Origin of the sequence: Pseudomonas migulae (assembly GCF_043225285.1) — a bacterium.
Classification (GTDB): Bacteria; Pseudomonadota; Gammaproteobacteria; order Pseudomonadales; family Pseudomonadaceae; genus Aquipseudomonas; species Aquipseudomonas migulae_C.
On the sequence record NZ_CP171224.1, the window covers coordinates 5,973,741 to 6,087,229 of the forward strand.

Here is a 113,489-nt window from a genome sequence, read left to right on the forward strand (position 1 = left end):
GCTGGAATTCGAACGGGATAGACGTTCAGCCGATAGTAGAGGTCGGCCCGAAAGCGTCCTTCTTTTACGGCTTTGCCGAGGTCCTCGTGCGTGGCGCCGATAACCCGAACATCGACATGTCGGGTTTGGCTATCGCCCACTCGCTCGAGTTCACCCTCTTGCAAAACCCGCAGCAGGCTCGCTTGCGCACGAGGCGTCAGCTCGATGATTTCATCGAGAAACAATGTGCCCCCATCGGCCCGCTCGAAGCGCCCCATACGAGATTGCTGTGCCCCGGTGTAGGCACCTTTTTCAACACCGAACAGCTCGGCTTCAATCAAGTCTGGCGTAATGGCCGCACAGTTCAGCGCAATGAAAGGCCCGCCCGCGCGCTCACTGCGCAAATGCAAACTACGGGCGATGACTTCCTTGCCGACCCCCGTCTCACCGAGCAGCAACACGGAAGCTTTACCAGGTGCAACCTTGTCAATCAGTTCACAGGTCTTTCGGTAATTGGCGGAGCGACCGATCCCGTAAAACTGGCCTGCACGCAACTGCAGGCGTTCGTTCATGTTTTCGACCTGAAGTTGCAGGGTGCGCAATTCATCGATGATCGGATCGCTCTGGAAGTAGCGCATGAACGTATCGGCATCCTCCCACTCCTCGGCGGGCTTGCCGATAATTCGACACTGGCTGTCTCCACAGCCTCGGCAGCTGACTTCCTTGTAGATAATCTGCCGGCCGATGAAAAAGGATGAATAACTGATCGCATAGCCCAGCAGCATCCAGCAAATCGGCTGCTCGGAATGAAGTTGTTCACTCTGGTGATTTTCCACTTCAAACGAGTCAATCCATTCGATGTCGGCGTAAAAGGTTCCGGCCTCGATATCGATGTCCATCACCACCGGACGCACGTTGACCATTCCCTTGAGCGAGTGCAGTTGGGGGCCTATCAGGAACATGTCGATGTCGCTCCCGTTCGGCCGCAATTTGCGAGCCAGCTGGGCATCTTTGAGTCCGGACTGATAGCCCAGCCGAAGGAAAAACCCCTTCGCGCGCTCCTCGCCAATCATCTCGATCAGCTCCCGACGAAATGACGCCATCGAGGACACCTGCATCAACAGCATCCGTTGTTCATCAAGCCAGATTTTTCCTTCACTGCCGAGGAAGTGAATGCGATCGGTCAGATCCTTGAGCAGTGTGGAATGCTCGGAGGCTCGGTATTTCATGGTCATGCAAACGCACCCCTATCTCTTTTTGTTTGTGGGGATGAGTCGGTTCCGATGCCTAGGCTGGGGCATTTTGAGGTCCCGACGCAGTACTGCCGTAACGATTGAGCACCTGTAAAACTCCTGTATAGAACGGACTGAAAACGGACTGAATGTCAACTTTCAAACAGGGTTGTCCATATGAACAATGGTAGTCGTCCGTTTTCATCAAATGATGAAAAGATACGACACCAGACTCGGTAAAAGTGAGCCAATTCAAAGTATTAAAAGTAGGCCAATGGCGCTTTGATCAGTCATATACCTCAAGTCCGAGTCGCCATACGCTTCGCCTGGAGCGCTGAACCCGACAACGCAGGGGAACGCGAACCCCCGGCGTGAAGCATCGAAATACCGTCCCCAAAAAACACCTCGGGTTTCTGGCGCGCCGGCCAATGCAATGTTCCTCCCAACAATTGCTCATTTGCTCAAACCAGCTCGTTTGCGATTCATCAAAAGATAAATTCCCGAAAGTGTGCGCTCACCTGAAAAGGCTGCACTGCAGCTTCAAACTTGTGCGAGCTACAAACTAACCATTTGAATCTTATAGTTTTTATTTGATGAGTTTGCGTGGCTGCGAACAATGGCACCGTTGTTGCTCTCTCCCCAAACATAACAACAGGGGAGCACCCGAGCATGAAACAACCAGGCAGCACGTTCGATCAGATGCCGCGCTACGTCCGTGTACGTAGCCAGCCAGAAGATCCCTTTGTCGAATTTGATTTCGCCATCGGCTACCCCGAGCTGTTTGTCGAACTGGTGTTGCCACATCAGGCATTCAAGCAATTCTGCGCAAGCAACCATGTGCAACACATGGATGCGCAGATGTCCGAGGCTCTCGACGCGGACGCGCGCAAGTGGCGCTACGGCGAAACCCGCGACCCTGACTAAGCCGCCCACCAGCATCCCACCAGAACAATAACCACAGGAGTCCACTCCATGAGTGTCGAGATCAAGACGACCACCGTCGAGACGATCCGCAACACCTTCAGCCACACCCGTCGCCGGTTTGGCGACAAGGTGGCCAGCCGTTATCAGGAAGCCAGTTTCGACCTGGAATCAGCGACCAATTTTCACTATCGGCCGCTGTGGCAGCCGGACAAATTGCTCAACGATGCCACTCGCACTGCGGTGGTCATGGCTGACTGGTACACCGTCAGCGACCCTCGCCAGTACTACTATGGCGCCTACGTTCAGGCTCGGGCCAAGATGCAGGAAAATGCCGAGCACGATTACGCGTTCTGCGAAAAGCGCGACATGCTGGCCGGCCTGACCAGCGCCAATGTCCAACTGATCAGCACGTTGCTGTTGCCCCTGCGCCACGCCGAGATGGGCGCGAACATGAACAACAGCAACATCGCCGCCGACGGCTTCGGCACCAGCGTCACGCAGATGCATATGTTCCAGGCCATGGACCGTTTGGGCATCGCCCAATACCTGTCGCGGATTGGCCTGATGCTCGATGACGGCGATGTCCTGCTGCTGGCCCAGGCCAAGCAGCAATGGCTGAACGATCCCGCGTGGCAGGGAATGCGCCGCTACGTCGAGGACACCCTGGTGGTGCGCGATTGGTTCGAATTGACCGTGGCGCAGAACCTGGTCAGCGACGGTCTGGTGTACCCGCTGCTGTTCCAAAAACTCGACGAACAGCTGACGGCCAACGGCGCCGGGCAGGTCGGCATGCTCACCGAGTTCATGCGCCTGTGGTTCGCCGAGAGCCAGCGCTGGGTCGATGCGCTGCTTAAGACCGTGGTCAACGAAAGCCCTGAAAACAAAGCGCTGGTGCAAGGCTGGATCGATCACTGGAGCGAGCGTTCGGTCGATGCCCTGCGTCCGCTGACCGGACTCGGTCTCGATGAATCGGCACTGGATGCCGTGTGCACCGAATTCGCTGCCCGACTGAAAAAGATCGGACTTGGAGCCCGCCCATGACTTCCCTCGTTTACATGAACCTGCAGGACACCGACTACGCCCGATCGATCGTCGACGCCATCGTGCAGGACAACCCTCAGGCGCAGATTCAGCACCAGCCATCGATGATTCGCATCGAGGCCGAGGGCCGGCTAGATATCCGTCGCGAAACGGTCGAGCAACTCACCGGCAGCCCTTGGGATATCCAGGAAATGCTGATGTACGTGATCACCCTGGGCGGCAACGTCGTGGAAGAGGACGACAGCTTTTCCCTGTACTGGAACAGCTGATCGCGCCGGTAGCCACTGATCCATAACAAGAATTCGGGAGCGCCATCATGGCCGTGAAAAAACGCCTTAATGCCAAAGAAAAATACCGCTGCATGACCCGTGACCTGGACTGGGAGCCGAGCTACCAGACCCATGAGGACATCTATCCACACGAGCGTTTCGAGGGGATCAAGATTACCGACTGGGACAAGTGGGAAGACCCGTTCCGCCTGACCATGGACACCTACTGGAAATACCAGGCCGAGAAAGAGAAAAAGCTCTACGCGATCTTCGATGCGTTCTCGCAGAACAACGGGCATACCACGCTGTCGGACGCCCGTTATGTCAACGCGCTGAAGCTGTTCCTGTCCGGTGTCACGCCACTGGAATATCAGGCCTATCAGGGTTTCGCGCGAGTCGGTCGGCAGTTCAGCGGTGCCGGTGCGCGCATCGCCTGCCAGATGCAGGCTATCGACGAACTGCGCCACGTGCAGACCCAGATCCATGCGATGAGTCACTACAACAGGCACTTCAATGGCCTGCATGATTTTGCTCACATGCATGACCGCGTGTGGTTCCTCTCGGTGCCCAAATCGTTCTTCGAAGATGCGCGCACCGCCGGCCCGTTCGAGTTCCTGACAGCGATTTCTTTTTCGTTCGAATACGTGCTGACCAACCTGCTGTTCGTGCCGTTCATGTCCGGCGCGGCGTTCAACGGTGACATGGCCACAGTGACCTTCGGCTTCTCCGCACAGTCCGACGAAGCCCGACACATGACCCTCGGCCTGGAAGTGATCAAATTCCTGCTCGAGCAGCACGAAGACAACGTGCCGATCATCCAGCGCTGGATCGACAAGTGGTTCTGGCGCGGTTACCGCCTGCTGACGCTGGTGGGGATGATGATGGACTACATGCTGCCCAACAAAGTCATGTCCTGGTCCGAAGCCTGGGGCGTGTATTTCGAAGAGGCGGGCGGGGCGTTGTTCAAGGACCTGGAGCGCTATGGCATCCGTCCGCCCAAGCATGTCGAAGAGGCGAACATCGCCAAGGACCACGTCAGCCATCAGGCCTGGTCGATCTTCTATCAGTACAGCCAGGCGACCAACTTCCATACCTGGATGCCCACTGACGAAGAGCTGGACTGGCTGTCCTCCAAGTACCCGGACACCTTCGACAAGATCTACCGCCCACGCTTCGAACACTGGCGCGCACTGCAAGAGAAGGGCGAGCGCTTCTACAACCCGACTCTGCCGATGCTCTGCCAGATTTGTCAGATCCCGCTGTCGTTCGGCGAGCCGGATGACCAGACCACCCTCAGCCATCGCAGCGCCGAGCATGAAGGCGAGCGTTATCACTTTTGTTCCCAGGGTTGCTGCGACATTTTCGAGTACGAGCCGACCAAGTACATCCAGGCCTGGTTGCCAGTACACCAGATCCTGCAGGGCAACTGCGGTGGCGGCGATGTCGAGTCGGTAGTGCGCGACTACTACAACATCAACGCCGGCCAGGACAACTTCGAGTACCTGGGCTCCACCGAACATCGACGCTGGCAGGACTGGCACCCAGCCAAGGCCGGCTGACACAACCAAGAACCCTTGTAGGAGTGAGCCTGCTCGCGATGAGGCCATCACATTCACCTTATTCAGCGCCTGTTGCACCGCCATCGCGAGCAGGCTCGCTCCTACAGTTCAACTGACAAAAATAAGGAAAAACATCATGCCCGTGACAGCCATCGCCGCCTACGACGCCCAACCCCTGGACCGCCAGGACAATTTCCACGGCCTGCAACTGGTGTACTTGTGCTGGGAAAAACACCTGATGTTCTGCGCGCCCTTTACCTTCCCACTGCCACCGGCCATGCCGTTTGGCGACTTCATCGAACAGGTGGTCAAGCCCTCGATTGCCCAGCACCCGGACGCGTCGCAGGTCGATTTCAGCCAGGCGCTGTGGCGACTGAACGATCAACCGTTCACACCTGACTACAGCGCCAGCCTGATCGGAAACGGTATCGACCACAAAAGTCTGCTGCACCTGAACACACCAGGGTTGAACGGCATCGCCGGCACTTTTAACTGAGGAATCGGTCATGAGCTACCAAGTAACCATCGAGCCCACCGGCGAACAAATCGAGGTGGAGGAGGGACAGACCATCCTGCAGGCAGCATTGCGTCAGGGGGTCTGGCTTCCATTCGCCTGCGGCCACGGTACCTGTGCCACCTGCAAGGTTCAGGTGCTCGAAGGTGAGGCAGATTTGGGGGCGGCGTCTTCGTTCGCCTTGATGGATATAGAGAGGGATGAAGGCAAGGTGTTGGCGTGCTGTGCGATCCCTCAAAGCGACATGGTGATTGAGGCCGACATCGACGCCGATCCGGATTTTCTCGGCCATCCCGTCGAGGATTACCACGCGACCGTCACGAAACTGGTGGACTTGTCGCCCACCATCAAAGGCGTGCACTTGAAGCTTGATCGGCCGATGGCGTTTCAGGCAGGCCAGTACATCAACCTGCAATTGCCCGGGATTGAAGGAACGAGGGCGTTCTCTCTGGCCAATACGCCTCAGCATCCGGATGAAGTTGAACTGCATGTCCGTCGTGTAGAAGGCGGGCTCGCGACGACCATGATCCACGATGAGCTTTGCGTCGGTGACGCGGTAGAGCTTTCCGGACCGTATGGCCAGTTTTTCGTGCGCACTTCTCAAAGCGGCGACCTGATTTTCATTGCCGGTGGTTCGGGGCTGTCCAGTCCTCAGTCGATGATTTTCGATCTGTTGGAGAGCGGCGATACCCGCCAGATTGTGTTGTTCCAGGGGGCACGTAATCGAGCTGAACTCTACAACCGCGAGTTGTTTGAAGCGCTTGCGCGCGAGTTTACCAACTTCACTTACGTGCCCGCGCTCAGCCAGGCGGCGGACGACGCAGAGTGGGCCGGGTACAAGGGCTACGTGCACGACGCTGCGAAACAACACTTCGAAGGGCGCTTCAGTAACCGCAAGGCCTACTTGTGCGGGCCACCGGTGATGATCGATTCCGCTATCACGTGCTTGATGCAGGGGCGGTTGTTCGAGCGTGACATTTTCATGGAGCGTTTCTACAGCGCCGCCGATGGAGCCTCTGAAAGCACGAGATCGGCGCTGTTCAAAAGGATCTGATTCCACCGCAGGAAAAAAACCGTCAGTTCTGCTGGTTGCCCGATGACCCGCAGGATTGCGGCTGACTATAAAAACAACAAAAGGTCATCAACTATGAAAGCAGCATCAACCAAGTCCCGCGTTCGTCATCTGTGCCATGCCGGTTTTAGTTTGTTGGCCGCCGCGAGTATTGAAGTACAGGCCACCGAGAACGGTGGTTCCTCTTATCCCATGGGCTCTGAAAACTACATGTCGGGTGCAATGCCTCCACCGGGGTTGTATTCGCAGTTTTTTATCAACCACTACGAAGCCGATTCGCTGCGCGACAACAGTGGCGACAAAGTACCCGTGGATTTCAGGGTGCGCGCGAACGCCATTGCGCCACGGTTGATTTGGGTCACTGAACAGAAACTGTTGGGGGGAAGCCTGGCCTTCCATGCCATTGCGCCGCTTGTGGATTTGAAAGTAGAGGTCAACGGCCAATCACAAAGCAAACAAGGGTTGGGCGATATGATTTTTGGCCCGGCACTGGGTTTTCATCACAGCGAAAAACTTCACAGCATTGTGGCCTTGGATTTCATCGCCCCGACGGGAGAGTACGACAAAAATGATTTGGCCAACATCGGGCGAAACTACTGGGTGGTCGAACCCGTATTAGCGATTTCTTACATCGACCCGAATGGGTTGAACATCGATGCCAAGACGATGTACGACTTCAACCTTCGCAACAAAGATACCGACTACCGATCCGGTCAGGAACTGCACATGGATTACGCAGTAGGTTGGGGACTGGGGAATGGCTGGGTAGTCGGTGTAGGCGGTTACCTTTATCAGCAAACCACAGACGATCGGCAGGATGGCGATCGCATAAAAGATAACAAGGGCAAGGTATTCGCCATCGGCCCGTCGGTGAAATACACCAGTAACAAGGGATGGTTCCTGACGGCTAAATGGCAGCAGGAGACCGAGGTGCGTAACCGTGCGCAAGGCGATGCCTACTGGATCAAGTTGACCGTCCCTTTTTGACTGGCACACCCCTTGTTCAGGGCGCGCCTACGGCGTGGGGGCCGATAGCGTTCTGATCGATTTACTCAGGCTCCCTGTCCTGGGCAAAGCCCGCGCCCCTTGGCGGGCTTGTTTTCTCTACAACCAGCAGGCGCACCACCGAACCTGTTGGTACAGAGTGTGTTGACCGTCAAGTTAGCGTTTTTACCGATGCCCTAAAAATAACTGATGAGGATTAATCATGAGCGTGAAGATTTCCCACACTGCCGACGTTCAAAAGTTTCTCGAAGAAGCCAGCGGCCTGCATAACGATGCCGGCGATGCGCGAACCAAAGCCCTGATCCACCGCATCTTGCGTGACTCGGTAAGCATCATCGAAGACCTCGCGGTAACTCCGGAAGAGTTCTGGAAAGCGGTCAACTACCTCAACGTGCTGGGTACGCGCCAGGAAGCAGGGCTGGTGGTGGCGGGGCTTGGTCTGGAGCATTACCTCGACCTGCTGATGGACGCCGAAGACGAGCAGGCCGGTCAATCCGGCGGCACACCGCGCACCATCGAAGGCCCGCTGTACGTCGCCGGCGCGCCCCTTTCCCAAGGCGAAGCGCGTCTTGATGACGGTGTCGATCAGGGCGTACCGCTGTTCATGCAAGGCCGGGTGTTCAATACCGTCGGCGAACCTTTGGCGGGCGCCGTGGTGGATGTCTGGCACGCCAACACTGGCGGTAGCTACTCTTACTTCGACTCCACGCAATCGGACTTCAACCTGCGCCGCCGTATCGTGACCGACGCCGACGGGCGTTACCGTTTCCGAAGCATCGTGCCGTCGGGCTACGGCTGCCCTCCGGACGGTCCGACTCAGCATCTGCTTGATCAATTGGGGCGCCACGGCCAGCGTCCAGCGCACATCCACTTTTTCATCTCCGCGCCGGACCATCGCCACCTGACCACCCAGATCAACCTCGATGGCGATGAATACCTGCACGACGATTTCGCTTACGCCACCCGTGACGAGCTGATCGCCAGGATCACCTTCAGCGACGACCAGAAGCGTGCGAGCGACTATGGCGTTAGCGGGCGTTTTGCAGAAATCGAATTCGACTTTACGGTGCAGAAGACAATCGAGCCTTTGGAGCAGCAACGTAAAACCCGCGTGCGCGCGTTGGAGTGTTAGTTCATCTCGCCGTGTGCAAGCTTTAGGGAAAAGGGTGTGTCCTTGAGCCCAACACTACCGTGCTTGCACAGTAGTGTTGGGCTTTTACATCTCATGGGGGGTTGGCCGACGTATAGGACCATGTAAACCAAGTCGGCTGTTCCTACGGGATCGCATATACCTTGAACAGCTTCTTGTCCGTTTTACTGATGCCGCCCAGATAGTTCACATACGCCTGCTCAATCCCCCCCGTTCGATACAGGTCACTCAACACGGTATCAACCAGCAAGCGGAAGTCTTCATCGGTTCGATCAACCGCCATTGCCGCCGGCGAGTACTCAAAAACCCGATCCAGCAGGCGCAGATTTCCAGAGGAGTAGTGATGGTCGAGAAGGTTCTTCAGCACCATCCGTTCCCCGAAAAAAGCATCTGCTTTGCCCTCCGCGACACGGCTGAGGCCCTCTTGAGCATTCTCGACGGTGAGCAGAGTGGCCACGACCCCGAGCAATCGCATTTGCTGACGGAGCCAGGCTTCGGTCACTCCGCCGGCGGTGGCAGCATAGGTCTGGTTGGCCAGACCATGGTTGAGGGTGGCGCGCCAGGTTGGGCCGGTTTGGGCCACTTTTCCGTTCAACACATTGAGTAGCGCGTCGGGTGCGTTCTGGCGTACAACCACCGACAAACCCGCCGTGTAGATCGGCACCGAAAAGCTCACTTGCTTGCGTCGCTCCAGAGTGAGGGGCGTTGGTGTGCAGAGGATGTCGACTTTGCCCGAACTGACGGCGTCTATCCCATCAGTGGTGGTGACGGGCTGGAAGCGCACCTGCAACCCTGGCAATCCCAGTTCGGTCTTCACCTTGTCGGCGATTTTCAGGCAAAGCTCGATGGCAAAACCGGTGGCGTTGTCGCCAGACTGGATGCTGAAGGGTCCGAAGTTCGGCAAATAACCGAGGTTGAAGGTGTTGCTCTCCCGCACGCGTTCCAGGGTGCCGGCACCGGCAAGCCCCGATATCAGCGTGAACAGGCAGACGAGCAGCACGTTGAGGCCTTTGGTCCGTTTCACGCTCATACCTTGGCTCCCTGCATGCGGACGTCTGGATTTGCCGTCAGGCATTGTCTGTATTGACCTGCGCGGCTGGAGGGTTCTCGACAAAACGCTTGGAAAGAAAGCCATAAAGCAGGTAGCCGAACGCCAGGACAATGAGGCCACCGAACACCGCATCCTTGCCGCAGGCAACGAGGGCATAGAGGGAGTAGCTCATGGCAATCAGCAACAAGATCGTGTTGCGGGTGTAGATGCTCGCACTGACTCTGGCTTTGTACATCATGACCAGCAGGCCGGTGGCCGCCGTCACGTAAGGAATCAGGTTGGTCACGGCCGCAAGGCTGACGAGCTTAGTGAACTGCGCGCTGGCATTGGGCGAAATGGTCGACAACGCCATCAATGTCTGCAACACACCGCAGGCCAGCATGCCGAGGATGGGGGCGTCCCGTTTGCTGACCTTGCGGAACAGGGACGGAAACATATTCTGGTCCGCGGTCATCTTGGCGGTTTGCGCCAGGGTGAACTGCCAGCCCAGCAGCGATCCGACACAGGCCATCACGGCCAGCGCCATGATGATATTGCCGACCGTGGGGTTGAACATTTGCGCGTAGACGAGGGCAAAGGGGGCCGAGGCGTTGGCCAGTTCGGCATTGGGAATAATGCCCTGGATGACCGTGGTCGACAGTACATAAACCACCGCGGCACCCAGCGTTCCGAGCAGACAGGCCAGCGGAACGTTGCGCTTGGGATTTTCCACGGCATCGGAGGCTTGCGCCGCCGACTCCATGCCGAGGAACGCCCATAGCGTCAGCGGAATCGCCTTGCTGATGGCTTCCTGAATGGGCAGGTTGTTCGGGTTCCAGGCGGCTGCGAATACGTCGGGCTTGAACCAGAACCACCCGATAATGCTCAATCCGGCTACCGGGATGATGACTCCCCAGACGGTAATTGCACCGATCCTGCCGGTGATGCCCGGGCCACCGAAGTTGGCCACCGTGGTCAACCAGAGTAGGCCCACCGTACCTACGAACAGCGGGATGGCCCCTGTCCCCAGCCAGGGTACAAAGGAGGTCATGTACCCCACTGCGGAAATGGCGACGGCAACGTTGGCAATGGCCAGCGAAAGAAAGTACAGGTACGAGCACAGGAAAAACCCCGATTTGGCGTGCGCCTCTTCGGTGTAGGCGGACAACCCTCCGGGGCGCGGGCAGAAGATCCCGCACTGGGAAAAACAGTAGGCGATCGCCATGGACCCGATGGCGGTAACGATCCATGACAGCAAGGACACGGCGCCCAATTGCGCCATGCTCGTCGGTAGCAGAATGATGCCCGAACCCATCATGTTTACCGTCACCAGTGTGGTGAGGCCCATGAGGTTCATTTTCTTGCTCGAGTCGGCCATCGCGTTCTCCTTGATGCCTTCGAGGTCAAGCCGGGCACCGCCCCGGCATCATTTGATGAACGCTTGCAAATCCTGAGTCAGCTTGTCGATCGCCACTTTGAAGTCCTTGGTCGTGATCTTTTGGCTTTGGTTTTCCAGGGTGCTGCCAAAGACTTTACGCACCACTTTGGCCACAGTCTGGTTGGTGCTTGCATCGATGAATTCGGTCTCGATGAACAGGGTGGTTTCCTGATCACGATGGCCACTGATGGCGGAGACACCCCCCACGACGGCGGCGACCGGGACCACTTCGTACCACTTCATGCCTTCGTTCTCGGCATTCACCCCGGTGATCGCTGCTCGCATGATCAACGTCTTGGCACCGGCCGGTGCTGCTTTTGCATTCGACACGATTCGATATTTCAGGCCCAAGACGCTTTTGGCTTTGCTGGTCATGTAGCTCTGCAATTCATCCAGGGTTTGCCGGTTGACCCGTTCGTTAGGCTTTGGCGCCGGATAGAGCTCAAGCTTGTTGAAAACCACGGTGTTATAGGCATCCGGATTCCAGGAGGGGGCCACCCAGCGCATCGCTGTTTCGCCACTGGGTGTGGTGACCTGCTGCAAGTTGTTGTAGTTGGACAGGAAACCTGAGTATTGCTCACGCTCGGTGACTTTCGAGGTGCAACCGCCGAGCAACAGGGCCGCCAGGGCAGCGCTGATAAACACTTGTCGTGAGACGTTCATAAGGGTGTTTGCTCCAGGATTAATCAGTCTTTCTTTATCCCTGTCGGGCAGAAAAGTTGCTGTTTCATCGATGTAATTTTGCTCGGAACAGCCCTGTGCAGAGGGCTTCTTCCGTCATTAATGAATATTTGTGAATATCGATTGAATTTATACGCTAGTTCGTTTTTGTAGCTTGTAAAGCCGCCGCAAGAGCTTTTATCCAGCAAAGATATAAGTACTGTGGTGGCGCTATTTTGGCTTTTGAAATTAGAGTGAAAAGTTATAAGGGTTTCTGCACTTGCGCCTGTTGATTCAATGAACTTGATAGAGCGTGAGTGCTCCCCTTAACGCCCCATCTAACCTATCTGTACGCGCCCCGTTTACAGCGAGATCCCCCACGATCGCTGTCACGAAATGAAAAGCCATTGTCGTCTGATGAGAAGCGGCTCAACTAACGGAGTCCTACAGTCCAGTCAGCGCAATTCGACGCAGCTCGCCAATAATGCAGACTGGGGAATAACAAAAATGGCCAAAGCCGTACGCTTTCACGAAACCGGTGGTCCCGAAGTGCTTCGCTACGAAGAGGTCGAAGTCGGCGATCCCGGTCCAGGCCAGGTCCGGCTCAAGCATGTGGCCGTTGGCCTGAACTATGCCGACACCTACTTTCGCAATGGCACCTATGCGATCCCGATGCCCAACGGCATGGGCGTTGAAGCGTCCGGCGTGGTCCAGGCCATCGGCGAGGGCGTGACCAACGTACAAGTGGGGGATCGCGTTACCTACACAGGTTTCCTCAACACCCTCGGCGCCTACAGCACCGAGCGCCTGATTCCCGCTGCGCCGCTGATCAAGCTGCCGGAAACCATCAGTTTCGAAACCGCTGCGGCCATGACCATGCGCGGGCTGACCTCGTCGTACCTGATGCGCCGCATCTACGATTTCAAGGCGGGCGACAGCATTTTGCTGCATGCCGCTGCGGGCGGTGTCGGCCTGATTGTTTCGCAATGGGCCAAGTTGCTCGGCCTCAACGTCATTGGCACCGTCTCCACGGACCTCAAGGGTGAAATCGCCAAGGCCCATGGTTGCGACCATGTCATCAACTACAGCCACGAAGATGTCGCACAGCGGGTTCGCGAGCTGACTGACGGCGTGGGCGTCAACGTGGTGTTCGACAGTGTCGGCAAGAACACTTTTGCCGGTTCGCTGGACTCGCTCAAGCGGCGCGGCTTAATGGTCTGTGTCGGCACCGCGTCCGGGCCGATTCCGGCATTCGACCCGGTGATGCTGGCAATGAAAGGCTCGTTGTTCCTCACTCGCCCGGCACTGGCTGACTACATCGCCGACCCGGTGGAAAAGGCCGAGCTCGCTGGTGAGCTGTTCGATCACGTCGGCAGCGGTCGGATCAAGATCGAAATCAACCAGCACTACGCCTTGCAAGATGCCGTGCAGGCCCATCGAGACCTGGAATCACGCAAGACCACCGGCTCGTCGATTTTCGTCATTTAAGGAGGTTGTCCGCCATGAAAGTCGAACAATTGACCTGCAATATCGGCGCGGAGCTGATCGGAGTGAGCCTTGCCGATGCAGTCCATGACGCCGATCTTTTCGCCGAGATTCGTGCCCAGCTGGTCAAGCATCGTGTGGTGTTTCTGCGTGATCAGGACATCACCCGTGCCGAGCACGTGGCGTTTGCCCGGCGTTTTGGTGAGCTGGAGGATCATCCGGTGGCCGGCAGCGATCCGGACCATCCGGGGCTGGTGCGCATCTACAAGAACCCGGACCAGCCGATGGATCGCTACGAAAACGCGTGGCATACCGATGCGACCTGGCGTGAATCCCCGCCAATGGGCTGCGTACTGCGTTGCGTGGAGTGTCCGCCCGTCGGCGGCGACACCATGTGGGCCAACATGGTCGAGGCCTATGCGCAGTTGCCGGATGACGTGAAGGTGAAAATTGCCGACCTGCGCGCCCGCCACAGCATCGAAGCGAGCTTCGGCGCGGCCATGCCGATCGAGAAACGCCTGGCGCTCAAGGCGATGTACCCGGATGCCGAGCATCCGGTCGTGCGCACCCACCCGGAAACCGGAGAGAAGGTGCTGTTCGTCAACGCGTTCACCACTCACTTCAGCAACTACCACACCCCGGATCGGGTCCGCTTCGGTCAGGACGCCAACCCCGGCGCGAGCGAACTGCTGCGTTATCTGGTCAGCCAGGCGTACATCCCCGAGTACCAGGTGCGCTGGCGCTGGAAGCCCAACAGCATTGCCATCTGGGACAACCGCAGCACCCAGCATTACGCGGTCATGGATTACCCGCCGTGTCACCGCAAGATGGAACGCGCCGGGATCATCGGCGACAAGACGTTCTGATCGAACGCACCTGCATCCGCACTCGTAAGCACGTCTGCCCGGCATGACCCCGGGTGGGCGAGACAATCATAAGAAACGGAGTACACCATGCAATTCTTTGACGATTCCCTGCACCCGGAAAACATGGAGAAGGTGGTCATCACCGTGGCCCCTTACGGCCCGGAATGGATGCCGGAGGACTTCCCCGAAGACATCCCGCTGACCATGGACGAGCAGGTGCAGAAAGCGGTCGATTGCTATGAGGCCGGCGCGACCGTGCTGCACCTGCACGTGCGTGAACTCGACGGCAAGGGCTCCAAGCGCCTGTCCAAGTTCAACGAACTGATCGCCGGCGTGCGTGAAGCCGTGCCGGACATGATCATCCAGGTCGGCGGTTCGATTTCCTTCGCCCCTGAAAGTGACGGTGAAGCGGCCAAATGGCTGTCTGACGACACGCGCCACATGTTGGCCGAGCTGACGCCGAAACCTGATCAGGTGACGGTGGCGATCAACACGACGCAAATGAACATCATGGAATTGCTCTATCCGGAATACCTGGAAGGCACCTCCCTGGCCAATCCGTTGATCCACGCCGCCTACAGCGAGATGACCGTTCCGGCCGGTCCTGCCTGGGTGGCCGAGCATCTCAAGCGCCTGATGGACAACGGGATCCAGCCGCACTTCCAGCTGACGGGCATGCATGCCATGGAAACCCTCGAACGTCTCGTGCGCAAGGGCGTGTACATGGGCCCGCTGAACCTGACGTGGATCGGCATCGGTGGCGGTTTCGACGGCCCCAATCCATTCAACTTCTTCAACTTCATCCACCGCGCACCGGACGGTTGCACCCTGACGTCCGAGTCGCTGCTCAAGAACGTCATGCCGCTCAACACCATGTCGATGGCCATGGGGCTGCACCCGCGCGTGGGCAATGAAGACACTATCATTGACCATAAGGGTGAGCGTTTCGGCTCCGTGGCGCAGATCCAGCAAACCGTGCGCATTGCTCACGAACTGGGTCGCGAAATCGCCACCGGCAAGGAAGCCCGCGAGATCTATCGCATCGGTGTCCAGTACTCGAGCATCGAAGAAACCCTGCAGGCCAACGGCATGGCCCCGAACCGCAAGGCCGGGCAGAAAGGCGTGCCGCAACGCGGCTGACCGGAATCAGGACGAGAGGCCGGTGCCTCTCGTTCGCTGTACTGCAATTCGCTTGATAACAACAATAAAACAAAGCTTGAGGAGGCTAGATGGCCTTTCACCCGATTGCCGCAGACGATGGCGACGGCTCCGTCGCTGTTGCGCGCCCGTATGCCTGGATCGTCTTTGCACTGACGTTCGGCTTGCTGATCTCCGACTACATGTCACGGCAAGTGCTGAATGCCGTGTTTCCGCTACTGAAAAGCCAGTGGGCGCTGAGTGACAGCCAGCTCGGCCTGCTCAGCGGCATTGTTGCCCTGATGGTCGGCCTGCTGACGTTTCCACTGTCGTTGATGGCGGACCGGTTTGGTCGGGTCAAGAGCCTGACGCTGATGGCCCTGCTGTGGAGCGTCGCGACATTGGGTTGCGCGCTGGCGCAGGACTATCAGCAGATGTTCATCGCTCGGTTCATGGTGGGTGTCGGCGAAGCCGCGTACGGCAGTGTCGGCATCGCGGTGGTGATTTCGGTGTTTCCCAAACACATGCGCGCAACGCTGGCCAGCGCCTTCATGGCGGGCGGCATGTTCGGTTCGGTGTTGGGCATGGCGCTGGGCGGGGCAATCGCGGCGAAGCTGGGCTGGCGCTGGTCGTTTGCCGGCATGTCGCTGTTCGGCCTGGTGCTGGCGATGCTGTACCCGCTCATTGTCAAACAAGCGCGCATTGCGCCGAAGCAGGTCGTGGACAAGGCCGGTTCAACGGTTAAGCGACCGTTGCGCACGTTATGGTCCAGCCCTTCAGTGATTGCCACTTACGTCGGCAGTGGTCTGCAGCTGTTTGTGGGCGGCACGGTGATTGTGTGGATGCCCAGCTACCTCAATCGTTACTACGACATGGCGACGGACAAGGCGGGCGGTATCGCCGCGATTATCGTGCTGTGCAGCGGCGCGGGCATGATCCTGTGCGGCATGCTCAGTGACCGGCTATGTCGCCACTCGCCGGAGCGCAAGGTCGCCTTGGCCATCGTCTATTGCCTGGGCAGTTGCCTGTTGTTGTCCGTGGCCTTCGCGCTGCCGGCAGGGCCGTTGCAACTGGCGCTGATTTGCCTGGGCATGCTGATTGCCGCCGGCACCACCGGCCCGGCCGGCGCCATGGTTGCCAACCTGACCCACTATTCGGTGCACGGCACAGCGTTCGCCACCTTGACCCTGGCCAACAACATGCTCGGCCTGGCGCCAGGCCCTTTCATTACCGGCCGGTTGTCCGACCTGATCGGTTTGCATGCCGCATTTCAGGTCGTTCCGCTGGTGAGTATTGCGGCGGCGGCGGTGTTCTTTTATGCCAAGTGTCATTACCACAAAGATATTGCCCGTCTGCAGGGTCAGAGCGTGCCTGACCCCGTCAGCACTGCCGGGCTAGAGGTGAAGTTGTGAGTCGTCGTTTGAATATTGATGTGTTTTTCGATTTCATCTGTCCCTGGTGCCTGATCGGCAAACGCCAGTTGGAACATGCCCAGGTGCAGTTCCGCAGTCGCTACCCGGATGTGCAGATACGCACGGAGTGGCACGGCGTGCAGTTACTCCCTCAGCTACCGATAGAGGGTGAGCCCTTCGCCGATTTCTATCGCAAGCGCCTGGGCAATGCCGATGCCATGACCATGCGCCAGGCGCAGGTCCAGCGTGCGGCCGGGGCGGTGGGACTCCACATCGACCTCAGCCGCATCACGACGATGCCCAATACCGCTGACGCCCATCGTTTGTTCGAGCGCGTCAGCGTCCGGGGCAATGCTACCCAGCGTGAAATGTTGCTCGAAAGACTGTTCGCCGCTTATTTTCAGAAGCGCGAAGACTTGGGTTGCCGCGAGACCTTGCTTGCCATTGCCCGCTCTTGCGGCGTCGAAACGGATGTCGTGCTCGATTGCCTGACCGGCGACGCCACGCCCTTTGACGGATTCCCCGGAGCGCCCAGCGGCGTGCCGAGTTTTCAGTTCGACAGGCGCATGACGGTGGTCGGTGCACAACCGACTCAGGCGTTACTTGGGGCAATGAGCGAAGCCCTTAAAGAGAGCGATCGCGAGCGGCAACCGGCATGACGCGGCGCATTCCTGTGCCTTGCGGCAAATACCCACAGCCCGGTAATCGGACCCTGTTCGAATTCGAAGAAAAGAGCCTGGCGTTGTTCAACGTCGACGGGCAGGTGTACGCCATCGACGACAGCTGTCCGCATCAGGGTGCTTCGCTGTGGGGCGGGCGGCTTGACGGGCGGGTGATCCAGTGCGGCGCCCATGGCTTGCGATTCGATCTGCGCAGCGGCTGCCTGCTCAATTCCACCCAGGTCAAAGTCGCCACGTACCCGGTCGACGTCGTCGACGGTCAGGCGTTCATCATTATCAGCGAGGAGGCCGCGCCATGAGCGCCATCGCCCTGACCCGAATCCACAGCCGCACGCGCGAACTGGCGCCGGGTTTCATCGTTAGCCTGATCGTTGCGGCGGCGGCTTCCTTTCTCTCCGAGCACTACGGTGCGCCGGTCATGCTGTTCGCGTTGCTGCTGGGCATGGCCCTGAATTTTCTGGCGGGCGAGGGCACTTGCAAGGCAGGCATCGAGTTCACGGCGAGAACGGTGTTGCGTATCGGCGTCGCGCTGTTGGGCATGCGCATCACCCTCGAGCAAATCGCGGCCCTGGGTTGGAAACCCGTGGCGCTGGTGGTGATCCTGGTGGTGGTGACCATCAGCGTGTCAGTGATCGCGGCCAAGGCGCTGGGGTTCCAGCGTCTGTTCGGCATGTTGACCGGTGGCGCGACAGCGATCTGCGGCGCCTCGGCGGCACTGGCGCTGGCGGCGGCACTGCCCAATCACCCGCAGAAGGAACGCGCCACGCTGTTCACGGTGATCGGGGTGTCGGCGCTTTCGACGATGGCGATGATTGTGTATCCGATGATCGCCCAATGGCTGTCGCTGTCACCGCAAACGGCCGGCCTGTTTCTCGGCGCCACGATCCATGACGTTGCCCAGGTCGTCGGCGCCGGTTACAGCATGTCGACCGAGACCGGCGATACGGCCACGGTGATCAAACTGATGCGCGTGGCCATGTTGCTGCCGGTCATCGTCACGGCCGCGATGATCACGCGGATGCAGGGTGCTGACTCCTCGGGCAAACGACCGCCGCTGCTGCCGTGGTTTGCCGTGGGTTTCCTGATCCTGGCCTGTATCAACAGCACCGGGTGGGTCGCGCCTGTGGTGCAGGGTTCGGTCAATGAGTTGTCGCGTTGGTGCCTGGTGGTGTCCATCAGCGCCCTGGGCATGAAAACGCAGCTCAAGGAGCTGGCATCCGTGGGGATCAAGCCGATTCTGTTGATGGTGGGGGAGACCGTATTCCTGGTCGTGCTGGTGCTGCTGTTATTGCACTGGGGAACCTGAGTGGCAGGGCCTGGTTACGTTCGCCTCCTCGGCGTAATCAGGCTGTCGACTGGTGTCAAAAACGCCGGTTATTTTGCGGCGACTGTACCAGCAGTCGCCGCTTTTTTTTGGCTACACAAAACGCTCCGTCGCTTCAGGAGTCAGCGTGGCCGGGCAGGGCGGTGGGAGGGGGCGGTGCCTTGGGCTGTTTCTGCGCGGCGCGCCAGGCGGCAGGGGGCATGCCGAACTGGGCGATGAACCAGCGGGTAAACGAACTCGCCATGGAGTAACCGAGCATGTCGGCGATCCGGCCCAGGGAATAATTCGGATTGTCCAGGTAGCGCAACACCAGGTCGCGACGCACGTCGTTGATCACGTCATTGAAGGCACAGCCATCATCCTTGAGGCGCCGCTGCAGCGTTCGAACGTTCATGCCCTGGCTCTGGGCGATCTGCTCGATGGTGGCGCGGCCCATTGGCAACAGCAGGTAAATGGCTTTACGCACTTCGAAGAGTATCGAAGAACCTTCGTGACTCAGCAGCGAATCAAGATAGCTCTGGGCATAGCGCGCCATCACCGGGTCGGCGTGAGGGTTGGTCATATCGAGGCTGGCATCGGAACAGACAATGCCATTGAACTCGCTGCCAAACTCCAGCGTGCAGCCGAACAAGCGACGGTGCAGTTGCAGGTTGTCCGGGGGCTGGTGGGTAAAGTTGACGCTGAACGGATGCCAGTGTGAACCGAGCAGGGCTGCGCACAGGCGAAACATCACACCGATCGCCAGCTCATTGGCTTGCCGGCTGGGCATGGGCGTTTCGGTGACCACCTCTTCGCGGATGATCACCATCTTGCCGGCTTCTTCAATGAAGATGGCCAGCGAATCGTTCATCAGGTGACGGTAGTTCACTACCACCTGCAAGGCATCACGCAAGGTGCGTTGATGACTGAGCAGCAAGCTGACCACGCCGAAATCGGAGAGCTGGCGCGACTCGGCCATGCTCAGGCCGAACGTCTGGCAGCCACTGGCGGCCGCTGAGTCTTCCAGCAGTCGCACCGCGGAATCGATGGGGATCCGGTGCTCGGGCGCTTGCAGTTGCGCCTTGGTCAGACCGACCGCTGCCAGTAAATCCCGCGGGTTGAACGACAGGTATTGCGTGACCTCCAGGTAGTTGGTCAAGACGGCGGCGCGAACAAGCTTGGTCATGCGGAGGTCTTTCCTGAGCCGGTTGCGGTGGAAACGAGCGTGGCGACTATATCCAGCACTTCACCACTTGAACAGTTGCGAAGTCATTCCAAAGGGGCGCGTAACGCCGCCCAAAATCATCGCCGCTGGACGCGTCATTCAACGCGCACCCATTGATTACAGCGGCCTGCGAAGGACCTGTTGATCTTTTTGACCAGCGGTCACGTTCCGACAGCGGGGATTCATGTGTCATCAAAAGAAAAGTGCCTGACGTCCAATGAAAAGCGCTGGGGGTGGGCGCTCTTTAATGTCAGTCCTACAAGAAAGCGCTGACCACAGAGTCAGTCGAATCACCGTGATAGCGAAGGTGTTGACGTGGACAAACTGCAAACTGCCGCAACCGTTCTGATCGTACCGGGCCTGCGCGAGCACGTTGCCGAGCATTGGCAAACGCTGCTTGAAGCAAGGCTGAGCAAGGTGCGCAGTGTGCCTGCGCTGGAAACGGACAAGCTCGACTGCAACAAGCGGGTCGAAGCCATCCAGCACGAATTGTCGCAAATCGACGGCCCGGTGATTCTGGTCGCGCACAGTGCCGGCGTCTTGATGGTTGCCCACTGGGCCGCAAGACACAGTCGTCCAATCAAGGGCGCGTTGCTGGCCGCACCGCCGGACCTCGCTGCGCAATGGCCGCAAGGCTATCCATCCGCCGAGTCACTGAGTGTTCACGGCTGGAGCCCTCTACCGGCAGGTCCGCTGCCATTTCGCAGCCTGGTGGCCGGCAGCAGCAACGACCCCCTCGCCAGCCTGGATGCCGTCAACCGCATGGCGCAAGCCTGGGGTAGCGACATGCTCAACCTCGGTGAAGTGGGGCATCTCAACCCAGCGTCAGGTTATGGGCATTGGCCACAAGCCGAAGCCCTGATTCTGGAACTGGATCGCTAGTTCAAACGCCGGCTGGCGCTAACCGGTCGGCATTCGCCCTCAATCCTCAAAGACGCGACGCCTGCAAGGGTTTGCGTGAGGGCAACTGCGCTTAAAACAAATACAAAAAGGCGGAGACAACGCAATGCACAACACGAAGCGTCAAGGGTTCGCAGCACCATCGCGCTACAGCTTGCTGGCAACGGCCATCCTGGCTGCAAGCACGCCGATTGCTCAGGCGGTAGAAATCGACATGGGCAATCCGGACTGGAGCGCGCGCCTGGATAACACCGTCAAGTACAACTACGGCGTGCGCACCGAGAGCGCCGACAAGCGCATGCTCGGGACACCGAACAACAACGACGGTGACTACAACTTTCGCAAGGCCGGCACCAACATCACCAACCGTATCGACCTGTTGACCGAGCTGGATGTGGTCTACCAGAACCACATGGGTTTTCGCGTCAGCGCCGCCAGTTGGTACGACAAGGCCTATGAGAACACCGGCTCCAATTCCAACCCGTTCGTCAACGGAAACGGCGCCCGTTCCGGCCTGGTCGCCAACGATCCGCGACTGCCCGCCGTCACCGGTGACAACGTTGGCAACGGCAGCCCGCACCTGAGCAACTACGCCCAGCGTTATTACACCGGGCCGTCCGGCGAAATCCTCGATGCCTTCGTGTTCTACAGCACCGAACTGGGCGAGGAGTCGCTGCTGAACGTCAAGGCAGGGCAGCACAATGTGTTTTGGGGCGAGACCCTGCTGAACCCGGTGCACGCGGTGAGCTACGGCCAATCCGGCCTCGACCTGGCGAAGCTGGCTGCGTCTCCCGGCACGGAAGCCAAGGAGCTGTTTGTCCCGCGCAACCAGCTGTCGATGTCGTTCACCGTCAATCCTGAGTTGACCGTGGGCGCCCAGTATTTCCTCGACTGGGATGCCGCGCGTCTGCCGGAAGCCGGCACCTACTACGGCGGTTCGGATCTGGTCGGTTTTGGCGCGCAATCGTTCCTGCTCGGCAACACCAACTCGGTGGTTCCCGGCAGTCCTCTGGGCTGTGGCCTGGCGCCGTGCAACGGGCTGACCAACGTGCGTCGCGGCCATGACCTGACGCCGGACAAACGCGGCGACTGGGGCGTCATGGCCAAGTGGTCGCCTGCCTGGCTTGACGGCACCCTGGGTGTTTACTACCGCGAAAGTTCGGAAATCCTTCCGCAAGCGTGGCTGGATGCCAGAGGCCTGACGTCGGCCAACCCGAATGGCACTGCGCCGATCGGGCCGATAGCGCCCGTGGTCAACACGCTCAACTCGTTGAGCACGTCCACCTATCAACTGGCCTACGCCGACAACATTCACATCTTCGGTTTGAGCCTGTCCAAGGATGTCGGCGGTGTGAGCGTGGGGTCGGACCTGAACTTCCGCCAGAACATGCCGCTGGCCAGTATTCCGGCGATTGTCAGCTCCACCGGGCCACGGGGCCTGGGTGCCGGTCTCGGGCTGTTGCCTGCCCGCACGTCCGCCACGGGCGTGATTTATGACACCCCGGAAAAGGGCGACAGCATGAGCGCCACCGGTGACACGTTGCACTGGACGCTCAACGGCCTGATGACCCTGCCGAAAACCCCGGTGTTCGATTCCGCCACTCTGTTGGCCGAGCTGTATTACAGCAACCTGCTCAAGCTCGATAGCAAGAACGAGGCGCTCTACAAGGGCAAGAACACCTATCGCGGCATCGACCAGCCAACCCGTGACAACTGGGGTATCGCGGTCAACTTCACACCGACCTGGTACCAGGTGTTCCCCGGCGTCGACCTCAACGCGCCGATGTCCGTCAACGTCGGACTCGACGGCGTGTCGCCGGTCTCCGGTGGCGGTGCCAAGGACACGGGCAACTATGCCGTGGGCATCGGCGCCGTTGTGTACAACAAATACTTCGTCGACCTGAAGTACGTGGACTCCTTCGGCAAGACCGACAAATGCAACGTCAGCGGTTCGAGTACGGGCGCGGCGAACGCCGGCAGCGGCGACGGTTCCACACCCAACGCGTTCAGCGGCAACGAGAACTACGCGTGTTACGCCGGTGGCTACTCAGCGTTTTCGGGTGGCGGGGCGACCACGGCGGACCGTGGTGCTGTGTACCTGACGATGAAAACCACCTTTTGATTCACCACTGGCTTGCCCGGCGCAAGCAGGAGAATATCAAGATGAAATTCGTGAAAACCGTACTGGCCGCGTCGCTGGCCATGGCCATCGCCGCTCAGGCACACGCCGCTGTATCGACCGACGAGGCGGCAAAACTGGGCACCAGCCTGACCCTGGTCGGTGCCGAAAAAGCCGGCAGTGCCGACGGCTCGATTCCCGCCTATGCGGGCGGTTTGACCACGCCGCCAGCCTCGTTCAAGGCGGGTGACAGCATGCGCCCCGACCCCTTCGTTGACGAAAAACCGGTACTGGTCATCGACGGCAAGAACGTTGATCAATACAAGGGCGCGCTCACCGCGACCACTGTGGAACTGGCCAAGCGTTTCCCGACTTTCCACGTCAATGTCTACCCGACTCACCGCACCGTCACGCTGCCCAAGGCCGTGCTGGACAACGGCGTGAAAAACGCCACCGGCGCCAAGTCCCTGGAAGGCGGCTTGGCCATCGACAACGTATTGCCGGGCGTGCCGTTTCCCATCCCGCAGTCGGGCAGCGAGGCGATGTGGAACTTCCTGCTGCGTTATCAGGGCGTCAACATCAGCTCCAAGTACGACTCCTGGAACGTTGACTCGGCGGGCGTGCCGAGCCTGGCGATCACCGGGCAGGCGAACATTTCCTACCCGATCTACGAAAACCTGACACAGCCGATCCGCAGTGACGACGTGTACTACCAGATGAAACTGGCTTACACCGGTCCTGCACGCCGTGCCGGCGAAGCCGTGATGCTCAAGGACGCCGCCAACCCGTTGCAGCAACCGCGCCGCGCCTGGCAGTACTTGCCGGGCCAGCGTCGGGTCAAACTGGCGCCGAACCTGGCCTACGACACGCCGAACCCGGGCACCGCAGGCGCGGGCACCTACGACGATGTCTTCGTGTTCAACGGCGCGCTGGACCGCTACGACTGGAAGCTGGTGGGCAAGCAGGAAATGATCGTGCCTTACAACACCTACAAGCTCACTTACGCCCAGGATCCGAAGTCGCTGACCACGCCTAATCACCTGGCATCGGATTATGTGCGCTGGGAAAAACACCGGGTGTGGGTCGTAGAGGGCAACCTAAAGGCCGGCGCCCGTCACATTTACCAGAAGCGCCGCTTCTATCTGGATGAAGACAGCTGGACCGCTGTGGCCTCCGACCAGTACGACGCCCGTGGTCAGCTGTACCGTGGCTCGTTCGCTTTCCTCAGCCAGAGCTACGACAAGCAAGTTCCGGACTCCACGCCGTTCATGATCTACGACCTGGTCGGCGGCTCCTACAACATCAACGGTGTGGTAGGCCCTTACGGCGGCATCAAGTACATCGACCCGCTTTCCAAAGCGCAATGGTCGGCGGAATCCCTGGCCGGTAGCGGGATTCGCTGAGCAAACCGAGAAAAATCGTCCGTTCGGTCCACCGCAGGATAGCGGTGTGACCGCACGACGGTCGGTGTTTGCCGATCGTCTCGGGCACGGGGTTTTGGAAGAGGGTGCGGTATGTGTTCGTACAAGAATTACCTGCAGCTGACGTTGGGCGTTGTGCTCGCAACCTTGCAAGGGCTCAGCCAGGCGTCTGCTTATGTCGATGTGCTGGATCTTCCGGCCAAGGTCAGCCCCTTGGCGGTCAATGGCCCGTTATCCGGAATGACTCGCGCAGGCGCCCGGTTGGTCGCTGTCGGACAGCGCGGCCACATTCTGTACTCCGACGATGGCGCTCAACATTGGCAACAGGCAACGGTGCCAGTGAGTGCCGATCTCAATGCGGTGACGTTCCCTTCAGCCACAGAGGGCTGGGCGGTGGGTGGCGACGGTGTGGTGTTGCACAGCAACGACGGCGGCGCGACCTGGAGCAAGCAACTGGACGGCCGTGAAATCGGCACATTGATGGTCAAGCATTACCAGGCACTGGCCGATGCCGAGCCCGGCAATGAGCAGTGGCCGCTGTTGGTCGCTGAAGGCGAACGCATCGCCGAGCAGGGCGCCGACAAACCTCTGCTCGATGTCTGGTTTACCAGTGAGCGCGTCGGCTACGTGATCGGCGTATTCAATCTGATCCTGCGCACCCAGGACGGCGGGCAGAGCTGGACGCCATTCCAGGACCGTACCGATAACCCCCAGGGTTTCCATCTCAATGCCATCGCTTCAACCGGCGACGCACTGTACATCGCCGGCGAGCAGGGCCTGCTGCTCAAGTGGGATGAGCTGCAGCAACGCTTTGCCGCCGTGCAGACACCTTATCAAGGCAGCTTTTTCGGGGTTCTCGGCAGACCCGGCGAAGTGCTGGTCTATGGCCTGCGCGGTAACGTGCTGCGCAGTACCGATGGCGGCCAAAGCTGGGAAACACTGGACAGCGGACTGCACGTCAGCATCACCGCCGGCGTCATTGATGCCCAGGGCAATTACCGGTTGTTCACCCAGGGCGGACAGATGTTGGTCAGCCAGGGCAGCGGCGCGCAGTTGCACTTCGTGCAGAGCTCTGAGCCGGTACCGGTAACGGACGTCACGCGCACCGCGGACGGTGCGCTGGTGGTCGTTGGCAGCCGCGGTGCACGCAAGCTCTCCGTTGAATAAGCCCTCGAACCCTTAAAGCGAGAACCCAGACATGGGCAATATCAAACAAGAAACCATGCCGGTGATCGTCGATCTGCAGGACTTCGACCGCCACTCCGGCAACCTGCTGGAACGGTTGGTGTTCAACTACCGACCGCTGTTCATGCTGCTGATGGCGCTGGCGACCGTTGTGCTGGGCTACATGGCCGCGACCCGCCTTGAACTGCGCCCAAGCTTCGAAAAAATGATTCCGCAGAGCCAGCCGTACATCAAGAATTTCCTGGAGAACCGCCAGTCGTTGCGCGGCCTGGGCAACTCGGTGCGGGTGGTGGTGGAGAACACTCAGAGCGATATTTTCGATCCCGCGTATTTGAATGTGCTCAAGCAGGTCAACGACCAGCTGTTTCTCGCCGAAGGTGTCGACCGCGCGTGGATGAAGTCGTTGTGGAGCCCGGCAGTGCGCTGGACCGAAGTCACCGAGGAAGGTTTTCAGGGTGGCCCGGTGATGCCCGATACCTACCAGGGCAGGCCGGAACAGATCGAGCAGTTGCGCCAGAACATCTCCCGCGCCGGTATTGTCGGCAGCCTGGTGGCCAGCGACTTCAAGTCGAGCATGCTGATCGTGCCGTTGCTGGACAAAGCCACGGCCAGCGGCAAGCGCATCGATTACCGCGAGTTTTCGCAAATGCTCGAAGAGCAACTACGCGACAAGATCGAATTCGCCGGTGACAGCGCTGCGCGCAAATCAGGGGAGGAGGGCAAGGGCCAGTACAAGGTCCGGGTGATCGGCTTCGCCAAACTGATGGGCGACCTGATCGACGGCTTGATCCAGGTGATGATGTTCTTCGGCCTGGCCGTGGTCACGTCTCTGGTCATTATTTACGCCTACACCCGCTGCGTGCGCAGCACCTTGCTGGTGGTCGGCTGCTCGCTGATCGCCGTGATCTGGCAGCTCGGCATCGTCGCCTGGCTGGGCTATGCCATCGACCCCTATTCGGTGTTGGTGCCGTTCCTGATCTTCGCCATTGGCGTGTCTCACGCGGCGCAGAAAATGAACGGGATCATGCAGGACATCGCCCGTGGCACTCATCGGTTGATTGCCGCTCGCTATACCTTTCGCCGCCTGTTCATCGCCGGTGTCACTGCGCTGCTGGCTGACGCCGTCGGATTCGCGGTGCTGATGCTGATCGACATCCCGGTGATTCGCGACCTCGCCATCACGGCCAGTATCGGCGTGGCCGTGTTGATCTTCACTTCGCTGTTGCTGATGCCGGTTGCGCTTTCCTATGTCGGCGTCGGCGCCAAAGCGGCCGAACGCGCACTGAAAATCGATACCCGTGCGGACCGGCACAAAGGCTTCGGCAAACTGTGGGATTTGCTCGACCGTTTCACCACGGCCAAGTGGGCCACGGGTGCACTGCTGGTTGCGCTCCTGATGGGTGCGGGCGGTTTCATGGTCAGCCTGCATCTGAAAATCGGCGACCTGGAAAGCGGGGCGCCGGAGCTGCGCGCCGACTCTCGCTACAACCGCGACAACGCCTACATCACCAGCCACTACGCGCTGTCCAGCGACCTGTTCGCCGTGATGATCAAGACCGCGCCGGAAGGATGCCTGAACTACAAGACGCTGATCCTCGCCGATCGCCTGGCCTGGGAGCTGCAACAGTATCCCGGCGTTCAGGCCACCGCCTCGCTGGTCAACGCGGTGCGCCAGATCACCGCCGGATCCTATGAGGGCAACCCCAAGCTCAACAGCATCCAGCGCAACCAGGACGTGTTGAACTACGCGGCGCAACAGGCCTCGGTCAATTCCCCGGAGCTGTTCAACACCGATTGCTCGTTGATGCCGGTGATTACTTTCCTCAAGGATCACAAGGCCGAAACCCTGGATGCGGTGGTGGACATCGCCGAGCGCTTTGCTCAAGAGAACAACAGCGACGAGCGCCAGTTTCTGCTGGCGGCCGGGTCGGCCGGGATCGAGGCGGCGACCAACATCGTGGTGCGCGATGCCAATCACACCATGCTGTTTTATGTGTATGCAGCGGTGACGCTGTTCTGCCTGATCACCTTTCGCAGCTGGCGCGCCACGGTGGTTGCGCTGCTGCCATTGGTCCTGACATCGATCCTGTGCGAAGCGCTGATGGTCGCCATGGGCATCGGTGTGAAGGTCGCGACCTTGCCGGTGATTGCACTGGGGGTCGGGATCGGCGTCGACTATGCCTTGTACCTGCTCAGTGTGCAGTTGCATTACCAGCGCCAAGGGTTGCCGTTGACCCAGGCCTACCGCAACGCGGTGTCGTTCACCGGCCGGGTGGTGGGATTGGTGGGCATCACCCTGGCGGCAGGAGTGGTGTGCTGGGTCTGGTCGCCGATCAAGTTCCAGGCCGACATGGGCATCCTGCTGACCTTCATGTTCCTGTGGAACATGTTGGGTGCGCTGATTCTGATCCCGGCCCTTTCTTACTTCCTGCTGCGGGAGCGGTCAGTCCAACCTGGCCCTGTCACGGCCGCCGACACCATCGAAACCATTGAACGTCCCGGCATGCCCCATGCCCTGACGACTTCGGAGTAAGTCAACTATGTCTCATTACAAAGCGCCCCTACGTGACATGCACTTCGTACTTAACGAGGTTTTCCAGGTATCCCGGCGCTGGGCCAAACTGCCCGGCCTTGGCGAAGTGATCGACGAGGAAACCGCCGCTGCCATTCTCGAAGAGGCCGGCAAGTTCAGTGGTGAAGTCATCGCACCCTTGAACCGCGCCAGCGATGAACAGGGCTGCACCTGGAGCAACGGCTCGGTCACCGCACCGGACGGTTTTGCCGAGGCTTATCAAGCCTTCGCCGAAGGCGGTTGGGTAGGGGTGGGCGGTGATCCGCGGTTCGGGGGCATGGGCATGCCCAAGGTCATCGGCGCTCAGGTCGAAGAGATGGTCAACGCGGCCAGCCTGTCGTTCGGTCTGTACCCGATGCTGACGGCTGGCGCCTGCCTGGCAATCAACGCTCACGCCAGCGAAGAATTGAAGGCAGCGTACTTGCCAAACCTGTACGCCGGCACCTGGACCGGCTCGATGTGCCTGACCGAAGCCCATGCCGGAACCGACCTCGGCCTGATTCGCACACGCGCCGAACCACAGGCTGACGGCAGTTACAACATCAGTGGCAGCAAGATTTTCATCACCGGCGGCGAGCACGACCTGACCGAGAACATCATCCATCTGGTATTGGCGCGCCTGCCGGATGCGCCCGCCGGGCCGCGAGGCATTTCGCTGTTCCTGGTGCCGAAGGTGCTGGTCAATGCCGACGGTTCGCTGGGCGAAAACAACGCCGTGTCCTGCGGTTCCATCGAACACAAGATGGGGATCAAGGCCTCCGCCACCTGCGTGATGAACTTTGACGGCGCCACCGGCTGGATTGTCGGCGCACCGGATAAGGGGCTGGCAGCGATGTTTACGATGATGAACTACGAGCGTCTCGGCGTCGGCATCCAGGGCCTGGCCCAGGGCGAGCGTTCGTACCAGAACGCTGTCGCGTACGCTCGCGATCGCCTGCAAAGCCGTGCGCCGACGGGGGCGCAGCACAAGGAAAAAGCCGCCGACCCGATCATCGTTCACCCGGATGTGCGGCGCATGTTGCTGACCATGAAAGCGCTGAACGAGGGCGGTCGCGCGTTTTCCAGTTATGTCGCGCTCCAACTGGACACCGCCAAGTACAGCGAAGAAGCGACCCAACGCAGTCGCGCTCAAGACCTGGTGGCACTGCTGACGCCGGTCGCCAAGGCGTTCCTCACCGACATGGGCCTGGAATGCACCTTGCACGGCCAGATGATCTTCGGCGGGCACGGCTATATCCGCGAGTGGGGCCAGGAACAATTGGTGCGTGATGTGCGCATCACCCAGATCTACGAAGGCACCAACGGCATCCAGTCCCTGGACCTGGTGGGGCGCAAGCTCGTCGGCAGCAACGGGGCGTTGTACCGGCTGTTCGCGTCGGAGATCCGCAACTTCACCGCCAATGCCTGCGCCGACCTCGGCGAGTTCACCAGACCATTGAATGCCGCCGTGGACACCCTCGATGAACTCACTGAGTGGGTCCTCGATAGAGCACGGAACAACCCGAATGAGATTGGCGCGGCCTCGGTCGAATACCTGCACGTCTTTGGCTACACCGCTTATGCCTACCTGTGGGCACGGATGGCCAAGGCCGCGATGAGCACCCATTCGAAAGAAGATTTCTACGCAAGCAAACTGGCGACCGCGCGGTTTTACTTCGCCCGCTTGCTACCGCGCATTCACTCGTTGAGCGCCTCGGCCATGGCGGGCAGCGAGTGCCTTTATGCGATGCAAGCCGAGCAGTTCTGACCGGACAAGGAACCCCACCATGATGGCGACAAAAATAATTCCGCCCGCCGACGGCGCCTATGCCTATCCGTTGCTGATCAAACGCCTGCTACTGTCGGGCGTGCGCTACGAACCCGGCCGGGAAATCGTGTATGCCGACAAGCTGCGCTATAGCTACCAGACCCTCAACCAGCGGATCCGCAAGCTCGCCAACAGTTTGACCGCTGCCGGCGTCAAGGCCGGGGATACCGTGGCCTTGCTGGACTGGGACAGCCATCGCTACCTGGAGTGCTTCTTTGCCGTGCCGATGATCGGCGCGGTGCTGCACACCGTGAACATTCGCCTCTCGCCGGAACAGGTGCTCTACACCATGAACCATGCCGAGGACGATCTGGTCCTGGTGCATGACGACTTCCTGCCGTTGCTGGAACAGATTCAGGGACAACTCACGACCGTCAAAGGTTACCTGCAACTCACCGACGACACGGCGACCGCAACCGCGCTGCCGGTGCTGGGTGAGTACGAGGCCCTGCTTTCGCAGGCGTCAGACCAGTACGAGTTCCCCGATTTCGATGAAAACTCGGTGGCCACTTTGTTCTACACCACCGGCACCACCGGCGAACCGAAAGGGGTGTACTTCACCCATCGGCAACTGGTTTTGCATACGCTGAATGCCGCGAGCACGCTGGGAACCTATCAGGGCCTGCCATTGCTGCGCTCCGATGACGTCTACATGCCGATCACCCCGATGTTTCATGTTCATGCGTGGGGCGTGCCCTACGTCGCCACGTTGATGGGGTTGAAACAGGTTTACCCCGGTCGTTACGAGCCCGCCCAGTTGGTCAGGCTCTTTCAAAAGGAAAAGGTCAGTTTTTCCCATTGTGTCCCGACGATCTTGCAGATGATCCTCAACTGCGAAGAAGGACAGCAGGCGCGTTTCGATGGCTGGAAAATGCTTCTGGGCGGCAGCGCGCTGACCCTGGGCCTCGCCAGCGAAGCCAGTGCCAAAGGCATTCGTGTGCACAGCGGCTACGGCATGTCGGAAACCTGCCCGCTGCTGTGCCTCACGTATCTGCGTGATGACGATCTGAAAAAAACCATGCCGGTACAGTTGGCGACTCGCATCAAGACCGGAACGCCGGTCCCTATGGTCGACCTGAAAATCGTCGATGCCAACGGTCACGACGTTCCCCACGACGGTGAGTCGGTGGGCGAAGTGGTAGTCCGTGCGCCCTGGCTGACGCAAAGCTATTTGAAGGACGCCGAAAAGGGCGCAGAACTGTGGCAGGGCGGCTGGCTGCACACCGGTGACGTGGCTTCGATTGATCGGTTGGGCGGTGTGGAAATCAAGGATCGAATCAAGGACGTGATCAAGACGGGCGGGGAGTGGATCAGCTCTCTGGAATTGGAAAGCCTGATCAGCGAGCACGCGGCGGTCAGATCGGTCGCAGTCGTGGGCATTGCCGATCAACAGTGGGGGGAACGGCCCTTGGCGCTGGTGGTGTGCGAGCCGGGCGCCTATCTCGACCAAAAGATCCTGGAAACGCACCTGCAAGGATTTGTCGAGAGCGGCCGTATCAACAAATGGGCGATTCCGAAGCGGATCAAATTCGTCGCCGAGATTCCGAAGACCAGCGTCGGCAAGATTAACAAGAAGCTTATCCGGGAGGGCGAGTTGAGCTGAATGCGTTATCTTGTTTGTTCATAAGGACCCTCCACTCGATCTGCGTAGCCGCGCCAAGCGGCTCCAGCAAACGAACGGGGCCAAAAAACCGTATTTCAATCATTATGTGAAGAATGAATCGTTCGTTGTTTGTTTCTCTGGATGGGCCCAAAGGCACCGGCAAAACCACGCTGTTGGAAGCCGTAACGGCATTGCTCAGGGCAGACAACAAGAAAGTTATCCGGCTTTGCGAGAGAAAAAGCGATCCCTTCAGGGGAGAAACCATGGTCCTTGTGAATGAACTGGCCAGAAATTCCTCACGGGATCTGGAATGGGCTGTGTGTGAACGTTTTGCTGACAGTCGCAGCTGGATTTCCCGGAACGTGCTGCCTAAGCAGCCGTCGGGCAGCATTATCTTGATTGATCGCTGGTATCCGTCTGATGCCGCGTTTCGACGAACCATCCCGTTTGCAGAGATTCTCCAGTTGAACCTGGAGCGAAACGTGCGAGTGCCGGATCTGCATGTCGGAGTCGTTACCGCGCCGGATATTTCATGGGCAAGAGCAACGGCACGCTCACGAGGACTGGGCGGCACTGTGATCCTGAAGCATGCAGAGCATGTCGCGTGTACCGAGATGTTCGAGCAAGCGGTTGCGGATCACGGCTGGGTGTTGTGCCGTAATGAAAGTACGATCGAGGACGCAGCGAGGCAGGTGATTGCTGAGATCTATAAAGTGGGTGGGTGACACGTGTAGCGTAATACATGATTTAACATAATATACATTACACGCAACAAGATGTTTCCAGATTAGCCCGGTTGCACGTGCATTTTGCGCTGCTGATTTCCCCCTCGGTCTTCATCCTCGTGTCAGTTGCTCAATCAGCTTTGAATGTTGAGGAAACTGTTCGCCAAGCATTTGCCTGTCACCCATCTGCATGTCCGCGAAATCAAATCCCGGTGATACCGCTTCGCTGATCAAACCAAATCCTGCTGATCCGGTCACCAGTCGCGAAGCTTTCCACACGCCGCCCGGTACATGCAGCTGCAACAATTCGCCGGCGATAACGTTGCTGCCCATCACGACGGTTTCCAATTTGCCGTCCGGATAAATCAGGCTGTACTCAATGGCGTCGCCCAGATGGTAGTAATGAACGATGTCCGATCGGTTCCAGTGAAACTGGCCGATCGGAGACTCCGTGGTCAACAGGTAATAAATCGACGTCATCAGATAACGTGGCCCATTGGCTGTCTCGACCAGAGGCTGTTGATCGGCCTGGAAGGTCCTTCTGTAGTAACCGCCTTCAACATGCGGTTCCAGGTTCAATGCCGTTACGAGTGCTTCACTTTTTAGCCCCACGCAGTGCTCCGAATCCAATGATGGCAAATAGCTATACTAAATAGCCCTTTAGTTAAGTTATCCAAAATCACCCTGCATTTGGGTTCACTACCCGTGCTGTCCGGATGAACAACGCACGTACTTTTTCCCAGAAATTTCCGCCCAGTACAAAAAAGCTGCCAATAAATATCAAGTCGCCCAACATCTGCAGTTGCCAGAGATTCGGCCTGAGCCCCGGCCAGATGCTATCGACGTAAGGCTCCAGAAACGACGAGATCAGCGGCAAGAAGAACATCACGACCCCGATTCGATGGCGCACAGGCCCTACTTCGGCGTCCATGGTTGGCGCGATTGAAGACACATAGCCAAATACCTTGGTTTTCAGCTGTTGAAAGCCGGCTTTGCCCATGACCGCGATGACGACAATTAACAGGATCTTGTTGCTGATAAACAGAACGCCCGTCAGCGCCGCAATCCTGGAACCTGGCACGCCCATCGCAGCCACGATGGGCACCATCAACCAGGAGCCGAGCATCAGGCAAATGATCGCAATGCCCAGTTTGAAACGCCATCCAGCGGTATGGGGTGCATTCATGATGTCGTACCTTTTTTGACAGGTCGGATCGAATGTAAGGACGTTTGAAAGCGTAGCAGCCAGTTCGTCATAAGGGCGTCTATGCTCCTTTGAACTTCCTTGACTGGAAATGACGTATGCCTCTGACGCGATCGGGTCAATTGCTCCTGCTGGGCGCGCTCGGCTTGAGTGGCTGCGTGCGTCTGGGACCGGATTTTCAATCGCCGAAACAGCCGTGGATTGACCAGTGGAGCTCCCCTGCCCTTGAGCAATCCAGCCAGCGCAGCCTGAATCCGGACCTGCGTCAGTGGTGGCAAGTGTTCGGCGATCCGGTGCTCGATCGCCTGATTGCTGAAGCGGATGCGCACAACTCGGATCTGAAGATTGCCGGCCTGCGCGTCATGGAGGCGCGCGCGCAACTGGGGATTGCCCAGAGCGGACGCTACCCGCAATTGCAGCAAGCCAGCGTCGACACCCTCTACTTCAACCGCCAGCAATCCGGTGGGAGCAATCCGCAGGACAGTCATTTCTGGCAGTACAGCGCCGGGTTCGATGTGGGTTGGGAGCTGGATTTCTGGGGCCGTTTCAGTCGCGCCATCGAGTCGGCCGACGCCAGTTACTTTGCTGCCCAGGCTAACTATGAAGACGTGCTCGTTCTGCTGCGCGCTCAGGTGGCGGACACTTACTTTTTGCTGCGCACCACCGAGGCGCGCTTGCAGGTGGCGAGGGAGAATGCCAAGCAGCAAAAGCGCAACTTCGAGATCACCGAAAAGCTCTTCAACAGCGGCCAGCAGGCCGAACTCGATTTGCAACAAGCCAAAACCCAATACCTCGGGACCCTGAGCACCATTCCCGGTTTCGAGGATCAGCTGTTGCGCACCCGCAATGCCTTGGCGGCCCTGATCGGCCAGCCGCCCGGCGTGCAGCCGTCTTTGCTGGAAAACCAGGGGCTCATCCCGCTGGTAGACCGCGCCGTGCTGCAGGATGTGCCGGCCAATCTGTTGTTGCGCAGGCCCGATGTTCGCGCCGCCGAATTGAATGTCGCGGCCCAGTCCGCGTTGATTGGTGTGGCTGTGACTGATTTCTATCCGTCGCTGACTTTGCTCGGCAGCATCGTCTGGTCCGCCGACACACTGAACGGCACCTCCAGAAGTCTCGACCTTATAGGCGGCCCCAGCCTGCGCTGGAACCTGTTCGACCATGGCCAGATCAGCAACAACGTGCGCGTCCAGGATGCGCGGTTGCAGCAGCTGATCGAGGCGTACCGGGACAAGGTTCGCCAGGCGGCTCGCGAAGCCGACGACGCGGCCAACGGCCTGATCAAATCCCTGGAGCGCGAACGGATCCTGAGCGACGCCGAAGTGGCCGCCAAACGCTCGCTGGTACTGGCCAGCACGCAGTACCGCGAAGGTTATTCGGATTTCCAGCGAGTCCTGGATGCCCAACGCGCATTGCTGGAGCAGCAGGACAATTACCTGGTCAGCCGCAGCAACGCCGTGAGCAATGTGATCGCCCTGTACAAAGCCTTGGGCGGTGGCTGGTACAGCGCGCAACCCCGGGTGGACGCGACCACCCGCGAGCAAATGAAGCAACGTACGGACTGGGGCAATCTGCTGGATGAGCCCTCGACCGCGCCCGAAAAAGGTGAGACCCGATGACTGACACCGCGCAGCCCTCCCCCGACGCGCCCTCCCCCAAACCGCCGCCCCCTCCTGCCGATCCAGCGAAAAAGGGCATCAAATGGGTGCTGCTGCTGATCGTCCTGAGCCTGGCCTGGTACCTCGCGGCGGACCGTTTCACGCCTTACACGCAACAGGCGCGAGTCGGCGCCTTTGTGATTCCGGTGGCGGCGGAAGTCGCCGGGAAAGTCATCCGCGTCAACGTGCGCAACAACCAGGACGTCAAGGCTGGGGATGTGCTGTTCGAAGTGGATCCCCAGCCGTATCAGATTGCCCTCGATCGCGCGCGCGCCGACCTCGAATCCACGCGTCGGCAGATCGGCGCCAGCACCGCCGGCATTGCCTCGGCACAAGCCAATCTGCGCGCCGCCCAGGCCAACGAACTGAAGGCGCGGCAGGACAATCAGCGTCTTGAGGGTTTGTACCGCGAAGACCCCGGCACGATTTCCGTGCGCCTGCTCGAAGTGTCCCGCGCCAATCGTGAACACGCCGTCAGCCAGGTCGCGGCGGCCCAGGCCGAAGTCCAGCGCGCACGTGAACAGGAAGGCGGCAGCGAGGAGGACAACGCTTTGCTACGCAGCGCTGCCGCGGCAGTGTCGAAAGCCGAACTGGATCGGGCCAACACCCAGGTACGTGCGCGCTCGGCAGGCTTGATCACCGATTTGCGCACCGATGCCGGTCAGTTCGCCGCCGTCGGCAGTCCGGTGATGACACTGATCGCCATCCACGATGTGTGGATCAGCGCCGACATGACCGAAAATAACCTTGGTCTGGTCCGGCTCGGGACGCCGGTATCGGTCGTTCTCGATGCGTTGCCGGGCGAGGTGTTTGAGGGCCGCGTGCGCAGTATCGGCTACGGCGTCAGTGTCGGCCAGACTCCGCCGCCCGGGACTTTGCCTAGCGTGCAGAACAGTCGTGACTGGCTGCGTCCGGCCCAGCGCTTTCCGGTGATCATCGAATTTGCCGAGGACGCCCGGGCGCAGCTGCGCGACAGTCAATCGGTTCGCGCCGGCGGCCAGGCCGAAGTCATGGCTTTTCCCACCGAAGGCAATCCGCTCAACCCGCTTGGCCGCTTGTTCCTCGGCCTGATGAGTTGGCTGGCGTATGCGTACTGAGCGCACACCCAGGGTTCAGCGCGCGTTGCGTCTGGCCACAGGCACCGCGTTGTGCCTGGCGGCCAGTTTCGGCCTGGCGTTACCGATTCCGTTTATTGCGCCGGTGTTGGCCTTGTTGCTGCTCGCCAGCGTGAACCGCCCGTTGCCGTTGAAAGCAGGCGTGATGCTCGCGGTGGTTGCGATGCTGACCACCGGCATCGGCCTGCTGTTGATCCCGGTCCTGCGTTATTACCCGGTCAGCGGCGTACTGCTGATCGGCCTCGGCCTGTTTCTGGTGTTCCGTTTTGGCTTGCGCGGCGGCAACAACCTGATCGTGACCTTTCTGGTGATCGGGCTGACCATGATTTCGTCAGCCGGTGTCGCCGAGTTTGATCTCGCGGCAGCGGTCATCGGCGCACTGGTCAAAGGGTTGCTGCTCGCCGTGCTGGTGATGGCGTTCAGTCACTGGCTGTTTCCCGAACCGGCCAATGCACCGTCGCCACCCGCCGCCGCGCGGTTGCCGGAGGAAGAAGTCGGCCGAGTGGCGCTGCGTGCAACCCTGATCGTGCTGCCGGCGTTTTTGCTCGCCTTGATCGACCCAGCGGGCTATCTGCCGATCATCCTCAAGGCCGTTACGCTGGGTCAGCAAAGTTCTACCACTGCGCGCAATGCTGGCCGCGAACTGGTCGGTTCGACTTTGCTCGCGGGCATTCTGGCGGTGCTGTTCTGGTCTGCACTCAGCCTGTTTGTGCACCTTTGGATGTTTTTTCTGTGGATGCTGCTGTTTGGTCTGATCCTGGCACGCAAGCTGTACGCACTCAGCCCGACCCGGTTCAGTCCGGGGTTCTGGCTCAACAGCCTGATCACCATGATTATCCTGCTTGGTCAGTCGGTGCAGGACAGCCTCGCGGGCAAAGACGTCTACACCGCGTTCGCAGTGCGCATGGGCCTGTTCATCCTGGTGACACTGTATGCGTGCCTGATGGTTTATCTACTGGATCGACGCCCGCCAAAACAGGTTCAGGGATTAACCTGATAACCCTTGCCTTGCAGGCAACTGGTATAGGCCGTCGAGCTGGTGGACGCGGCAGTATTGCGTTGCTCCCGGCGCTCCTGACGCTGACGCGAGCCGCCCACCACCGCGCCCGCCGCAGCGGTTGATTTGGCGCGATTCTGCCGATAATCCTGCTTCACGTCGTCGTCCACGCGATCATAAAACTCATCGTGCTGACGCCCGCGAACCTGTGCCCCCGCGGCTCCGGCGGCAGCCCCCACGGCAGCCCCCTTCAAGCGCCCACCGGATGCCGGTGCCGACGATGAACTCTGGCTGGCCGCCACGCTATGGCATTCGTTGATGTCGAGCTGGATCTGTTGCGAGCTCTGGCCCTTCATCGGCACAACGGTTTCGGCCCATCCCGCGGCGGCGACAACCGACAACGCAAGAGCCAGGGCGATGGAAGAAGACCTGTTCATGATGACCTCCGAGAATTTCTCAGCCATCAAAAGTGTAGATCACCCCCGCTCGCCCTCCCCTGACTTGTGACTGACGGCCCTCAACACACGGCGATATGTGAATCGGTGCGCGGCTCGGTGCCGCCGCACAGGACGCCGGTCTCGGGGTCGCGCAGGATAATCTGCCCGCGCCCGTAGCTGGTCAGGTCGCACGCGACTTGCACCTCATGCCCGCGTCGCGCCAGTGCCGCCGCCATGTCCCGGGACGCGCCCTGCTCGATGCCGACTTTCAATCCCCCCAGCCATTGCCAGCGCGGCGCATCCAGTGCAGCTTGCGGGTTGAGCCCGAAATCCACCAGGTTCATGACCATCTGCACATGCCCCTGCGGCTGCATGTAGCCACCCATGACGCCGAAGGGGCCCATCGCTTGGCCGTCCTTGCTCAAAAAACCCGGAATGATGGTGTGGAAGGTTTTTTTGCCGGGGGCCAGGCAATTGGCATGTGCAGGATCGAGACTGAACTCTTCACCACGATTTTGCAGGGCGATGCCGCTGTCGGGCAGCACCACGCCGGAGCCGAAGCCGTGGTAGTTGCTCTGGATGAACGACACCATGTTGCCTTCAGCATCGGCGGTGGCCAGGTACACGGTGCCGCTGGCGTGAGGATTGCCCGGTTGCGGCGCCAGTGCCTGTTCCGCGATTTGCCCGCGACGATGTGTGGCGTAGTGATCGCTGAGCAGGTCTTCGACCGCGACCCGCATGTGCTCCGGATCAGTGATGTAGTGCAGGCCATCACTGTAGGCGAGTTTCATCGCCTCCAGTTGCCGGTGCCACGTCTGCTGACTGTCGCGGTGATCGAACTCGAAGCCTTCGAGGATCTTCAAGGTCATCAACGCCACCAGACCCTGGCCGCTGGGTGGAATTTCCCAGACGTCCACACCGCGGTAGTTGACCTTGATCGGATCGACCCACTGCGCGCGGTAATCCTGCAGGTCACTGGCACGCAGGTAACCGCCGGTGGCCCGGGAGTGCGCATCCAGCCGTTGCGCGAGCGCACCGCGATAAAGACTTTCGCAACCGGTGGCCGCCAGCTCTGACAACGTCCGGGCTTGCGCCGGGTTGCGGAACATCTCGCCAGCACGGGGCGCGCGGCCATCGATCAAGAAGGTGTCGAACCAGGCTTCGAGCACTGCATCGCGATCGGGGGTGAAATCCTCCAGCGCTGTTTGCCATTGCAACGCGACCACCGGTGACAGCGGAAAGCCATCCTGTGCCAGGTTGATCGCCGGTTGCAGCAGCTCGGCAAACGGCAAACGCCCGAAGCGCTTGGACAACTCGGCCCAGGCCGACGGACAGCCCGGAACGGTCACCGGCGTCCAGCCGTGCAGAGGCATTTTTTCATGCCCGGCGGCTTTCACCGCCTCGATGCTCAGGGCTTGCGGGGCGGCGCCGTTGGCGTTCAATCCGTGCAGTTGGTCTTGCGTCCAGACCAGCGCGAAGGCGTCACCACCGATGCCGCAACCGGTGGGCTCAACCACGGTCAACGCGGCTGCGGTGGCGATGGCCGCGTCAATCGCATTGCCGCCGCGACGCATGATCTCAATGCCGGCTTCGGCGGCCAGCGGCTGGGACGCGGCGACCATGCCACGTTTGGCGAACACACTTTGACGCTGCGAGGCGTACGGATACTCATGGGCAGAAAACTTGAACATGGCAGGACTCACACAAAAGTAATGTTCGGGGCTCACAGCACCCGACTGAGAAAGGCACGGGTACGCGCGTGCTTCGGCTGGCTGAAGATCTGTTCGGGCGGGCCCTGTTCGATCAGCTCACCCTGATCAAGCACCACCACCCGGTCGGCCACTTCACGGGCGAACCCCATCTCGTGGGTGACCACGACCATGGTCATGCCCTCCTCCGCCAGTTCCTTCATGACTTGCAGCACTTCGCCCACCGTTTCCGGGTCGAGGGCACTGGTCGGTTCATCGAACAGCATCGCCTGTGGTTTCATCGCCAGGGCGCGGGCGATGGCGACACGTTGCTGCTGGCCACCGGACAACATCGACGGATAGTGATCGGCTTTTTCCGCCAGCCCGACGCGCTTGAGCAGCGCCCTCGCCTGCTCCACCGCCGCGGCGCGCGCCACACCGAGGACGTGGATCGGCGCCTCGATGATGTTTTCCAGCGCGGTCATGTGCGGGAACAGATTGAAGCGCTGGAACACCATGCCGATGTCCCGGCGCTGGCGAGCGATATTGCGCTCTGAATCCTTGACCAGGCTGCCGTTGGCCTTGGTGCGATAACCCATCGGCTGGCCACTGACGCGGATCTGCCCGGACTGAATGTCCTCCAGCAGATTGATGCAGCGGATAAACGTGGTTTTGCCGGAGCCGGACGCGCCGATCAGCACCACCACTTCACCCCGACGCACTTGCAGCGAGATGCCCTTGAGAATCTGCAGGTCACCAAAGGACTTGTGAATATCCAGGGCTTCGATGACCAGTTCTTCACTCATGTGCGCCATGTTCAACGCCCTCTCAGCAATTTCATGGTGTTGCGACCAAACATGCGGCTGGCCGCCGGCGCGGGCCGGTCAGACTGGCCGAACCGGGTTTCGAGCCAGCGCTGGAAGAAGCCCCAGAGCGTGGTCAATGCGAGGAAGTAGATGGCGACCACCAGGTACAACTCGAACACACGGAAGGTCGCGGACGTGACCATCTGGGTGCTGAGCAACAGTTCCTGCACGCCGATGACGCTGACCAGCGTGGTGTTTTTCAGCATCACGTTGAACTCGTTGCCCAGCGGCGGCACGATCACCCGGAACGCCTGGGGCAGGACGATGCGGCGCATCAGCTTGGGAAAGGTCATGCCCAGCGAACGCCCGGCTTCATACTGCCCCTTGTCCACGGCGCCGATCCCGGCTCGGATGATCTCCGCCATGTACGCGCCTTCGTTGAGCCCCAGGGCAATGATCGCCGCCTGGATATTGCCCGGCACGATGAACCAGCCGAGGTCGAGGTCTTCGAAGCGAAAGATCCCCCCGGCCGCCAGCGCCGTGTACAGAAAAACGATCTGCACCAGCAACGGTGTGCCGCGCATCAACCACACGTAGAACCGCACCGGATACTGCAGCAGCGGATTGCGTGACAGTTTCATCAGCGCGGCAATCAGCCCGAGCACGCAACCGAGCAACATGGCCGACACGCTGATCAGGCAGGTCAGCCAGAGCCCGGTCAGGTACACATCGCTGGGCTGCAGCAGGTATTGCCAGAACACATCCCAATTGAAGTTCATCGCGTGCGTCCTCAGTCCAGTTTGTCGCCGTCGACATGCCATTTGCCGAGGAGCGCGGCGTAACTGCCGTCGGCGCGCATGCCTTGGAGGACTTCGGTCAGGGCGGCGGTCAGCTGCGGATCGCTTTTGCGCACGCCGAAACCGGTGAGGATGCGATTGAACGCAGGTACGGCGGACTGGAACAGGTCCGGCGCCAGTTGCTGGTAATGCCCGGCGGATTCCACGGTGGTGCCGAACGCGTCGACCTGGTTGATGCGCAGCGCCTGGAAGGCATCGGCGTCGACGTTGTAGACCACCAGTTTCATCGGCGGCTTGCCGGCCGCTTCAAGCTTTTCGTTTTCCTTGCCGAGCAGCACACGGATGGTCGAGCCGTTGCTCACTGCGACCTTGAGCCCGGACAAATCCTCCAGGGTGTTCACCGATTTCGGGTTGCCCTTGGGCACCACGATGGACTGACTGGAATACATGAAGTTGACGATATCGATCACCTCGCGGCGCTCGGGTTTATCGAACAACTGATCGACAATCATGTCGCATTGCTGCGCCAGCAACGCCGGGATCAGCCCGGCGAAAGGCGAGATGCGCCACTCGACTTTCTTGTCCCCCAGGCGCTGGGCAATCGCTTCACCCATATCGACCTGCAGCCCGACGGGTTTCTGCTTCACGTCAAACGACACCAGCGGCGGCGAGTCCATGCCGGAGCAGTAGACGATTTTTTCGCTCTTGCTCAATCGCTCGGGCAATTCAGGGGTGGCGAATGCCGACAGGGAACATAGGCTCAGGGTGAAAACGGCAACTAACGCGCAAGGCTTGTGCATGGCAAGACTCCAGGTGTGCTGCAACGGATGCCCTTTGTAGGAGCCGGCTTGCCGGCGATGGCAGCTTTTGTGCGATGCAAGGCGTGAGGGCCCCATCGCCGGCAAGCCGGCTCCTACGAGGGGCGGATTATTGGTGGGCTTCGAGGAACTGAATGAGGCGCGGGATGGTGCCTTCGATGTGTTCGCACACCACCGCTGCGGCTTTGTCCGGATCGCCGGATCGCAAGGCGGTGACAATCGAGGCGTGTTCGTCCCGGGCGCTGCGGGGTTTGTCGGCGTGTTGCAGCCACAGGCGCATGTGCGGCTCGATCACCGAGTACAGCGCGGAAATCTGCCGCATCAACCGCGGGCGCTCGGCGAGGCTGCAGAGGTATTCATGAAAGGCCCGGTGGCGGCTGACCCACTCGGCGCCGTCTTCGCGGTAGTCGTCCATCTCGTCGAGCAGGCGTTCCAGATGACTGAAATGACGCTCGGTGATCTTGGTCACGGCAACCCGGATCGCCAGGCCTTCGAGAGCGCTGCGCATTTCGAAGACTTCGCGCATTTCCTCGATGTTCAGGCCACGAACGATGGCCCCACGGTTGGGCCGCAACGTCACCAGGCCATCTGCGTCCAGGCGTCGGAAAGCTTCGCGCACCGGCATCCGGCTCATGCCGATTTCGCCCGCGATGTCTTCGGCAATCAGGCGCTCGCCGGTGCGGTAACGCCCTTTGCAAATGGCCTCCAGCAGGAAGTTGTAGGCCTCCTCTTCGGCAGTGATCGGTTGGCGCTCGGTATAGACAGGGGCAAATTTCATCAGGTGCACCTTTTGTATTTTTGTATCCAATTATCCATAAAGCCAAAAAAGCACATTGCGTGCCAGATCCTTCACGGCGCTTTCAGGTGATTGATTCGGTTGGTTTATTGATGATTCGAAGGGCAATCAGGCGAGTTGCCGGGTGCATGAGAATGGGGCGAATGGCCCCGGAATGTTGCCCGCCGACACGAATAAGTGCAGGCAGGTAACATCCGTCACCGGATTGAAACGTTACTTGTGGTTGCGATGCGGGCGCTTCAGGGTTTCACTCGGCAGCTCTTTGAACAGCGCCCGGTAGCTGCTGGAAAACCGCCCGAGATGCCAGAACGACCACTGCATCGCAACTTCCGCCACGGTGGTTTCCATGGGCGAACGGTTGAGCAATTCGCGGTGGGCGCTGTTGAGGCGGCGCAGGCGCAGCCAATGAGTGGGCGTCATGCCGGTGTAGGCCTTGAACGCGTGCTGCAACTGTCGCAGCGAAACCCCGGCGACCTGGGAAAGCTCCAGCAGGTTCAGGGTTTCTTCCGGAGAATCGGCGGCCCACTCGCCGATGCGCTTCATCACCGCGCGCTCTTCAGTGCGGCGCTGCAAACCGCCGCGATCCAGGCAGACGCAGGCGTTGTCGAGGATGTACAGGCAGTCCTCCAGCAACTGTTGGGTCAACGCCTCTTTGCTCGGCGGATCGAGGGTTTGCGCCAGCCGGGTCAGGGTCCCGCTCAGCCAGCGGCTGAACAGTGCGTTTTGCCCCGAATTCAGCGGCGCCATGAACAAGCCTTCGAGCCGGGCGACATTCAGACCGTGGCGCTGGACGAACGCCGGCCCGAACACCACGGCAATTTCCTGGTAGTTCTCCGGCGTGATCCAGATGTTGCGGCTTTCTTCATTCAACACGTACAGCGCGTTGTCGCTGCGATCGAAACAGAACGCCAGCGAGCCTTCCGGCGCACTGAAATTCTGCTCGACCCGAGTGTTCATGTGTTCTTCGTAAATCTCTACGCCCTGCAGGTCGAGGTAACGCACGCGCCCGGCGAAATGCCCCGGCGACATCTGCTGGTAATGCTGGACCCAGCCCGGTGTGGCGCGGATTTGCTCGGCGACATCGGCGGTGTCGAACGCTTGGACCTGTAATGGATTGCACGCTGTCATGGGTGACCTTACGCACTCGTTTGGTGCGTTTTGGTGCTGCTGAAAGTGGATAGATGGAACGTCAAGGCTCGCCCAAGATAGTCGTCAACGCGTTCCAGGGGAAGTGTGTGGCGGATGAAACCACCCTCCCCGGCGTTAATAAAACCAACAACGAGGTCTTTATGAATGTCCCTTTCGATCAGCTGCTCACGTGGCTGAAAGATCACAAGATTACCGAAGTCGAGTGTGTTGTCAGCGACCTGACCGGCATTGCACGCGGCAAAATTGCACCCACCAACAAGTTCCTGCATGAGCGAGGCATGCGCCTGCCGGAAAGTGTGTTGTTGCAGACGGTAACCGGGGACTTCGTCGACGACGACATCTACTACGACCTGCTCGACCCGGCCGACATCGACATGGTGTGCAAGCCGGTTTCCGACGCGGTCTACGTGATCCCGTGGGCCATCGAGCCTACCGCGATCGTGATCCACGACACCTTCGACAAATTCGGCAACCCGATCGAGCTGTCGCCGCGCAACGTGTTGAAGAAGGTCCTGCAGCTGTACACCGACAAAGGCTGGAAGCCGATTGTCGCGCCGGAAATGGAGTTCTACCTGACCCAGCGCTGCGAAGACCCGGACTTGCCGCTCAAGGCACCGATGGGCCGTTCGGGCCGCGCGGAAAGCGGACGCCAGTCGTTTTCCATCGACGCCGCCAACGAATTCGATCCGCTGTTCGAAGACGTCTATGACTGGTGCGAACTGCAAGGCCTAGACCTCGATACGCTGATCCACGAAGACGGCCCGGCGCAGATGGAAATCAACTTCCGCCATGGCGACGCGCTGGACCTGGCCGACCAGATCACCGTGTTCAAACGCACCATGCGCGAGGCGGCGCTCAAGCACAACGTCGCGGCGACCTTCATGGCCAAGCCGATCGGCGACGAACCGGGCAGCGCCATGCACATTCACCAGAGTGTGGTGGACATCGCCACCGGCCAGCCAATCTTCGCGACTGAAGACGGGCAGATGAGTGAGCTGTTCTTGCATTACATCGGTGGTTTGCAGAAATACATCCCCAAAGTGCTGCCGATGTTTGCGCCCAACGTGAACTCGTTCCGTCGCTTCCTGCCGGACACCTCGGCCCCGGTGAACGTCGAATGGGGCGAAGAAAACCGCACCGTCGGCCTGCGTGTGCCGACGTCCAGCCCGGAAGCGATGCGCGTGGAAAACCGCTTGCCCGGCGCCGATGCCAACCCGTACCTGGCGATCGCGGCGAGTCTGCTGTGCGGTTACCTCGGCATGATCGAACGCATCGAGCCGAGCGCTGCGGTGCAGGGCCGTGCATATGAACGTCGCAACCTGCGCCTGCCGATCACCATCGAAGACGCGCTGACACAGATGGAAGAATGCGAAACCATCGAGCGGTACCTGGGCAGCAAATTCGTTCGCGGGTATGTCGCGGTCAAGCGGGCCGAGCACGAGAACTTCAAGCGGGTGATCAGTTCGTGGGAGCGGGAGTTTTTGCTGCTTAGTGTCTGAGATTTGCACCGTCTGTGATGGCCTCATCGCCGGCAAGCCGGTCTCGCTCCCACAGGGAAATGCATTCCAAATGTGGGAGCGAGCCTGCTCGCGATGACGGTCGCACAGGCACCCAAGAAACACCTGAAAAATCCAAACAACTCCAAGAGGTGTCGATATGCGTCTATTGAAATCCGTGGTCCCGGTCGCGCTGGCCCTGCTGTTCAGCGCCGTTGCCCAGGCCCAGCCACAGGTCAGCGTCTACAACTGGACCGATTACATCGGCGAAACCACCCTCGCCGACTTCCAGGCGAAAACCGGGATCAAGGTGATCTACGACGTCTTCGACTCCAACGAAACCCTGGAGGGCAAACTGCTCGCCGGTCGTACCGGGTATGACGTGGTGGTGCCGTCCAACCACTTCCTCGCCCGCCAGGTGAAGGCCGGCGCGTTCCTCAAGCTGGATCGCGCGCAACTGCCCAACTTCAAGAACCTCGACCCGAAACTGCTGGCATTGCTGGAGAAGAACGATCCGGGTAACGAGCACTCGGTGCCGTACCTGTGGGGCACCAACGGCATCGGTTACAACGTCGACAAGGTCAAGCAAGTGCTGGGCATCGATCACATCGACTCCTGGGCGGTGCTGTTCGAACCGGAAAATATCAAGAAACTCAGTCAGTGCGGCGTATCGATGATGGACTCGGCGGACGAAGTGTTCCCCGCCATCCTCAACTACATGGGCATGGACCCGCGCAGCGAGAACCCCGAGGATTACAAAAAGGCCGAAGCCAAGCTGTTGAGCATCCGGCCTTACATCACCTATTTCCACTCGTCCAAGTACGTCTCGGACCTGGCCAACGGCGACATCTGCGTGGCGTTCGGTTACTCGGGTGACGTGTTCCAGGCGGCCAACCGCGCCAAGGAAGCCAAGAACGGCGTGAACATCGCTTACGCCATTCCGAAAGAAGGCAGTAACTTGTGGTTCGACTTGCTGGCGATTCCCGCCGACGCGAGCAACCCGAAAGAGGCCCACGCCTTCATCAATTACCTGCTGGACCCGCAGGTGATCGCCAAAGTCAGCGCTTCGGTCGGTTACGCCAACCCGAACCCGGCCGCCAAGGAATTCATGGATGCCGAGCTGGTCAACAATCCCGAGGTTTATCCGCCTCAGGAAGTGCTCGACAAGCTCTACATCTCCACCACCCCGCCCCAGTCGATCATGCGTTTGATGACCCGTTCCTGGAGCAAAGTGAAGTCCAACAAATGAATCAGTACAGCAACGAACATGCGCGCTCCTATTACGCCGCGTCGGCCCATGCCTCGGCACCCTTCGCCACATTGGCCGAAGACCGGGTGGCCGATGTCTGCGTGATCGGTGGCGGGTTCACCGGGGTCAACACCGCGATCGAACTGGCGCAGCGCGGTCTGTCGGTGGTCCTGCTGGAGGCCCGGCGGATTGGCTGGGGCGCCAGCGGGCGCAACGGTGGGCAGTTGATTCGCGGCATCGGGCACGACGTCAGCGGTTTCGCCAAACATGTCGGTAACGAAGGCGTGCGTTATCTGGAACGTGCGGGAATCGAGTCCGTGGAACTGGTGGGCAACCGGATCCGTGAACACGGCATCGCTTGCGACCTGCGCTGGGGTTTTTGTGAGCTGGCCAATACCAAGGCGCAGTTCGCGGCGTTCAAGACCGAGCAGGATGAGCTCGTCGAAAGCGGCTATGTCCATGAAACACGTTTGGTCGGGCCGGAGCAGATCCGTGAGCAGGTGGTGAACTCCGGGGTATATGCCGGAGGGCTGGTCGACATGGGTTCGGGGCACTTGCACCCGCTGAATCTGGTGCTCGGCGAAGCGCAACTGGCGCAGTCCCTCGGGGTGCAGATCTACGAGCAGAGCCCGGTGCTGGAGTTGATCCATGGCAGCACGGTGCAGGTTCGCTGCGCCAGTGGAACGGTACGCGCCGGCAGCCTGGTGCTGGCGTGCAATGCACACCTGGATGAACTGGAACCGAAACTCAGCGGCAAGGTACTTCCGGCGGGTAGCTACATCATCGCCACCGAGCCGTTGACGCCGGAAGTAGCCGCGCAGTTGATCCCGCAGAACCTGGCGCTGTGCGACCAGAAAGTCGGGCTGGATTATTACCGGTTGTCGGCGGACCGGCGTTTGCTGTTCGGCGGTGCCTGCCACTATTCCGGGCGTGATCCGGCGGACATCAGCGCCTACATGCGCCCGCAGATGCTCAAGGTGTTCCCACAACTGGCCGACGTGCGCATCGATTATCAGTGGGGCGGCAAGATTGGCATCACCGCCAACCGTTTTCCGCAGGTCGGGCGTTTGCGGCAGCATCCGAACGTGTTCTACGCCCAAGGCTATTCCGGCCATGGTTTGAACGTGACCCACTGGTGCGCAAAACTGCTGGGTGAAGCGATTCATGCCGGGCACAGCCAAGGGTTCGACGTGTTCAGCGCCGTGCCGCACATGACCTTTCCCGGCGGGCCGATGTTGCGTTCTCCGCTGCTGGCGCTCGGGATGTTCTGGTACCGGATGCGCGAGGTTCTTGGCTGATACCCTCGTAACCTGTGTCGTGTTCGAGGACGCCATCGCCAGCAAGCTGGCTCCTACATTGTCCGGGCACACCCGATCGACCGGGCAAACGCAAATCCCTGTAGGAGCCGGCTTGCCGGCGATGGCGTCCTCAAATGCGGCGCAAGTCTCGAAACCGATCGCCAGCAAGCCAGCTCCTACAAGGTCCGTAGGCGTCCTACAAAGCATGCGCACAAGCAAAAAAACCGAGGAAATGTCTGACATTCTTTTAAGGTTGCCCGTCGGAAGCACGAGGTCTAGCGTGGTGACACCTTTCAGCGACGGCTATTGATCATGAACCAGACAACTTCCCGGCAGTCCGGACAACAACGACAACGAACCACATACCCACTAGACTGGCCGACATCGATCCCGGAGGTCAGCATGGACCCTCACCATCCCCCGTCTGATTCATCGCCTGATACCGAAGCGCAGGCAGCCAGCCATGACCGCTGGTTTCGCGCAAAAGTACAAGCTTCGCTCGACGATCCGCGTCCCAATATCCCACACGGGCAAGTGATGGCGGAGATGCAAGCCCTCATCGAATCCAAGCGCCTGGGGCGCGATGCGGATTGAATGGCGGCCCGAAGCCAGGTCCGATTTACGGCAACTCCTGAACTACATCGGCGACCGCAACATTTCAGCAGCCAGCGAGCTGTATCAGTCCATCGAAGCGGCTACCTGTGCTCTTGCGCAACATCCCGGTCTCTACCGATTGGGTCGAGTCTCCGGCACCCGGGAAATCGTCGTTCACCCCAACTACCTGGTGGTCTACCAAGTGACGGATCGAATAGAGATCCTCAACGTTCTGCATGCCAGACAACAATACCCCTGAGACAAAGCACCTCCCCATTCAGCTTTTCGATTTGCTCAATCGCAAGGCACTTCTATATTGAGGAGGTGCTCTGACATTCCTGTCTCCTGGCGAGTGCGGCCTATGGCTACGACTGACCAACTGATCATCTGCGAGCACTGCGACTGCGTGTATCAAAAAGTCACGCTCGCCAAACATCAGAAAACCCTCTGTACCCGCTGCGGCGGCGTGCTTCAGCGTTATAACGGCCTGACGGTGGAGCAGCGCCTGGCACTGACCATCACGGCGTTGGTGCTGTGGATCTTCGCCAATTTCTTTCCAGTGATGAGCATCAGCCTCAAGGGCCTGAAAAACAGCGCGACGCTGTGGGATTCCGTACTGGCCCTGAGTCTGGGGCCGATCACGTTCATTGCGATGGTGGCGGCGATCGCCATGATCATCGCGCCGATTTTCCAGTTGGTGCTGTTGATCTGGGTGCTGAGCTTCGCCCTCACCTCCCGGCGCGCACCAGGTTTCAGGTTCTGCATGCGCTGGCTGGAAACCCTCAGGCCCTGGAGCATGCTCGAAGTCTGCCTGTTGGGGGCGATGGTCGCGGTGATCAAACTCGCCGGATTACTCGACGTGTTGCCCGGCATCGGTCTGTTCGCCCTGGCCATTCTCAGCCTGATGATGATCCGCATTGCCGGACGCGATATTCGCGAATTGTGGGACATTCTATGACCACGCCCCCCGTCGCCAGCGAACTCAACCTGTGCCTCTGCCACAGCTGCGGCCTGGCCTGCGACATGACCGGCGAACCCCACGAGTGCGAGCGCTGCGGTGCACCGCTGCATCGGCGCAAAACCAATGCCCTTACCCGCACCTGGGCCTACCTCCTCACTTCCCTGGTGTTCTACATCCCGGCCAACCTGTTGCCGGTGATGAACACCAAGATGGTCGGAAACGGCGCCGACAGCACGATCATGAGCGGCGTGCTTGAATTCTGGGAGGCCGGCGCCTGGGACATCGCCCTGATCATTTTCATCGCCAGCATCGCGGTGCCAGGCATCAAGTTCGTCGCCATTACCTTGCTGCTGGTCACCGTGCACCGCGACAGCCAGTGGGCGCGCAAGGAACGCTCGAAGCTGTACCGTTTTGTCGAGGTCATCGGTTACTGGTCGATGCTCGACGTCATCGTGGTCGCGCTGGTGGCGTCGTTAGTGAAGTTTCAGGCCCTGGCCGATATCGAGCCGCGCACGGGCATTCTGTTCTTTGGCCTGGTGGTGGTGTTCACCATGCTGTCGGCAATGAGTTTCGACCCGCGTCAGATCTGGGATTCGCGGCGTGAAAATCAAAACAACGAGGAGGTCATGGATGAAGTCGCAAGCCACTGACGGGCCGCAAGCGCCCGGACAGGCTCCCATCAAGACTCGTCGTTTCGGCGTTTCGCTGGTGTGGATCGTGCCAATTGTCGCGGTGCTGGTAGGGATTTCGCTGGTGGTGCACAGCATCCTGCAGGAAGGCCCGACCATCATCGTCACCTTCAAGACCGGCAGCGGGCTGACCGCCAACAAGACCGAGGTCAAATACCGCAACGTGGTGATCGGCCACGTGTCCGACGTAGAACTGAGCAGCGATCAGAAGAGCGTCAACGCCACCATCAAACTGTCCAAGCAAGCGGAAAGCTTCACCCGCGAGGACTCGCAGTTCTGGGTGGTGCGCCCACGTATCGGTGCCGGCGGTGTGTCGGGTATCGACACCCTGCTCTCCGGGGATTACATCGGCGCAGACATCGGCCAGTCCAACGCCCGTGCGAAAAACTTCACCGGCCTGGAAAACCCGCCGCCTATTACCTATGGCGAACCGGGCAAGCATTTTACGTTGCACACCCAGGATCTTGGCTCGCTGGACATCGGCTCCCCGGTGTACTTCCGCAAAATCCCCGTCGGCCAGGTGGTGGCCTATGCCTTGGACGCCGACGGCAAAGGCGTGAATATCGAAATCTTCATCCATTCGCCCAACGATGCGTACGTCACTGAAAACACGCGATTCTGGAACGCCAGCGGTATCGATGTGAACGTAGGCGCCAACGGTTTTGCCGTCAAAACAGAATCGCTGTCCTCGCTATTGGTCGGTGGTATCGCGTTCCGTGCCCCGGAATACAGCCCCAATGACGTGGCGGCGGCTGAAGACAAGTCTTACGACCTGTTTGAAGACCAGCAAACCGCCCTCGCCCCACCCCACGGCAAGGCGCAATACCTGACCTTGCGTTTCGACCAGGCCCTTCGCGGGCTCAAGGTCGATGCACCGGTGGAATTCCTTGGCGTGGAAATTGGCAAGGTGGTGTCGGTCAACCTCGACTTCGATGCGGTGAAACGCAGCTTTCCGGTCAACGTCGGCATCGTGATCTACCCGCAGCGATTGGGTCAGGCCCACACCAAAATGCTCAAGGCGCTGAATCATGATCCCGCCGATGAAGCCGCAGCGGTGCGGTTGATTGGCACCTTCATCGACAACGGTCTGCGCGCCCAGGCTCGTAGCGGCAATCTGTTGACCGGTCAGCTCTACATCTCGCTGGATTTCTACCCCAAGGCAGAAAAAGTCGCATTCGACCCGACCGCCCGCCCTATCAGTGTTCCCACCATCCCCGGCAGCCTCGAACAGTTGCAGGAAAAACTCGAAGGCATGGTCGACAAGATCAACAAACTGCCGATCGAGCGCATTGCCGGCAATCTCGACGGCAACCTCGTCGAACTGCGGAAAAGCCTCGGGCAATTCAACGCCAAGACCTTGCCGGGCGTGCAAAACACCCTGGCGGATGTCAGCAAGACCCTGCAATCGGCCAGTTCGACCCTTGCCGAAGACTCTCCGCAACGCGAGCAACTGACCCAGACCCTGGACGAACTCGGGCGCATGTCGCGTTCATTGCGTGAACTCTCGGACTACCTGGGCCGGCATCCGGAGTCGCTGATTCGCGGTCGCCCCAACAACGCAGCACCGTCGGATCTACAGGGTCCGCCGCGCAACTGACCACAGGAGCAACACCATGGCTTTTTCGCTGAAGATCACCTTGGTCACCGCGTGTGTATTGCTCGCTGCCTGCCGCAGTGACCCGATTCAGTTCCACACGCTGATGCCGACGCAGTTGAGCGGGACCGCACGCGGCGCCAGTGGGGAAATCCTCATTGAAGGCCTCAGCGTGCCGCCCCAGGTCGACCGCCCGCAGATCGTCATTCGTCAGGGCAACAGCGGTCTGGCGATTCTTGAAACCGAATGGTGGGCCGCCAGCCTGATGGACGAATTGCGCAGCGCGCTGGCGGATCAACTGACCAACAGCAATCCCCAACGCAAAGCGTCGGTGCGCCTGGAGGTGCAGCGCTTCGACTCGGTTCCCGGCCAGTACGGCCTGATCGACGTCAAATGGCGCCTGCGCCACGGTGAAAGTGACAGCGCACCGCTCACCTGCCGCAGCACCTTGCAAACGCCTTCAGGGCCAACGGTTGATGATCTGGTCATCGCCCAGCAGAACAACGTCAAGCGGCTGGCAGCGCTGATCAATCAGGCGGCTACTTCGGCGCAGAAAGGCTGTCCGTCAGCCAGTTGAACGGCGGCGCAAGGAGCGACATGGTTTTCCGCCGATGGCAAAGCACGTAGGATGCCGGCCAACCTACGAGGCTGACCGATGCTCCCATCAGGCACTGTTCAGGGTTCGAGCGTCAGAACCCTGATTTATCTTCTGTTCACGATCCAGCTCGTCTCCATGGGCGCGATGGAAATGAGCGGTCCGTTCTGGCCCGTGTACCTGCGTGGCCTGACCTCGTCGGATTCACTGTTCAGTTTCGCCAGCATTGCCGTGTACGTCGGCCCGATGCTGGGGATCATGCTGACCAGCGCTTTCTGGGGCCGGACAGGCGACCGCTTCGGCCACAAATGGATGATGATCCGGGCATTGGCCGGTCTGTCGCTGACTCAGTTGGGGTTGGCGTTCTGCAGTGATCTCTGGGTCATCCTGCTGCTGCGTTTCCTGCAAGGCGCATTCGCTGGCTACATCGCACCGGCCCAGGCTTATGGGGTCAGCATCGAAGTGCCCGCAAAACGGGCCCGTCTGTTTGCGATCCTGCAAATATCCACCAATGTCGGTTCCTTGCTCGGTGCGGTCGTCGGCGGGCTGATACTCGATTTCGCGACTTTTTTCTGGATCAACCTCATTGCTTCGGCCCTGTGTGCGATATGCACTGTCGTGGCAGCCGTGACCTTGCCGGATGTGCCGCCGGTGAAGAAGCCGGCAGCGACTACCGGAACCGCTCGAGCCCGTGGCGTGTGGCAAGGTTCACCTCTGTTGCCACTGCTGGTAGTCATGGGCATTTTGCTGATGGCGCGGATGCTGCCGCAGACGTCGTTCCCGCTGTACGTCACGTCGGTATTTGAGGTGAGCAACTCGGTCACGGGCCTGTGTTACGGCTTGTTGGCACTGGGTTTCATTCTTTCTGCGACACGCTGGGCGCGCTATTTCGAACACCTGACCCGACCACAAACCCTGCAGCGCATGGTGTGGGTCGTCTGCGGTTGTATCGCCCTGACGGCCGTCGCCGCAATGGTCCGAAACCCGCTTGTTTTCGTGCTGGCCTACTTCATTTGGGGCGTGCTGCTGGGCGCCACGACGCCGGTGCTGATGGCGCTGATTTCAAAATCGGTCGACAGCTCACAGCAAGGGCACGTGCTGGGGATCGCTCAAAGCACCGCGCAACTGGCGTCCATTGCGGGTATCTCGGCAGGCGGTTTGCTCAGTCAGGTGTACGGCCTGCAATACACCTATCTGTTCGTTTGCCTGGCCTACGGGGTCGCGTTGGTCCCGATTGTCGCCTTGCGTTATCGGCCGATGTATCTGCAGGCGGGCGAAACAAGCTCTGGAGACTGATTAGCATCCCTCTTGCGCCGCAGGGGCGCAGTCACTTAGGATTGGGAATACTTCTCAATCGCTAAAAATTATCATCCAATGCGCGATACCCTGCCCGCGACTCACAATCACCTGCGCACGATCGAAGCGCTGTACAACGGCCATCACGGCTGGCTGTACGCCACGTTGCGCAAGAAACTGGGTAACGCCATGGATGCGGCGGACCTGGCGCAAGACACCTTCACGCGCATATTGGCCTCCAGAGTCGCGGTCATCGAGCAACCCCGGGCTTACCTGACCTGCGTGGCCAGGGGGATTCTGGTCAACTGGTATCAGCGCAAGGCGCTCGAGCGCGCCTATCTGGACGCCCTGGCGCTGTTACCCGCACCTGAGGCGCCCTCGCCCGAGCTGCGTTTCATCGTGCTGGAAACCCTGCACGAAATCGACGCGATGCTCGATGCCCTGCCACCATTGGTCAAACGCGCCTTCCTGCTGTCGCAGCTCAGCGGCCTGAAATACGACGACATTGCCACGCAACTGGACGTGTCCTTGATCACCGTCAAACGCTATATGAAACAGGCCTTCGTTCAATGCCTGCTGCTGGTGGAATGAATGTCGAGCGTTCACGCACGGATTGATCCCGAAGCACTCGACGAAGCCGCCGAATGGCTGATGCGCATCAGCGAAGGCGATCTCGACGAGAGCGAACGCGCCGAGTGGGAAAGCTGGCGCGTCAGCAGTCCCGAACGCCGCCTCGCCTGGGGCCGGGCGCAACTGCTGCAGAGCAAACTGGGTGGCTTGCCTCCCGCGTTGGCGATGTCGGCTCTGGATCGGCCGAGCAATCCCGAACGTCGCCTGGCCTTGGGCAAACTGGCAATGATTCTGGCGGTACTGCCTGCGGGCTGGGGCAGCTGGAAACTCGTCGAGTCGCAGCAATGGTCGGCCGACTACCGCACGGCGGTAGGTCAGCAGCGCGAACTGATCCTGGCTGACGGCTCGCAGATCACACTCAACACTGACTCGGCGATCGACGTACTGTTCGATGCCAATCAACGGCTGATCAACTTGCGCGAAGGTGAAATCCTGGTACAGACCGCGCCGGATATTACACCGCTGGCCCGACCGTTTCTGATCACCACGCGTCAAGGGCGAATGCAGGCACTGGGCACGCGGTTTACCGTACGCGAACTGCAAACGCATACGCGCCTTGCGGTACTGGAAGGCGCCGTCCGGGTCGAATTGCCCGCTGGCCACGGCGTGGCGCCCTTGATCGTCAGTGCCGGGCAGCGCACTGATTTTTCATCGCAAGCATTCGGCCACCTGAACCCGGCCGACCGCTCCGCCAGCGCCTGGACCCAAGGCATGTTGATGGCGGACAACCTGCGCCTGGCCGACTTCATCGCCGAGCTGGCCCGTTATCGCCGAGGCTTCGTGCGCTGTGATCCGGCGATTGCCGATTTGCGCATTTCCGGTGCGTTTCCCATCAGCGATACCCAGCGCACCTTGAACATGCTCGTGCAAACCTACCCGGTGATCGCCACCGGCCATTTGAGCGGCTATTGGGTGACGCTCTCCCCCGCCTGAAGCCCTCGCAAAAAAAATCTGGCCAAGGGGTGATACTTTTTTTGATCTCGACTGGCAAGGAAAGGAAGAACTTCTCAACCTCGTCGAAAGGGTCATCACTCCATGTTCGTTGCACGCCCCCTGCGTTCGGATTGCGCTCTCAAGCTGGCTGTCCGCTCTGCGCTGCTCAGCCTTGCCCTGTCCGGCACCGCCAGCCCGTTTGCCATCGCGGCACCTGCGCCGCAGGACGCCAGTGCGACCCGCGCCTACAACATTGCGCCCGGTCCGCTCGGCGCAACGTTGTCGCGGTTCGCGGTGGACGCCGGCATCGCCCTGTCGTTCCAGCCGTCGATGACTGAAGGCTTGATGAGTCCGGGGCTTTCCGGCACTTACTCGGCCCAGGAGGCGATCAGCCGGTTGTTGGCTGGCAGTGGTCTGCAAATGGTCCCGCGCAGTGACGGCAGCTACACCCTCGCACCGATCCCGGCGAACAGCGACGGCGGCTTGACCCTGGCCGACACCACGGTCAACGGCGTGGACGGACGACAGGATGGCTTGCCGGCCGTTTACCCCGGCGGTCAGGTCGCCCGTGGAGGTCGCCTCGGCCTGTTGGGCAACAAGGATGTGATGGACGCCCCGTTCAGCGTCAGCAACTACACCTCGACGTTGATGAAAGATCAGCAAGCCGTCACGGTGGCGGATGTGCTGGAGCGCGACTCTTCGGTGCGCTCCACCGGCCAGACCGGCGGCATCGTCGACTCGTTCTTCATTCGCGGCTTCCCGGTGGGCGAAGGCAACCTCGGCGAGCTGGCGTTTGATGGTGTGTACGGTGTCGCGCCCAACTACCGGGTCTTTACCGAATACGCCGAACGCATCGAAGTGATCAAGGGCCCCGGCGCCCTGCTTTACGGCATGTCGCCCAATAGCGGCGTCGGCGGTGTAATCAACGTCGTGCCCAAGCGCTCGCTGGACGAAGACCTGACCCGGTTCACCGCCAGCTATGCGATGGATTCGCAGATCGGCGGCCACATCGATGTCAGCCGGCGTTTCGGCGAAGAACGCCGCTTCGGGGTACGCGTCAATGGCAGCACCCAACAAGGTGACACGGCCATCGACGATCAGTCCCGGGACGTCGACATCGGCGCCATCTCCCTCGACTATCAGGGTGACCGCCTGCGAACCACTCTGGACCTGATCAGCCAGAAAGAGCAGTTCGACGGCGCATCGCGACCGTTCCTCATCGCGTCCGGCGTGGAGATTCCTTCCGCGGCCAACGGCCGCACCAACGTGAGTCAGGAATGGGGCTGGTCCGAAACCCGGGACAAATCGGCGCTGCTCGGTGCCGAGTACGACCTCAACGACGCGCTGACCATCTTCGCCCACGCCGGCGGTGGCCAGTCGGACGTGAAGCGGATGTCCGATCAGACCCCGACCATTCTCAACAGCGCCGGGGACACGTCCTCGATCCCGGGTTACTACAAGTTCGAGGTCGAGCGCTACACCGTCGACGCCGGTGCGCGCCTGCGTTTCGACACCGGTCCGGTCAGCCACAGCACCACCCTGCAGGTGACCCGTTACCGCGACGAGCTCAAGCGCGGCATCATTTCCGGCCCGGCCGTGCGGTCGAACATGTATCACCCGATTGACCGTCCGAAACCCTTCATCGCTGAACCGGATGCGCTCAAGGTTTCCGAGACCGAACTGTCGGGCGTGGCCCTGGCCGATACCCTTTCGATACTGGACGAGCGTGTGCAGGTCACGGCGGGCTTGCGCAAGCAGAACATCGAATCCGACAACTTCAACACGGCCGGCGTCGTGACCACGTCCTACGACGAAAGCGAGACCACGCCGTTGTTCGGGGTGGTCGTCAAACCCTGGGACCATGTGTCGTTCTACTACAACTACATCGAAGGCCTGAGCAAGGGCGACATCGCGCCAGCCACCGCATCGAACTCGGGTGAAATTTTCGCGCCGTACATTTCCCGCCAGCAAGAAGTCGGGGTCAAGGTCGACTACGGCACCTTCACCTCCACCCTCAGCCTGTTCCAGATCAAGAAACCCAGCGGTGAACTGGCCGCGGGCGTGTTCTCGGTACAGGGTGAACAACGCAACCGTGGCGTGGAGCTGAACGTGTTCGGCGAGATCGCCCAAGGCACTCGCCTGCTCGGTGGCGTCACCGTCCTCGACGCTGAACTGACGAAAACCGGCACCGCCGCCAATCGCGGTAACAAACCGGTGGGCGTACCTGAAGTCCAGGCCAATCTCTGGGCCGAGTACGACATCCCGTGGTTTGAGGGGCTGACGCTGACCAGCGGCGCCATCTACACCGGCAGCCAATACGTCAATCAGGCCAACACCCAGGAACTCGACCCCTGGACCCGCTTCGACGTCGGTGCGCGCTACGCCACCCGCATCGCCGAACGTCCGACCACATTCCGGGCCACGGTGCAGAACGTCTTCGACCGCGAGTACTGGTCTGGCGTCGCCTCCTATGGCGCCTTCTCCCAAGGTTCGCCGCGTACCCTGCAACTGTCGGCCACCGTCGACTTCTGAAACATTCAGCCCCCGGCAGCGGCCTGAGCCGTTGCCCGGCCAGGCATCCGGCAAAGGTTTCAACCATGGTTTCTGTTTATCGACGTCCCCACGTTTTCGTGGCCCTGCTTCTGGCGGGTCTGATGGGGGCTTTTTTGCCGCCGGCGGCCGCGCTCGCGGCGAACCCGGATCCGGCCGCCGTCACGGTCACCGACCTTCTGGGCCGCAAGGTCAAGGTTCACGTTCCGGTCAGACGGGTGATCCTCGGTGAGGGACGCCAGCTGTACCTGGTCGCCGCGCTGGACACGCAGAACCCGATCGAGCGTATCGTCGGCTGGCGCAAGGACTTGATTCAGTCTGACCCTGACACCTATGGCGCGTACCTGCGCCAGTTCCCCGAGATCGCCAGGATTCCCACCTTCGGTGGCTTCGAGGACGGCACGTTCGACATCGAGCAGGCGATCTCGCAGCAGCCAGATGTCATCGTCCTCAATATCGAAGCGCAACACGCCACCGAAGACGCACGCTACATCGAGAAGCTTGATGCGCTGGGGATTCCGGTGGTCTACGTCGACTTCCGCAACAATCCCATGCAAAACACCGAGCCGACCATGCGCCTGTTTGGCCAGTTGTTTGGCAAGGAGGAACGCGCCGAGGCGTTTATCGCCTTTCGCAATCAGCAAATCCGTCGTGTCACGGACGTCATTGAAGCCAAACACCCTGCCCGTCCCAACGTGTTCATCGAGCGCATCGGTGGCTACACCGAGGATTGCTGCCTGAGTTTCGGCAACGAGAATTTCGGCCTGTTCGTCGACATGGCCGGTGGCAACAACATCGCCAGAAACATCATCGCGAACACGTTTGGCCAGTTGAACCCGGAACAGGTGATCGTCGCCAACCCGGAACAGGTGGTCGTCACCAGCGCCAACTGGCAAGCCTTCGCGCCGGGCGGTCGCTGGGTCGGTGTCGGACCGGGGGCGGACCTGGCGCAAGCCCGGCAAAAACTCGCCTGGTACACCCAACGGCCGGCGTACGCGGGCATCAAGGCCCAAAGCGATCAGGCGTTTCACGCCATCTGGCACCAGTTCTACAACAGTCCCTATCAGTTCGTGGCCATCCAGCAACTGGCCAAATGGTTCCATCCCGCGCTGTTTGTCGATCTGGACCCCGACGCCGCTTTTCGCGAGCTGCATGAGCGATTCCTGCCGGTTCCCTATCAACCCGGCTACTTCGTCAGCCTGAAGCCAACGCAGGCCACGCCATGAGTTCGTTGGGTGATGTACCGATCGCACAGGGCGCGACTTACCGCCGCCGGGTGCTGCAAAAACGCCTGATCCTGGCCGCGCTCGCCGTGCTGCTGGTGTGCAGCGTGCTGCTCGACCTGGCCCTCGGGCCAGCCCGTTACAGCCTGAGCGAGGTGCTCGGCGCGCTGTTTTCACCGGACACGGCCGCAGCGCAAGTGCGGGTGGTGATGTGGGACATCCGCCTGCCGGTCGCGTTGATGGCCGTTGCGGTGGGCGCGGCGTTGTCATTGGCCGGGGCGCAGATGCAGACGATCCTCAACAATCCGTTGGCCAGCCCGTTCACCCTGGGCCTTTCCGCCGCTGCCAGTTTCGGTGCGGCGATGGGACTGGCGTTCGGGGTGGCGCTGTTTCCGCTGGCGGCGCAGTACATGGTGCCGGTGAACGCCTTCATCATGGCCATGCTCTGCGCGCTGTTGATCCACTTCCTGAGCCTGCGCCGTGGTGTAACCGCCGAAACCATCGTGCTGCTCGGCATTGCCCTGGTGTTTACCTTCAACGCGCTGTTGGCGCTGGTGCAGTTTTTCGCCACCGAGCAAGCGGTGGCGGCCGTGGTGTTCTGGACCATGGGCAGCCTGACCAAAGCCACGTGGCCAAAACTCGGGGTGATTTGCGTGGTGATCCTCATCACCCTGCCAATCTTCGCCAGGCGCGCTTGGGCCCTGACCGCCCTGCGGCTGGGCGATGACAAAGCGGCGAGCTTCGGGATCAACGTGCGCAGCCTGCGCTTTCAGACGCTGATCATGGTCAGCCTGCTCGCCTCGTTTCCAGTGGCCTTCGTCGGCACTATCGGCTTTATCGGGCTGGTGGGACCGCACATTGCCCGCATGCTGATTGGTGAAGACCAACGGTTCTTTCTGCCGGCTTCGCTGCTGACCGGCGCGCTGATTCTGTCGGCCAGTTCGGTGGTCAGCAAAACCCTGATTCCGGGGGCTATTTTTCCGATTGGCGTGGTCACGTCGCTGATCGGTGTGCCGTTCTTCATTTCACTGATCCTCGGCGGGAAGAAAAACTCATGGTGAAGCTCCAGCTCGAGAATCTAGGTGCCGGCTACGGTCGGCGCGAAATCATCCGCGGCGTGACCACCGCCACCTTCATCGGTGGCCAGGTGGTGGCGGTGGTCGGGCCCAACGCGGCGGGCAAATCCACCTTGTTCAAACGCATGGCCGGGCTGATCGACGGATCGGGTCACGTCAACCTGCAAGGTTCGGAAAAAGGCCCGCAAGGCATCAGCTACATGCCCCAGGGCTTGAATGCCAGCGCCCGGCTGACGGTGTATGAATCGGTGTTGCTGGCACGCAAGCAACTGACGCCGGGGTGGGTCGTCCACGACGATGAGTTGAAACTCGTGGACCAGATTCTCGGCGCACTCGGGATCACCGAACTATCCTTTCGCAACCTGGGGGAACTCAGTGGCGGCCAGCAGCAATTGGTGTCAATCGCACAAACGTTGGTGCGCGAGCCGGAAATCCTGCTGATGGACGAACCGACCAGCGCGCTGGACATGCACCGGCAAGTGCAGGTGCTGAATTTCATGCGCAGCCTGGCACGCAAGCGCGGGGTCATTGTGTTCATCGCCATCCATGATCTGAATCAGGCGCTACGCTTTGCCGATCAGGTCCTGGTCATCGCCAATGGCACGGCCCAAGGGAGCGGCCCCAGCGATGAGGTGATCACGGAACAGATGCTGCGCGATGTCTACGGCGTCAAGGCCCGAATCGAGACCTGCAGCCGTGGCCAGCGGCACATTCTGATCGACGACATCGTTTGAAGCAGATCCACCGGGCAGAGGGCCGAGTCGCTGCTAATCTGAATGGAAATGACATGTATTAACGGTTTATTTAACGTTTTTTTCTCATTGTGCTCTCTACATTCCAGCGACTCAAAACATGCAAATGATTCGCATTGATCGATTCGCGAAATCTGCGCATGACACCAAAAAAAACAGGAGCTGCCCGAAGAATGAATCGCCACATCCCGTCTTTCCTGAAAAAAGCCCTGCTGGCCACTGCGCTGGTGGGGGCCGGTCACGTGTATGCGGCTGACGCTGTCGGCATCGTGGTCTACAACGCCCAGCACGAAAGCCTGACCAAAGCCTGGGCTGCAGGCTTCACTCAGGAAACCGGCATTCCGGTCACGTTGCGCAACGGCGACGACACCGAAATGGGCAATCAGATCGTCCAGGAAGGTTCGGCGTCTCCGGCCGATGTATTCCTGACCGAAAACTCCCCGGCCATGGTGCTGGTGGACAATGCAGGGCTGTTTGCACCGGTGGCGCCGACCACCCTTGAGCAAGTCGACTCCGCCTACCGTCCGGCCCATGGCAAATGGGTCGGGATCGCTGCGCGCTCGACCGTTTTTGTCTACAACCCGGCCAAGCTGCCGGAAGCCGACTTGCCGAAATCACTGATGGACCTCGCCGATCCGAAGTGGAAAGGTCGCTGGGCCGCCTCCCCGGCCGGCGCTGATTTCCAGGCCATCGTCGCGGCGGTGCTGGAGCTCAAGGGCGAAGCCGCCACGCTGGACTGGCTGAAAGGCATGAAAGCCAACTTCACCGCGTACCGGGGCAACAGCTCGGTGCTGAAGGCGGTGAATGCCGGGCAGATCGACAGCGGCGTGATTTATCACTATTACCGCTTTGGTGATCAGGCCAAGACCGGTGAAAACAGCAAGAACACCGCCCTGCACTACTTCAAGCACAAGGACCCTGGCGCGTTTGTCAGCATCTCCGGTGGCGGTGTCCTGGCGTCCAGCCAACACAAGGAACAGGCCCAAGCCTTCCTCAAATGGGTGACCGGCAAGGACGGCCAGGCCATTCTCAAAACCGGCAACTCCTATGAATACGCGGTAGGCAAGAACGCCGAATCCAACCCTAAACTGGTGCCTCTGCAACAGCTCGACGCGCCGAAAGTCGATGCGTCAAAACTCGACAGTAAGAAAGCCGTGGAGCTGATGACTCAGGCCGGGCTGCTCTGAATTGATGCCTGAAACGCTACCGGCGGGCGTCGCTCCGGCGATTCCCGCACATCTGCGCCGTCGATCCCGCGGTCTGTTCGCGGGGCGCGGCGGTGTGTGGGTGATCGGTCTGTCGGTGCTGGTGTCGTTGCTCGCCCTGTTGCCCATCGCCTTCGTCATCGGCGTGTCGTTGCAAACCGGCTGGGCAACGCTGGCGGCGCTGGTGCTCCGGCCAAGGGTCGGCGAACTGCTGATCAACACTGTCTTGCTGGTGGTGATCACGATTCCCTTGTGCGTGCTGCTCGGTGTGACGCTGGCCTGGCTGACCGAACGCAGCAATCTGCCGGGGCGACGCTGGTGGTCGTTGCTGGCCACCGCGCCGCTGGCGGTGCCGGCGTTCGTTCACAGCTATGCGTGGGTCAGCCTGGTGCCGTCGATCAATGGATTGTTTGCCGGGGTGCTGGTCTCGGTGATCGCCTATTTTCCTTTCCTGTACTTGCCGACGGCGGCAACCCTGCGCCGCCTCGATCCGGCCATCGAGGATGTCGCCGAATCGATGGGGCTCAAGCCCTGGGCGGTGTTTTTCCGGGTGGTGCTGCCGCAATTGCGTTTGGCGATTTGTGGCGGTGCCTTACTGGTCGGTTTGCACTTGCTGGCCGAATACGGGCTCTACGCGATGATCCGCTTCGACACCTTTACCACGGCGATCTTCGACCAGTTCAAATCCACCTTCAACGGCCCTGCCGCCCACACACTGGCCGGCGTGCTCGCCCTGTGCTGCCTGATGATGCTGACAGTCGAATCAGCAGCGCGTGGCCATGCGCGGTATGCCCGGGTCGGTTCGGGAAGCGCCCGCGAACAGCGCGTTATCAGCTTGAAAACCTTGCCTAAGATGCTTGCGCTGACCTTGATGATCGTCACCTGCGCCCTTGCACTCGGTGTGCCGCTCATCACCTTGGGCAAATGGCTGATTGCCGGCGGCGTGCACGTCTGGCAGATGGCCGAGCTGATCCCGGCGCTTGAACAGACCTTGATGCTGGGCGTCTCGGGCGCGCTGCTTACCACTTGCGCCGCCATCCCGATTGCCTGGCTGTCGATTCGCTCGCCGGGGCGGCTGCAACGGATCCTCGAAAGCTGCAATTACATCACCAGTTCCTTGCCGGGCATTGTCGTTGCCTTGGCCCTGGTGACGGTCACGGTGCATTTCGCCCGGCCGATCTATCAGACCACCATCACCGTGCTGCTGGCGTACCTGCTGATGTTCCTGCCCCGGGCGCTGGTGAGCTTGCGTGCCGGCATCGCCCAGGCTCCCGTGGAACTGGAGAACATCGCACGCAGCCTCGGGCGCTCGCCCGGCCGGGCGTTGTGGCTGATCACATTGCGCCTGGCTGCGCCCGGTGCGGCGGCCGGGGCGGCGCTGGTGTTCCTGGCGATCACCAACGAACTGACCGCCACCCTGTTGCTCGCGCCGAACGGCACACGCACCCTGGCGACCGGGTTCTGGGCGTTGACCAGCGAGATCGACTACGCCGCGGCCGCGCCCTATGCCTTGCTGATGATTCTGTTGTCACTTCCGTTGACCGGACTTCTTTATCACCAATCCAAAAAAACGGCTGGCCGATGAACGCTCTTGAACTGCATTCGATCTGCAAATCCTATGGCGCGCACCGTGCCCTGGAAAACATCAGCCTGTCAGTGCCGACAGGCAGCCGCACCGTGATCGTCGGCCCGTCGGGGTCGGGTAAAACCACCTTGTTGCGGATGATCGCCGGCTTCGAGTTCCCGGACTGGGGCCGGCTGACGCTCAACGGTCAGACGCTGGTCGACGACACCCACGAAGTCCCGGCGCACCAACGGCAGATCGGTTACGTCCCCCAGGACGGCGCCCTCTTCCCGCACATGACAGTGGCCGCCAACATCGGCTTCGGACTGGCCGTCAAGGGTGCGAAGAAACAGGAGCGCGTCGCTGAGTTGATGGACAGCGTGGCGCTGGATGCCAGCATGGCCAACCGTTGGCCCCATGAGCTGTCCGGTGGCCAGCAACAACGGGTGGCGCTGGCCCGGGCACTGGCGCAACAGCCGCGCCTGATGTTGCTGGATGAACCGTTTTCCGCCCTCGACACCGGCTTGCGCGCAGCGATGCGCAAACTGGTTGCTCGGCTGCTGGCCGATGCCGGGGTCACCACCATCCTGGTCACTCATGACCAGAGTGAAGCGTTGTCATTTGCCGATCAGTTGGCGGTCATGCGCGATGGCCAACTGGTGCAATCGGGGCATCCGCTGGACCTTTACCGCTACCCGGGCGATGAACAAACCGCGTTGTTCCTTGGCGATGCGGTGGTCATGCCGGCCAGGATCGAGGCCGGCTGGGCCCACTGCGAACTGGGGCGGATTCCGGTCAACAATCATCGCAACAATCGCAGCGCACAGATCATGCTGCGGCCCGAGCAATTGCAGCTGGTCGGTATCGTGCCCAACGGCGTCGAAGCCAGCGGGTGTCGCGCCGTGGTGACCGAGCGTGATTTCAGCGGCAACACCTGCACCTTGACCGTCGAACTGGAGGCTTTGGCCTCCGCTGACCAGCCCGGCCGCTCACTGATGGTGCGCAGCTCCGGCTTGTACGCGCCACCGACCGGCAGCGCGGTGCACGTGTCCACGATCGGCCACGCCCATGTATTGAGCGAACCTTAAAGGTCGAAGCGATCCACCGCGCGCCGCCGTTCGTTGTCGTCACGCACGTCGTAGTTGGCGGTTGTCTGGATATTGCTGTGATGGGCAAGCTTCTGCGCGATCGACAGATCGTGCTCCTCAATCACCCTTGTGATGAACGAGCGCCGAAAATCGTGGGGCATGATTTTCACCCCGACCTGAGCGCCGCGCTGGCGGGCGATGTAATAGATCGCGTGCTTGGTGATTCGCTCACGGGTGATGTGGCTGCCGCGCCGAATGCGATTGAACAGGAACGGGTCGTCCGTTTCGCCTTCCTTCAGCTGCGAACGGCGTAACTCCAGCCAGGCGTCCAGTTTGGCGAATGCCCACGCCGGGGCGTACTTGATCAGCTGCTTGTTGCCCTTGGCCGTCACCCGCAGGCTGCGCTCGGTGAAATCCACCTGAGCGAGATCGAGGTTCACCGACTCCGATTTACGCATACCCGAACCGTACAGAATCCCGATGATCGCTGCGTCCCGCAGGCCTTGTGGCCGTGGATCGGCGGCGCAGACCGCCATCATTTCCTGGATCAGCGAACGCCGGAGGTTACGCCCCTGGGACAGGCGCGTGCCGGCAATGCCCTTGACCGAGCGCATCTTGAGCAAGTGTTCCTGGCTGATCAGGCTCATGCGCCAGGCTTCATTCATCACCCCGCGCACTGCGTTGACATACAGCGACGAGGTATTGGGCGCGTAGCCGTCCGCGCGCAATGCCGCGACCAGCGCGATCACATCCTCGGGTTGCAACTGGTGCCAGGGAATCTCCTCGACGTTCATGTCTTCGAAGCCCAGGCGGTCGGCGGCATCCTGCAAAACATAGCGCATGGTCAGTTGGCTGGACGGCGCCAGTCGCGCGAGATACAGGGGCATGGGGTTGGTTTTTGCACTACTTGAATCAACAGCAGGTAAGTCAATCAAAACAAAACGGCCTTGAGTGGTAACTGATAGAACAACTAAGAATTGAAACATTCTTCATATAACGCGGGACACTTCTGTAGGACTTTTCTATTAAAGGTCGCGATGAACGGCAGAAGTCTGAACATTGGCTTAATAACGTTCATATAAACGATTCCACAACCGCTTTTTGATGTTCCTTTCACAAAAACCGGCCTACTCTCATCTCTACCCGGTGAGCCTCGACGGGCTCCCAACCTGCCGGGCATGGCTGCAAAAGTCAACTATGGCTCGTGCCCGACAGGTTACTAAACCCTTGAAATTCCGCTTATTTCGGCACTTCTGCCGAAGGACGGCTTACGCCCCGAGGTTTCCATGACTGAGGCTTTTCTCCCCTTCTCCCGCCCCACTATCGGCGAGGAAGAAATTGCCGCCGTAGAGCAAGTATTGCGCTCCGGCTGGATTACCACCGGGCCGAAAAACCAGCAACTGGAAGAACACTTCGCCAACTACGTCGGCTGCAAACATGCCGTGGCATTGTCCTCGGCGACGGGTGCAATGCATATCGCGTTACTGGCCCTGGGCATCGGCCCCGGCGATGAAGTCATCACGCCGTCCCAGACCTGGGTGTCCACCGCCAACATGATCTGCCTGCTCGGCGCGACCCCGGTGTTTGTCGACGTTGATCGCGACACGCTGATGAGTAACGCCGAGCTCATCGAGGCGGCAATTACCCCGCGCACAAAAGCGATTATTCCAGTGCATTACGCCGGTGCGGCGTTCGATCTCGATCCGCTCTACGCCTTGGCCGACAAGCACGGCATCCCGGTGATCGAAGACGCTGCCCACGCCGCAGGCACTTTCTACAAAAACCGCCATGTCGGGGCGAACGGCACGGCGATCTTCTCGTTCCACGCGATCAAGAACATGACCTGCGCCGAGGGCGCGATGTTTGTCAGCAACGATACCGCGCTGGCCAACCGGGTGCGCATGCTCAAGTTTCACGGGCTCGGCGTCGATGCCTACGACCGCCTGACCCACGGCCGCAAGCCGCAGGCTGAAGTGATCGAACCGGGCTTCAAGTACAACCTGGCCGACATCAACGCCGCGATCGCGCTGGTGCAGCTGGAACGCCTGGACGAGATCAATGCCAAGCGCACCGCGCTAGCCAGAAGCTATTTGCAAAGGCTGGAAGGCTTGCCGGTGCAACCGTTGGCCCTTCCGCACTACCCGCAACAGCACGCCTGGCACCTGTTCATCCTGCGCATCGACGCCGAACGCTGCGGGCTGGACCGCGAAGCGTTCATGAAAGCCCTGCAAGCGCAGAACATCGGCACCGGCATTCACTTCATCGCCACCCACCTGCACAGCTACTACCGCCAACGCTTCCCCAACATTTACCTGCCCAACACCGAATGGAACTCGGCGCGCCTGTGCTCGATCCCGTTGTTCCCCGACATGACCCCCGATGATGTCGATCGTGTGGTCGGCGCCATTGAAACCGCATTGGACACACGCCTGTGAAACCCTATCCGATCCGTTGCGTATCGATCGTCATCCCGGTCTACAACGAGCAAGACAGCCTGCCCGAGTTGCTCAGACGCACCGAAGCGGCGTGCCGGCAACTGCACCATGACTACGAAATCGTCATGGTCGACGACGGCAGTCGCGATAGCTCCGCGCAAATCCTCGAAGAAGCCGCCGCACGGGAGTGCAGCCCGGTGGTGGCGGTCATTCTCAACCGCAATTACGGCCAGCACGCGGCGATCATGGCCGGCTTCGAACAGTGCAAGGGCGATGTCGTCATCACCCTCGACGCCGATCTGCAAAACCCGCCCGAAGAGATTCCACGCCTGGTGGCCCAGGCCGAGCTGGGTTATGACGTGGTCGCCACGGTACGTAGCAACCGTCAGGACTCGGCCCTGCGACGCTGGCCGTCGAAGCTGATCAACCTCGCAGTGCAGCGCTCCACCGGGGTCGCGATGAGCGATTACGGCTGCATGCTTCGCGCCTACCGCCGGTCCATCGTCGACGCCATGCTCGCCTGCCGCGAACGCAGCACCTTCATTCCGATCCTGGCCAACAGCTTCGCCCGGCACACCACGGAAATCCTGGTGACCCACGCCGAGCGCGAACACGGCGAATCGAAATACAGCCCGATGCGCCTGGTCAACCTGATGTTCGACCTGATCACCTGCATGACCACCACGCCGCTACGCCTGCTGAGCATCGTCGGCTTCGCCATGGCCGGACTGGGCGTGGCGTTCGCCACCGCGCTGATCGTCCTGCGCCTGGTGTTCGGCGCCAGCTGGGCCGGAGACGGCACGTTCGTGCTGTTCGCCGTGCTGTTCGTGTTCACCGGCGGCCAGTTCATCGGCATGGGCCTGCTGGGCGAATACCTGGGGCGCATGTACAGCGATGTCCGCGCGCGTCCGCGGTTCTTCATCGAAAAGGTCCTTCGCAGCCAACCCGCTACCCCCGCTCCCGTGGTCACCGTTGACGGCCTCACTTCCACTTCTTCAGATCAGGTTCTCTCATGAGTGCAAAAGCTGTTGTTTTCGCCTATCACGACATTGGCTGTGCCGGCATCGAAACCCTGCTCGACTCGGGTTTCGATATCGCTGCGGTGTTCACCCACGCCGATGATCCGAAGGAAAACGCGTTTTACGGCTCGGTGGCGCAACTGTGCGCACGCAAGGGCATCCCGGTGCATGCACCGGAAGACGTCAACCACCCTTTGTGGATCGAACGCATCGCCAAACTCAATGTCGATTACCTGTTCTCCTTCTACTACCGCAATCTGTTGAACGAACCGTTGCTCGCCACGGCCGGCAAAGGCGCCTTCAACCTGCACGGCTCGTTGTTGCCGCGCTATCGCGGTCGGGCACCGGCCAATTGGGTGCTGGTCAACGGCGAAAGCGAAACCGGCGTGACCCTGCACCGCATGGTCAAACGCGCCGATGCCGGTGCCATCCTTGCGCAGAAAAAAATCGGTATCGAACGCAGCGACACGGCGCTGAGCCTGCATAGCAAGCTACGTGTGGCCGCCACCGATCTGCTGCGCGACACCTTGCCCGCGTTGCTCGCCGGCAAAGTCGACGAAACCACTCAGGACGAATCGAAAGCCACAGTATTCGGGCGGCGCACAACGGCCGACGGCAAGCTGGTTTGGCAAAGACCTGCCGAAGAATTGTTCAACCTGGTGCGCGCAGTAACCCAGCCATATCCGGGCGCGTTCTGCGCTGTCGGTGAACACAAGCTGATTGTCTGGAGCGCCGATGTCGTCAAGGGCAACGACGGTCAGGCACCGGGCCGGGTCATCAGCGTCGATCCGCTGCGCATCGCCTGTGGCGAGGACTCGCTGGTGATCAACGCCGGTCAGCGCAACGACAACGGCCTGTACCTCAGCGGCCCGCAACTGGCCAGTGAACTCGGTCTGGTCGACGGTTCCGTCCTGCGCGGTGCCGAGTCCGGGCGCGCCCCGCGACGCACGCGGGTGCTGATCCTCGGCGTCAACGGTTTCATCGGCAATCACTTGTCCGAGCGTTTGCTGCGCGATGACCAATACGAGGTCTACGGTCTCGACATCGGCTCCGACGCCATCGAACGCCTGCGCAGCCACCCGAATTTCCATTTCGTCGAAGGCGACATCAGCATCCATTCCGAGTGGATCGAGTACCACATCAAGAAGTGCGACGTGATCCTGCCGCTGGTGGCCATCGCCACGCCGATCGAATACACCCGCAACCCGCTGCGCGTGTTCGAGCTGGACTTCGAAGAGAACCTGAAGCTGGTGCGCTACTGCGTCAAATACAACAAACGGGTGATCTTCCCGTCGACCTCGGAAGTCTATGGCATGTGCCAGGACGACAAATTCGACGAGGATACCTCCAACCTGGTGGTCGGGCCGATCAACAAGCAGCGCTGGATCTACTCGACCTCCAAGCAACTGCTCGACCGGGTGATCTGGGCCTACGGCCAGAAAGGCCTGAACTTCACCCTGTTCCGTCCTTTCAACTGGATGGGCCCGCGCCTCGACCGGCTGGATTCGGCACGCATCGGCAGCTCCCGGGCGATCACGCAATTGATCCTCAACCTGGTGGAAGGCACACCGATCCGCCTGTTCGATGGCGGCGAGCAAAAGCGTTGCTTCACCGACATTGCCGACGGCGTGGAAGCGCTGGCGCGGATCATCGACAACCGCAACGACGCCTGCAATGGCCAGATCATCAACATCGGCAACCCGGACAACGAAGCCAGCATCCGCCAGTTGGGCGAAGAGTTGCTGCGCCAGTTCGAAGCTCACCCGCTGCGCCACAACTTCCCGCCGTTCGCCGGGTTCCGCGACGTGGAAAGCAAGGCGTTCTACGGGTCGGGTTATCAGGACGTGTCCCACCGCAAACCGAGCATCGACAACGCCCGCCGGCTGTTGGACTGGGCGCCGACGGTCGAGATGAGCGAAACCATCGGCAACACCCTGGATTTCTTCCTGCGTGAAGCGATGCTCGAAATCGCGGACAAGCATTGATGCAGGCGGGCCTTCGAATCGATGTCGACACCTACCGCGGCACCCGTGAGGGCGTGCCGCGGCTGCTGGACATGCTCGATGAGGCGCAGGTCAAAGCGACGTTTTTCTTCAGTGTCGGCCCGGACAACATGGGGCGCCACTTGTGGCGCCTGATCCGTCCGCAGTTTCTGTGGAAGATGCTGCGCTCCAATGCCGCCGGGCTGTACGGCTGGGACATCCTGCTCGCTGGCACCGCGTGGCCGGGCAAACCGATCGGGCGTGACCTCGGGCATCTGATGCGCCGGGCCCGGGATGCCGGGCATGAAGTCGGCCTGCACGCCTGGGATCACCACGGCTGGCAGGCCAACGCGGGGCACTGGAACAACACGCAACTGATCGAGCAGATCCGCCGGGGCGTCGACACGCTGGGCGACATCCTCGGGGCAAAGGTCGAGTGCTCGGCGGCCGCCGGTTGGCGCGCGGATGAGCGGGTTATCGAAGCCAAACAAGCATTTGGTTTTCGCTACAACAGCGATTGCCGCGGCGACAGCCTGTTCCAACCCAAACTGCCCAGTGGCGGTGTGGGGGCACCGCAGATACCGGTGGACCTGCCCACCTTCGATGAGGTGGTCGGCCCGACCGTCGCGGCCAAGGATTTCAACGCGTTCATTCTTGAGCGTTTCAGCGCCGAAAAACTCAACGTTTATACGATCCATGCCGAAGTGGAAGGGATTCTGATGGCCAACGATTTCCGTCAATTGCTGGCCGCTGCGCGCCAGCGTGACATCCGTTTTCAACCCTTGGGCAATCTGCTGCCGCAAGCACCCGGCACCTTGCCGACGGGCCGTGTCACTCGCGGTTCACTCGACGGTCGCGAAGGCTGGCTGGGAGTGCAAGGCGTATGAGCAAACGCTGGGCGCTGCCGTTTTTGCTGGGCCTGTGTTTGCTGGCCTACCTATTGCCACTGGGCAGCCATGGTTTGTGGATTCCGGACGAAACCCGTTACGCGCAAATCAGCCAGGGCATGCTCCTGAGCGGTGACTGGGTGTCACCGCATTTCATGAGCCTGCGCTATTTCGAAAAACCGGCGGCCGGTTACTGGATGATTGCCGCCAGCCAAGCGGTGTTCGGCCAGAACCTGTTCGGTGTGCGTTTTGCTTCTGCCCTGAGCACCGGGCTGGGCGTGTTGTTGTGTTACCTGATCGCCCGCCGCTTATGGAATGAGCCGCGCAAAAGTTTTGCCTGCGCCTTGCTGTACATGAGTTTCACCGTGGTCGCCGGCGCGGCGGGTTATGCCAACCTCGATCCGCAATTCACGTTCTGGGTCAACCTGAGCCTGGTTGCCCTGTGGTTTGCGCTGGACAGCGTTGGCCGCCTCCAGCGCCTGATCGGCTGGGCGGCGCTGGGGCTGGCCTGCGGCATGGGTTTCATGACCAAGGGTTTTCTCGCCTGGTTGCTGCCCGTGTTGATCGCCTTGCCCTGGATGCTCTGGCAAAAACGCTGGCGCGAGCTGTTGCTCTACGGCCCGTTGGCCATTGTCGTGGCCGTCGTGGTGAGCCTGCCGTGGATCCTGGCGGTGCATGCGCAGGAACCGGATTACTGGCGGTTTTTCTTCTGGCATGAACACATTCGCCGCTTCGCCGGAGACGATGCGCAACACGACGCGCCGTGGTGGTTCTACCTGCCACTGCTGGTGGCATTCAGTTTGCCGTGGGCGGCCTTGTTACCGTCGGCACTCAAGCAGGCATGGCAGACCCGCGCACAACCGCGCATTGGATTCCTGCTGCTGTGGTTGCTGATGCCGCTGCTGTTTTTCAGCCTGAGCAAAGGCAAGTTGCCGAGCTACATCCTGCCGTGCCTCTTACCCCTGGCCCTGTTGCTGGGCAATGCCCTGGCGGATCGTTTGCGCCTGGAGCAAGGCCGGGCGCTGGGCATCAATGGTTTGCTCAACCTGTTGCTGGGCCTGATCACCCTGCTCGCCCTCGTCTACCTGCAGCTTAAGAAGCCGTTGTACGACCATGAGTTGCACAGCCTGGTGCTGGTGTTCATCGCGCTGATGGGCTGGATCACGGCCAATCTGCTGCAAGCGTTCCGGCCCTTGCAATGCTGGGCGGCGCCGGCGTTTGGCAGCCTGCTGCTGATTGGCGTGGTGCCGGCGGCGCTGCCCGAAGCCGTGGTGGCGAACAAGATGCCCGACCAGTTCGTCCTCGAGCACACACGGGAGCTGAGCCAGACCGGCGCACTGTTGAGCAACGACCTGGGCGCCGCGTCGGCCCTGGCCTGGCGCCTCAAACGCCCCGACGTCGCGTTGTACAACACGATAGGCGAACTGAAATATGGCCTCGCTTATCCTGACGGCGCGCAGCAGCGCGTCGACCCCGACCGTGTGCAGCAATGGCTGCGTGACGCGCGCCAGAAGGGTTCGGTGGGCGTGCTGATGCGGGTCAAGGGGGAGGACGAGCTGGGTGAAATTGAACGATTGCCCAAGGACGGTAAACGCTATGAACAAGGCAACCTTGTGATTCTGATTTTCCCTAAGGGGGCGTCATGAGCCTGTTGCTGGTGTTGGCCGCCTGCCTGCTCACCTGCCTCGGCCAGATCGCCCAAAAATATGCGGTGGAGAGCTGGCGCGGTCAGGTGTCGGGCTGGGGCGCAAAGCTGCGCTCGCCATGGTTATGGCTGGCACTCGCCGCATTGGGCGCCGGTTTGCTGGTGTGGCTGCTGGTGTTGCAGCGCCTGGAAGTAGGCATCGCCTACCCGATGCTGAGCCTGAATTTCGTGCTGGTCACCCTGATCGCCCGCTTCGTTTTTCACGAAGCCATCGACCGTCGTCACTGGACCGGCGTGGTGCTGGTGATCGGCGGCGTGATTTTGCTGGGACTGCACACATGAGCCTGCGCCGTGGCCTCGTCTTCGCCCTCGGCAGTGTGCTGCTGGGCAGCGCCGCGCAATTGGGCATGCGCTGGAGCATGACGCGCCTGCCCTCCCCCGAACACTGGCTCGGTTCCACGATTGATCCAACGGCGGTGGTCGTGGTGCTGGCCGCGATCTTCGCCTACGCCCTGTCGATGTTCAGCTGGCTCGCCGCCCTGCGCGATGTGCCGCTGGGACGGGCGTATTCACTGCTGAGCATCAGCTATGCGCTGGTGTACCTGCTGGCCGCCGCGCTGCCGGCATTTAACGAAGATTTCAGCCTTACCAAAAGCCTCGGGGTGGCACTGGTCATCCTCGGAGTCATCACCATCAATTCTCGACCTGCTCACGCGTCCCCAATCAGGAGTGACCTATGAAAATCAGTGTATTTGGTAGCGGTTACGTTGGCCTGGTACAGGCTGCGGTCCTGGCGGAAGTCGGCCACGACGTGGTCTGCATGGACATCGACGAAAAGAAAGTCGAGTTGCTGCAACAGGGCCACGTGAGCATTTTCGAGCCGGGCCTCGCCAGCCTCGTGCGCGAAAGCCTGGAAGCCAAGCGACTGCAATTCACCACCGATGAAAAACTCGCGGTGCAACACGGCCAGGTGCTGTTCATCGCGGTCGGCACGCCGTCTCGCGACGATGGTTCGGCGGACTTGCGCTACGTGCTTTCGGTGGGTGAAGCCGTCGCGCGGCATCGCGAGCAGCCGGTGATTCTGGTGGAGAAATCCACGGTTCCGGTGGGCACCGGCGATACCTTGCGCGCGCACATCGACAAGTGCCTGATCAAGGTCGGCCGCTTGCTGCAATTCGAGATCGTCTCCAACCCGGAATTCTTGAAGGAAGGCTCGGCGGTTGCCGATTGCCGGCGTCCGGACCGTATCGTCATCGGCTGTGAAAGCGATGAGGTACGCGATGTGATGCGTGACCTCTATGCACCGTTCAACCGCAACCATGACCGCATCATGTTCATGGACCTGCGCAGCGCCGAGCTGACCAAGTACGCAGCCAACTGCATGCTGGCGACGAAGATCAGCTTCATCAACCAGATCGCCGAGCTGGCCGAACACTTGGGCGCCGACATCGAATCGGTGCGGCTGGGCATCGGCGCGGACTCGCGCATCGGCTACCACTTCATTTACCCCGGTTGCGGTTATGGCGGTTCGTGTTTCCCCAAAGACATGCGCGCCCTGATCCACAGCGCCGAAGAAGCGCATTGCTCCAGCGACCTGCTGCAAGCCGTGGAAGCGATCAACCAGCGGCAGAAACACAAGCTGTTCGAGCGCATCAACGCATTCTACAAGGGCGATTTGCGCGGCAAGACCTTCGCCGTGTGGGGCCTGGCGTTCAAACCCAACACCGACGACATGCGCGACGCACCGAGCCGGGTGCTGCTGGAATCGCTGTGGGCGGCGGGCGCCAGCGTACGGGCGTTCGACCCGGAAGCGATGCAGGAAACCCAGCATTTGTACCCCGACGAAGCGAAACTGATGCTCATGGGTACCCCGGAATCGGTGCTTTCCGGTGCCGATGCACTGATCATCTGCACCGAGTGGCAGCAGTTCAAGGCGCCGGATTTCAACCTGATCCAGCAACGGCTCAAAGCGCCGGTGATCTTTGACGGGCGCAACCTGTACGACGCCGATCGTCTGGCGCGCAACGGCTTCATGTACTTCCCGATGGGTCGTGGGGAATCCCGCAAGTTGCCGATTCCGCATCAGCAATGGCCCGTCGCTTCGGTCGCCGCCAGATTGTGATGACACCGCAGGTGCGCCAGCAGTCTTTATGCATCGGACTGCTGGCACTGCTGCTGTTCAGCGCCGGGGTTTATCAGCAGGCGGCCATCGGTTTCGATTCGCGGTTCGTGCTGTTTGCCCAGGAGATGTTGCGTCATGGGCCGTCGGTGTTTCCCACCACCTACGGCCAGCCCTACGCCGATTACTCGGCGGTTTCGACGCTGTTCATCTGGCTGCTGTCCTTGCCGTTCGGGCAGGTCAACAGCCTCAGTGCCTGGCTGCCCAGCGCCTTCGCCGGTGCAGTCATTGTCACGTTGATGTTCCGCTTGCTGGCGCCACATTCCCCGCGCTGGGCGCTGCTGAGCATCGCGCTCATGCTGATGACCAACACCTTCATCACCGAAACCCGCGCCGTGTCCCTGGACCTGATGCTCGCCGCGGTGTCGTTTGTCGTTTTCTACCTCGCTTATGCCACGGATCATTTCGCGGCACGGCGGCGCTGGTGGCTGGTTTTTGCGCTTCTGCTGCTGGGTTTCGGCATTCGCGGGCCGATCGGCTTGGTGATTCCCACCGGCATCTTGTGCAGCTACTTCCTGATCAATCGCCAATGGCAACGTTTGTTCGGTTTTGGCCTCAGCGCGGCGTTGTTGTTGTGCATGTGCGTTGGTGTGTTGTTGTGGCTGGCTGAACGCAATGGCGGCGCGGCGTTCATGCACGACGTGGTGCGCATGCAGTTCATGGGACGTCTGGACGGCAGCGAAGGCGTGAGTGGTTCGCTGTATTACTTCACCAGTTCGCTGGGCAACTATGCGCTGGCGTATCCACTGGCCTTACTGGTGTTGGCGGCGATCTGGCTGGCAAATTCACGTGAGACCGGGCCGGGCTTGCGCCTGGTGCAGTACTGCACGGCGGCGGCACTGATCGTGATGGTCGGGTTGTCCATTCCGCAGGCGAAGAAGGCCCGGTACGTGCTGCCCATGTTGCCGATGGTGGCGATTATCGCGGCGTATCCATTTCAGGCGGCACAAGGCCGGGTGTTTGCCTGGTTGCGTGGCGGGATGCAGTTTTTGTGGCTGGTGATGCCGGCGGTACTGATGGCTGGGTTGGTCTTTGCACAACGGCGCTTGTCCGAGCCAATGACCACAGCCTGGGTCATTCTCGGCGCGCTGCAAATGATCGCCATCGTTGCGTTGTTCAAGGCGCGATGGCGGCCGCAGACCTTGGCCTTATGCGCGGTGCTTGCGCTGTGGCTGGTTTACATCCTGGTGTTCGAACCGGTGGAACGCAGGCTCTACGACACCCGGACGTTCAGTCGCGCAGCCTTTGCCCTGGTAAAGCGGGAACCGGCGCCGCTGGTGTTGCACGGCATGGGCAAGGACGCCAAGGCGATCAAGTTCATGGTCAATATCGAGGAGGATGTGCAGCCGGTGTTTACCGAGTCGATTCAGGAACTGGAAAGTGTCCCGGGGCCGGCGTGGTTGATGATGGACCGGAGTGATTACAACGCATTGCACGGCACTGTTTCGGGTTCGCCAGCGCCGGTGTTGAGTGGGCGCTTCGATAACAACGACTTTGTGTTGATTCACCTGCCGAAGCCCTGAGTATCCCTTATGTGGGAGCGAGCCTGCTCGCGAAGGGCGTTAACGATAATGTGTTCTGCCTGAGTAAACGCGTCGCTCTCAAGTTCTTCGCGAGCAGGCTCGCTCCCACAGGTTGAAGGCAGTCCGTTAGTTGACCTGGGCTTTCAAATCAACGCCCAACGCCTGGGCAAACGCCTTCACCAGCGGGCTGCGCACGGTGTTGTGCCGCAGGATCAGGTTGAACGGGGTGCTGATGTGAATCAGGTCCGGACGCACCGCCCGGAGTTGTCCCTGGGCGACCATCGAGGCGGCGTAATGCTGCGGTAGAAAACCTACGAAACGCCCGGTCTTGATCAGCAGCGCCACGGCTTCCACCTGGGTCGCCGAGGCGGAAAAGCTGTCGTATCGGGCAAAGTTCAGCTTGTCGCGATGGATCGCGTAACGGTGGTTGATGCACTCGTAATCCTTGAGCACATGACTGCCGATTTCCGCGTCCGGCAACGAGAACAACGGATGGCCGATCGCACAGTAAACTTCCGAGCGTTCTTCATACAGCGCGTAATAATCGAACTCTTCGCGCTTCTGATACACCGGCACAATACCGGCAACTAATCGCCCCTCGACAACGCCTCTTTCCACTTCATCCAGTTGTGACGCCTGAAGTTGAAACCTTACTTTCGGCGACTCTTCATTGATTCTTCTAAGCGCTGCAACTAACGGGGAATTAGGATCGGATATCGTATTGTCGATTACACCTACGCCAAGGTCGCCAATAAGTTCGTTCTGCGCAGAACTAAGCCGGTCGCGAAAGTTGTCGACCGAGGCAAATAAATCAATCGACGCCTGATACACCAGGCGACCTTCTTCGGTCAGGTGAAAGCCCTCCCGGCCTCGGGTGCACAGACGCATGCCGATGCGAATCTCGAGGTCGGAGATCTGTTTGCTGATGGCGGCCAATCCCACATTCAGCTCATTCTGCGCCGCGCTGAAACCGCCAGCCTCGACCACGGCCTTGAACACTTTGAGCAGTTTGAAATCCAGCCCGCTGAGGGCCAGTGGCGCCCGCTGCACCGTTTTCGGCGCCGGGTTTCCGGAATTGGAAAGTGGAGTTTCCATAATGCTTATTTACCTCTGGCGCGCTATTCAACAACCTGTGTCCAACAACAAAAACATAGCTGGCCAATAATAATGAACACAGAAAACCAGGCTTGGCAACCGTTAATAATTCCCGCACTTCAGTGCCAACTCACTGATTTCGCACTACTAAAAGCTGACACTTCGATCAGCTCCAGTCACTTCGCAACTGCCCTCTTGAAAACTGCTTAGGCCGAACCACGCCCGAATGATTTCCGGCGGGTATTCCCGGCTCTGCACATCAATTTCAGTTCGCTTTACCGACGAGGAAAACAACAATGTCTCAAACCACCGACCGTCTCTGGGGAGCACGCTTCAAAAGCGGCCCGTCCGAAGCCCTGGCGGCCCTGTCCCGTTGCCCTGAGCGCTACTTCCGCCTCACCCCGTACGACCTCGCCGGCTCCAAGGCTCATGCCCGTGAACTGCAACGCGCCGGGCTGTTGAGCGAGCAGGAAACCCAGACCATGCTCGACGCGCTGCAGCGCATCGGTGACGACTTCCGCGCCGGCAGCATTGCGCCGACCCTCGACGACGAAGACGTCCACACCTTCATCGAGCGCCTGCTGACCGAACGCCTCGGCCCATTGGGCGGCAAGCTGCGCGCCGGCCGTTCGCGCAACGACCAGACCGCCAACGACCTGCGTCTGTTCCTGCGTGATCACGTCCGCACCCTCGCCGTCGAAGTGCTGGCCTTGCAGCAAGCGCTGGTCGATCAGGCCGAACAGCACATCGAAAGCATCTGCCCCGGTTTCACTCACCTGCAACAGGCCCAGCCGATCGTTTTTGCTCACCACTTGCTGGCCCACGCCCAATCGATGCTGCGCGACGTGCAGCGCCTGGTCGACTGGGACAATCGCACCTCGCTGTCGCCACTGGGCGCAGCGGCCATGGCCGGTTCCGCCATTGCACGCCTGCCGCAACAGTCGGCCAAGGAAATGGGTTACGCCGGTGTCTGCGAAAACTCCATCGACGCCGTGGCCAGCCGCGATCACGTCGCCGAGTTCCTGTTTATCGCCAGCATGCTCGGGATCAACATTTCGCGCCTTGCCGAAGAATTCTGCCTGTGGTCCTCACGGCAATTTCGCTGGGTCGCACTGGACGATGCCTACGCCACCGGCAGCTCGATCATGCCGCAGAAGAAAAACCCGGACATCGCCGAACTGGCGCGGGGCAAGGCGGGTCGCCTGATCGGCAACCTCACCGGGCTGCTTTCCACGCTGAAATCCCTGCCGCTGTCGTACAACCGCGATTTGAGCGAAGACAAGAACGGCGTGCTCGACAGCGTCGACACCTTGCTGCTGGTGCTGCCCGCCATGGCCGGGATGGTCGCGACCATGAAGGTCAACGTGGAAGAGCTGCGTCGTCAGGCACCGCTCGGCTTCACCCTGGCCACCGAAGTGGCCGACTGGCTGGCGGTGCGCGGCGTGCCGTTCAAGGAAGCCCATGAAATCACCGGCGCACTGGTCCAGGCCTGTGAGAAACACGACATCGAGTTGTGGGAAGCCTCGCCGGCGCTGTTGGCCGAGATCGATCTGCGCCTGACCCCGGAAGTGCGCGACAGCCTGACCCTCGAAGCCGCCATCGCTGCCCGCAGTGGCTGGGGCGGTACCGCGCCGCAACAGGTGCGCGAGCAGATTGGCCGGCTGAAGACCGCCCTCGCCGCGCAACACGCATGGACCGAGAACTATCAGGGCTTCCGCCTCTGAATCAAACACAACCCGCCCCTGTAGGAGCCAGCTTGCTGGCGATGGACCCGAGACCACCACGGGGTGTCAGGTTCCCAGCGTTATCGTTGACGACCATCGCCAGCAAGCTGGCTCCTACAGTGGGTCCGTGTTTGACCCGAAAAGAAGTGTACGGAGAAACAACATGAGCCAGACCCAGGCAGAACGACTCCAGGCGGAGCGCAAACTGGCGGAAAACCAGTTCGATATCACCCAGTACGATCACGTGCCACGGCGCTATTACGGGCGGATCTTTTTCGCCACGGTGATCGTCATCGCGATCATCGGCCTGGTGCGGGCCTTCGCCGAAGGCAAGATCGAATGGTCTTACATCGGCCAGTTCCTCACCTCCCAGGCGATCATGTGGGGCCTGCTCAACACCATCGTCATGGCCGTGCTGGCGATGGCGCTGGGCATTGTGTTCGGGGTGATCACGGCGATCATGCGCATGTCGGCCAACCCGATCCTGCGCTACGTGGCGGTCACCTACACCTGGCTGTTCCGCGGTACGCCGCTGATCCTGCAACTGCTGTTGTGGTTCAACCTCGCGCTGATTTTCCCCACCATCGGTATTCCTGGCGTGGCCGAAATCGATACGGTCAGCCTGATGACGCCCTTTGTCGCCGCCCTCCTCGGCCTGAGCATCAACCAGGGCGCCTACACCGCCGAAGTGGTGCGCGCCGGCCTGCTGTCGGTGGACACCGGGCAGTACGAAGCGGCCAAGTCGATCGGCATGCCGCGCCTGCAGGCACTGCGCCGGATCATCCTGCCCCAGGCCATGCGGGTGATCATTCCGCCGGTCGGCAACGAATTCATCGGCATGGTGAAAATGACCTCGCTGGCGAGCGTCATCCAGTATTCGGAACTGCTCTACAACGCCCAGAACATCTACTACGCCAACGCCCGGGTGATGGAATTGCTGATTGTCGCGGGCATCTGGTACCTGGCCACGGTCACCGTGCTGTCCTTTGGTCAAAGCCGTCTGGAGCGTCGATTCGCTCGCGGCGCTGGCAAGCGTTCTTGAGGGAGTCGAACATGAGAAGCATCGTCAAGGCCGTCAGCCTGAACAAGTATTACGACCAGTTCCACGCCCTCAAGGACGTCAACATCGAGGTCGAGCAAGGCGAAGTGCTGTGCATCATCGGCCCGTCCGGCTCCGGCAAAAGCACCTTGCTGCGCTGCGTCAACCAACTGGAAAAGATCGACAAGGGCGGCCTCTGGGTGGATGGCGAGCTGGTGGGCTACCGCGTCGTCGGCAACAAGCTGCACGAACTCAACGAGTCGCAGATCGCCCGGCAACGCCTGTCCACCGGCATGGTGTTCCAGCGTTTCAACCTGTTCCCGCACATGACTGTGCTGCAAAACATCATCGAAGGGCCGTGCCAGGTGCTCAAGCGTTCGCCCAAAGAGGCGCATGAAGAAGCCCTGGAACTGCTCGCCCGCGTCGGCCTGGCCGACAAGCGCAACAGCTACCCGATCGAACTGTCGGGTGGTCAGCAGCAACGTGTCGCCATTGCCCGTGCCCTGGCCATGCGTCCCAAGCTGATGCTGTTCGATGAACCCACTTCGGCACTCGACCCGGAACTGGTCGGAGAGGTGCTGTCGGTGATGCGCGACCTCGCGCAAACCGGCATGACCATGATCGTCGTCACTCATGAACTGGGCTTCGCCCGTGAGGTTTCCAACCGCATGGTGTTCATGGACGGTGGGCAGATCGTGGAGGCAGGAAGCCCCGAAGAAATACTAATAAGTCCGCAAAACCCACGCACCCAAAGCTTCATTTCTGCCGTTCGAACCTAAGCGCCGGCTGGCGTAACAACACTCATAAGAGAACGACCATGAAGAACTTCGTAATCCCAGCAGTACTCGCAGGCCTGATGGCCTCCAGCGTCAGCTTCGCCGCCGAATTGCCGGCCAGCATCAAGGCCAAGGGCGAGATCGTCGTCGCGATCATGCCGAACTACCCGCCGATGGATTTCAAGGACCCGGCCACCAACACGCTGACTGGCCTGGACGTTGACCTGGGCAATGCCCTGGCCGAACGTCTGGGCGTGAAGATCAAATGGCAGGAAACCGGCTTCGAGCAAATGATCAACGCGCTCACCACTGACCGCGTCGACATGGTGCTTTCGGGCATGACCGACACCGCCGAGCGTCAGGCCAGCGTGACCTTCGTTGACTACTTCACCAGCGGTCCGCAGTTCTACACCTTGCAGAAAAACAAGGACACCAACGAAATCACCGACCTGTGCGGCAAGAAAGTCGGCACCAGCCGCCGCACCACCTTCCCGGCGGAAATCGCCGAGTGGAGCAAGACAAACTGCGAAGCCGCCGGCAAACCGGCCATCGTGGTAATCGGTACTGAAGGTTCGGCGGATGCCCGTGCGCAACTGCGTCAGAGCCGTATCGATGCGGCGATGCAAGGCAGCGAAACCCTGCCGTACCTCAAGACCCAGGAAAAGGACATGTACAAGACCGTGGGCCTGCCGATTTCCTCGCAGTTCACCGGGCTGGGCGTGAGCAAGAAAAAGCCTGAGCTGACTGAAGCGGTGAAAGTCGCGTTGCAGAGCATGATCGATGACGGCAGCTACCAGACCATCCTGAAGAAGTGGGACCTGGAGCTGGGTGCGATCAAGACCGTAACGATCAACGCCGGGAAATAATTCTCTCGGTATGAACACATCCCTGTAGGAGCCAGCTTGCTGGCGATGGCGGCGCATCAATCAGCATTGATGGTGCCTGACACACCGCTATCGCCGGCAAGCCGGCTCCTACAGGTTGCGTTTCGACATTTAGATACGGAGCACCCTGATGTCCTCCTCACTTCAACCCACCTGGCCCGGCCCGCACAAGGCCTGCCTCGCCCTGGCCTTCGACCTCGATGGCCCGACAGGCGATGCGATGCTCAACGGCTCGATCTGGCACAAGCCCGAGTACTTCGGTTTTGGCGGATACGGCCCTTACCGTGCGCTGCCGCGGCTGCTAGATCTGCTCGACGCGTTCCGCATTCCGACCACGTTCTTCGTCCCGGCCTGGGTCGTGGAGAACTGGCCGAAGCAATGCCAGGCGATCGTCGAACGCGGGCATGAGGTGGCGTACCACGGCTACAAACACGAATCCTTTTACGCCCTGACGCTGGACCAGCAGAAGGACGTGATGAAGAAATCCCGCGAGGTGTTCTGGAAGCACCTGAACATCCGCGCCGAAGGTTTCCGCACGCCGTCCGGCGATTGGCGCGCCGAGACCCCGGGGATGCTGGTGGAAGCCGGTGTCACCTATTCCAGCAGCATGCGCGGCGACGACCGGCCGTACCTGGTCAACGTGCCGGGTTTCGACACGCCGCTGGTGGAAATCCCCGGTCGCTGGGAGATGGACGATTACGCCTCCCTCGCCTACACCCGCGCGCCGAATTTCCCTTCCGGACTCGATCGCACCGCCAGTTATGAACTGACCCTGGACAACTGGTGCCGCGAATACGACGGCGCCATGGACGAAGGCTTGTGCCTGACCACCCTGTTCCACCCCAAGATCACCGGCAAACCGGGGCGCATCCTGCTGCTGGAAAAACTCTTTGAACACATGCGTCAACGGGAAGACGTGTGGTTCGCCACGTGCCGCGACGTTGCCCAGTGGTGGCTGAAGGAGCATCACCATGGCTGAATCCATTCTCTGGCCCAAAGGCTACCGCTGCGCCGTGGTGGTGACCGTCGACTACAACGACATCCACGGCATTCTCACCCAGGCCCCGGAAGTCGCCGGGCGCGACAAGACCCTGTCGGTCTGGCGCTACGGCACCCAACGCGGCGTCGACCGCCTGCTGGGTTTGTTCGAGGAACTGGGGGTTGCCAGCAGCTGGTTTGTCCCCGGCATCGTCGCCGAGGAAAACCCCGGGCACATCCGCGCCATTCAGGCCGGCGGGCATGAAATTGCCTGTGCCGGGTATCGTCACCAGGATTACGACACCTTAGATCTGGCGCAGCAGACGGCGGAAATCGCCCGTGGCTGCGACGCCTTGACCGCGCTGACCGGGCAACGCCCGACGGGGTTCCGCGTTCCCGCCGGCAACGGTGCGCCGGGGTTCATCGAGGCCTTGCGCGACCAAGGCATTCGCTGGTCGTCGTCCTGGCGCGGCGACGATCTGCCGTTCGCTCATCCCACCGCGCCTGAGGTGATCGAACTGCCGTTGCACTACGAGCTGGAAGACGAACCCTACTTCGCCTTCAACCTGAGCCCGGCGGTGCCGCCGGCGCAATCGCGGATTGCCTCTTACAGCCACACCCTGGGCAACCTGCAAATGGACTTCGCCGGGTTTCACCGCTTCGGCTTGTGTTACGTCCTTCGCCTGCACCCGGAGATCATTGCCACACCCGGACGAATCGGCGTGTTGCGCGAGCTGCTCCAGAGCATCCAGCAACACGACGACGTGTGGATCGCCACCGGTGCCGACGTCGCCCAATGGTGGGCTGATTCCGCCTCGCCTGTGACCGAGGACCATCCGGCGTCGGTGTACGAACGGCACTATCGGGACTACCTACTATGACCGAACGCTTGCAGCGGCTGGCGCAGTTTTGCGTCGACACACGATTTGAAGACTTGCCACCGGCGCTGGTTGCACAAGCAAAACGGCACATCCTCGACACCTTTGGCGCGACGCTGGCCGGGGCTGACAGCGATGTGGCGAAACAGGCGCGCCGGGTATTCGAGGGCGAAACCGGTCACTCGCGGGTCTGGGGCACGGACCTGCAGGTCGGCGCCGCTCAGGCGGCGATGCTCAACGGTGTCGCGGCCCATGCGTTGGAACTGGATGACACCGGCGGTTGCGATCATTCCGGCGCCGTGGTGTTGCCGGCGGTGATGGCGGCGGTGTCAATGTCCGCGCGGCCCGTCAGTGGTCGTGAGTTCATCACCGCGGTGGTCATCGGTTACGAAGTCGGCCGCCGTGTGCTCGAAGCCTGTGGCGGTTACTCGGCGCACAACGGCGCCGGCTGGCATTCCACCGCAACCTGCGGCGTGTTTGGCGCGGCAGCCGCGAGTGCTCGCATCCTTGGTTTGAACGCCGGGCAACTGCGCTCGGCACTCGGCATCGCCGGCAGTTTCAGCGGTGGTTTGTGGGCGTTCATCCACGATGGCTCGCAGAGTAAAAAACTGCACAGCGGTCGGGCCGCCGAAGGTGGATTGCTCGCGGCGCGGTTTGCGCAGCAAGGCATAACCGGGCCGACGCAACTGTTCGATGATGTCTGGGGCGGGTTTCTCAAGACATTAGCGGTTGAGACTGCCCAGCCAGAAGCACTGGACGCCGATCTCGGGAGCGTATGGAAACTCGCCCGCTGTTCGATCAAGCCTTACGCGTCATGCCGTGGCACCCACTCGGCCATCGACGCGTTGGGCTTGTTGCTCGAACAACTTGAGGTGAACGCCAGTCAGGTCGAGGACATTCAGGTGTCGCTGTGCGGATTCCTGCAGGACATGTGCGGCGGCCAGGACGTCAGCACGCTGGCAGCGGCGCAGATGAGCTTGCCGTACGCCCTTGCCGCGCGATTGGTGCATGGCCATTGCCGGCTGGAAGCCTATGACGATGAACAGCGCGTGGATCCCCGGATTGGCCATTGGCTGGCGCGCATTCGCCTTGAAGTGAACTCGCAACTGTCAGAGGATGGCGAGCCGATAGTGAGCGTGCGGACGTTGGACGGTCGGCAGGCGAGTCTGTGTGTCGATCCGCCCTTGGGTGCGCCGGGCAATCCGTTGAGCGATGCCGTGCTGGAGCAGAAGTTTTTCAGTCTGGCGGTGCGGGTGATGCCGAGGTTGCAGGCTGAAGAATTGGTCGGGCAGTTGTGGCGGTTGGAACAGCTGGAATCGGTTGCTGTGCTGGATCGGTGGTTGAGTTGAGTATTGCGGTGACTGATCTGACCCAATCGCGAGCAGGCTCGCTCCCACAGGGGAACGCATTCCAAATGTGGGAGCGAGCCTGCTCGCGATTGGGCGCGATTCGCTACATCGCCGAACACCCTGAAATCTGAATAAGGACATTTGCCCCCCCGTGGCCACTTACTCGCTCGTTATCCGCCGTCTGATGATCGTTTCGCTGACCATCGTCGTCAGCCGCGCCATCACCAGCCCGTTGCTCACCTTGTTCCTGAGCAACAAGCTTGGCCTCAACCAACAGGACGTTGGCTTGCTACTGGGCATCGCGGTGTTCATCGCGACCTTGCTTGCGCTCTACGGCGGCTACATCATCGACCGCCTGGAAAAGCGCCGATTGCTGATCCTGGCCATGCTCTCCAGCGCCATCGGTTTCGTGCTGCTGACCTTCGCCGAAAACCTGTACCTGACCACCCTCACGCTGGTGATCACCGAAACCGCCTCGGCGCTGTTCCTGATCGGCTCGAAGGCGATCCTCAGCGAAAACCTGCCCATGGGCCAGCGCGCCAAGGCGTTTTCCCTGCGCTACACCCTGACCAACATCGGCTACGCCACCGGCCCGATGCTCGGCGTGGTGATTGCCGGGGTATACCCGATTGCGCCATTCCTGATCGCCGGCGCCATTGCGTTCTTCAGCATATTCCTGATGAGCGGCATCCCCAGGGATTCAGCCCAGACGCCAGCCATCGGTCAGCCACAGAGTTTCCTGAAAACCCTGATCACCCTGAAAAACGACCGCACGTTGATCATGTTCACCTGCGGCTGCCTGCTCAGCACCGTGGTCCACGGACGGTTCACCCTGTACCTGTCGCAATACCTGCTGGTGACCCAGGATTCCAAACGCGCACTGGAAACCATGGCCGCCCTGCTCGCCTGCAACGCCATCAGCGTGATCCTGCTGCAATACCAGATCGGCCGTTTTCTCAAGCGGGAACAATTGCGTTACTGGATTGCCGGCGGCACCAGCCTGTTCATCCTCGGCCTGATCGGTTTCAGCCTGGCCGATAGCCTGGTGTCGTGGTGCGTGGCGATGTTCATTTTCACCCTCGGCGAAATGATCATTTACCCCGCCGAATTCCTCTTCGTCGACACCCTGGCCCCGGAAGAATTGCGCGGCAGCTACTACGGGGCGCAGAACCTGGCGGCGCTGGGCGGTGCGCTGAGTCCAGTGATCTGCGGGTTCCTGCTGATGCACACTCCAGCGCCGACCATGTTCTACGCCTTGAGCGCGCTCACGGCCATGGGCGGGTGCCTGTGCTTTCTGAGTGGGCGTCGGGTGGCTTTACAGCAAAAATAATGCACTCAAACTGCATTAATATGAATTTGTCAGCATAAGGAATGAACGGCACACTGTGCCTCGTTCCTCCCCCAATAGTGGGAACACCTTCAAGGGCTTTCTGGGTATCCCAGCTAAGCCTTTTTTTTGCCTCGGTTTTTTCTACGGATCGCTCGCCAAATGCTCGCTCGCTGGTTACCCGCCGCCGTCAACACCCGCCCCTCGGAATGGAGCCGCGCCGCCATTGGCATGGCGCTGGGCACGCTGTTCAGCGTCTGGCTCTGTTCCCAGGTTTTTGGCATTGAAGTCGCCCAGCACTTGATCGGGCCGTTGGGAGCCTCGGCTGTTTTGCTGTTTGCGGTGTCCTCCGGCGCGCTGGCACAGCCTTGGTCGATACTCGGCGGTTACTTGAGCGCCGGGGTGATCGCCTTGCTGGTCGCCCACGTCCTTGGCCGCACCCTTGGCAGCGCGTGCCTCGCGGCGGGCATGGCGCTGATCTTGATGTGCTGGTTGCGCTGCCTGCATCCACCGGCCGGCGCCCTGGCCCTGACGCTGGTGCTGGCAGATCCGGCCACCATCGCCCTGGACTGGAAAGCCATGGAGCCGGTGATGCTCGGCGCTGCGACCATGCTGTTCAGCGCCCTGGCCTACAACAACCTGACGCGCATCCGTTACCCGAAACGCCCCGCCGAACCCGCACCACTCATGCCCCCGGCCGACAGCCAGGCCATCACCGCCGCAGATTTGAAACTGGCCTTGGCGGACATGGAGGCCTTCTTCGACGTCACGCCGGAAGACCTTGAGCAGCTGATTCATGCCAGTGAATTGCACGCCAAGCGCCGTAGCATCAGCGAAGTCCTGAGCCGTAGTGCCTGACCCGCTTTTCTGTAGGAGCGAGCCTGCTCGCGAAAAAACGAATGGCGCCGCAGGGTATCTGGATTTACGCGTTATCGTTCACGGTTTTCGCGAGCAGGCTCGCTCCTACAGAAATACTGCAAAAATGCAGATAGAGCCTGCACATATCCCGGTTGTACTCGGCAAATTTGCACTGTTACGATCCTGCATCGCTCGCGCGCGAGCTTCTCTATAAAGAACAATAAAAGCAGGGAGTTAGTGATGACTGCTCAGGTTTCATCGAAGGCGACTTCGTCCATGGATGCCACGCAAAATGAAGTGCTGGCCGAGGTCCGCAACCACATCGGTCACCTGACCCTCAATCGCCCCGCCGGTCTCAACGCCATTACCCTGGACATGGTCCGCCAGCTGCAGCGCCAGCTCGACGCCTGGGCACAGGATTCACAGGTCCACGCGGTGGTGTTGCGCGGCGCTGGTGAAAAGGCCTTCTGCGCCGGTGGCGACATTCGTTCGCTCTACGACAGCTTCAAAAGCGGCGACACGCTGCACGAAGATTTCTTCGTCGAGGAATACGCCCTCGACCTCGCCATTCACCATTACCGCAAACCCGTGCTGGCCTTGATGGACGGTTTTGTCCTCGGTGGCGGCATGGGCCTGGTGCAAGGCGCCGATCTGCGGGTGGTCACGGAGAAGAGCCGTCTGGCGATGCCGGAAGTGGGCATCGGTTATTTCCCGGACGTTGGCGGCAGTTACTTCCTGCCGCGCATTCCGGGCGAGCTGGGCATTTACCTGGGCGTCAGCGGCGTACAGATCCGCGCGGCTGACGCGCTGTATTGCGGGCTGGCGGACTGGTACCTGGACAGCAATAAACTGACCGCGCTGGACGAAAAGCTCGATCAACTGGAATGGCGCGACACGCCGCTGAAAGACCTCCAAGGCCTGCTGGCCAAACTCGCCGTGCAACAACTCCCGGACGCGCCACTCGAAGCGCTGCGCCCGGCCATCGATCACTTCTTCGCCCTGCCCGACGTGCCGAGTATTGTTGAGCAACTGCGTGAAGTGACGGTTGCCGACAGCCATGAATGGGCGACCGCCACGGCGGATCTGCTGCAAAGCCGTTCGCCGCTGGCCATGGCCGTGACCCTGGAAATGTTGCGCCGCGGTCGGCACCTGGGCCTGGAAGACTGCTTCGCCCTCGAACTGCATCTGGACCGCCAGTGGTTCGAGCGCGGCGACCTGATCGAAGGCGTGCGCGCCTTGCTGATCGACAAAGACAAGACCCCGCGCTGGAACCCGCCGACCTTGCAGACGCTGGACGCCGGGCACATCGCGAGTTTCTTCACAGGGTTTGACCGGAGCGGGAGCTGAGCCATGCACGATATCGAATTGAGTGAAGAGCAAGTCATGATCCGCGACATGGCCCGGGACTTTGCCCGTGGCGAAATCGCGCCCCACGCCCAAGCCTGGGAAAAAGCCGGCTGGATCGACGACGCTCTGGTGGCGAAGATGGGGGAACTGGGCCTGCTGGGCATGGTGGTGCCCGAAGAATGGGGCGGCACTTACCTTGACTACGTCGCCTACGCCCTGGCAGTGGAAGAGATTTCCGCCGGTGACGGCGCCACGGGTGCGCTGATGAGCATCCACAATTCCGTGGGCTGCGGGCCGGTGCTGAACTACGGCACGGAAGAACAGAAACAGACCTGGTTGCCGGGCCTGGCCAGCGGTCAGACCATCGGCTGCTTTTGCCTGACCGAGCCGCAAGCCGGTTCCGAGGCGCACAACCTGCGCACCCGCGCCGAATTGCGCGACGGCCAGTGGGTGATCAACGGCGCCAAGCAATTCGTCAGTAACGGCAAGCGGGCGAAACTGGCCATCGTGTTTGCCGTGACCGATCCGGATCTGGGCAAGCGCGGCATCTCGGCGTTTCTGGTGCCAACCGAGACCGCCGGCTTCATCGTTGACCGCACCGAACACAAGATGGGCATCCGCGCCTCCGACACCTGCGCGGTGACCCTGAGCAATTGCACCATCCCCGAAGCCAACCTGTTGGGCGAGCGTGGCAAAGGCCTGGCGATCGCCCTTTCCAACCTTGAAGGCGGACGCATCGGCATCGCCGCGCAGGCCTTGGGAATTGCTCGTGCGGCCTTCGAAGCCGCGCTGGATTACGCCCGTGGCCGCGTGCAGTTCGACAAGCCGATCATCGAGCACCAGAGCATCGCCAACCTGCTGGCCGACATGCACATGCAACTCAACGCTGCACGGTTGATGATCCTGCACGCGGCGCGGCTGCGCAGTGCGGGCAAGCCGTGTCTGTCGGAGGCCTCGCAGGCCAAGCTGTTCGCTTCGGAAATGGCCGAGAAGGTCTGCTCGTCAGCGATGCAGATTCATGGCGGGTACGGGTATCTGGAGGATTACCCGGTGGAGCGTTACTACCGGGATGCGCGGATTACGCAGATTTATGAAGGGTCGAGCGAGATTCAGCGGATGGTGATTGCCCGCGAACTGAAAAACTATCTGGTGTGACACCCTGCTGTAGGAGCGAGCTTGCTCCGGGCGGCGTTCCGACGATGGTCGTCAACGATGACGCGGGGAACCTGAAACACCACGGTGGCCTCAGGTTTTTCGCGAGCAGGCTCGCTCCTACAGTGGAACGCATTTCACCTGTGGGAGCGAGCCTGCTCGCGATGGCGTCATTGCAAACGCCGGATTACTTACCGACGAACTCCGCCTCACGCTTGGCAATAAACGCCGCCATCCCTTCCTTCTGATCCTGCGTCGCAAACGCCGCATGGAACACCCGGCGTTCAAAACGCACGCCTTCGGACAGGCTCACTTCAAACGCGCGGTTTACGCTTTCCTTGACCATCATCGCAATCGGCAAGGACTTCCTGGCAATCAGCGCGGCCACTTTCAACGCTTCGTCCAGCAACTCATCGGCCGGCACGATCCGCGCTACGATCCCGCAACGTTCCGCTTCCACCGCATCGATCAGGCGCCCGCTAAGGCACATTTCCATGGCCTTGGCCTTGCCGACGGCGCGGGTCAGGCGCTGGGTGCCGCCCATGCCAGGCAACACGCCGAGGTTGATTTCCGGCTGGCCGAACTTCGCGTTGTCGCCAGCCAGGATGAAGTCGCACATCAGTGCCAGCTCACAGCCGCCGCCCAAGGCAAAACCGTTGACCGCCGCGATGATCGGCTTACGGCGGTTGGCCACGCGGTCGCTGTCGCTGAACAGATCGTCGAGGTAGATCTGCGGGTAGGTCAGCTCGGCCATTTCCTTGATGTCGGCACCGGCGGCGAAGGCTTTTTTCGAGCCGGTCAGCACGATGCAACCGATGTTCGAGTCGGCTTCCAGGCCATCGAGGGCGTGGTTCAGTTCGCTGACGATCTGCGCGTTCAACGCGTTCAGCGCCTGCGGACGGTTCAGGGTGATCAGGCCGACACGGCCACGGGTTTCCAGCAAAATCGTTTCGTAACTCACAAGAGACTCCTTCTTAAAGACTGCGCGAAATGACCATGCGCTGAATATCGCTGGTGCCTTCGTAGATCTGGCATACCCGCACGTCGCGGTAGATCCGCTCCAGCGGGAAGTCGTTCAGGTAACCGTAACCGCCGAGGGTTTGCAATGCCGCCGAGCAGACCTTTTCGGCCATTTCCGAGGCGAACAGCTTGGCCATCGAGGCTTCGACCAATGCGGGTTTGCCGTTATCACGCAACGCCGCCGCGTAATGCACCATCTGCCGGGCGACGGCGATCTGGGTCGCCATGTCCGCCAGGCGGAACGCAACGGCCTGATGCTCGATGATCGGCTTGCCGAAACTCTCGCGTTCACGGGCGTAATCCCGGGCCGCTTCGAACGCGGCACGGGCCATGCCCACCGCTTGCGAAGCGATGCCGACACGGCCGCCTTCAAGGTTGGCCAGGGCGATCCGGTAACCTTCACCCTCCTCGCCCAACCGGTTGGCCACCGGCACTTTGACGTCTTCGAACAGGATCTGGCAGGTGTCGGAGGCGTGCTGGCCGAGTTTGTCTTCGACACGGGCGACTTTGTAGCCCGACGAATCGGTGGGCACGATCAGCGCGGTGATCCCGCGTTTGCCAGCGCTCGGGTCCGTCACCGCAAACACAATCACCACACCGGCGTTCTGCCCGGAGGTGATGAACTGTTTGCAGCCGTTGAGCACGTAGTGATCGCCTTCCAGGCGCGCGCGGGTTTTCAGGCCGCTGGCGTCCGAACCGGCCTGGGGTTCGGTCAGGGCGAATGCGCCGAGCATCGAGCCGCTGGCCAAGGGTTTGAGGAAGCGCTCTTTCTGATCGTCGTTGCCGTAGTTGAGGATCGGCACGCAACCCACCGAGTTGTGCACGCTCATGATGGTCGAGCAGGCGCCATCGCCGGCGGCGATTTCTTCCAGGGCCATGGCGTACGCCAGGTAACCGGTGTCGCAACCGCCCCACTGCTCCGGCACGAGCATGCCGAAGAAGCCCAGCTCGGCCATTTCGCCGATGGCTTCCTTGGGAAACCGGTGTTCGCGATCCCACTCGGCGGCGAACGGTTTCAGCCGCTCCTGGGCAAACTGCCGGGCGGCTTCGCTGATCTGCAGTTGTTCGTCATTGGGAATCATGGCAAATCCTTAATTTGTAGAAGCGCAAAACCTGTGGGAGCGAGCCTGCTCGCGAAGGTGTGTCAGGTGGCACACATGTAGCTGACACTCCATCGCGAGCAGGCTCGCTCCCACCTCGGGACTGCGTTCGCCCTAGTACAGGCATTCCACGGCCATGGCCGTGGCTTCGCCGCCGCCAATGCAGATCGCCGCAACGCCGCGTTTCAGGCCTTTCTGGCGCAGGGCCGAGAGCAGGGTCACGAGGATCCGCGCGCCGGACGCGCCGATCGGGTGGCCCAGTGCGCAAGCGCCGCCGTGCACGTTGAGTTTCTCGTGGGGGATTTCCAGATGGGTCATCGCAGCCATGCCGACCACGGCGAAGGCTTCGTTGACTTCCACCAGGTCCACGTCATTCAGCGACCAGCCGGTTTTCTTCATCAGGCGCTTGATCGCGCCGATCGGCGCCACCGGGAACAGGCCCGGGGTGTCGGCGAATGCCGCGTGACCATGAATCACCGCCAGCGGTTTCAGGCCACGCTTGTCGGCTTCGGAACGGCGCATCAGGACCAGCGCCGCCGCACCGTCGGAGATCGAACTGGAGTTCGCCGCCGTGACCGTGCCACCTTCGCGGAACGCCGGTTTCAGCGAAGCGATCTTGTCCAGTTTGGCTTTCGGTGGTTGTTCATCGTTGCTGATCACCACCTGCTCTTTCCCGACCGTCACGGTCAGCGGCACGATCTCGTCCTTGAAGCAGCCGTCCTTGATCGCCTGCTGGGCGCGGGTGGTCGAAGCGATGGCAAAGGCATCCTGGGCTTCGCGGCTGAAGCTGTTGGTTTCAGCGCAATCTTCGGCAAAGGTGCCCATCAGGCGGCCTTTGTCGTAGGCGTCTTCCAGGCCGTCGAGGAACATGGAATCGAGCACACGACCGTGACCCATGCGATAACCGCTGCGGGCGCGGTCCAGCAGGTACGGCGCGTTGGACATGCTTTCCATGCCACCGGCCACCACCACGTCGGCGCTGCCGGCGATCAGCATGTCGTGGGCCAGGATCGCCGCTTCCATGCCGGAGCCGCACATCTTGTTCAGGGTGGTGCAGCGAGTCGATTTATCCAGCCCGGCGCCCAGTGCGGCCTGTCTGGCCGGGGCCTGGCCGAGACCGGCGGGCAGCACACAACCGAACAGCACTTCTTCAACCGCGTCCGGCGCGACACCGGCACGCTCGACGGCGGCGCGAATCGCCGCAGCACCCAGTTGCGGTGCGGTCAGGCTTTTCAGTTCGCCCTGGAAACCGCCCATCGGGGTGCGGACGGCGCTGACGATGACGATTGGATCGTTGGAAAGGCTCATGACAAATCCTCCTTACTTGGCGGCCATGCGCAAGGCACCGTCGAGACGGATCACCTCGCCATTGAGCATGCTGTTTTCAATGATATGCCGGACCAGCTGCGCGTACTCGGCCGGTTTGCCCAGACGTGGCGGGAATGGCACGCCAGCGGCCAGGGAGTCACGGACTTCCGGGGTCATGCCGGCCATCATCGGCGTTTCGAAAATGCCCGGGGCGATGGTCATCACGCGGATGCCGAAGCGCGCCAGTTCGCGGGCGGCGGGCAAGGTCAGGCTGACAATCGCGCCTTTCGATGCCGCATAGGCCGCCTGGCCGATCTGGCCGTCGTAAGCCGCGGCGGATGCGGTGTTGATGATCAAGCCGCGCTCGCCATCCGCGTCCGGCTCGGATTCGGCGATGGCCGCTGACGCCAGGCGCAGCATGTTGAAACTGCCGATCAGGTTGACGTTGATTACCTGGCTGAAACTGGCCAGGGCGTGCGGGCCGTTTTTGCCAAGGATCTTCTCGCCGCGCACGATGCCAGCGCAGTTCACCAGACCGTTGAGGCCACCGAAGGCTTTCACCGTCGCCTGCACCGCCGCTTCGGCCGCCGTTTCGTTGCTGATGTCTGCGACTACGCTTTGCGCGCCGAGGCGAGCTGCCTGGGCCGCGACCGCCTCGGCGTTCATGTCCACCAACATCACTTTGGCACCGGCCGCGACCAGCATTTCAGCCGTGGCCGCACCGAGCCCGGAGGCACCGCCGGTGACGAGAAAAACCTTGTTTTCGATCTGCATCATTGTTTCCTTGGATTCAAGCTGAAACGTTCTTCGCTGCGGCCTCTTGAGCCTTGGCGATTTCCTGGTTGCGCAAGATAAAGCGCTGCAATTTGCCGCTTGGGGTTTTCGGCAACTCGCTGACAAATTCGATTTCACGGGGGTACGAGTGCGCGGCCAGACGCTTGCGCACGTGTTGGCGCAACTCTTCGGCCAACTCGGGCGCGGCACGGTATTGCGCGCTGAGCACCACGAAGGCTTTTACCAGTTCGGTGCGCTCCGGATCGGGTTTGCCGACCACGGCCGCCTCAACCACGGCCGGGTGCTCGATCAATGCGCTTTCCACATCGAACGGGCCGACGCGGTAGCCGGACGTGGTGATCACGTCGTCACTGCGACCAACGAAGCTGATGCTGCCGTCCGGGTTCCATTCGACGGTGTCGCCACTCAGATAATAGTTGCCGACGAAAGCCTTGGTCGGCGCGCCTTCATAACCACCGAACCAGCACATCGGCGACTGGGTGCGGTCGATGGCGAGGATGCCGGGCTGGCCGACACCGAGTTCCTGATAGTCGTCGTCCAGCACCACGATGCGATGACCCGGCGAGGCGAAACCGGCAGCGCCCATGTGGATCGGGTGATCGAGGCCATGGTGGTTGCACAGGACCATGCCCAGTTCGGTCTGGCCGTAATGGTCGTGAATCACCACGCCGAGGTTGTCGGCGAACCAGCGGATCACTTCCGGGTTCAGCGGTTCACCGGCGCTGCTGACGATGCGCAGCTTGCCCTTGATCGACTTGGCGAACTCGTCGCCACCGGCAATCAGCAGTCGGTAGGCGGTCGGCGAACCCGTGAGGTTGGTGATCCCGTATTTGTTGATCACCCGGCAGGTGCTTTCGAGGGTGAACGGGCCATCGTAGAAGGTGATCGGATGCCCCATGGCCATCGGCCCGGTGACGCCGAAATAGATGCCGTAGGCCCAACCTGGATCGGCGACGTTCCAGAAGGCGTCTTCCGGACGCAGGTCCACGGCGTCACGGGTGTAGCTCTGGAAGGCGACGATGGCTTTCAGCGGCACCGACAGTGCTTTCGACGGGCCGGTGGTGCCCGAGGTGAACATCAGCAGGAACGGATCCTCGCCGGTCAGCAGCACGGGGGTGCAGTCGGCAGAATAATTGGCCAGTTCGGCCCAGAAACTGAAGTCGCCACGAACGATGCCCTGGCCCTTCGCGCCACCGACGGTGACGATGGTCGGGCAATCGGCGACTTCGGCCAGTTTCGAGCGGTTGACCGCGTCGGTCACCACCACTTTCGCGCCGGAGCTGCTCAAGCGGTGTTCGATCGCTTTGGGGCCGAACGCGGTGAACAACGGCTGGTACACCGCACCGATGCGCCAGGCGGCGAACACGGTGATCAACAGTTCGATATTGCGTGGCAGCAGGCCGGCGACCTTGTCGCCTTTTTGCACGCCCTGGGCCAGGAGGAAATTGGCGAAACGCGCGGCTTTGTCCTGCAGGTCGCTGAAGGTGTACGTCGCGCTGGTGCCATCGCGCCCCTCCCAGAACAACGCGATGCGCCCAGGCAACGCATGCCGGTCGCAACACTCGACGCAGGCATTGAGGGCCGTCAGGTTGCCCGCGAGTGCGGCGTCGACGGTGTGCTGATAATTGAACTGTGACGTGGCAGACAAGTAATCGCGCATTGCCAGAATCCCTCGATATTTTTATTAGGTTGGGGGAACCGTAACTATCAGGGAAATACTCGCTCTGCGCGGGGGGTGGGGCAATGGTCAAAGCTATCAAGTTGTCTGACTGGTTTGGCCAAGGTTTTGGACGGTGGTGCCTGTACGTACGCCATCGTCGGAACGCCGCCCGCAGCAAGCCGGCTCCTACAGTTTGAAATGCGATCCCCTGTAGGAGCCAGCTTGCTGGCGATGGCGGCAGCCCAATCGCCACAAAACCCGGATCAGCTCGCCTCGGTCAGAATCAAACTCCGGTAATGCCCCGGATTCGACCCCGACCACTTGCGAAACGCCTTGTAGAACGAACTCGCATCGGCAAACCCCAGCCGCGTGGCGATCTCGGCGAAGCTGATACTCGGCTCAGCCAGCCAGACGATGGCCAGTTCCTTGCGCACGCTGTCCTTGAGGCCTTGATACGTCTGCCCTTCTTCCGCCAGGCGCCGGCGCAAGGTCGACGCGGACATGCACAGTTGCTGGGCCAGCGGCTCGGTTTCCGGCCATCGCTCGGCGGGCAACTGCCGCAGGTCCTGCTTGATGCGGCTGGCCAGACTTTCCGGATCGCGATACTTCACCAGAATGTTCGCCGGTGCATGGGCCAGGAAACGCTTGAGTTCTTCAGCGCTGCGCTTGATCGGCAAATCCAGGCAGTCGGCCGCGAAGATCATCCGCGTGCGGGGCCGGTCGAAACGCAGGTTCTCGGAAAACATCACCTGATAGTCCGCGCAAAAATCCGGCGCCGGGCAACGCAACTCAATGGCCAGGATCGGAATCCGCCGCCCCGCCAGCCAGCAGGCCACGCCGTGAACGATCATCCAGTAGGTGAAATAGGTGAAGGCGCGGCGCGGGTCCTGGTCGTCTTCCAGCAACACGATTTCCGCGAGGCTTTGCTGGCGCACCAGCTGCGCAGGCAGGTGTTCGAGCATCAATGACAGAAACGCCAGCCCCGAGGTCAGGCCAGCGGCCAGGCTCGGCTGGACCATCGAGCTGCGGCACAGAAACGCCAGGCTGCCGGATTTGAGCTTGCGCGGGTCCATGCCGAAAAATTCGTCATCGCCTCGCCGGGCCAGCAACCGCCACAAACGCGCATAAGCCGTGGCCGGGACGCGGGCGTCTGGGGTTTCCAGAAATGCCGGATCGATCCCGACCTTGTTCAACACCTCATCGGTGGCAGCGCCCGGGGCGCAACTTTGCAACAGCGCTTCACGCACCAGTTGAATGGAGATGGTGTCTTTTTCCGACATTGCGCGGGGTGTGCCCTGTTGTTTGAGTGGTGGGCATATTAGCGCAGCCATCAGCATGGCGCAGATCCCCTTGTGGGAGCGAGCCTGCTCGCGATGACGGAGCATTTGCCAACACAACTGTTGAATGATGAACCGCTTTCGCGAGCAGGCTCGCTCCCACCGAGGATATCGGTGATGTTGAGGGTTGTTCAGCTTAGGTTCAGGTAAATGTCAATGATTGCCATTTGGGAATGAGTGTCATTATGTTACAAATTAGCACCCTATCTGTTTTCGACACGGTGCTGAATGCTTGTTCCTTTTCTGATCATGCTGCGCGAAGGCATTGAAGCCGCCTTGATCGTTGGCATCATCGCCAGCTACCTGCAGCAAACCGGCCGCGGCCAATGGATGCCCGCTGTGTGGATCGGCGTGTTTCTCGCCGCGGCACTGGCCCTGCTGGTGGGTGGCGGCCTGGAGCTGGTCAGCGCTGAATTCCCGCAGAAACAGCAGGAACTGTTCGAAGGCGTGGTAGGCCTGGTCGCCGTTGGCATCCTCAGTTCCATGGTGTTCTGGATGCGCAAGGTGGCGCGTTCGATCAAGCATTCGCTGCATGTATCCCTCGATCATGCACTGACCGGTTCCAAACACCAGGTCACCGCGCTGATCGCCATGGTGTTTTTCGCCGTGGCCCGGGAAGGTCTGGAGACGGTGTTCTTCCTGCTCGCCGTGTTCCAGCAAAGCGAAGGCCCGGGCGCGCCAATCGGTGCCCTGCTCGGCCTGATCCTGGCGATCATCGTCGGCTTCCTCATCTACACCGGTAGCATGCGCCTGAACCTCGGCGCGTTCTTTCGCTGGACCGGGCTGTTCATCCTCGTGGTCGCGGCCGGCATTCTCGCCAACTCGGTGCAGGCACTGCATGAAGCTGGCGTGTGGAACCACCTGCAAACCGTGTTGTTCGACTTCAGCGCGACGCTGCCGATGGACGGGCCACTGGGCTCGGTGCTGGCCGGCATGTTCGGGTATCAGGATGCGCCGACGGTCAGCACCCTGGGTGCCTATTTGATTTACCTGGTGGTGGCGCTGGTGATGTTTTTTCTCCCGGCGCCGGCACCCGCCAAGCAATCCTCTTCCGTCCCCCTGTAGGAGGGAGCCTGCTCGCGAAAGACCCGAGAGCGCCGCGGGGTGTCAGGCATCCCGCGTAATCGTTAACGACCATCGCGAGCAAGCACGCTCCTACAGAGGGGCGTACGCAAATGAATTTTTTTCCAGTCAGTAAGGGCACCCATGCCAAATCAAGCCCCTCCTCAGGCCTCCCCTCCCCGCGCCTTGCGCTGGGCAGTGGCCGGTTCGGTGATCGTGATGATCGCCGCCGGCGGCCTGTTCTACTACGCCTCGAAAATGGCTGCGGCCAAGCGTCAGACCAACCACGACGAAGTGCTGGTGACCATTCACCCGCACAGCTGCGAACCGAACGCGCTGACGGTGCCGGCCGGTCGCGCCAGTTTCCGCATCGTCAACCGTTCGGACCGGGCCGTTGAATGGGAAATCCTCGACGGCGTGCTGGTGGTCGAAGAACGGGAAAACATCGCGCCCGGCCTGAGCCAGGTGATCAACGCCAACCTGTTGCCCGGCGATTACGCAATCACCTGCGGCCTGCTGAGCAACCCGCGCGGCACGCTGCACGTCACGCCAACGGCGGCGTCCAATGCCGCCGCCAAAGCCAAACCCTCGATGGTGGCCTTCGTCGGGCCGTTGTCGGAGTTCCGTGTTTACCTCAGCAGCCAGAGCACTGCGCTGATCAAAGCGGTCACTGCGCTTGAGCAAGCCATCGAAGCTGGTGACCTGAGCCAGGCGCAAGCGTTGTACGTTCCGGCCCGCAGCGCCTACCAACGCATCGCCCCGGCCACCCAACGCCTGGCGGAACTGGACAACACGATCAACGCCCGTGCCGATTACTTTGAAAAGCGCGAGCAGGACCCGGGCTTCGTGGGTTTCCATCGCCTTGAGTTCGCACTGTTCCAGCAACGCAACCTCGACGGCCTGACACCAGTCGCCCAGCAACTGCTGACCGACGTCACCGCGCTCAAGCAACAACTGCTCGCGCAATCACTGCCGCCGGAACAACTGGTCAGCATCGTGGTGCGCAACCTCAATAACCTCGGCGACGTGCGCGCCAGCAGCGGTGAAGAAGAACGCTACAGCCACACCGACCTGAACGGTTTCGCCGGCAACCTCGAAGCGGCGCGCAAAGTCGTCGACCTGTTGCGTCCGCTGCTGACCAAGTCCGCCGCCGAGCTGCTGCCGAGTATCGACAGCGCCGTTGCCAGTCTCGATGCCGAACTCAACGGTTTCAAGGTAGATAACGGCTACGCCAGCTACGACACGGTCAGCGCCGAACAGCGCAAGCAGATTGCCGACAAGGCCAAGGCACTGGCCGACGCACTCGACGGAATCGATCCCGCCCTTGGCCTTTCCGGCCTGTAAGCAGAAGACGACATTCAGATGAACGATTCAGAGCAATTCAACCTCCAGCGGCGCCGGGTATTGATGGGCATGGGCGCCGCTGGCGTGGCCCTGGCCGGTTCGGCCTTGAGCTGCCCGGCCATGGCCGCCAGCCCGGCGCAAGTCACCGAGGCGCCGAGCAGCGACAAGACCGAAGACCGCCACGATTTCCACGGCCAGCACCAGAGCGGCATCGTCACCCCGCGCCCGGCGTCCGGCATGCTGGTGTCGTTTGACGTGCTGGCCAGCGATCGAGCCGACCTTGAGCGACTGTTCCGCACGCTCAACGAACGCATCGCGTTTTTGATGAAGGGCGGCCCGGTGACCCAGGTCGATCCGAAACTGCCGCCGGTGGATTCGGGGATTCTCGGCCCGGTGGTCACGCCGGACAACCTGACCATCACCGTGTCCGTGGGCGAATCGTTGTTCGACGAACGCTTCGGCCTGGCCGAGGCGAAACCGAAGCGATTGATGCGCATGGTCGGTTTCCCCAACGACGCGCTGGAAGCCGATTGCTGCCACGGCGACCTGAGTCTGCAGTTCTGCTCCAACACCACCGACACCAACATCCACGCCCTGCGCGACATCGTGAAAAACCTGCCGGACCTATTGCTGGTGCGCTGGAAACAGGAAGGCAGCGTGCCGCCGCAAGCCCCGGCGAAACCGGGTGTGCCGGCACAGAGTGCGCGCAATTTCCTGGGTTTTCGCGACGGCTCGGCCAACCCCGATTCCAACGACAACAAGACCATGGACAGCATCGTCTGGGTCCAGTCCGGCAGCGACGAACCGGCATGGGCCGCCAATGGCAGCTATCAGGCGGTGCGGATCATCCGCAACTTCGTCGAACGCTGGGACCGCACGCCACTGCAGGAACAGGAAAGCATTCTCGGCCGGATCAAAAGCACCGGCGCGCCCATGGGCGGTGCCCATGAAACCGAGGTTCCGGATTACGCCAAGGACCCGGAAGGCAAGCTGACCAAGCTCGACGCTCACATCCGTCTGGCCAACCCGCGCACCGCCGCGACCCAGGCCAACCTGATTTTGCGCCGGCCGTTCAACTATTCGAATGGCGTGAACAAGAACGGCCAGCTCGACATGGGCCTGTTGTTCATCTGCTACCAGGCCGACCTCGAAAAAGGCTTCATCACCGTGCAAACCCGACTCAACGGCGAACCGCTCGAGGAATACCTCAAGCCGGTCGGCGGCGGGTACTTCTTCACCCTGCCGGGTGTCACGGGCGACCAGGACTTCATCGGTCGCTCGCTGCTCAATGCCACACAACCAAAAACAACGACCTGAATAACCCCCACACGGAAACGTCCCATGAAAAAGTCGCCACTCGCGTTACTGCTGACCCTTGGTTTGCTCAACACCCCGTTTTCGGCTTTCGCGGCGACGGCGCCGCTGGAGCTGGTGGGGCCGATCTCGGACTACAAAATCTACGTCACCGAACAACTGGACGAACTGGCCAGCCACACGCAGAAATTCACCGACGCGGTGAAGAAAGGTGACCTGGCCACCGCGCAGAAACTCTACGCGCCGACCCGGGTTTACTACGAGTCGATCGAGCCGATTGCCGAGCTGTTCAGTGACCTCGACGCGTCCATCGACTCCCGTGTCGACGACCACGAAAAAGGCGTGAAGGCTGAAGACTTCACCGGTTTCCACCGCATCGAATATTCGCTGTTCTCGGAAAAAACCACCAAAGGCCTGGGCGAGCTGGCTGACGGTTTGAACAAAGACGTCAAAGACCTGCAAACTCGCGTCGCCGGCCTGACCTTCCCGCCGGAGAAAGTGGTGGGCGGTGCGGCAGCGTTGCTGGAAGAAGTGGCGGCGACCAAGATCTCCGGCGAGGAAGATCGTTACAGCCACACCGACCTGTATGACTTCCAGGGCAACATCGACGGCGCGAAGAAAATCGTCGACCTGTTCCGTCCGCAGATCGAGAAACAGGACGCGGCGTTCATTGCCAAGGTCGACAAGAACTTTGCCACTGTGAACAAGACACTGGCCAAGTACAAAACCAAGGATGGCGGTTTCGAGACCTACGACAAAGTGAAGGACAGTGATCGCAAGGCGCTGGTCGGGCCGGTGAATACACTGGCTGAGGATTTGTCGACGTTGCGTGGGAAACTTGGGTTGAACTGAGTTTTTTGTAGCGTCTGAGCGGACCCTATCGCGAGCAGGCTCGCTCCCACATTGGAACGCATTCCAACGGTGGGAGCGAGCCTGCTCGCGATGGCATTTTCAGCATCAATACATCGACCTCCTGCTAACATCCCCCGCCAATAACAAAAGCTCACGGAAGACTCACCCATGTCCGCTTCAACCTTCGACCTGCGCCCGCTCATGGTCGCCAACATGGCCTGCACCATGGCAATGATGGCGTTCGTTTCCTTGATCGGGCCGATCGCCCGGGTGTTGGGCCTCGCCACCTGGCAGGCCGGTGCGGCGGTGACGGTGTCCGGAGTGATCTGGATGGTGCTGGCGCGGCCGTGGGGCCAGGCCAGTGACCGCTTCGGGCGGCGCCGGATTCTGTTGCTCGGCACCGGCGGATTTACCCTCGCTTATTGGGCTTTGTGCCTGTTCATCGACACCTCTTTGCGCTTCCTGCCTTCAGCGTTGCTGGCGTTTATCGGACTGATGTTCGGGCGCGGCTTGATCGGCGTGTTTTACGCGGCGATCCCGGTGGGCTGCAACGCGCTGATTGCCGATAACGTAGAGCCGCAGCACCGCGCCAAAGCCATGGCCGCGCTCGGCGCCGCCAACGCCTGCGGGCTGGTGATCGGCCCGGCGATAGCGGCGTTGCTGTCCCGCTACAGCCTGAGCCTGCCCTTCTACGCCATGGCGTTTCTGCCGTTGATGGCGTTCCTCGTGCTGCGTTACAAACTCAAGGCTCAGGAACTGCACCTGCGTCAGGCGCCGCGCAAGGTGCACCTCAACGACCCACGGTTGCGCCGGCCCATGGCGGTGGCGTTCGTGGCGATGCTGTGTGTTTCTGTCGCGCAGATCACCGTCGGCTTCTTCGCCATCGACCGACTGGGCATGAGCCCGGCCGACGCCGCGCAAACGGCCGGTATCGCCCTGACCATGGTTGGGTTTGCGTTGATCTGTTCGCAGTTGGTCGTGCGTCGACTGGAATGGCCGCCGCTGCGCCTGATTCGGGTCGGCGCGATGGTCGCTGCGCTGGGATTTTCCGGCAGCATCATGGTCGATTCGGCGTGGGGGTTGTGGCTGGGGTTCTTTGTATCGGCGGGCGGCATGGGCCTGATTTTCCCGTCCTTCGCCGCGCTTGCCGCCAATGCGGTGGAGGCCTCGGAGCAAGGTGCGACGGCCGGCTCGATCGGTGCCGCCCAGGGATTTGGCGTGGTAATCGGGCCGTTGGCCGCCACGTTGATCTATGGCATCGAACCGCGGCTGCCTTACCTGGCCGCCGCGGCGCTGTTGCTGCTGGTGGCCCTGTGGCCAGGGCCCCGGCGGGCTTTATAGGATGCGATAGAGCAAGCGTTCGATCCGCACACGACTGACGCGCTTGAGGAACTTGGCCACCGCCGCCGGGTAATCCGGCAGGGTTTGCAGGTCCTGATAGCGCTCGATGCGCGTGGTGTGCTGGAAAATCTCCGCCAGTTCGCTGCGACGCGGCTCGAGCAACTCACCTTTCGGGTCATCGATCAGCAGCGCATTTTCCAGGTCGAGACGGAACGCTCGTGGGTTGAGGTTGTTGCCGGTCAGCAAGGTGTAGCGCTGATCGACCCACATGCCCTTGAGGTGATAGGTGTTGTCGCCGTCCTTCCACAAATGCAGGTTCAACTGGCCGCTGTCGACGCTGCGCTGATGGCGCTTGGCGAAGCGGCGCAGGCTGATCTCGTACAGGTACGGCAATGCCGCGATGACCTTGAATGGTTCGCTCGGCGGGATGTAGAAGTCGTTGGCGGTCTTGTCGCCGACCACGATGTCGATCTTCACGCCCCGCGCCAATGCCCGGTTGATTTCCCGGGTCACCGCCAGCGGCAGGTTGAAGTACGGCGTGCAGATCGTCAGTTGATGCTGGGCACTGGCAATCAGCTCGCAAATCACCCGGCTCAACGGGTTGTTCTTGCCGACCCCGAGCAACGGGCTGACCGACAAGCCATCCTTGAGCGTCGTGCCCGTGGTGGTGTCGTACGCCGCGTGCTTGAGACGGCTGCGCAGGTCGCCGATGTCGTTACGCAGGCTGCGGGTGGTCGGCAGGTTCGGCAAATCGAGGCGATGCACCGCTTTCGAGGCGACCAGACCGTGTTGCACCAGGTGCTGCATCGAGTCTGCCAGGGCGCTGTTCTGCAACAGGTGATAACGGTCGTAGCGGTATTTGTCGAATTTGTGCAGGTAGACGTTGTTCAGGCTCGCGCCGCTGTAGATCACACAGTCATCAATCACGAAGCCTTTCAGGTGCAGCACGCCGAACAGTTCGCGGGTCTGCACCGGCACGCCGTACACCGGGACCACGCTTTCACGGGTGCGAGTGGTTTCCTGGTACCACGCCGAATTGCCCGGCTGCTTGCCGGCACCGATCAAGCCGCGCTGGGCGCGCAACCAGTCAACGACCACCACCACGTCCAGTTCCGGACGGGCCAGTTTGGCGGCGTGCAAGGCATCGAGGATTTCCTGGCCGGCTTCATCCTGCTGCAGGTACAGCGCGACGATGTAGATGCGCCGGGTCGCCGTGGCGATTTTTTCCAGCAGGCAACGACGGAACTCGGCAGCGCCAGAGAGGATGGTGACGGCATCGGCGGTCAGCGGAAAACTGCGCAGTTTGGGCAGCAGGGAGCGTTTGAAAAGCGACGGCATAGGGCTCGCAATGGGTCGAATCCGAAGAGGTTGAGAGCTTACACCATCGGTCGGGTCGGGTCTTGTGGGTGTCAGTGAAGACACCCTCGCGAGCAGGCTCGCTCCCACATTTGAAATGCGTTCCCCCTGTAGGAGCGAGCCTGCTCGCGAAGGCAATTTCATGGTCGACCGAAAATAACAATTGACCAAGGAGAACGATCGTTCTACTGTTTGCCGCATGAACGAAATCACTGACAACCAAACCCGCGACATCATCCTGGATGTCACCGAAAAGCTGATCTACAAAAGTGGCATCGCTGCCACCGGCATGGATCTTCTGGTGAAGACCGCTGGCGTCTCCAGGAAAAGTATCTACCGCTACTTCGCCAACAAGGAGGAGTTGGTCGTCGCCGCCCTGCAACGGCGCGACGTGCGCTGGATGAGCTGGTACCGCGAGGCCGTCGACCAGGCCGAAACCCCGGCCGACCGCCTGCTCAACCTGTTTACCGTGCTCAAGGCCTGGTTTGCCTCCGAGGGCTTCCGGGGTTGCGCGTTCATCAACACCAGCGGTGAAACCGGCGACCCGCAGGACCCGGTCCGGCTGGTGGCCAGGGAACACAAACAGAAGCTGCTCGACTACGTGTGTGAGCTCTGCACCGAATATGGCGCTACCGACCCGGAGACGCTGGCTCGCCAGCTGCTAATCTTGATCGAGGGTGCCATTACCGTGGCGCTTGTCATGGGTGATCACAGTGCCGCCGATAATGCGCAATGCATGGCGCGAAAGTTATTGGACCTGTAACACTTTTACCAAGCCCGACAACTTGCTTGAACTTTAATTTGATAGGGAGACTTTACATGTCTAACGCTGAAGTTCGTCCGCCATTGCCGCCTTTCACCCGTGAATCGGCCATCGAAAAAGTTCGCCTGGCCGAAGATGGCTGGAACTCCCGCGACCCGGAACGGGTGTCCCTGGCCTACACCCTCGACACCAAATGGCGTAACCGCGCCGAATTCGCCTACAACCGCGAAGAAGCCAAAGGTTTCCTCACGCGCAAATGGGCAAAGGAGCTGGACTATCGCCTGATCAAGGAGCTCTGGGCCTTCACCGGTAACCGCATCGCCGTGCGCTATGCCTACGAATGGCACGACGACTCGGGCAACTGGTTCCGCTCTTACGGCAACGAAAACTGGGAGTTCGACGAGAACGGCCTGATGGCCAACCGTTTTGCCTGCATCAACGACCTGCCGATCAAGGAAAGCGAGCGCAAGTTCCGTTGGCCGCTGGGGCGTCGCCCGGATGATCATCCGGGTCTGTCCGACCTGGGCCTGTAAACACATCCCTTGTAGGAGCCGGCTTGCCGGCGATGGCGATTTCACAGGCAACGTGTTTGTTGAATGTAAGGACGCTATCGCCGGCAAGCCGGCTCCTACAGTTTCATGGTGTTCAGGCGGCTGCGGTTTTCTTCGACAGGGCCTCGGCCTCCAGCTCCCGCACCAACGGCAACACCCGCTTGCCGAAATACTCGACCTCTTCCTGAAAATGCAGGAACCCCGCCAGCACCAGGTCCACCCCCACCGATTTCAAAGCGACGATCCTTTCGGCAATCTGCAGCGGCGTGCCGATCAGGTTGGTCTTGAAGCCATCGTTGTACTGCACCAGATCCTCGAACGTCGACTTCGCCCAGTTGCCCTCGCCCTCAGGTGACGCCCTGCCCGCCTGTTTCGCCGCATCGCCGAAGGCGTTCACCGCTTCCGGATCGGCCTGATCGATGATCTGCGCCAGCACCGCCCGCGCCTCTTCTTCAGTATCGCGGGCGATGACGAACGCATTCACCCCGACCTTCACCGAATGATGATTCGCCGCGGCCTTGCTGCGGATATCGTCGACCTGCGCTTTGATGCCTTCGGGCGTGTTGCCGTTGGTGAAATACCAGTCCGACACCCGCGCCGCCATGTCCCGCGCCGCGCGCGAGCTGCCGCCCTGGAAGATTTCCGGCTGGCCCAACGGTTTCGGTTTGAGGCTGTAATTGTCGAAGCGGTAGAAATCACCGCGGAAGGTGAAATTGTCCTGGCTCCAGATGCCCTTCAGCGAGCGGATGAACTCTTCGGAACGGCGATAACGCTCGTCGTGTTCCAGCCAGTGTTCACCGATGGCCTGGAATTCGCCCTTGAACCAGCCGCTGACGATGTTCACCGCAATCCGGCCGTTGGTCAGTTGATCGATGGTCGCCAATTGCTTGGCCGCCAGCGCCGGTTGCCAAGGGCCGGGCAGGATCGCCGCGATGACTTTCAGGTTCGTCGTGGCGGCGAGCAGCGCGTGGCTGAAGGCGACCGATTCATGCTGGTACTCGGCACCGTAACCGGCGGTGAAGCGAATCTGTGTCAGGGCATATTCGAACCCCGCGTCCTCGGCCAGTTGCGCCAGCTTGCGGTTGTAGTCGATGCCCCAGTCGGTGCGTTGCTCGATCTTGCTGACCACCAGCCCACCGCTGACGTTCGGCACCCAGTAGGCAAATTTGACGGCTTGCTGACTCATTGGCGTGTCCTCGGGACTTGGGAGTGTCCCTGGGTGAGAGCAGCAACCGTGCCAGCGCTTTCCCGAGCCCAACGCAGATCCCCTGTAGGAGCGAGCCTGCTCGCGATAGCGGTCTGTCAGGCAGCACATTTGTTGAATGTTGAACCGCTATCGCGAGCAGGCTCGCTCCCACAGGAATCGATGTGTGTCAGGGCAATTTGCTGTGTTGCTGTTGGTCCAGCAACACTTGCGGCCTCTTCAGGTCGGCTCGCCCCAGCAAATCCCGGCGGCCACTGCCCGGCATGGACCATGCAATCCCCATCGGCATCCACTGCCGATCAAAGGAACCGTCCCATGACCGAACACCAGGTAATCAATCCACTGTCCGTTGGCACTGACTATGAAGCGCTGGCCTCACGGTTCCGGCCGATTTTCCAGCGCATTGCCGCCGGTGCGGTTGAACGTGAACAGTCGCGCAGCCTGCCGTACGAGCCGATTCGATGGCTCAAGGAAGCCGGTTTTGGCGCCGTGCGCGTACCGGTCGAATACGGCGGCGGCGGCGCGTCCCTGCCGCAGTTGTTTGAGTTGCTGATCGAACTCGCCGAAGCCGACTCCAACGTGCCGCAAGCCCTGCGCGGGCATTTCGCGTTTGCAGAGGACCGCTTGAATGCGGCGCCGGGATCCGCCCGCGATCTGTGGTTCAAACGCTTCGTCGAGGGCGACATCGTCGGTTGCGCCTGGACCGAAATCGGCAGCGTGACCATCGGCGATGTCATCACCAAAGTCTCGCCCCACGGCGACGGCTGGCGGCTCAACGGCGAGAAGTTCTACAGCACCGGCAGCCTGTTTTCCGACTGGATCGACGTGTATGCCCAGCGCAGTGACACTGGCGGCGATGTGATCGCAGCGGTGCGTACCCGTCAGCCAGGGATCGTGCAAAGCGATGACTGGGACGGCTTCGGTCAGCGCACCACCGGCAGCGGCACGTCGCGGTTTTCCGATGCCGAAGTGGACGCCGAAAACGTCATCGACTTCGCAACCCGTTTCAAATACCAGACCGCGTTCTATCAGCTGGTACTGCTCGCCACCCTTGCCGGTATCGGCCGTGCGGCGCTGAACGATGTGGCGCGTCAGGTCCGTGAACGCAAACGCATTTACAGCCATGGCAACGCCCAGCGCGTCAGCGAGGATGCGCAGGTGCAGCAAGTGGTTGGGGAAGTGGCGGCGTTGGTGTACGCCGCCGAGGCCAGCGCGTTGCGGGCTGCACAACCGGCGCAGCGGGCCTATCTGGCGCGGTTTTCCGGCGATGAGGCGCTGGAGCGGGCGGCGAATGTCAGCGCTGAAATCGAGTCGGCGAAAGCCCAGGTGGTGGTTTCGGAGCTGATTCAACGCGCGACCACCGAGTTGTTCAATGCGCTGGGGGCTTCGGATATTCGTCAGGGGAAAGCGCTGGACCGGCATTGGCGCAATGCGCGGACCGTGTCGTCGCATAACCCGGTGATCTACAAGGCGCGGATTGTCGGGGATTGGGAAGTTAACGGGACTGAGCCGCCGTTTGTGTGGCAGATCGGGAATGGGCCAGCCAGCAAGGATTAAGGTTACTGTAGGAGCCGGCTTGCCGGCGATGGCGTCCTCATATCCGGCACAAGGTTTAATGGCCCCATCGCCGGCAAGCCGGCTCCTACAAAAAGCAATCGCGGTCGCTCGACAGAACGGATCTAGGTAAGATATCGGCCCTTCCCCGCAGCCCTTTGCTGCACCCTGCCGAATAAGCCGATTCCATGCCTTTCGAACTCAGCGTTGACCTCACCACCCTGGCCGTCCTGGCCATTGTCGCTTTCATTGCCGGTTTCATCGACGCCATTGCCGGCGGCGGTGGCCTGCTGACCACCCCGGCGCTGCTGACCGCCGGCCTGCCGCCGCACCTGGTGCTGGGCACCAACAAACTCAGTTCGACCTTCGGCTCGGCCACCGCCAGTTTCACCTTCTACCGGCGCAAGCTGTTCCATCCCCGCCAGTGGGTGCACGCCATTGTCGGCACGCTGGTCGGGGCGCTGACCGGTGCGGTGGTCGCGCACTACCTGCCCGCCGAATGGCTGAACAAAATGCTCCCGGTGATCGTGTTTGCCTGCGGCCTGTACCTGTTGTTCGGTGGCACGCCGAAAGCGCCGCTGGACAGCAACGCTCCGATCAAGAAAAAGTGGCAATCGACCCAAGGCTTCAGCCTCGGTTTCTACGATGGTGTGGCCGGTCCCGGCACCGGCGCGTTCTGGACCGTCAGCAGCCTGCTGATGTACCCCATCGACCTGGTGAAGGCCAGCGGCGTGGCGCGCAGCATGAACTTCGTCAGCAACATTGCGGCACTGTCGGTGTTCATCTTTTCCGGGCAAGTGGACTGGATCATCGGCCTGAGCATGGGCCTGTCGGTGATGGTCGGCGCCTTCTTCGGCGCACGCTCCGCCATCAGCGGCGGAGCCAAATTCATTCGTCCGGTGTTCATCACCGTGGTGCTGGGCCTGACCGTGCGGCTAGCCTGGCAGCACTGGTTCAGCGTGGCCTAAACGCCGCGCCACATAGACGTCGATCAGGTAACGGGCAATCGAGCGTGACGCCGGCAACGGCGGCAGCTCGTGCACGTTGAACCACTGGGCGTCCTCTATCTCGTCTTCCTGACAGACGATCTCGCCACCGGCGTACTCGGCGTGAAACCCCAGCATCATCGAGTGCGGGAACGGCCAGCACTGGCTGCCCATGTACTGGATGTTCTTGACCTCGATCCGCACCTCTTCACGCACCTCGCGAATCAGGCAGTCCTCGGCCGACTCGCCTGGTTCGGCAAACCCCGCCAGCGTGCTGTAGACCCCGGTGACAAAACGCGGGGAGCGCGCCAGCAGGATTTCATCGCCGCGGGTGATCAGCACGATCATGCTCGGCGAAATCCGCGGGTAAAAACGCAGGTTGCACGGCTCGCAATACATCCCGCGCTCCAGCGGCACCTGCTTCGTGGCTTGCCCGCAATTGCCACAGAAACGGTGCTCGCGGGCCCAGGTGCCGATCTGCGCGGCATAACCGAGCACCTTGTACACCGTGTGATCGCCATCGAGCATGAACGCCCGCAAGCCCTTCCAGTTGCAGCCCGGCACCTCGCTGTGACTGTGCAGCTCCAGCAGGTACACCGGCTCGCCGTCCAGATGACCGATGCCATGCTCGGCGAGCACCGCGAGGTCCTGGCGCTTGAGCCATTCGCGCGGGAACAACGCGCCATTGTCATCGAACAGGAAACCTTCGGGGCTTCGCGCGACGGCCCAGCCGCCGGGTTGATCGGTGTCCAGTACTGCGGTGGTCCAGCGTGAAGTCATTTTTCAATCAATCCAGAAATTCGGGTTTCTGTTTGCTCATATGGGCGGCCATGGCCACGCGCAAGTCGGTGGATTGCAACATGGCGGCGTTCCAGGTGGCGACATATTCAAGGCCGTCATCGATGCGGTGGTCGCGCATGTAGCTGATCATCTCTTTGGTGCCGGTGATCGCAATCGGTGACTTGCCGGCGATGTCCCGGGCAATGCCCATGACACCGTCGAGCAGGCTGGCGGTGTCGCTGTAGACGCGATTGACCAGCCCGATACTGCGCGCTTCCTCGGCGCCGAACGAGCGACCAGTGTAAGCCAGTTCACGCAGCATGCCGTCACCAATGATCCGCGGCAAGCGTTGCAAGGTGCCGACGTCGGCGGCCATGCCGATGTCGATTTCCTTGATCGAGAATTGCGCGTCTTCAGCGGCGTAACGCATGTCGCAGGCGGCAATCAGGTCGATCGCGCCACCCAGGCAATAACCCTGGATCGCCGCGAGCACCGGCTTGCGGCAGTTGTCGACGGCGTTGAACGACGCTTGCAGCGCGAGGATCTTGCGGCGCAACAGGCGTGCGTTACGGCCGACGTCTTTGCCCAGTTCATTGGCAACGCCGGCCAGCATCATCAGGTCGATACCGGAAGAAAAATGTTTACCGGCGCCGCTGAGTACCACAACACGCACTTCGTCGGTGTCCTCGACCCATTGAAAAATCTCGATGATCTCGCTCCAGAACGCGGCGTTCATCGAATTGATCTTCTCCGGGCGATTGATTTGCACATGGGCGATTTTATCGGCCAGTTCGACGGTGAACGCGGTGTACTGAGACATGGCAGTGATCCTTTACCGGGACAAAAATGAGGCCCGAACTATAACAAGGCACACCGGTGGGCAGTAAGGCAGCGGTTCGGCCAAAAGCGGGACCTGAGGGCGCACCGAGTTGGTGCACCACTTTTATTTACCTTGCATATCCATATGACGAACCGGTGACTTTTTGGGGCAAAAACACATAAAAACATGCCCTTCGTCGGGTCGTTCCAGCCTCGAAACGGTACGTCCGTACCGCTTTGGACCGATTGTCGAACAATTTTGCTATCTGCCCTTCACCGCTCTAAGTTCTGGCCTAGACTCATTTTCGCGGGGCAAAACCGGTCGGTCACAAAGTGCAAAAAAAATAGAAACTTTTGCCATTCGTGTCCGGTCCTCTGAAAGGTAGGTGCGTTGCGACTGGTGCAATCCTTGCAGCGTCCACTCCAGCCATTCTGCTTTCACGCGTCGGCAGCCCTTGCTTGCCAATGCGTCGCGCGTTTGCGCCCGACCACAGGATTTGGTCACGAAACACCGTTTGCCAGACCTAGAACTAGATCAACAACACGGGAGATACATATGATCAGTACGGCTTTGGAAATTCAGGGAGAGCGTGCTCATCAGCAGGTCGGCGAATCGAGCATCGGGGGCGCCGCAGGTGCCCAATCGATCAGCGTTCCAGGCACCAAGACGCTGACCCCGGTGGCCAACCAGAATCCCAATAGAAAGAAAGTGCTGTTCGTGACCTCGGAAATCGCCGACCTGGTGAAGACCGGCGGTCTGGGTGACGTTTCGGCGGCACTGCCCCGGGCCATGGCGCATCTGCATGATGTGCGCGTGCTGATCCCCGGTTACCCGCAGGTGCTGCACAGCGAAAACCCGATTCATATCATTGGCGAACTCGGCGGCCACGCTGCGTTGCCACCCTGCAAGATCGGGCGCATGGACATGCCTGACGGTCTGGTCATTTACGTGTTGATCTGCCCTGAACTCTACGAGCGCGAAGGTTCGCCCTACGGCGCGAACAATGGCCGCGACTGGCCGGACAACCACATTCGTTTCGCCCGCCTGGGCCTGGCCGCTGCCGATATCGCCGCCAACCTCGCACAAATTCACTGGTGCCCGGACCTGGTGCACGCCCATGACTGGCCGGCCGGTCTGGCGCCTGCCTACATGCACTGGCGTGGACAGCGCACCCCGACGCTGTTCACCATTCACAACCTTGCCTATCAAGGCGTGACCAGTCTTGGTTCATGCCCCGAGCTGGGCATCCCCGCCCATGCCCTGCAACAGGAAGGCATGGAGTTCTACGGCAAGATGTCGTTCCTCAAGGCTGGCATGGCCTATTCGAGCCACATCACCACGGTCAGCGCCACCTACGCCCAGGAAATCACCACGCCAGACTTCGGCTGCGGTCTCGACGGTTTTCTCGCCGCCAAGACCCAGCAAGGCCTGCTCAGTGGTATTCCCAATGGCATCGATGAGAGCTGGGACGCGGCGACCGACCCGCACCTGTTCTGCCCGTTTAACATCGGTGACTGGGACGGCAAAGCGGTGAACGCCGCCCACGTGCGCGAGCTCTTTGGCCTGGACGATTCCGAAGGCCCGCTGTTCGCCGTGGTGTCGCGCCTGGTCTATCAGAAAGGCCTGGACCTGACCGAAGCGGTCTCCGAATACATCGTCAAATCCGGCGGCCAGATTGCGATCATCGGTCGCGGCGAGCCGGAAGAAGAACAAGCCATGCGCGAACTGGCCCTGCGTTTCCCCGGCCAGATCGGTGTGCGCATCGGCTTCAATGAAACCGACGCCCGCCGCATGTTCGCTGGCAGTGATTTCCTGCTGATGCCGTCGCGTTATGAACCTTGCGGCCTCAGCCAAATGTACGCCCAGCGTTTCGGTTCTTTGCCGGTGGCACGCAATACCGGCGGCCTGGCCGACACCATCGAAAACGGCGTGACCGGTTTCCTGTTCGACGAATCCACGGTGGAGAGCTATCAGGAAGCCCTGAGCCGCGCCTTCAAAGTGTTCGCCTTCCCGGGCTTGCTCAGCGCCATGCGCTGCCGGGCGATGGCGGCGCCGTTCAACTGGTGCAAGGCGGTCGAACCCTACGCCGAACTCTACGAACAGCTGGTCGCCAAGGCCCTGGGGAAATCGAACAAACAGTAAGAGGTTTTCAACGATGCCGTTACGGACCCTTGAGACCTGGCCCCACGGCGCAATCATGCTGGACGCAGAACACACGCGTTTTGCCTTGTGGGCGCCGGATGCGTTTTTTGTCAGTGTCGAACTGGAAGATGGACAATCCTTGCCGCTACTGCCTCAGGCCGATGGCTGGTTCGTGATCAAGACACGCTGCCCCGCAGGCACGCGTTACCGTTACAACATCGATGGCGAGCTGGAGGTGCCCGACCCGGCCTCCCGCGCCCAGGCCGGTGATATCGATCAGCACAGCGTGGTGGTCGATCCCCTCGCCTACACCTGGCAACACAGCACCTGGCTGGGGCGGCCGTGGAATGAGGCGGTGATCTACGAGTTACACGTCGGTGCGCTCGGTGGTTTTGCCGCCGTCGAGCAACACCTGGTGCGCCTGGTGGAGCTGGGCATTACGGCCATCGAGCTGATGCCGATCGGGCAATTTCCCGGTGACCGCAACTGGGGCTACGACGGGGTCCTGCCCTACGCGCCCCAGGCGTCCTATGGCACCCCGGAACAACTCAA

At 60.8% G+C, this 113,489-nt stretch carries 102 protein-coding genes (2 of these 102 cut by a window edge); 76 read left to right on the forward strand and 26 right to left on the reverse strand.

The annotated features are described in order from the left end of the window. A protein-coding gene (locus tag ACF6ZU_RS27430) for a sigma 54-interacting transcriptional regulator (RefSeq protein WP_392888794.1) crosses the window boundary here: on the reverse strand, positions 1–1,214 show its 5' portion. Its footprint begins 484 nt before the window's first position; 1,214 of the gene's 1,698 nt are visible here — the first part of the coding sequence; it begins with the start codon at positions 1,212–1,214; the stop codon falls past the left edge of the window. 666 nt (positions 1,215–1,880) lie between these two features. On the opposite strand from ACF6ZU_RS27430, the gene ACF6ZU_RS27435 reads away from it, so the two are divergent. From ACF6ZU_RS27435 to catA, 8 genes are all read left to right on the forward strand, one after another. Then, positions 1,881–2,135, forward strand: a complete 255-nt coding sequence (locus ACF6ZU_RS27435; RefSeq protein ID WP_392888796.1) for a phenol hydroxylase subunit — start codon at positions 1,881–1,883, stop codon at positions 2,133–2,135. A 48-nt stretch (positions 2,136–2,183) separates the two neighbouring features. Next, positions 2,184–3,176: an aromatic/alkene monooxygenase hydroxylase subunit beta gene (locus ACF6ZU_RS27440; RefSeq protein WP_392888798.1), complete on the forward strand. Its 993-nt coding sequence runs from the start codon at positions 2,184–2,186 to the stop codon at positions 3,174–3,176. Beyond that, positions 3,173–3,445: an MmoB/DmpM family protein gene (locus ACF6ZU_RS27445; RefSeq protein WP_392888801.1), complete on the forward strand. Its 273-nt coding sequence runs from the start codon at positions 3,173–3,175 to the stop codon at positions 3,443–3,445. The genes ACF6ZU_RS27440 and ACF6ZU_RS27445 overlap by 4 nt, the downstream gene beginning before the upstream one ends. Positions 3,446–3,492: 47 nt before the next feature. After that, positions 3,493–5,004, forward strand: a complete 1,512-nt coding sequence (locus ACF6ZU_RS27450) for an aromatic/alkene/methane monooxygenase hydroxylase/oxygenase subunit alpha (protein ID WP_392888803.1) — start codon at positions 3,493–3,495, stop codon at positions 5,002–5,004. 136 nt (positions 5,005–5,140) lie between these two features. Next, positions 5,141–5,500 (forward strand): phenol hydroxylase subunit P4, encoded by a 360-nt coding sequence (locus tag ACF6ZU_RS27455; RefSeq protein ID WP_392888806.1) that lies wholly within the window; start codon positions 5,141–5,143, stop codon positions 5,498–5,500. Between the two features lie 10 nt (positions 5,501–5,510). After that, the gene (locus ACF6ZU_RS27460; RefSeq protein ID WP_392888809.1) at positions 5,511–6,572 is read left to right on the forward strand and encodes an NADH:ubiquinone reductase (Na(+)-transporting) subunit F; all 1,062 of its coding nucleotides are present in this window, start codon (positions 5,511–5,513) and stop codon (positions 6,570–6,572) included. Between the two features lie 93 nt (positions 6,573–6,665). Continuing rightward, complete coding sequence (locus ACF6ZU_RS27465; protein WP_392893947.1) at positions 6,666–7,577, forward strand: transporter; 912 nt, start codon at positions 6,666–6,668, stop codon at positions 7,575–7,577. A 220-nt stretch (positions 7,578–7,797) separates the two neighbouring features. Continuing rightward, the gene (gene catA, locus ACF6ZU_RS27470) at positions 7,798–8,727 is read left to right on the forward strand and encodes a catechol 1,2-dioxygenase (protein WP_392888811.1); all 930 of its coding nucleotides are present in this window, start codon (positions 7,798–7,800) and stop codon (positions 8,725–8,727) included. A gap of 142 nt (positions 8,728–8,869) precedes the next feature. On the opposite strand, the gene ACF6ZU_RS27475 is transcribed toward catA, so the two are convergent. From ACF6ZU_RS27475 to ACF6ZU_RS27485, 3 genes are read right to left on the reverse strand one after another with little or no spacing between them, the layout of a single operon-like run. Then, a complete protein-coding gene (locus tag ACF6ZU_RS27475; RefSeq protein WP_392888813.1) occupies positions 8,870–9,775 on the reverse strand; it encodes an amino acid ABC transporter substrate-binding protein in 906 nt (301 codons plus the stop codon). A gap of 37 nt (positions 9,776–9,812) precedes the next feature. Continuing rightward, complete coding sequence (gene potE / locus ACF6ZU_RS27480) at positions 9,813–11,153, reverse strand: putrescine-ornithine antiporter (protein WP_392888815.1); 1,341 nt, start codon at positions 11,151–11,153, stop codon at positions 9,813–9,815. Between the two features lie 48 nt (positions 11,154–11,201). Next, entirely contained in the window at positions 11,202–11,876 is a 675-nt protein-coding gene (locus ACF6ZU_RS27485) for a DUF3313 domain-containing protein (RefSeq protein WP_392888818.1), read from the reverse strand. 504 nt (positions 11,877–12,380) lie between these two features. On the opposite strand from ACF6ZU_RS27485, the gene ACF6ZU_RS27490 reads away from it, so the two are divergent. The 7 genes from ACF6ZU_RS27490 to ACF6ZU_RS27520 all read left to right on the forward strand — a co-directional run bounded on the left by ACF6ZU_RS27490 (position 12,381) and on the right by ACF6ZU_RS27520 (position 18,759). Next, positions 12,381–13,361, forward strand: a complete 981-nt coding sequence (locus ACF6ZU_RS27490; RefSeq protein ID WP_392888820.1) for a quinone oxidoreductase family protein — start codon at positions 12,381–12,383, stop codon at positions 13,359–13,361. Between the two features lie 14 nt (positions 13,362–13,375). Beyond that, complete coding sequence (locus ACF6ZU_RS27495) at positions 13,376–14,224, forward strand: TauD/TfdA dioxygenase family protein (protein ID WP_392888822.1); 849 nt, start codon at positions 13,376–13,378, stop codon at positions 14,222–14,224. 87 nt (positions 14,225–14,311) lie between these two features. Beyond that, positions 14,312–15,364 carry a 3-keto-5-aminohexanoate cleavage protein gene (locus tag ACF6ZU_RS27500; RefSeq protein ID WP_392888825.1) on the forward strand — a complete coding sequence of 351 codons (1,053 nt, stop codon included), beginning with the start codon at positions 14,312–14,314 and terminating at the stop codon, positions 15,362–15,364. An 89-nt stretch (positions 15,365–15,453) separates the two neighbouring features. Then, entirely contained in the window at positions 15,454–16,773 is a 1,320-nt protein-coding gene (locus tag ACF6ZU_RS27505; RefSeq protein WP_392888827.1) for an MFS transporter, read from the forward strand. Continuing rightward, entirely contained in the window at positions 16,770–17,432 is a 663-nt protein-coding gene (locus ACF6ZU_RS27510; RefSeq protein ID WP_392888830.1) for a DsbA family oxidoreductase, read from the forward strand. Before ACF6ZU_RS27505 ends, ACF6ZU_RS27510 begins: the two co-directional genes overlap by 4 nt. Beyond that, a complete protein-coding gene (locus tag ACF6ZU_RS27515) occupies positions 17,429–17,752 on the forward strand; it encodes a Rieske (2Fe-2S) protein (RefSeq protein WP_392888832.1) in 324 nt (107 codons plus the stop codon). Before ACF6ZU_RS27510 ends, ACF6ZU_RS27515 begins: the two co-directional genes overlap by 4 nt. Then, positions 17,749–18,759: a YeiH family protein gene (locus tag ACF6ZU_RS27520; RefSeq protein ID WP_392888834.1), complete on the forward strand. Its 1,011-nt coding sequence runs from the start codon at positions 17,749–17,751 to the stop codon at positions 18,757–18,759. The genes ACF6ZU_RS27515 and ACF6ZU_RS27520 overlap by 4 nt, the downstream gene beginning before the upstream one ends. A gap of 133 nt (positions 18,760–18,892) precedes the next feature. On the opposite strand, the gene ACF6ZU_RS27525 is transcribed toward ACF6ZU_RS27520, so the two are convergent. After that, positions 18,893–19,942 (reverse strand): AraC family transcriptional regulator, encoded by a 1,050-nt coding sequence (locus ACF6ZU_RS27525; protein WP_392888836.1) that lies wholly within the window; start codon positions 19,940–19,942, stop codon positions 18,893–18,895. A 354-nt stretch (positions 19,943–20,296) separates the two neighbouring features. Between ACF6ZU_RS27525 and ACF6ZU_RS27530 the strand changes: the two genes are divergently transcribed. From ACF6ZU_RS27530 to ACF6ZU_RS27565, 8 genes are all read left to right on the forward strand, one after another. Further along, positions 20,297–20,863, forward strand: coding sequence for an RBBP9/YdeN family alpha/beta hydrolase (locus tag ACF6ZU_RS27530; RefSeq protein WP_392888838.1), 567 nt, complete (start codon positions 20,297–20,299; stop codon positions 20,861–20,863). A gap of 124 nt (positions 20,864–20,987) precedes the next feature. Then, a complete protein-coding gene (locus ACF6ZU_RS27535; RefSeq protein WP_392888840.1) occupies positions 20,988–23,003 on the forward strand; it encodes a DUF1302 domain-containing protein in 2,016 nt (671 codons plus the stop codon). A 41-nt stretch (positions 23,004–23,044) separates the two neighbouring features. Then, positions 23,045–24,403, forward strand: coding sequence for a DUF1329 domain-containing protein (locus ACF6ZU_RS27540; RefSeq protein WP_392888843.1), 1,359 nt, complete (start codon positions 23,045–23,047; stop codon positions 24,401–24,403). Between the two features lie 111 nt (positions 24,404–24,514). Then, positions 24,515–25,588, forward strand: a complete 1,074-nt coding sequence (locus tag ACF6ZU_RS27545) for a WD40/YVTN/BNR-like repeat-containing protein (RefSeq protein WP_392888845.1) — start codon at positions 24,515–24,517, stop codon at positions 25,586–25,588. Between the two features lie 31 nt (positions 25,589–25,619). Continuing rightward, on the forward strand, positions 25,620–28,139 hold the full coding sequence (locus ACF6ZU_RS27550) for an RND family transporter (protein ID WP_392888847.1): 2,520 nt from the start codon (positions 25,620–25,622) through the stop codon (positions 28,137–28,139). A gap of 7 nt (positions 28,140–28,146) precedes the next feature. Then, positions 28,147–29,925: an acyl-CoA dehydrogenase C-terminal domain-containing protein gene (locus tag ACF6ZU_RS27555; RefSeq protein ID WP_392888849.1), complete on the forward strand. Its 1,779-nt coding sequence runs from the start codon at positions 28,147–28,149 to the stop codon at positions 29,923–29,925. Between the two features lie 19 nt (positions 29,926–29,944). Next, the gene (locus ACF6ZU_RS27560) at positions 29,945–31,588 is read left to right on the forward strand and encodes a fatty acid--CoA ligase (RefSeq protein WP_392888851.1); all 1,644 of its coding nucleotides are present in this window, start codon (positions 29,945–29,947) and stop codon (positions 31,586–31,588) included. A 113-nt stretch (positions 31,589–31,701) separates the two neighbouring features. Next, a complete protein-coding gene (locus ACF6ZU_RS27565; RefSeq protein WP_392888853.1) occupies positions 31,702–32,313 on the forward strand; it encodes a dTMP kinase in 612 nt (203 codons plus the stop codon). A 111-nt stretch (positions 32,314–32,424) separates the two neighbouring features. Here ACF6ZU_RS27565 and ACF6ZU_RS27570 read toward each other — a convergent pair whose 3' ends face one another. Both ACF6ZU_RS27570 and ACF6ZU_RS27575 read right to left on the reverse strand, forming a co-directional pair. After that, a complete protein-coding gene (locus tag ACF6ZU_RS27570) occupies positions 32,425–32,925 on the reverse strand; it encodes a cupin domain-containing protein (RefSeq protein WP_392888856.1) in 501 nt (166 codons plus the stop codon). A 67-nt stretch (positions 32,926–32,992) separates the two neighbouring features. Then, the gene (locus ACF6ZU_RS27575) at positions 32,993–33,499 is read right to left on the reverse strand and encodes a transporter suffix domain-containing protein (protein ID WP_392888858.1); all 507 of its coding nucleotides are present in this window, start codon (positions 33,497–33,499) and stop codon (positions 32,993–32,995) included. A 116-nt stretch (positions 33,500–33,615) separates the two neighbouring features. On the opposite strand from ACF6ZU_RS27575, the gene ACF6ZU_RS27580 reads away from it, so the two are divergent. Genes ACF6ZU_RS27580 through ACF6ZU_RS27590 form a run of 3 tightly spaced genes read left to right on the forward strand, consistent with a single transcriptional unit; the run spans position 33,616 to position 37,287 of the window. Further along, positions 33,616–35,136, forward strand: coding sequence for an efflux transporter outer membrane subunit (locus tag ACF6ZU_RS27580; protein WP_392888860.1), 1,521 nt, complete (start codon positions 33,616–33,618; stop codon positions 35,134–35,136). Continuing rightward, positions 35,133–36,272, forward strand: coding sequence for an HlyD family secretion protein (locus tag ACF6ZU_RS27585; RefSeq protein WP_392888862.1), 1,140 nt, complete (start codon positions 35,133–35,135; stop codon positions 36,270–36,272). Before ACF6ZU_RS27580 ends, ACF6ZU_RS27585 begins: the two co-directional genes overlap by 4 nt. Continuing rightward, on the forward strand, positions 36,262–37,287 hold the full coding sequence (locus tag ACF6ZU_RS27590) for a DUF2955 domain-containing protein (RefSeq protein WP_392888864.1): 1,026 nt from the start codon (positions 36,262–36,264) through the stop codon (positions 37,285–37,287). Before ACF6ZU_RS27585 ends, ACF6ZU_RS27590 begins: the two co-directional genes overlap by 11 nt. On the opposite strand, the gene ACF6ZU_RS27595 is transcribed toward ACF6ZU_RS27590, so the two are convergent. The 7 genes from ACF6ZU_RS27595 to ACF6ZU_RS27625 form a co-directional block, all read right to left on the reverse strand. After that, entirely contained in the window at positions 37,272–37,724 is a 453-nt protein-coding gene (locus tag ACF6ZU_RS27595) for a hypothetical protein (protein ID WP_392888865.1), read from the reverse strand. The genes ACF6ZU_RS27590 and ACF6ZU_RS27595 overlap by 16 nt on opposite strands. 80 nt (positions 37,725–37,804) lie before the next feature. Further along, positions 37,805–39,415, reverse strand: a complete 1,611-nt coding sequence (locus ACF6ZU_RS27600) for a gamma-glutamyltransferase family protein (RefSeq protein WP_392888867.1) — start codon at positions 39,413–39,415, stop codon at positions 37,805–37,807. A 32-nt stretch (positions 39,416–39,447) separates the two neighbouring features. Further along, entirely contained in the window at positions 39,448–40,227 is a 780-nt protein-coding gene (locus tag ACF6ZU_RS27605; RefSeq protein WP_392888869.1) for an amino acid ABC transporter ATP-binding protein, read from the reverse strand. 2 nt (positions 40,228–40,229) lie between these two features. Then, entirely contained in the window at positions 40,230–40,997 is a 768-nt protein-coding gene (locus ACF6ZU_RS27610; protein ID WP_392888871.1) for an amino acid ABC transporter permease, read from the reverse strand. A gap of 11 nt (positions 40,998–41,008) precedes the next feature. Next, the gene (locus ACF6ZU_RS27615; RefSeq protein ID WP_392888873.1) at positions 41,009–41,815 is read right to left on the reverse strand and encodes an ABC transporter substrate-binding protein; all 807 of its coding nucleotides are present in this window, start codon (positions 41,813–41,815) and stop codon (positions 41,009–41,011) included. Between the two features lie 127 nt (positions 41,816–41,942). Next, positions 41,943–42,611, reverse strand: a complete 669-nt coding sequence (locus ACF6ZU_RS27620) for a GntR family transcriptional regulator (protein WP_392888875.1) — start codon at positions 42,609–42,611, stop codon at positions 41,943–41,945. A gap of 231 nt (positions 42,612–42,842) precedes the next feature. After that, the gene (locus tag ACF6ZU_RS27625) at positions 42,843–43,757 is read right to left on the reverse strand and encodes a helix-turn-helix domain-containing protein (RefSeq protein WP_392888876.1); all 915 of its coding nucleotides are present in this window, start codon (positions 43,755–43,757) and stop codon (positions 42,843–42,845) included. A 161-nt stretch (positions 43,758–43,918) separates the two neighbouring features. On the opposite strand from ACF6ZU_RS27625, the gene ACF6ZU_RS27630 reads away from it, so the two are divergent. The 19 genes from ACF6ZU_RS27630 (at position 43,919) to ACF6ZU_RS27720 (ending at position 64,571) form a co-directional block, all read left to right on the forward strand. After that, positions 43,919–45,277, forward strand: a complete 1,359-nt coding sequence (locus tag ACF6ZU_RS27630; protein ID WP_392888878.1) for a glutamine synthetase family protein — start codon at positions 43,919–43,921, stop codon at positions 45,275–45,277. A gap of 157 nt (positions 45,278–45,434) precedes the next feature. Continuing rightward, positions 45,435–46,523, forward strand: a complete 1,089-nt coding sequence (locus ACF6ZU_RS27635) for a polyamine ABC transporter substrate-binding protein (RefSeq protein WP_392888880.1) — start codon at positions 45,435–45,437, stop codon at positions 46,521–46,523. Then, positions 46,520–47,821, forward strand: a complete 1,302-nt coding sequence (locus ACF6ZU_RS27640; RefSeq protein WP_392888882.1) for an NAD(P)/FAD-dependent oxidoreductase — start codon at positions 46,520–46,522, stop codon at positions 47,819–47,821. The genes ACF6ZU_RS27635 and ACF6ZU_RS27640 overlap by 4 nt, the downstream gene beginning before the upstream one ends. Before the next feature lie 402 nt (positions 47,822–48,223). Further along, positions 48,224–48,415 (forward strand): antitoxin, encoded by a 192-nt coding sequence (locus tag ACF6ZU_RS27645; RefSeq protein ID WP_392888884.1) that lies wholly within the window; start codon positions 48,224–48,226, stop codon positions 48,413–48,415. After that, the gene (locus tag ACF6ZU_RS27650; RefSeq protein WP_392888886.1) at positions 48,405–48,674 is read left to right on the forward strand and encodes a type II toxin-antitoxin system RelE/ParE family toxin; all 270 of its coding nucleotides are present in this window, start codon (positions 48,405–48,407) and stop codon (positions 48,672–48,674) included. Before ACF6ZU_RS27645 ends, ACF6ZU_RS27650 begins: the two co-directional genes overlap by 11 nt. Positions 48,675–48,776: 102 nt before the next feature. Next, the gene (locus tag ACF6ZU_RS27655; RefSeq protein WP_392888888.1) at positions 48,777–49,373 is read left to right on the forward strand and encodes a paraquat-inducible protein A; all 597 of its coding nucleotides are present in this window, start codon (positions 48,777–48,779) and stop codon (positions 49,371–49,373) included. Continuing rightward, a complete protein-coding gene (locus ACF6ZU_RS27660; protein WP_392888890.1) occupies positions 49,370–50,026 on the forward strand; it encodes a paraquat-inducible protein A in 657 nt (218 codons plus the stop codon). The genes ACF6ZU_RS27655 and ACF6ZU_RS27660 overlap by 4 nt, the downstream gene beginning before the upstream one ends. Next, on the forward strand, positions 50,007–51,662 hold the full coding sequence (locus ACF6ZU_RS27665; protein WP_392888892.1) for an intermembrane transport protein PqiB: 1,656 nt from the start codon (positions 50,007–50,009) through the stop codon (positions 51,660–51,662). Before ACF6ZU_RS27660 ends, ACF6ZU_RS27665 begins: the two co-directional genes overlap by 20 nt. A 16-nt stretch (positions 51,663–51,678) precedes the next feature. Next, positions 51,679–52,236, forward strand: a complete 558-nt coding sequence (locus ACF6ZU_RS27670) for a membrane integrity-associated transporter subunit PqiC (protein ID WP_392888894.1) — start codon at positions 51,679–51,681, stop codon at positions 52,234–52,236. A 78-nt stretch (positions 52,237–52,314) separates the two neighbouring features. After that, positions 52,315–53,550: an MFS transporter gene (locus ACF6ZU_RS27675; RefSeq protein ID WP_392888896.1), complete on the forward strand. Its 1,236-nt coding sequence runs from the start codon at positions 52,315–52,317 to the stop codon at positions 53,548–53,550. A gap of 78 nt (positions 53,551–53,628) precedes the next feature. Beyond that, a complete protein-coding gene (locus ACF6ZU_RS27680; RefSeq protein WP_392888898.1) occupies positions 53,629–54,141 on the forward strand; it encodes a sigma-70 family RNA polymerase sigma factor in 513 nt (170 codons plus the stop codon). After that, a complete protein-coding gene (locus tag ACF6ZU_RS27685; RefSeq protein ID WP_392888899.1) occupies positions 54,142–55,113 on the forward strand; it encodes a FecR domain-containing protein in 972 nt (323 codons plus the stop codon). Between the two features lie 102 nt (positions 55,114–55,215). Further along, positions 55,216–57,645 carry a TonB-dependent siderophore receptor gene (locus ACF6ZU_RS27690; protein ID WP_392888901.1) on the forward strand — a complete coding sequence of 810 codons (2,430 nt, stop codon included), beginning with the start codon at positions 55,216–55,218 and terminating at the stop codon, positions 57,643–57,645. A gap of 65 nt (positions 57,646–57,710) precedes the next feature. After that, complete coding sequence (locus ACF6ZU_RS27695; RefSeq protein ID WP_392888903.1) at positions 57,711–58,889, forward strand: ABC transporter substrate-binding protein; 1,179 nt, start codon at positions 57,711–57,713, stop codon at positions 58,887–58,889. After that, entirely contained in the window at positions 58,886–59,947 is a 1,062-nt protein-coding gene (locus tag ACF6ZU_RS27700; RefSeq protein ID WP_392888905.1) for a FecCD family ABC transporter permease, read from the forward strand. Before ACF6ZU_RS27695 ends, ACF6ZU_RS27700 begins: the two co-directional genes overlap by 4 nt. After that, on the forward strand, positions 59,941–60,696 hold the full coding sequence (locus tag ACF6ZU_RS27705; RefSeq protein WP_392888907.1) for an ABC transporter ATP-binding protein: 756 nt from the start codon (positions 59,941–59,943) through the stop codon (positions 60,694–60,696). Before ACF6ZU_RS27700 ends, ACF6ZU_RS27705 begins: the two co-directional genes overlap by 7 nt. A gap of 191 nt (positions 60,697–60,887) precedes the next feature. Next, entirely contained in the window at positions 60,888–61,901 is a 1,014-nt protein-coding gene (locus tag ACF6ZU_RS27710) for an iron ABC transporter substrate-binding protein (protein ID WP_392888909.1), read from the forward strand. Positions 61,902–61,905: 4 nt separating this feature from the next. Next, a complete protein-coding gene (locus ACF6ZU_RS27715; RefSeq protein WP_392888911.1) occupies positions 61,906–63,504 on the forward strand; it encodes an ABC transporter permease in 1,599 nt (532 codons plus the stop codon). Then, positions 63,501–64,571 carry an ABC transporter ATP-binding protein gene (locus ACF6ZU_RS27720; protein WP_392888912.1) on the forward strand — a complete coding sequence of 357 codons (1,071 nt, stop codon included), beginning with the start codon at positions 63,501–63,503 and terminating at the stop codon, positions 64,569–64,571. The genes ACF6ZU_RS27715 and ACF6ZU_RS27720 overlap by 4 nt, the downstream gene beginning before the upstream one ends. Here the strand turns inward: ACF6ZU_RS27720 and xerC are convergent. Beyond that, positions 64,568–65,458: a tyrosine recombinase XerC gene (gene xerC, locus ACF6ZU_RS27725; RefSeq protein ID WP_392888914.1), complete on the reverse strand. Its 891-nt coding sequence runs from the start codon at positions 65,456–65,458 to the stop codon at positions 64,568–64,570. The two genes, ACF6ZU_RS27720 and xerC, sit on opposite strands and share 4 nt — an antisense overlap. A 399-nt stretch (positions 65,459–65,857) precedes the next feature. On the opposite strand from xerC, the gene arnB reads away from it, so the two are divergent. Genes arnB through ACF6ZU_RS27770 form a run of 9 tightly spaced genes read left to right on the forward strand, consistent with a single transcriptional unit; the run spans position 65,858 to position 76,241 of the window. Next, positions 65,858–67,006, forward strand: a complete 1,149-nt coding sequence (gene arnB, locus ACF6ZU_RS27730) for a UDP-4-amino-4-deoxy-L-arabinose aminotransferase (RefSeq protein ID WP_392888916.1) — start codon at positions 65,858–65,860, stop codon at positions 67,004–67,006. Next, a complete protein-coding gene (arnC, locus tag ACF6ZU_RS27735; RefSeq protein WP_392888918.1) occupies positions 67,003–68,022 on the forward strand; it encodes an undecaprenyl-phosphate 4-deoxy-4-formamido-L-arabinose transferase in 1,020 nt (339 codons plus the stop codon). The genes arnB and arnC overlap by 4 nt, the downstream gene beginning before the upstream one ends. Further along, positions 68,019–70,010 carry a bifunctional UDP-4-amino-4-deoxy-L-arabinose formyltransferase/UDP-glucuronic acid oxidase ArnA gene (gene arnA, locus ACF6ZU_RS27740; protein ID WP_392888921.1) on the forward strand — a complete coding sequence of 664 codons (1,992 nt, stop codon included), beginning with the start codon at positions 68,019–68,021 and terminating at the stop codon, positions 70,008–70,010. Before arnC ends, arnA begins: the two co-directional genes overlap by 4 nt. After that, positions 70,010–70,894, forward strand: coding sequence for a 4-deoxy-4-formamido-L-arabinose-phosphoundecaprenol deformylase (gene arnD / locus ACF6ZU_RS27745; RefSeq protein ID WP_392888923.1), 885 nt, complete (start codon positions 70,010–70,012; stop codon positions 70,892–70,894). Before arnA ends, arnD begins: the two co-directional genes overlap by 1 nt. Beyond that, on the forward strand, positions 70,891–72,540 hold the full coding sequence (arnT, locus tag ACF6ZU_RS27750; protein ID WP_392888924.1) for a lipid IV(A) 4-amino-4-deoxy-L-arabinosyltransferase: 1,650 nt from the start codon (positions 70,891–70,893) through the stop codon (positions 72,538–72,540). Before arnD ends, arnT begins: the two co-directional genes overlap by 4 nt. Beyond that, positions 72,537–72,881 carry a 4-amino-4-deoxy-L-arabinose-phosphoundecaprenol flippase subunit ArnE gene (arnE, locus tag ACF6ZU_RS27755; RefSeq protein WP_392888927.1) on the forward strand — a complete coding sequence of 115 codons (345 nt, stop codon included), beginning with the start codon at positions 72,537–72,539 and terminating at the stop codon, positions 72,879–72,881. Before arnT ends, arnE begins: the two co-directional genes overlap by 4 nt. Beyond that, entirely contained in the window at positions 72,878–73,279 is a 402-nt protein-coding gene (gene arnF, locus ACF6ZU_RS27760; protein ID WP_392888929.1) for a 4-amino-4-deoxy-L-arabinose-phosphoundecaprenol flippase subunit ArnF, read from the forward strand. The genes arnE and arnF overlap by 4 nt, the downstream gene beginning before the upstream one ends. Continuing rightward, positions 73,276–74,661: a UDP-glucose dehydrogenase family protein gene (locus ACF6ZU_RS27765; RefSeq protein ID WP_392888930.1), complete on the forward strand. Its 1,386-nt coding sequence runs from the start codon at positions 73,276–73,278 to the stop codon at positions 74,659–74,661. The genes arnF and ACF6ZU_RS27765 overlap by 4 nt, the downstream gene beginning before the upstream one ends. Then, positions 74,661–76,241, forward strand: a complete 1,581-nt coding sequence (locus tag ACF6ZU_RS27770) for an ArnT family glycosyltransferase (protein WP_392893949.1) — start codon at positions 74,661–74,663, stop codon at positions 76,239–76,241. The genes ACF6ZU_RS27765 and ACF6ZU_RS27770 overlap by 1 nt, the downstream gene beginning before the upstream one ends. A gap of 126 nt (positions 76,242–76,367) precedes the next feature. On the opposite strand, the gene ACF6ZU_RS27775 is transcribed toward ACF6ZU_RS27770, so the two are convergent. Beyond that, positions 76,368–77,336: a LysR family transcriptional regulator gene (locus tag ACF6ZU_RS27775; protein WP_392888932.1), complete on the reverse strand. Its 969-nt coding sequence runs from the start codon at positions 77,334–77,336 to the stop codon at positions 76,368–76,370. 296 nt (positions 77,337–77,632) lie between these two features. Between ACF6ZU_RS27775 and argH the strand changes: the two genes are divergently transcribed. From argH to ACF6ZU_RS27830, 11 genes are all read left to right on the forward strand, one after another. After that, positions 77,633–79,060 carry an argininosuccinate lyase gene (gene argH / locus ACF6ZU_RS27780; RefSeq protein ID WP_392888934.1) on the forward strand — a complete coding sequence of 476 codons (1,428 nt, stop codon included), beginning with the start codon at positions 77,633–77,635 and terminating at the stop codon, positions 79,058–79,060. A 163-nt stretch (positions 79,061–79,223) separates the two neighbouring features. Next, entirely contained in the window at positions 79,224–80,102 is an 879-nt protein-coding gene (locus tag ACF6ZU_RS27785) for an amino acid ABC transporter permease (protein WP_392888937.1), read from the forward strand. An 11-nt stretch (positions 80,103–80,113) separates the two neighbouring features. After that, the gene (locus ACF6ZU_RS27790) at positions 80,114–80,878 is read left to right on the forward strand and encodes an amino acid ABC transporter ATP-binding protein (protein ID WP_338581046.1); all 765 of its coding nucleotides are present in this window, start codon (positions 80,114–80,116) and stop codon (positions 80,876–80,878) included. Between the two features lie 38 nt (positions 80,879–80,916). After that, positions 80,917–81,741, forward strand: a complete 825-nt coding sequence (locus ACF6ZU_RS27795) for an ABC transporter substrate-binding protein (RefSeq protein WP_392888940.1) — start codon at positions 80,917–80,919, stop codon at positions 81,739–81,741. A 148-nt stretch (positions 81,742–81,889) separates the two neighbouring features. Continuing rightward, entirely contained in the window at positions 81,890–82,738 is an 849-nt protein-coding gene (locus ACF6ZU_RS27800; protein ID WP_392888941.1) for a polysaccharide deacetylase, read from the forward strand. Next, positions 82,731–83,618, forward strand: coding sequence for a polysaccharide deacetylase (locus tag ACF6ZU_RS27805; RefSeq protein ID WP_392888943.1), 888 nt, complete (start codon positions 82,731–82,733; stop codon positions 83,616–83,618). Before ACF6ZU_RS27800 ends, ACF6ZU_RS27805 begins: the two co-directional genes overlap by 8 nt. After that, on the forward strand, positions 83,615–84,964 hold the full coding sequence (locus ACF6ZU_RS27810) for an MmgE/PrpD family protein (protein WP_392888945.1): 1,350 nt from the start codon (positions 83,615–83,617) through the stop codon (positions 84,962–84,964). Before ACF6ZU_RS27805 ends, ACF6ZU_RS27810 begins: the two co-directional genes overlap by 4 nt. Before the next feature lie 151 nt (positions 84,965–85,115). Next, positions 85,116–86,294 (forward strand): MFS transporter, encoded by a 1,179-nt coding sequence (locus tag ACF6ZU_RS27815; protein ID WP_392888947.1) that lies wholly within the window; start codon positions 85,116–85,118, stop codon positions 86,292–86,294. A 159-nt stretch (positions 86,295–86,453) separates the two neighbouring features. Next, positions 86,454–87,149, forward strand: a complete 696-nt coding sequence (locus ACF6ZU_RS27820) for an HPP family protein (protein WP_392888949.1) — start codon at positions 86,454–86,456, stop codon at positions 87,147–87,149. A gap of 240 nt (positions 87,150–87,389) precedes the next feature. Then, a complete protein-coding gene (locus ACF6ZU_RS27825) occupies positions 87,390–88,496 on the forward strand; it encodes an enoyl-CoA hydratase/isomerase family protein (protein ID WP_392888951.1) in 1,107 nt (368 codons plus the stop codon). Between the two features lie 3 nt (positions 88,497–88,499). Further along, a complete protein-coding gene (locus tag ACF6ZU_RS27830; protein WP_392888952.1) occupies positions 88,500–89,651 on the forward strand; it encodes an acyl-CoA dehydrogenase family protein in 1,152 nt (383 codons plus the stop codon). Positions 89,652–89,835: 184 nt separating this feature from the next. Here ACF6ZU_RS27830 and ACF6ZU_RS27835 read toward each other — a convergent pair whose 3' ends face one another. The 6 genes from ACF6ZU_RS27835 to ACF6ZU_RS27860 all read right to left on the reverse strand — a co-directional run bounded on the left by ACF6ZU_RS27835 (position 89,836) and on the right by ACF6ZU_RS27860 (position 96,811). After that, positions 89,836–90,609: an enoyl-CoA hydratase gene (locus tag ACF6ZU_RS27835; RefSeq protein ID WP_392888954.1), complete on the reverse strand. Its 774-nt coding sequence runs from the start codon at positions 90,607–90,609 to the stop codon at positions 89,836–89,838. A gap of 13 nt (positions 90,610–90,622) precedes the next feature. Beyond that, positions 90,623–91,750, reverse strand: coding sequence for an acyl-CoA dehydrogenase (locus tag ACF6ZU_RS27840; protein ID WP_392888956.1), 1,128 nt, complete (start codon positions 91,748–91,750; stop codon positions 90,623–90,625). A 132-nt stretch (positions 91,751–91,882) separates the two neighbouring features. Further along, the gene (locus tag ACF6ZU_RS27845) at positions 91,883–93,076 is read right to left on the reverse strand and encodes an acetyl-CoA C-acyltransferase (protein WP_392888958.1); all 1,194 of its coding nucleotides are present in this window, start codon (positions 93,074–93,076) and stop codon (positions 91,883–91,885) included. Between the two features lie 12 nt (positions 93,077–93,088). After that, positions 93,089–93,850, reverse strand: a complete 762-nt coding sequence (locus tag ACF6ZU_RS27850; protein ID WP_392888960.1) for an SDR family NAD(P)-dependent oxidoreductase — start codon at positions 93,848–93,850, stop codon at positions 93,089–93,091. A gap of 16 nt (positions 93,851–93,866) precedes the next feature. Next, positions 93,867–95,531, reverse strand: coding sequence for an AMP-binding protein (locus ACF6ZU_RS27855; protein WP_392888962.1), 1,665 nt, complete (start codon positions 95,529–95,531; stop codon positions 93,867–93,869). A 263-nt stretch (positions 95,532–95,794) separates the two neighbouring features. Next, the gene (locus ACF6ZU_RS27860; protein ID WP_392888964.1) at positions 95,795–96,811 is read right to left on the reverse strand and encodes an AraC family transcriptional regulator; all 1,017 of its coding nucleotides are present in this window, start codon (positions 96,809–96,811) and stop codon (positions 95,795–95,797) included. A gap of 285 nt (positions 96,812–97,096) precedes the next feature. On the opposite strand from ACF6ZU_RS27860, the gene efeU reads away from it, so the two are divergent. From efeU to ACF6ZU_RS27885, 5 genes are all read left to right on the forward strand, one after another. Then, positions 97,097–97,933, forward strand: a complete 837-nt coding sequence (efeU, locus tag ACF6ZU_RS27865; RefSeq protein WP_392888966.1) for an iron uptake transporter permease EfeU — start codon at positions 97,097–97,099, stop codon at positions 97,931–97,933. A 141-nt stretch (positions 97,934–98,074) separates the two neighbouring features. After that, a complete protein-coding gene (gene efeO, locus ACF6ZU_RS27870; RefSeq protein ID WP_392888969.1) occupies positions 98,075–99,274 on the forward strand; it encodes an iron uptake system protein EfeO in 1,200 nt (399 codons plus the stop codon). Positions 99,275–99,292: 18 nt separating this feature from the next. Beyond that, a complete protein-coding gene (gene efeB / locus ACF6ZU_RS27875) occupies positions 99,293–100,591 on the forward strand; it encodes an iron uptake transporter deferrochelatase/peroxidase subunit (RefSeq protein ID WP_392888971.1) in 1,299 nt (432 codons plus the stop codon). 24 nt (positions 100,592–100,615) lie between these two features. After that, positions 100,616–101,440: an iron uptake system protein EfeO gene (efeO, locus tag ACF6ZU_RS27880; RefSeq protein WP_392888973.1), complete on the forward strand. Its 825-nt coding sequence runs from the start codon at positions 100,616–100,618 to the stop codon at positions 101,438–101,440. A 168-nt stretch (positions 101,441–101,608) separates the two neighbouring features. Continuing rightward, on the forward strand, positions 101,609–102,781 hold the full coding sequence (locus tag ACF6ZU_RS27885) for an MFS transporter (protein ID WP_392888975.1): 1,173 nt from the start codon (positions 101,609–101,611) through the stop codon (positions 102,779–102,781). Here ACF6ZU_RS27885 and pssA read toward each other — a convergent pair. Further along, positions 102,776–104,119 carry a CDP-diacylglycerol--serine O-phosphatidyltransferase gene (pssA, locus tag ACF6ZU_RS27890; RefSeq protein ID WP_392888977.1) on the reverse strand — a complete coding sequence of 448 codons (1,344 nt, stop codon included), beginning with the start codon at positions 104,117–104,119 and terminating at the stop codon, positions 102,776–102,778. The two genes, ACF6ZU_RS27885 and pssA, sit on opposite strands and share 6 nt — an antisense overlap. 217 nt (positions 104,120–104,336) lie before the next feature. Here pssA and ACF6ZU_RS27895 point away from each other — a divergent pair, with 217 nt between their 5' ends. Further along, a complete protein-coding gene (locus ACF6ZU_RS27895; protein ID WP_392888979.1) occupies positions 104,337–104,900 on the forward strand; it encodes a TetR/AcrR family transcriptional regulator in 564 nt (187 codons plus the stop codon). A 56-nt stretch (positions 104,901–104,956) separates the two neighbouring features. Next, complete coding sequence (locus ACF6ZU_RS27900; RefSeq protein WP_392888981.1) at positions 104,957–105,433, forward strand: DUF1348 family protein; 477 nt, start codon at positions 104,957–104,959, stop codon at positions 105,431–105,433. 112 nt (positions 105,434–105,545) lie between these two features. On the opposite strand, the gene sfnG is transcribed toward ACF6ZU_RS27900, so the two are convergent. Further along, on the reverse strand, positions 105,546–106,637 hold the full coding sequence (gene sfnG / locus ACF6ZU_RS27905; protein ID WP_392888983.1) for a dimethylsulfone monooxygenase SfnG: 1,092 nt from the start codon (positions 106,635–106,637) through the stop codon (positions 105,546–105,548). A gap of 333 nt (positions 106,638–106,970) precedes the next feature. On the opposite strand from sfnG, the gene ACF6ZU_RS27910 reads away from it, so the two are divergent. Both ACF6ZU_RS27910 and ACF6ZU_RS27915 read left to right on the forward strand, forming a co-directional pair. Then, positions 106,971–108,212, forward strand: coding sequence for an acyl-CoA dehydrogenase family protein (locus ACF6ZU_RS27910; RefSeq protein WP_392888985.1), 1,242 nt, complete (start codon positions 106,971–106,973; stop codon positions 108,210–108,212). Positions 108,213–108,397: 185 nt separating this feature from the next. After that, on the forward strand, positions 108,398–109,177 hold the full coding sequence (locus ACF6ZU_RS27915; RefSeq protein ID WP_392888986.1) for a TSUP family transporter: 780 nt from the start codon (positions 108,398–108,400) through the stop codon (positions 109,175–109,177). Here ACF6ZU_RS27915 and nudC read toward each other — a convergent pair. After that, a complete protein-coding gene (gene nudC / locus ACF6ZU_RS27920; RefSeq protein ID WP_392888989.1) occupies positions 109,145–109,975 on the reverse strand; it encodes an NAD(+) diphosphatase in 831 nt (276 codons plus the stop codon). The two genes, ACF6ZU_RS27915 and nudC, sit on opposite strands and share 33 nt — an antisense overlap. A gap of 7 nt (positions 109,976–109,982) precedes the next feature. Continuing rightward, the gene (locus ACF6ZU_RS27925; RefSeq protein WP_392888991.1) at positions 109,983–110,795 is read right to left on the reverse strand and encodes a crotonase/enoyl-CoA hydratase family protein; all 813 of its coding nucleotides are present in this window, start codon (positions 110,793–110,795) and stop codon (positions 109,983–109,985) included. Between the two features lie 555 nt (positions 110,796–111,350). Between ACF6ZU_RS27925 and glgA the strand changes: the two genes are divergently transcribed. Both glgA and treZ read left to right on the forward strand, forming a co-directional pair. Beyond that, a complete protein-coding gene (gene glgA, locus ACF6ZU_RS27930; protein WP_392888993.1) occupies positions 111,351–112,937 on the forward strand; it encodes a glycogen synthase GlgA in 1,587 nt (528 codons plus the stop codon). 13 nt (positions 112,938–112,950) lie between these two features. Next, on the forward strand, positions 112,951–113,489 hold the start of the coding sequence (gene treZ, locus ACF6ZU_RS27935; RefSeq protein ID WP_392888995.1) for a malto-oligosyltrehalose trehalohydrolase. It continues 1,249 nt past the right edge of the window; only the first 539 of its 1,788 coding nucleotides appear in the window; its start codon is at positions 112,951–112,953; its stop codon lies off the right edge, out of view.

What these genes read in the sequence shown, in the direction of transcription:
- arnB (WP_392888916.1), top strand. Translation starts at nt 65,858, where the DNA reads ATGACTGAGGCTTTTCTCCCCTTCTCCCGCCCCACTATCGGCGAGGAA.
- ACF6ZU_RS27615 (WP_392888873.1), bottom strand. Translation starts at nt 41,815, where the DNA reads ATGCACAAGCCTTGCGCGTTAGTTGCCGTTTTCACCCTGAGCCTATGT.
- ACF6ZU_RS27840 (WP_392888956.1), bottom strand. Translation starts at nt 91,750, where the DNA reads ATGATTCCCAATGACGAACAACTGCAGATCAGCGAAGCCGCCCGGCAG.
- ACF6ZU_RS27475 (WP_392888813.1), bottom strand. Translation starts at nt 9,775, where the DNA reads ATGAGCGTGAAACGGACCAAAGGCCTCAACGTGCTGCTCGTCTGCCTG.
- ACF6ZU_RS27795 (WP_392888940.1), top strand. Translation starts at nt 80,917, where the DNA reads ATGAAGAACTTCGTAATCCCAGCAGTACTCGCAGGCCTGATGGCCTCC.
- nudC (WP_392888989.1), bottom strand. Translation starts at nt 109,975, where the DNA reads ATGACTTCACGCTGGACCACCGCAGTACTGGACACCGATCAACCCGGC.
- ACF6ZU_RS27455 (WP_392888806.1), top strand. Translation starts at nt 5,141, where the DNA reads ATGCCCGTGACAGCCATCGCCGCCTACGACGCCCAACCCCTGGACCGC.
- ACF6ZU_RS27665 (WP_392888892.1), top strand. Translation starts at nt 50,007, where the DNA reads ATGAAGTCGCAAGCCACTGACGGGCCGCAAGCGCCCGGACAGGCTCCC.
- ACF6ZU_RS27695 (WP_392888903.1), top strand. Translation starts at nt 57,711, where the DNA reads ATGGTTTCTGTTTATCGACGTCCCCACGTTTTCGTGGCCCTGCTTCTG.
- ACF6ZU_RS27720 (WP_392888912.1), top strand. Translation starts at nt 63,501, where the DNA reads ATGAACGCTCTTGAACTGCATTCGATCTGCAAATCCTATGGCGCGCAC.
- ACF6ZU_RS27640 (WP_392888882.1), top strand. Translation starts at nt 46,520, where the DNA reads ATGAATCAGTACAGCAACGAACATGCGCGCTCCTATTACGCCGCGTCG.
- ACF6ZU_RS27820 (WP_392888949.1), top strand. Translation starts at nt 86,454, where the DNA reads ATGCTCGCTCGCTGGTTACCCGCCGCCGTCAACACCCGCCCCTCGGAA.
- ACF6ZU_RS27800 (WP_392888941.1), top strand. Translation starts at nt 81,890, where the DNA reads ATGTCCTCCTCACTTCAACCCACCTGGCCCGGCCCGCACAAGGCCTGC.
- pssA (WP_392888977.1), bottom strand. Translation starts at nt 104,119, where the DNA reads ATGCCGTCGCTTTTCAAACGCTCCCTGCTGCCCAAACTGCGCAGTTTT.
- ACF6ZU_RS27540 (WP_392888843.1), top strand. Translation starts at nt 23,045, where the DNA reads ATGAAATTCGTGAAAACCGTACTGGCCGCGTCGCTGGCCATGGCCATC.
- ACF6ZU_RS27580 (WP_392888860.1), top strand. Translation starts at nt 33,616, where the DNA reads ATGCCTCTGACGCGATCGGGTCAATTGCTCCTGCTGGGCGCGCTCGGC.
- ACF6ZU_RS27855 (WP_392888962.1), bottom strand. Translation starts at nt 95,531, where the DNA reads ATGCGCGATTACTTGTCTGCCACGTCACAGTTCAATTATCAGCACACC.
- ACF6ZU_RS27450 (WP_392888803.1), top strand. Translation starts at nt 3,493, where the DNA reads ATGGCCGTGAAAAAACGCCTTAATGCCAAAGAAAAATACCGCTGCATG.
- catA (WP_392888811.1), top strand. Translation starts at nt 7,798, where the DNA reads ATGAGCGTGAAGATTTCCCACACTGCCGACGTTCAAAAGTTTCTCGAA.
- ACF6ZU_RS27660 (WP_392888890.1), top strand. Translation starts at nt 49,370, where the DNA reads ATGACCACGCCCCCCGTCGCCAGCGAACTCAACCTGTGCCTCTGCCAC.
- ACF6ZU_RS27525 (WP_392888836.1), bottom strand. Translation starts at nt 19,942, where the DNA reads ATGACCAAGCTTGTTCGCGCCGCCGTCTTGACCAACTACCTGGAGGTC.
- ACF6ZU_RS27715 (WP_392888911.1), top strand. Translation starts at nt 61,906, where the DNA reads ATGCCTGAAACGCTACCGGCGGGCGTCGCTCCGGCGATTCCCGCACAT.
- ACF6ZU_RS27830 (WP_392888952.1), top strand. Translation starts at nt 88,500, where the DNA reads ATGCACGATATCGAATTGAGTGAAGAGCAAGTCATGATCCGCGACATG.
- ACF6ZU_RS27785 (WP_392888937.1), top strand. Translation starts at nt 79,224, where the DNA reads ATGAGCCAGACCCAGGCAGAACGACTCCAGGCGGAGCGCAAACTGGCG.
- ACF6ZU_RS27490 (WP_392888820.1), top strand. Translation starts at nt 12,381, where the DNA reads ATGGCCAAAGCCGTACGCTTTCACGAAACCGGTGGTCCCGAAGTGCTT.
- ACF6ZU_RS27610 (WP_392888871.1), bottom strand. Translation starts at nt 40,997, where the DNA reads ATGAACTTCAATTGGGATGTGTTCTGGCAATACCTGCTGCAGCCCAGC.
- ACF6ZU_RS27620 (WP_392888875.1), bottom strand. Translation starts at nt 42,611, where the DNA reads ATGAAATTTGCCCCTGTCTATACCGAGCGCCAACCGATCACTGCCGAA.
- ACF6ZU_RS27860 (WP_392888964.1), bottom strand. Translation starts at nt 96,811, where the DNA reads ATGTCGGAAAAAGACACCATCTCCATTCAACTGGTGCGTGAAGCGCTG.
- ACF6ZU_RS27700 (WP_392888905.1), top strand. Translation starts at nt 58,886, where the DNA reads ATGAGTTCGTTGGGTGATGTACCGATCGCACAGGGCGCGACTTACCGC.
- glgA (WP_392888993.1), top strand. Translation starts at nt 111,351, where the DNA reads ATGATCAGTACGGCTTTGGAAATTCAGGGAGAGCGTGCTCATCAGCAG.
- ACF6ZU_RS27545 (WP_392888845.1), top strand. Translation starts at nt 24,515, where the DNA reads ATGTGTTCGTACAAGAATTACCTGCAGCTGACGTTGGGCGTTGTGCTC.
- efeB (WP_392888971.1), top strand. Translation starts at nt 99,293, where the DNA reads ATGAACGATTCAGAGCAATTCAACCTCCAGCGGCGCCGGGTATTGATG.
- arnD (WP_392888923.1), top strand. Translation starts at nt 70,010, where the DNA reads ATGCAGGCGGGCCTTCGAATCGATGTCGACACCTACCGCGGCACCCGT.
- ACF6ZU_RS27555 (WP_392888849.1), top strand. Translation starts at nt 28,147, where the DNA reads ATGTCTCATTACAAAGCGCCCCTACGTGACATGCACTTCGTACTTAAC.
- ACF6ZU_RS27825 (WP_392888951.1), top strand. Translation starts at nt 87,390, where the DNA reads ATGACTGCTCAGGTTTCATCGAAGGCGACTTCGTCCATGGATGCCACG.
- ACF6ZU_RS27925 (WP_392888991.1), bottom strand. Translation starts at nt 110,795, where the DNA reads ATGTCTCAGTACACCGCGTTCACCGTCGAACTGGCCGATAAAATCGCC.
- ACF6ZU_RS27495 (WP_392888822.1), top strand. Translation starts at nt 13,376, where the DNA reads ATGAAAGTCGAACAATTGACCTGCAATATCGGCGCGGAGCTGATCGGA.
- arnF (WP_392888929.1), top strand. Translation starts at nt 72,878, where the DNA reads ATGAGCCTGCGCCGTGGCCTCGTCTTCGCCCTCGGCAGTGTGCTGCTG.
- efeO (WP_392888969.1), top strand. Translation starts at nt 98,075, where the DNA reads ATGCCAAATCAAGCCCCTCCTCAGGCCTCCCCTCCCCGCGCCTTGCGC.
- xerC (WP_392888914.1), bottom strand. Translation starts at nt 65,458, where the DNA reads ATGCCCCTGTATCTCGCGCGACTGGCGCCGTCCAGCCAACTGACCATG.
- potE (WP_392888815.1), bottom strand. Translation starts at nt 11,153, where the DNA reads ATGGCCGACTCGAGCAAGAAAATGAACCTCATGGGCCTCACCACACTG.
- ACF6ZU_RS27535 (WP_392888840.1), top strand. Translation starts at nt 20,988, where the DNA reads ATGCACAACACGAAGCGTCAAGGGTTCGCAGCACCATCGCGCTACAGC.
- ACF6ZU_RS27675 (WP_392888896.1), top strand. Translation starts at nt 52,315, where the DNA reads ATGCTCCCATCAGGCACTGTTCAGGGTTCGAGCGTCAGAACCCTGATT.
- ACF6ZU_RS27910 (WP_392888985.1), top strand. Translation starts at nt 106,971, where the DNA reads ATGACCGAACACCAGGTAATCAATCCACTGTCCGTTGGCACTGACTAT.
- ACF6ZU_RS27705 (WP_392888907.1), top strand. Translation starts at nt 59,941, where the DNA reads ATGGTGAAGCTCCAGCTCGAGAATCTAGGTGCCGGCTACGGTCGGCGC.
- ACF6ZU_RS27630 (WP_392888878.1), top strand. Translation starts at nt 43,919, where the DNA reads ATGAATGTCCCTTTCGATCAGCTGCTCACGTGGCTGAAAGATCACAAG.
- ACF6ZU_RS27850 (WP_392888960.1), bottom strand. Translation starts at nt 93,850, where the DNA reads ATGCAGATCGAAAACAAGGTTTTTCTCGTCACCGGCGGTGCCTCCGGG.
- ACF6ZU_RS27655 (WP_392888888.1), top strand. Translation starts at nt 48,777, where the DNA reads ATGGCTACGACTGACCAACTGATCATCTGCGAGCACTGCGACTGCGTG.
- argH (WP_392888934.1), top strand. Translation starts at nt 77,633, where the DNA reads ATGTCTCAAACCACCGACCGTCTCTGGGGAGCACGCTTCAAAAGCGGC.
- ACF6ZU_RS27595 (WP_392888865.1), bottom strand. Translation starts at nt 37,724, where the DNA reads ATGAACAGGTCTTCTTCCATCGCCCTGGCTCTTGCGTTGTCGGTTGTC.
- ACF6ZU_RS27565 (WP_392888853.1), top strand. Translation starts at nt 31,702, where the DNA reads ATGAATCGTTCGTTGTTTGTTTCTCTGGATGGGCCCAAAGGCACCGGC.
- ACF6ZU_RS27505 (WP_392888827.1), top strand. Translation starts at nt 15,454, where the DNA reads ATGGCCTTTCACCCGATTGCCGCAGACGATGGCGACGGCTCCGTCGCT.
- efeO (WP_392888973.1), top strand. Translation starts at nt 100,616, where the DNA reads ATGAAAAAGTCGCCACTCGCGTTACTGCTGACCCTTGGTTTGCTCAAC.
- ACF6ZU_RS27625 (WP_392888876.1), bottom strand. Translation starts at nt 43,757, where the DNA reads ATGACAGCGTGCAATCCATTACAGGTCCAAGCGTTCGACACCGCCGAT.
- ACF6ZU_RS27575 (WP_392888858.1), bottom strand. Translation starts at nt 33,499, where the DNA reads ATGAATGCACCCCATACCGCTGGATGGCGTTTCAAACTGGGCATTGCG.
- ACF6ZU_RS27585 (WP_392888862.1), top strand. Translation starts at nt 35,133, where the DNA reads ATGACTGACACCGCGCAGCCCTCCCCCGACGCGCCCTCCCCCAAACCG.
- arnA (WP_392888921.1), top strand. Translation starts at nt 68,019, where the DNA reads ATGAGTGCAAAAGCTGTTGTTTTCGCCTATCACGACATTGGCTGTGCC.
- arnE (WP_392888927.1), top strand. Translation starts at nt 72,537, where the DNA reads ATGAGCCTGTTGCTGGTGTTGGCCGCCTGCCTGCTCACCTGCCTCGGC.
- ACF6ZU_RS27500 (WP_392888825.1), top strand. Translation starts at nt 14,312, where the DNA reads ATGCAATTCTTTGACGATTCCCTGCACCCGGAAAACATGGAGAAGGTG.
- ACF6ZU_RS27915 (WP_392888986.1), top strand. Translation starts at nt 108,398, where the DNA reads ATGCCTTTCGAACTCAGCGTTGACCTCACCACCCTGGCCGTCCTGGCC.
- ACF6ZU_RS27900 (WP_392888981.1), top strand. Translation starts at nt 104,957, where the DNA reads ATGTCTAACGCTGAAGTTCGTCCGCCATTGCCGCCTTTCACCCGTGAA.
- ACF6ZU_RS27670 (WP_392888894.1), top strand. Translation starts at nt 51,679, where the DNA reads ATGGCTTTTTCGCTGAAGATCACCTTGGTCACCGCGTGTGTATTGCTC.
- ACF6ZU_RS27590 (WP_392888864.1), top strand. Translation starts at nt 36,262, where the DNA reads ATGCGTACTGAGCGCACACCCAGGGTTCAGCGCGCGTTGCGTCTGGCC.
- ACF6ZU_RS27550 (WP_392888847.1), top strand. Translation starts at nt 25,620, where the DNA reads ATGGGCAATATCAAACAAGAAACCATGCCGGTGATCGTCGATCTGCAG.
- ACF6ZU_RS27805 (WP_392888943.1), top strand. Translation starts at nt 82,731, where the DNA reads ATGGCTGAATCCATTCTCTGGCCCAAAGGCTACCGCTGCGCCGTGGTG.
- ACF6ZU_RS27460 (WP_392888809.1), top strand. Translation starts at nt 5,511, where the DNA reads ATGAGCTACCAAGTAACCATCGAGCCCACCGGCGAACAAATCGAGGTG.
- ACF6ZU_RS27790 (WP_338581046.1), top strand. Translation starts at nt 80,114, where the DNA reads ATGAGAAGCATCGTCAAGGCCGTCAGCCTGAACAAGTATTACGACCAG.
- ACF6ZU_RS27635 (WP_392888880.1), top strand. Translation starts at nt 45,435, where the DNA reads ATGCGTCTATTGAAATCCGTGGTCCCGGTCGCGCTGGCCCTGCTGTTC.
- ACF6ZU_RS27440 (WP_392888798.1), top strand. Translation starts at nt 2,184, where the DNA reads ATGAGTGTCGAGATCAAGACGACCACCGTCGAGACGATCCGCAACACC.
- ACF6ZU_RS27680 (WP_392888898.1), top strand. Translation starts at nt 53,629, where the DNA reads ATGCGCGATACCCTGCCCGCGACTCACAATCACCTGCGCACGATCGAA.
- ACF6ZU_RS27485 (WP_392888818.1), bottom strand. Translation starts at nt 11,876, where the DNA reads ATGAACGTCTCACGACAAGTGTTTATCAGCGCTGCCCTGGCGGCCCTG.
- ACF6ZU_RS27445 (WP_392888801.1), top strand. Translation starts at nt 3,173, where the DNA reads ATGACTTCCCTCGTTTACATGAACCTGCAGGACACCGACTACGCCCGA.
- ACF6ZU_RS27685 (WP_392888899.1), top strand. Translation starts at nt 54,142, where the DNA reads ATGTCGAGCGTTCACGCACGGATTGATCCCGAAGCACTCGACGAAGCC.
- ACF6ZU_RS27560 (WP_392888851.1), top strand. Translation starts at nt 29,945, where the DNA reads ATGATGGCGACAAAAATAATTCCGCCCGCCGACGGCGCCTATGCCTAT.
- efeU (WP_392888966.1), top strand. Translation starts at nt 97,097, where the DNA reads ATGCTTGTTCCTTTTCTGATCATGCTGCGCGAAGGCATTGAAGCCGCC.
- ACF6ZU_RS27645 (WP_392888884.1), top strand. Translation starts at nt 48,224, where the DNA reads ATGGACCCTCACCATCCCCCGTCTGATTCATCGCCTGATACCGAAGCG.
- ACF6ZU_RS27520 (WP_392888834.1), top strand. Translation starts at nt 17,749, where the DNA reads ATGAGCGCCATCGCCCTGACCCGAATCCACAGCCGCACGCGCGAACTG.
- ACF6ZU_RS27465 (WP_392893947.1), top strand. Translation starts at nt 6,666, where the DNA reads ATGAAAGCAGCATCAACCAAGTCCCGCGTTCGTCATCTGTGCCATGCC.
- ACF6ZU_RS27895 (WP_392888979.1), top strand. Translation starts at nt 104,337, where the DNA reads ATGAACGAAATCACTGACAACCAAACCCGCGACATCATCCTGGATGTC.
- arnT (WP_392888924.1), top strand. Translation starts at nt 70,891, where the DNA reads ATGAGCAAACGCTGGGCGCTGCCGTTTTTGCTGGGCCTGTGTTTGCTG.
- ACF6ZU_RS27600 (WP_392888867.1), bottom strand. Translation starts at nt 39,415, where the DNA reads ATGTTCAAGTTTTCTGCCCATGAGTATCCGTACGCCTCGCAGCGTCAA.
- ACF6ZU_RS27810 (WP_392888945.1), top strand. Translation starts at nt 83,615, where the DNA reads ATGACCGAACGCTTGCAGCGGCTGGCGCAGTTTTGCGTCGACACACGA.
- sfnG (WP_392888983.1), bottom strand. Translation starts at nt 106,637, where the DNA reads ATGAGTCAGCAAGCCGTCAAATTTGCCTACTGGGTGCCGAACGTCAGC.
- ACF6ZU_RS27775 (WP_392888932.1), bottom strand. Translation starts at nt 77,336, where the DNA reads ATGGAAACTCCACTTTCCAATTCCGGAAACCCGGCGCCGAAAACGGTG.
- ACF6ZU_RS27845 (WP_392888958.1), bottom strand. Translation starts at nt 93,076, where the DNA reads ATGAGCCTTTCCAACGATCCAATCGTCATCGTCAGCGCCGTCCGCACC.
- ACF6ZU_RS27710 (WP_392888909.1), top strand. Translation starts at nt 60,888, where the DNA reads ATGAATCGCCACATCCCGTCTTTCCTGAAAAAAGCCCTGCTGGCCACT.
- ACF6ZU_RS27435 (WP_392888796.1), top strand. Translation starts at nt 1,881, where the DNA reads ATGAAACAACCAGGCAGCACGTTCGATCAGATGCCGCGCTACGTCCGT.
- ACF6ZU_RS27690 (WP_392888901.1), top strand. Translation starts at nt 55,216, where the DNA reads ATGTTCGTTGCACGCCCCCTGCGTTCGGATTGCGCTCTCAAGCTGGCT.
- ACF6ZU_RS27515 (WP_392888832.1), top strand. Translation starts at nt 17,429, where the DNA reads ATGACGCGGCGCATTCCTGTGCCTTGCGGCAAATACCCACAGCCCGGT.
- ACF6ZU_RS27885 (WP_392888975.1), top strand. Translation starts at nt 101,609, where the DNA reads ATGTCCGCTTCAACCTTCGACCTGCGCCCGCTCATGGTCGCCAACATG.
- ACF6ZU_RS27605 (WP_392888869.1), bottom strand. Translation starts at nt 40,227, where the DNA reads ATGGCGCACATGAGTGAAGAACTGGTCATCGAAGCCCTGGATATTCAC.
- ACF6ZU_RS27765 (WP_392888930.1), top strand. Translation starts at nt 73,276, where the DNA reads ATGAAAATCAGTGTATTTGGTAGCGGTTACGTTGGCCTGGTACAGGCT.
- ACF6ZU_RS27650 (WP_392888886.1), top strand. Translation starts at nt 48,405, where the DNA reads ATGCGGATTGAATGGCGGCCCGAAGCCAGGTCCGATTTACGGCAACTC.
- ACF6ZU_RS27770 (WP_392893949.1), top strand. Translation starts at nt 74,661, where the DNA reads ATGACACCGCAGGTGCGCCAGCAGTCTTTATGCATCGGACTGCTGGCA.